The 115,343-nt window shown below is 29.5% G+C and carries 108 protein-coding genes, 3 tRNA genes, 1 other RNA gene, 4 pseudogenes and 1 riboswitch (1 of these 117 running past the window's edge); of the genes and pseudogenes, 33 read left to right on the top strand and 83 right to left on the bottom strand.

Annotated features, from left to right (window positions below; genetic code table 11):
- The 3 genes from CDLVIII_RS11635 to CDLVIII_RS11625 form a co-directional block, all read right to left on the bottom strand.
- Positions 1–802: the 5' portion of an ATP-binding protein gene (locus tag CDLVIII_RS11635; RefSeq protein WP_009169650.1), read on the bottom strand. 131 nt of this gene lie to the left of the window's left edge; the window shows 802 of its 933 coding nt (coding positions 1–802); the start codon lies at positions 800–802; its stop codon lies beyond the left edge, outside the window.
- Entirely contained in the window at positions 777–1,916 is a 1,140-nt protein-coding gene (locus tag CDLVIII_RS11630; protein ID WP_009169649.1) for a DUF262 domain-containing protein, read from the bottom strand. Before CDLVIII_RS11630 ends, CDLVIII_RS11635 begins: the two co-directional genes overlap by 26 nt.
- A 654-nt stretch (positions 1,917–2,570) precedes the next feature.
- A complete protein-coding gene (locus CDLVIII_RS11625; RefSeq protein ID WP_242835890.1) occupies positions 2,571–3,785 on the bottom strand; it encodes a DUF2334 domain-containing protein in 1,215 nt (404 codons plus the stop codon).
- 288 nt (positions 3,786–4,073) lie between these two features.
- Between CDLVIII_RS11625 and CDLVIII_RS11620 the strand changes: the two genes are divergently transcribed.
- Positions 4,074–4,754, top strand: a complete 681-nt coding sequence (locus CDLVIII_RS11620; protein WP_009169647.1) for a TetR/AcrR family transcriptional regulator — start codon at positions 4,074–4,076, stop codon at positions 4,752–4,754.
- Between the two features lie 27 nt (positions 4,755–4,781).
- A complete protein-coding gene (locus tag CDLVIII_RS11615) occupies positions 4,782–5,561 on the top strand; it encodes an acyl-CoA thioester hydrolase/BAAT C-terminal domain-containing protein (RefSeq protein ID WP_009169646.1) in 780 nt (259 codons plus the stop codon).
- Positions 5,562–5,571: 10 nt separating this feature from the next.
- Here the strand turns inward: CDLVIII_RS11615 and CDLVIII_RS11610 are convergent, their stop codons facing one another.
- On the bottom strand, positions 5,572–6,318 hold the full coding sequence (locus CDLVIII_RS11610; protein WP_009169645.1) for an AAA family ATPase: 747 nt from the start codon (positions 6,316–6,318) through the stop codon (positions 5,572–5,574).
- 761 nt (positions 6,319–7,079) lie between these two features.
- On the opposite strand from CDLVIII_RS11610, the gene CDLVIII_RS11605 reads away from it, so the two are divergent.
- The 5 genes and pseudogenes from CDLVIII_RS11605 to CDLVIII_RS11580 all read left to right on the top strand — a co-directional run bounded on the left by CDLVIII_RS11605 (position 7,080) and on the right by CDLVIII_RS11580 (position 10,363).
- Positions 7,080–7,487, top strand: a complete 408-nt coding sequence (locus CDLVIII_RS11605; RefSeq protein ID WP_009169644.1) for an Rrf2 family transcriptional regulator — start codon at positions 7,080–7,082, stop codon at positions 7,485–7,487.
- Between the two features lie 321 nt (positions 7,488–7,808).
- Positions 7,809–8,336 carry a class I SAM-dependent methyltransferase gene (locus tag CDLVIII_RS11600; protein ID WP_009169643.1) on the top strand — a complete coding sequence of 176 codons (528 nt, stop codon included), beginning with the start codon at positions 7,809–7,811 and terminating at the stop codon, positions 8,334–8,336.
- A 38-nt stretch (positions 8,337–8,374) separates the two neighbouring features.
- Positions 8,375–8,623: pseudogene (locus tag CDLVIII_RS11595) on the top strand (MFS transporter); the annotation flags it as partial.
- 200 nt (positions 8,624–8,823) lie between these two features.
- A complete protein-coding gene (locus tag CDLVIII_RS11590; protein ID WP_009169642.1) occupies positions 8,824–9,282 on the top strand; it encodes a LytTR family DNA-binding domain-containing protein in 459 nt (152 codons plus the stop codon).
- A 565-nt stretch (positions 9,283–9,847) separates the two neighbouring features.
- Positions 9,848–10,363 (top strand): DUF6622 family protein, encoded by a 516-nt coding sequence (locus CDLVIII_RS11580; protein ID WP_009169640.1) that lies wholly within the window; start codon positions 9,848–9,850, stop codon positions 10,361–10,363.
- 188 nt (positions 10,364–10,551) lie between these two features.
- Here the strand turns inward: CDLVIII_RS11580 and CDLVIII_RS11575 are convergent, their stop codons facing one another.
- Positions 10,552–11,082 carry a dihydrofolate reductase family protein gene (locus CDLVIII_RS11575; protein WP_009169639.1) on the bottom strand — a complete coding sequence of 177 codons (531 nt, stop codon included), beginning with the start codon at positions 11,080–11,082 and terminating at the stop codon, positions 10,552–10,554.
- Positions 11,083–11,190: 108 nt separating this feature from the next.
- A pseudogene (locus tag CDLVIII_RS29845) lies at positions 11,191–11,408 on the bottom strand (IS1595 family transposase); the annotation flags it as partial.
- 99 nt (positions 11,409–11,507) lie between these two features.
- Here CDLVIII_RS29845 and CDLVIII_RS11570 point away from each other — a divergent pair.
- Positions 11,508–11,927 (top strand): Rrf2 family transcriptional regulator, encoded by a 420-nt coding sequence (locus tag CDLVIII_RS11570; RefSeq protein ID WP_009169638.1) that lies wholly within the window; start codon positions 11,508–11,510, stop codon positions 11,925–11,927.
- Positions 11,928–12,053: 126 nt separating this feature from the next.
- A complete protein-coding gene (locus CDLVIII_RS11565; protein ID WP_009169637.1) occupies positions 12,054–12,833 on the top strand; it encodes an EFR1 family ferrodoxin in 780 nt (259 codons plus the stop codon).
- Positions 12,834–13,311: 478 nt separating this feature from the next.
- On the opposite strand, the gene CDLVIII_RS11560 is transcribed toward CDLVIII_RS11565, so the two are convergent.
- The 11 genes and pseudogenes from CDLVIII_RS11560 to mntR all read right to left on the bottom strand — a co-directional run bounded on the left by CDLVIII_RS11560 (position 13,312) and on the right by mntR (position 21,626).
- Positions 13,312–14,115, bottom strand: a complete 804-nt coding sequence (locus CDLVIII_RS11560) for an N-acyl homoserine lactonase family protein (protein ID WP_009169636.1) — start codon at positions 14,113–14,115, stop codon at positions 13,312–13,314.
- A gap of 409 nt (positions 14,116–14,524) precedes the next feature.
- Positions 14,525–14,692 carry a hypothetical protein gene (locus tag CDLVIII_RS31230; RefSeq protein ID WP_186005559.1) on the bottom strand — a complete coding sequence of 56 codons (168 nt, stop codon included), beginning with the start codon at positions 14,690–14,692 and terminating at the stop codon, positions 14,525–14,527.
- A gap of 3 nt (positions 14,693–14,695) precedes the next feature.
- Entirely contained in the window at positions 14,696–14,983 is a 288-nt protein-coding gene (locus tag CDLVIII_RS29265) for a hypothetical protein (protein ID WP_050816255.1), read from the bottom strand.
- Positions 14,980–15,108 (bottom strand): hypothetical protein, encoded by a 129-nt coding sequence (locus CDLVIII_RS32490; protein ID WP_278245912.1) that lies wholly within the window; start codon positions 15,106–15,108, stop codon positions 14,980–14,982. The genes CDLVIII_RS29265 and CDLVIII_RS32490 overlap by 4 nt, the downstream gene beginning before the upstream one ends.
- An 18-nt stretch (positions 15,109–15,126) precedes the next feature.
- Positions 15,127–15,638 (bottom strand): annotated as a pseudogene (locus tag CDLVIII_RS11550) (GrpB family protein).
- A gap of 11 nt (positions 15,639–15,649) precedes the next feature.
- Positions 15,650–15,823, bottom strand: a complete 174-nt coding sequence (locus CDLVIII_RS30655; RefSeq protein WP_009169634.1) for a protein of unknown function DUF89 — start codon at positions 15,821–15,823, stop codon at positions 15,650–15,652.
- A 313-nt stretch (positions 15,824–16,136) separates the two neighbouring features.
- Positions 16,137–16,298, bottom strand: coding sequence for a hypothetical protein (locus CDLVIII_RS30650; protein WP_186005558.1), 162 nt, complete (start codon positions 16,296–16,298; stop codon positions 16,137–16,139).
- Positions 16,276–16,839 carry a cytochrome b5 domain-containing protein gene (locus tag CDLVIII_RS11545; RefSeq protein ID WP_242835888.1) on the bottom strand — a complete coding sequence of 188 codons (564 nt, stop codon included), beginning with the start codon at positions 16,837–16,839 and terminating at the stop codon, positions 16,276–16,278. The genes CDLVIII_RS30650 and CDLVIII_RS11545 overlap by 23 nt, the downstream gene beginning before the upstream one ends.
- 84 nt (positions 16,840–16,923) lie before the next feature.
- A pseudogene (locus CDLVIII_RS11540) lies at positions 16,924–18,332 on the bottom strand (peptidoglycan-binding domain-containing protein); the annotation flags it as partial.
- A 60-nt stretch (positions 18,333–18,392) separates the two neighbouring features.
- Complete coding sequence (locus CDLVIII_RS11535; protein ID WP_009169631.1) at positions 18,393–20,855, bottom strand: GxGYxYP domain-containing protein; 2,463 nt, start codon at positions 20,853–20,855, stop codon at positions 18,393–18,395.
- 300 nt (positions 20,856–21,155) lie between these two features.
- The gene (gene mntR, locus CDLVIII_RS11530) at positions 21,156–21,626 is read right to left on the bottom strand and encodes a transcriptional regulator MntR (RefSeq protein ID WP_009169630.1); all 471 of its coding nucleotides are present in this window, start codon (positions 21,624–21,626) and stop codon (positions 21,156–21,158) included.
- Positions 21,627–21,916: 290 nt separating this feature from the next.
- Here mntR and CDLVIII_RS11525 point away from each other — a divergent pair, with 290 nt between their 5' ends.
- Positions 21,917–23,176 (top strand): Nramp family divalent metal transporter, encoded by a 1,260-nt coding sequence (locus CDLVIII_RS11525; RefSeq protein WP_242835982.1) that lies wholly within the window; start codon positions 21,917–21,919, stop codon positions 23,174–23,176.
- 304 nt (positions 23,177–23,480) lie between these two features.
- On the opposite strand, the gene CDLVIII_RS11520 is transcribed toward CDLVIII_RS11525, so the two are convergent.
- The 3 genes from CDLVIII_RS11520 to CDLVIII_RS11510 all read right to left on the bottom strand — a co-directional run bounded on the left by CDLVIII_RS11520 (position 23,481) and on the right by CDLVIII_RS11510 (position 23,714).
- A tRNA-Lys gene (locus tag CDLVIII_RS11520) sits at positions 23,481–23,556 on the bottom strand.
- Positions 23,557–23,560: 4 nt separating this feature from the next.
- A tRNA-Gln gene (locus CDLVIII_RS11515) sits at positions 23,561–23,635 on the bottom strand.
- Between the two features lie 3 nt (positions 23,636–23,638).
- Positions 23,639–23,714, bottom strand: a tRNA-His gene (locus tag CDLVIII_RS11510).
- A gap of 405 nt (positions 23,715–24,119) precedes the next feature.
- On the opposite strand from CDLVIII_RS11510, the gene CDLVIII_RS11505 reads away from it, so the two are divergent.
- Positions 24,120–25,163, top strand: a complete 1,044-nt coding sequence (locus tag CDLVIII_RS11505; RefSeq protein ID WP_009169628.1) for a galactose ABC transporter substrate-binding protein — start codon at positions 24,120–24,122, stop codon at positions 25,161–25,163.
- Between the two features lie 84 nt (positions 25,164–25,247).
- Here CDLVIII_RS11505 and CDLVIII_RS11500 read toward each other — a convergent pair whose 3' ends face one another.
- Positions 25,248–25,856: a LysE family transporter gene (locus CDLVIII_RS11500; RefSeq protein ID WP_009169627.1), complete on the bottom strand. Its 609-nt coding sequence runs from the start codon at positions 25,854–25,856 to the stop codon at positions 25,248–25,250.
- A 133-nt stretch (positions 25,857–25,989) separates the two neighbouring features.
- The gene (locus tag CDLVIII_RS11495) at positions 25,990–27,441 is read right to left on the bottom strand and encodes a PLP-dependent aminotransferase family protein (protein ID WP_009169626.1); all 1,452 of its coding nucleotides are present in this window, start codon (positions 27,439–27,441) and stop codon (positions 25,990–25,992) included.
- Positions 27,442–27,692: 251 nt separating this feature from the next.
- Here CDLVIII_RS11495 and CDLVIII_RS11490 point away from each other — a divergent pair, with 251 nt between their 5' ends.
- Entirely contained in the window at positions 27,693–27,983 is a 291-nt protein-coding gene (locus tag CDLVIII_RS11490) for an HNH endonuclease (protein ID WP_009169625.1), read from the top strand.
- 117 nt (positions 27,984–28,100) lie between these two features.
- On the opposite strand, the gene CDLVIII_RS11485 is transcribed toward CDLVIII_RS11490, so the two are convergent.
- The 3 genes from CDLVIII_RS11485 to CDLVIII_RS11475 form a co-directional block, all read right to left on the bottom strand.
- Positions 28,101–28,736, bottom strand: a complete 636-nt coding sequence (locus CDLVIII_RS11485; RefSeq protein WP_009169624.1) for a class II aldolase/adducin family protein — start codon at positions 28,734–28,736, stop codon at positions 28,101–28,103.
- Between the two features lie 28 nt (positions 28,737–28,764).
- Positions 28,765–30,324, bottom strand: a complete 1,560-nt coding sequence (locus tag CDLVIII_RS11480; protein ID WP_035302231.1) for a malonate decarboxylase subunit alpha — start codon at positions 30,322–30,324, stop codon at positions 28,765–28,767.
- A gap of 540 nt (positions 30,325–30,864) precedes the next feature.
- Entirely contained in the window at positions 30,865–32,271 is a 1,407-nt protein-coding gene (locus CDLVIII_RS11475) for an amino acid permease (protein WP_009169622.1), read from the bottom strand.
- Positions 32,272–33,014: 743 nt separating this feature from the next.
- Between CDLVIII_RS11475 and CDLVIII_RS11470 the strand changes: the two genes are divergently transcribed.
- Together CDLVIII_RS11470 and CDLVIII_RS11465 are read left to right on the top strand one after the other, a co-directional pair.
- A complete protein-coding gene (locus CDLVIII_RS11470) occupies positions 33,015–33,593 on the top strand; it encodes a serine/threonine protein kinase (RefSeq protein ID WP_009169621.1) in 579 nt (192 codons plus the stop codon).
- A 186-nt stretch (positions 33,594–33,779) separates the two neighbouring features.
- On the top strand, positions 33,780–34,319 hold the full coding sequence (locus tag CDLVIII_RS11465; RefSeq protein WP_009169620.1) for a rubrerythrin: 540 nt from the start codon (positions 33,780–33,782) through the stop codon (positions 34,317–34,319).
- A gap of 99 nt (positions 34,320–34,418) precedes the next feature.
- On the opposite strand, the gene CDLVIII_RS11460 is transcribed toward CDLVIII_RS11465, so the two are convergent.
- The 4 genes from CDLVIII_RS11460 to CDLVIII_RS11445 form a co-directional block, all read right to left on the bottom strand.
- On the bottom strand, positions 34,419–34,667 hold the full coding sequence (locus tag CDLVIII_RS11460) for a TM1266 family iron-only hydrogenase system putative regulator (protein ID WP_009169619.1): 249 nt from the start codon (positions 34,665–34,667) through the stop codon (positions 34,419–34,421).
- A 213-nt stretch (positions 34,668–34,880) separates the two neighbouring features.
- Entirely contained in the window at positions 34,881–35,921 is a 1,041-nt protein-coding gene (locus CDLVIII_RS11455) for a hypothetical protein (protein WP_009169618.1), read from the bottom strand.
- A gap of 15 nt (positions 35,922–35,936) precedes the next feature.
- A complete protein-coding gene (locus CDLVIII_RS11450) occupies positions 35,937–36,914 on the bottom strand; it encodes a phosphodiester glycosidase family protein (protein WP_242835980.1) in 978 nt (325 codons plus the stop codon).
- 197 nt (positions 36,915–37,111) lie between these two features.
- Entirely contained in the window at positions 37,112–38,479 is a 1,368-nt protein-coding gene (locus CDLVIII_RS11445; RefSeq protein WP_009169616.1) for an MATE family efflux transporter, read from the bottom strand.
- Positions 38,480–38,918: 439 nt separating this feature from the next.
- Here CDLVIII_RS11445 and CDLVIII_RS11440 point away from each other — a divergent pair, with 439 nt between their 5' ends.
- Together CDLVIII_RS11440 and CDLVIII_RS11435 are read left to right on the top strand one after the other, a co-directional pair.
- Positions 38,919–39,515, top strand: coding sequence for a hypothetical protein (locus tag CDLVIII_RS11440; protein WP_186005593.1), 597 nt, complete (start codon positions 38,919–38,921; stop codon positions 39,513–39,515).
- Between the two features lie 312 nt (positions 39,516–39,827).
- Positions 39,828–40,493, top strand: a complete 666-nt coding sequence (locus tag CDLVIII_RS11435; RefSeq protein ID WP_009169614.1) for a macro domain-containing protein — start codon at positions 39,828–39,830, stop codon at positions 40,491–40,493.
- A gap of 59 nt (positions 40,494–40,552) precedes the next feature.
- On the opposite strand, the gene CDLVIII_RS11430 is transcribed toward CDLVIII_RS11435, so the two are convergent.
- Positions 40,553–41,095 carry an NADH peroxidase gene (locus CDLVIII_RS11430; RefSeq protein WP_009169613.1) on the bottom strand — a complete coding sequence of 181 codons (543 nt, stop codon included), beginning with the start codon at positions 41,093–41,095 and terminating at the stop codon, positions 40,553–40,555.
- A 312-nt stretch (positions 41,096–41,407) separates the two neighbouring features.
- Here CDLVIII_RS11430 and CDLVIII_RS11425 point away from each other — a divergent pair, with 312 nt between their 5' ends.
- The 3 genes from CDLVIII_RS11425 (at position 41,408) to CDLVIII_RS11415 (ending at position 43,497) form a co-directional block, all read left to right on the top strand.
- On the top strand, positions 41,408–42,313 hold the full coding sequence (locus tag CDLVIII_RS11425; protein WP_009169612.1) for a DUF5685 family protein: 906 nt from the start codon (positions 41,408–41,410) through the stop codon (positions 42,311–42,313).
- The gene (locus CDLVIII_RS11420) at positions 42,313–42,933 is read left to right on the top strand and encodes a J domain-containing protein (RefSeq protein ID WP_009169611.1); all 621 of its coding nucleotides are present in this window, start codon (positions 42,313–42,315) and stop codon (positions 42,931–42,933) included. Before CDLVIII_RS11425 ends, CDLVIII_RS11420 begins: the two co-directional genes overlap by 1 nt.
- Positions 42,934–43,002: 69 nt before the next feature.
- Positions 43,003–43,497 carry a hypothetical protein gene (locus CDLVIII_RS11415; RefSeq protein WP_009169610.1) on the top strand — a complete coding sequence of 165 codons (495 nt, stop codon included), beginning with the start codon at positions 43,003–43,005 and terminating at the stop codon, positions 43,495–43,497.
- Positions 43,498–43,748: 251 nt separating this feature from the next.
- On the opposite strand, the gene CDLVIII_RS11410 is transcribed toward CDLVIII_RS11415, so the two are convergent.
- Entirely contained in the window at positions 43,749–44,771 is a 1,023-nt protein-coding gene (locus tag CDLVIII_RS11410) for a pyruvate kinase (RefSeq protein WP_009169609.1), read from the bottom strand.
- Positions 44,772–44,914: 143 nt separating this feature from the next.
- Between CDLVIII_RS11410 and CDLVIII_RS11405 the strand changes: the two genes are divergently transcribed.
- Together CDLVIII_RS11405 and CDLVIII_RS29840 are read left to right on the top strand one after the other, a co-directional pair.
- Positions 44,915–45,403, top strand: coding sequence for a DUF4883 family protein (locus CDLVIII_RS11405; RefSeq protein WP_009169608.1), 489 nt, complete (start codon positions 44,915–44,917; stop codon positions 45,401–45,403).
- Positions 45,404–45,722: 319 nt separating this feature from the next.
- Positions 45,723–46,028, top strand: coding sequence for a hypothetical protein (locus CDLVIII_RS29840; protein ID WP_009167710.1), 306 nt, complete (start codon positions 45,723–45,725; stop codon positions 46,026–46,028).
- Here CDLVIII_RS29840 and CDLVIII_RS11400 read toward each other — a convergent pair.
- From CDLVIII_RS11400 to CDLVIII_RS11390, 3 genes are all read right to left on the bottom strand, one after another.
- The gene (locus CDLVIII_RS11400) at positions 46,000–46,956 is read right to left on the bottom strand and encodes an IS3 family transposase (RefSeq protein WP_009167709.1); all 957 of its coding nucleotides are present in this window, start codon (positions 46,954–46,956) and stop codon (positions 46,000–46,002) included. The two genes, CDLVIII_RS29840 and CDLVIII_RS11400, sit on opposite strands and share 29 nt — an antisense overlap.
- Complete coding sequence (locus CDLVIII_RS11395) at positions 46,899–47,357, bottom strand: HTH domain-containing protein (protein WP_009169607.1); 459 nt, start codon at positions 47,355–47,357, stop codon at positions 46,899–46,901. The genes CDLVIII_RS11400 and CDLVIII_RS11395 overlap by 58 nt, the downstream gene beginning before the upstream one ends.
- Positions 47,358–47,784: 427 nt before the next feature.
- Complete coding sequence (locus CDLVIII_RS11390) at positions 47,785–48,384, bottom strand: TetR/AcrR family transcriptional regulator (protein ID WP_009169606.1); 600 nt, start codon at positions 48,382–48,384, stop codon at positions 47,785–47,787.
- A gap of 476 nt (positions 48,385–48,860) precedes the next feature.
- Between CDLVIII_RS11390 and CDLVIII_RS11385 the strand changes: the two genes are divergently transcribed.
- Positions 48,861–50,105, top strand: coding sequence for an MFS transporter (locus CDLVIII_RS11385; RefSeq protein WP_009169605.1), 1,245 nt, complete (start codon positions 48,861–48,863; stop codon positions 50,103–50,105).
- 157 nt (positions 50,106–50,262) lie between these two features.
- Positions 50,263–51,108, top strand: coding sequence for a PHP domain-containing protein (locus tag CDLVIII_RS11380; protein WP_009169604.1), 846 nt, complete (start codon positions 50,263–50,265; stop codon positions 51,106–51,108).
- Positions 51,109–51,218: 110 nt separating this feature from the next.
- Here the strand turns inward: CDLVIII_RS11380 and CDLVIII_RS11375 are convergent, their stop codons facing one another.
- From CDLVIII_RS11375 to CDLVIII_RS11345, 7 genes are all read right to left on the bottom strand, one after another.
- Positions 51,219–52,616, bottom strand: coding sequence for an aminopeptidase (locus tag CDLVIII_RS11375; RefSeq protein ID WP_009169603.1), 1,398 nt, complete (start codon positions 52,614–52,616; stop codon positions 51,219–51,221).
- Positions 52,617–52,646: 30 nt separating this feature from the next.
- The gene (hprK, locus tag CDLVIII_RS11370; protein WP_009169602.1) at positions 52,647–53,555 is read right to left on the bottom strand and encodes an HPr(Ser) kinase/phosphatase; all 909 of its coding nucleotides are present in this window, start codon (positions 53,553–53,555) and stop codon (positions 52,647–52,649) included.
- A gap of 6 nt (positions 53,556–53,561) precedes the next feature.
- Entirely contained in the window at positions 53,562–53,759 is a 198-nt protein-coding gene (locus tag CDLVIII_RS11365; protein ID WP_009169601.1) for a DUF896 domain-containing protein, read from the bottom strand.
- A 796-nt stretch (positions 53,760–54,555) separates the two neighbouring features.
- Positions 54,556–54,747, bottom strand: a non-coding RNA gene (gene ssrS, locus CDLVIII_RS29835) — 6S RNA.
- 56 nt (positions 54,748–54,803) lie between these two features.
- Positions 54,804–55,202, bottom strand: a complete 399-nt coding sequence (locus tag CDLVIII_RS11355; protein ID WP_009169600.1) for a hypothetical protein — start codon at positions 55,200–55,202, stop codon at positions 54,804–54,806.
- A gap of 18 nt (positions 55,203–55,220) precedes the next feature.
- Positions 55,221–55,466 (bottom strand): DUF1292 domain-containing protein, encoded by a 246-nt coding sequence (locus CDLVIII_RS11350; protein WP_009169599.1) that lies wholly within the window; start codon positions 55,464–55,466, stop codon positions 55,221–55,223.
- A 277-nt stretch (positions 55,467–55,743) separates the two neighbouring features.
- Positions 55,744–56,298 carry a hypothetical protein gene (locus CDLVIII_RS11345; RefSeq protein WP_009169598.1) on the bottom strand — a complete coding sequence of 185 codons (555 nt, stop codon included), beginning with the start codon at positions 56,296–56,298 and terminating at the stop codon, positions 55,744–55,746.
- Between the two features lie 258 nt (positions 56,299–56,556).
- Here CDLVIII_RS11345 and CDLVIII_RS11340 point away from each other — a divergent pair, with 258 nt between their 5' ends.
- The gene (locus CDLVIII_RS11340; protein WP_009169597.1) at positions 56,557–57,360 is read left to right on the top strand and encodes an MBL fold metallo-hydrolase; all 804 of its coding nucleotides are present in this window, start codon (positions 56,557–56,559) and stop codon (positions 57,358–57,360) included.
- 95 nt (positions 57,361–57,455) lie between these two features.
- Here the strand turns inward: CDLVIII_RS11340 and CDLVIII_RS11335 are convergent, their stop codons facing one another.
- From CDLVIII_RS11335 to CDLVIII_RS11305, 6 genes are all read right to left on the bottom strand, one after another.
- Complete coding sequence (locus CDLVIII_RS11335; RefSeq protein ID WP_009169596.1) at positions 57,456–57,926, bottom strand: GNAT family N-acetyltransferase; 471 nt, start codon at positions 57,924–57,926, stop codon at positions 57,456–57,458.
- A gap of 719 nt (positions 57,927–58,645) precedes the next feature.
- Entirely contained in the window at positions 58,646–59,467 is an 822-nt protein-coding gene (locus CDLVIII_RS11325; protein ID WP_009169594.1) for an alpha/beta hydrolase, read from the bottom strand.
- 271 nt (positions 59,468–59,738) lie between these two features.
- Positions 59,739–60,008, bottom strand: coding sequence for a CD3324 family protein (locus CDLVIII_RS11320; RefSeq protein WP_009169593.1), 270 nt, complete (start codon positions 60,006–60,008; stop codon positions 59,739–59,741).
- A 302-nt stretch (positions 60,009–60,310) separates the two neighbouring features.
- Entirely contained in the window at positions 60,311–62,722 is a 2,412-nt protein-coding gene (locus CDLVIII_RS11315) for a homocysteine S-methyltransferase family protein (protein ID WP_035302228.1), read from the bottom strand.
- Positions 62,712–63,395: a vitamin B12 dependent-methionine synthase activation domain-containing protein gene (locus tag CDLVIII_RS11310; RefSeq protein WP_035301740.1), complete on the bottom strand. Its 684-nt coding sequence runs from the start codon at positions 63,393–63,395 to the stop codon at positions 62,712–62,714. Before CDLVIII_RS11310 ends, CDLVIII_RS11315 begins: the two co-directional genes overlap by 11 nt.
- Before the next feature lie 266 nt (positions 63,396–63,661).
- Positions 63,662–63,767: riboswitch (SAM riboswitch) on the bottom strand.
- A gap of 87 nt (positions 63,768–63,854) precedes the next feature.
- A complete protein-coding gene (locus CDLVIII_RS11305; protein WP_009169590.1) occupies positions 63,855–64,811 on the bottom strand; it encodes an MraY family glycosyltransferase in 957 nt (318 codons plus the stop codon).
- Positions 64,812–65,112: 301 nt separating this feature from the next.
- On the opposite strand from CDLVIII_RS11305, the gene CDLVIII_RS11300 reads away from it, so the two are divergent.
- Positions 65,113–65,592 (top strand): S-ribosylhomocysteine lyase, encoded by a 480-nt coding sequence (locus CDLVIII_RS11300; RefSeq protein ID WP_009169589.1) that lies wholly within the window; start codon positions 65,113–65,115, stop codon positions 65,590–65,592.
- 219 nt (positions 65,593–65,811) lie between these two features.
- The gene (locus CDLVIII_RS11295) at positions 65,812–67,380 is read left to right on the top strand and encodes a multicopper oxidase (protein ID WP_009169588.1); all 1,569 of its coding nucleotides are present in this window, start codon (positions 65,812–65,814) and stop codon (positions 67,378–67,380) included.
- Positions 67,381–67,467: 87 nt separating this feature from the next.
- Here the strand turns inward: CDLVIII_RS11295 and CDLVIII_RS11290 are convergent, their stop codons facing one another.
- The 3 genes from CDLVIII_RS11290 to CDLVIII_RS11280 form a co-directional block, all read right to left on the bottom strand.
- Entirely contained in the window at positions 67,468–69,138 is a 1,671-nt protein-coding gene (locus tag CDLVIII_RS11290; protein WP_009169587.1) for a B12-binding domain-containing radical SAM protein, read from the bottom strand.
- A complete protein-coding gene (locus CDLVIII_RS11285) occupies positions 69,107–69,667 on the bottom strand; it encodes a hypothetical protein (RefSeq protein WP_009169586.1) in 561 nt (186 codons plus the stop codon). The genes CDLVIII_RS11290 and CDLVIII_RS11285 overlap by 32 nt, the downstream gene beginning before the upstream one ends.
- 209 nt (positions 69,668–69,876) lie before the next feature.
- Positions 69,877–71,178, bottom strand: coding sequence for a PQQ-dependent sugar dehydrogenase (locus CDLVIII_RS11280; RefSeq protein WP_009169585.1), 1,302 nt, complete (start codon positions 71,176–71,178; stop codon positions 69,877–69,879).
- 342 nt (positions 71,179–71,520) lie between these two features.
- Here CDLVIII_RS11280 and CDLVIII_RS11275 point away from each other — a divergent pair, with 342 nt between their 5' ends.
- Positions 71,521–72,636: an aminopeptidase gene (locus CDLVIII_RS11275; protein WP_009169584.1), complete on the top strand. Its 1,116-nt coding sequence runs from the start codon at positions 71,521–71,523 to the stop codon at positions 72,634–72,636.
- A 147-nt stretch (positions 72,637–72,783) separates the two neighbouring features.
- Here CDLVIII_RS11275 and CDLVIII_RS11270 read toward each other — a convergent pair whose 3' ends face one another.
- A complete protein-coding gene (locus CDLVIII_RS11270) occupies positions 72,784–73,614 on the bottom strand; it encodes a methyl-accepting chemotaxis protein (RefSeq protein WP_009169583.1) in 831 nt (276 codons plus the stop codon).
- Between the two features lie 201 nt (positions 73,615–73,815).
- Between CDLVIII_RS11270 and spoVB the strand changes: the two genes are divergently transcribed.
- Positions 73,816–75,315 (top strand): stage V sporulation protein B, encoded by a 1,500-nt coding sequence (spoVB, locus tag CDLVIII_RS11265; protein ID WP_009169582.1) that lies wholly within the window; start codon positions 73,816–73,818, stop codon positions 75,313–75,315.
- Positions 75,316–75,554: 239 nt separating this feature from the next.
- On the opposite strand, the gene CDLVIII_RS11260 is transcribed toward spoVB, so the two are convergent.
- The 4 genes from CDLVIII_RS11260 to CDLVIII_RS11245 all read right to left on the bottom strand — a co-directional run bounded on the left by CDLVIII_RS11260 (position 75,555) and on the right by CDLVIII_RS11245 (position 81,741).
- Positions 75,555–77,174, bottom strand: coding sequence for a polysaccharide biosynthesis protein (locus tag CDLVIII_RS11260; RefSeq protein ID WP_009169581.1), 1,620 nt, complete (start codon positions 77,172–77,174; stop codon positions 75,555–75,557).
- 9 nt (positions 77,175–77,183) lie between these two features.
- On the bottom strand, positions 77,184–78,158 hold the full coding sequence (locus tag CDLVIII_RS11255) for an RluA family pseudouridine synthase (protein ID WP_009169580.1): 975 nt from the start codon (positions 78,156–78,158) through the stop codon (positions 77,184–77,186).
- Between the two features lie 245 nt (positions 78,159–78,403).
- Positions 78,404–79,585, bottom strand: coding sequence for a M20 family metallopeptidase (locus CDLVIII_RS11250; RefSeq protein ID WP_009169579.1), 1,182 nt, complete (start codon positions 79,583–79,585; stop codon positions 78,404–78,406).
- Between the two features lie 59 nt (positions 79,586–79,644).
- Positions 79,645–81,741 (bottom strand): cell division protein FtsA, encoded by a 2,097-nt coding sequence (locus CDLVIII_RS11245; protein ID WP_009169578.1) that lies wholly within the window; start codon positions 81,739–81,741, stop codon positions 79,645–79,647.
- A gap of 530 nt (positions 81,742–82,271) precedes the next feature.
- On the opposite strand from CDLVIII_RS11245, the gene CDLVIII_RS11240 reads away from it, so the two are divergent.
- Both CDLVIII_RS11240 and CDLVIII_RS11235 read left to right on the top strand, forming a co-directional pair.
- The gene (locus CDLVIII_RS11240) at positions 82,272–83,405 is read left to right on the top strand and encodes a glycoside hydrolase family 16 protein (RefSeq protein WP_009169577.1); all 1,134 of its coding nucleotides are present in this window, start codon (positions 82,272–82,274) and stop codon (positions 83,403–83,405) included.
- 205 nt (positions 83,406–83,610) lie between these two features.
- Positions 83,611–84,288, top strand: coding sequence for a PilZ domain-containing protein (locus CDLVIII_RS11235; RefSeq protein ID WP_009169576.1), 678 nt, complete (start codon positions 83,611–83,613; stop codon positions 84,286–84,288).
- Positions 84,289–84,430: 142 nt separating this feature from the next.
- On the opposite strand, the gene CDLVIII_RS31730 is transcribed toward CDLVIII_RS11235, so the two are convergent.
- Together CDLVIII_RS31730 and CDLVIII_RS11220 are read right to left on the bottom strand one after the other, a co-directional pair.
- Positions 84,431–85,180, bottom strand: coding sequence for an RICIN domain-containing protein (locus tag CDLVIII_RS31730; RefSeq protein ID WP_009169575.1), 750 nt, complete (start codon positions 85,178–85,180; stop codon positions 84,431–84,433).
- Between the two features lie 192 nt (positions 85,181–85,372).
- Positions 85,373–87,388, bottom strand: a complete 2,016-nt coding sequence (locus CDLVIII_RS11220; protein ID WP_009169574.1) for an ATP-dependent helicase — start codon at positions 87,386–87,388, stop codon at positions 85,373–85,375.
- Between the two features lie 362 nt (positions 87,389–87,750).
- Between CDLVIII_RS11220 and CDLVIII_RS11215 the strand changes: the two genes are divergently transcribed.
- Positions 87,751–89,235, top strand: coding sequence for a nicotinate phosphoribosyltransferase (locus CDLVIII_RS11215; protein WP_009169573.1), 1,485 nt, complete (start codon positions 87,751–87,753; stop codon positions 89,233–89,235).
- A 50-nt stretch (positions 89,236–89,285) separates the two neighbouring features.
- Here the strand turns inward: CDLVIII_RS11215 and CDLVIII_RS11210 are convergent, their stop codons facing one another.
- Together CDLVIII_RS11210 and CDLVIII_RS11205 are read right to left on the bottom strand one after the other, a co-directional pair.
- Complete coding sequence (locus tag CDLVIII_RS11210; protein ID WP_009169572.1) at positions 89,286–89,513, bottom strand: hypothetical protein; 228 nt, start codon at positions 89,511–89,513, stop codon at positions 89,286–89,288.
- A gap of 135 nt (positions 89,514–89,648) precedes the next feature.
- Positions 89,649–89,966, bottom strand: a complete 318-nt coding sequence (locus CDLVIII_RS11205; protein ID WP_009169571.1) for a hypothetical protein — start codon at positions 89,964–89,966, stop codon at positions 89,649–89,651.
- A gap of 337 nt (positions 89,967–90,303) precedes the next feature.
- Between CDLVIII_RS11205 and CDLVIII_RS11200 the strand changes: the two genes are divergently transcribed.
- A complete protein-coding gene (locus CDLVIII_RS11200; protein WP_009169570.1) occupies positions 90,304–90,711 on the top strand; it encodes a Fur family transcriptional regulator in 408 nt (135 codons plus the stop codon).
- A 141-nt stretch (positions 90,712–90,852) separates the two neighbouring features.
- Positions 90,853–91,779 (top strand): hypothetical protein, encoded by a 927-nt coding sequence (locus CDLVIII_RS11195; protein WP_009169569.1) that lies wholly within the window; start codon positions 90,853–90,855, stop codon positions 91,777–91,779.
- A gap of 163 nt (positions 91,780–91,942) precedes the next feature.
- Here the strand turns inward: CDLVIII_RS11195 and CDLVIII_RS11190 are convergent, their stop codons facing one another.
- The 24 genes from CDLVIII_RS11190 to CDLVIII_RS11075 form a co-directional block, all read right to left on the bottom strand.
- Positions 91,943–92,467 (bottom strand): hypothetical protein, encoded by a 525-nt coding sequence (locus tag CDLVIII_RS11190; protein WP_009169568.1) that lies wholly within the window; start codon positions 92,465–92,467, stop codon positions 91,943–91,945.
- Positions 92,468–92,579: 112 nt separating this feature from the next.
- Positions 92,580–92,843: a hypothetical protein gene (locus tag CDLVIII_RS11185; protein WP_009169567.1), complete on the bottom strand. Its 264-nt coding sequence runs from the start codon at positions 92,841–92,843 to the stop codon at positions 92,580–92,582.
- A gap of 31 nt (positions 92,844–92,874) precedes the next feature.
- Positions 92,875–93,369: a hypothetical protein gene (locus tag CDLVIII_RS11180; RefSeq protein WP_009169566.1), complete on the bottom strand. Its 495-nt coding sequence runs from the start codon at positions 93,367–93,369 to the stop codon at positions 92,875–92,877.
- Between the two features lie 209 nt (positions 93,370–93,578).
- Positions 93,579–94,175 (bottom strand): ribosome biogenesis GTP-binding protein YihA/YsxC, encoded by a 597-nt coding sequence (gene yihA, locus CDLVIII_RS11175; RefSeq protein ID WP_009169565.1) that lies wholly within the window; start codon positions 94,173–94,175, stop codon positions 93,579–93,581.
- Complete coding sequence (gene lon / locus CDLVIII_RS11170) at positions 94,165–96,495, bottom strand: endopeptidase La (RefSeq protein ID WP_009169564.1); 2,331 nt, start codon at positions 96,493–96,495, stop codon at positions 94,165–94,167. Before lon ends, yihA begins: the two co-directional genes overlap by 11 nt.
- 410 nt (positions 96,496–96,905) lie before the next feature.
- Entirely contained in the window at positions 96,906–98,576 is a 1,671-nt protein-coding gene (gene lonB / locus CDLVIII_RS11165) for an ATP-dependent protease LonB (protein ID WP_009169563.1), read from the bottom strand.
- A gap of 252 nt (positions 98,577–98,828) precedes the next feature.
- The gene (gene clpX, locus CDLVIII_RS11160; protein ID WP_009169562.1) at positions 98,829–100,118 is read right to left on the bottom strand and encodes an ATP-dependent Clp protease ATP-binding subunit ClpX; all 1,290 of its coding nucleotides are present in this window, start codon (positions 100,116–100,118) and stop codon (positions 98,829–98,831) included.
- A gap of 36 nt (positions 100,119–100,154) precedes the next feature.
- The gene (gene clpP, locus CDLVIII_RS11155; RefSeq protein ID WP_009169561.1) at positions 100,155–100,754 is read right to left on the bottom strand and encodes an ATP-dependent Clp endopeptidase proteolytic subunit ClpP; all 600 of its coding nucleotides are present in this window, start codon (positions 100,752–100,754) and stop codon (positions 100,155–100,157) included.
- 147 nt (positions 100,755–100,901) lie between these two features.
- Positions 100,902–102,185 (bottom strand): trigger factor, encoded by a 1,284-nt coding sequence (gene tig, locus CDLVIII_RS11150; RefSeq protein ID WP_009169560.1) that lies wholly within the window; start codon positions 102,183–102,185, stop codon positions 100,902–100,904.
- A 95-nt stretch (positions 102,186–102,280) separates the two neighbouring features.
- Positions 102,281–103,090, bottom strand: a complete 810-nt coding sequence (locus CDLVIII_RS11145) for a hypothetical protein (protein WP_009169559.1) — start codon at positions 103,088–103,090, stop codon at positions 102,281–102,283.
- 124 nt (positions 103,091–103,214) lie between these two features.
- Positions 103,215–103,409 (bottom strand): hypothetical protein, encoded by a 195-nt coding sequence (locus CDLVIII_RS11140; protein WP_009169558.1) that lies wholly within the window; start codon positions 103,407–103,409, stop codon positions 103,215–103,217.
- A gap of 575 nt (positions 103,410–103,984) precedes the next feature.
- Positions 103,985–104,311: a phosphoribosyl-ATP diphosphatase gene (hisE, locus tag CDLVIII_RS11135; RefSeq protein WP_009169557.1), complete on the bottom strand. Its 327-nt coding sequence runs from the start codon at positions 104,309–104,311 to the stop codon at positions 103,985–103,987.
- 196 nt (positions 104,312–104,507) lie between these two features.
- Entirely contained in the window at positions 104,508–104,837 is a 330-nt protein-coding gene (gene hisI, locus CDLVIII_RS11130) for a phosphoribosyl-AMP cyclohydrolase (protein WP_009169556.1), read from the bottom strand.
- A gap of 49 nt (positions 104,838–104,886) precedes the next feature.
- On the bottom strand, positions 104,887–105,648 hold the full coding sequence (gene hisF, locus CDLVIII_RS11125; RefSeq protein WP_009169555.1) for an imidazole glycerol phosphate synthase subunit HisF: 762 nt from the start codon (positions 105,646–105,648) through the stop codon (positions 104,887–104,889).
- Positions 105,649–105,833: 185 nt separating this feature from the next.
- The gene (gene hisA, locus CDLVIII_RS11120) at positions 105,834–106,562 is read right to left on the bottom strand and encodes a 1-(5-phosphoribosyl)-5-[(5-phosphoribosylamino)methylideneamino]imidazole-4-carboxamide isomerase (RefSeq protein WP_009169554.1); all 729 of its coding nucleotides are present in this window, start codon (positions 106,560–106,562) and stop codon (positions 105,834–105,836) included.
- Entirely contained in the window at positions 106,559–107,179 is a 621-nt protein-coding gene (gene hisH, locus CDLVIII_RS11115; RefSeq protein WP_009169553.1) for an imidazole glycerol phosphate synthase subunit HisH, read from the bottom strand. Before hisH ends, hisA begins: the two co-directional genes overlap by 4 nt.
- Positions 107,180–107,221: 42 nt before the next feature.
- The gene (gene hisB, locus CDLVIII_RS11110) at positions 107,222–107,809 is read right to left on the bottom strand and encodes an imidazoleglycerol-phosphate dehydratase HisB (protein ID WP_035302223.1); all 588 of its coding nucleotides are present in this window, start codon (positions 107,807–107,809) and stop codon (positions 107,222–107,224) included.
- Between the two features lie 44 nt (positions 107,810–107,853).
- On the bottom strand, positions 107,854–108,891 hold the full coding sequence (locus tag CDLVIII_RS11105; protein WP_009169551.1) for an aminotransferase class I/II-fold pyridoxal phosphate-dependent enzyme: 1,038 nt from the start codon (positions 108,889–108,891) through the stop codon (positions 107,854–107,856).
- Positions 108,878–110,176 (bottom strand): histidinol dehydrogenase, encoded by a 1,299-nt coding sequence (gene hisD / locus CDLVIII_RS11100; protein ID WP_009169550.1) that lies wholly within the window; start codon positions 110,174–110,176, stop codon positions 108,878–108,880. The genes CDLVIII_RS11105 and hisD overlap by 14 nt, the downstream gene beginning before the upstream one ends.
- A gap of 130 nt (positions 110,177–110,306) precedes the next feature.
- Positions 110,307–110,936, bottom strand: coding sequence for an ATP phosphoribosyltransferase (gene hisG / locus CDLVIII_RS11095; RefSeq protein WP_009169549.1), 630 nt, complete (start codon positions 110,934–110,936; stop codon positions 110,307–110,309).
- A gap of 1 nt (position 110,937) precedes the next feature.
- Positions 110,938–112,080: an ATP phosphoribosyltransferase regulatory subunit gene (hisZ, locus tag CDLVIII_RS11090; RefSeq protein WP_009169548.1), complete on the bottom strand. Its 1,143-nt coding sequence runs from the start codon at positions 112,078–112,080 to the stop codon at positions 110,938–110,940.
- Positions 112,081–112,594: 514 nt separating this feature from the next.
- Complete coding sequence (locus CDLVIII_RS11085) at positions 112,595–112,819, bottom strand: hypothetical protein (protein ID WP_009169547.1); 225 nt, start codon at positions 112,817–112,819, stop codon at positions 112,595–112,597.
- Between the two features lie 190 nt (positions 112,820–113,009).
- A complete protein-coding gene (gene thiI, locus CDLVIII_RS11080; protein ID WP_009169546.1) occupies positions 113,010–114,167 on the bottom strand; it encodes a tRNA uracil 4-sulfurtransferase ThiI in 1,158 nt (385 codons plus the stop codon).
- Positions 114,167–115,315: a cysteine desulfurase family protein gene (locus CDLVIII_RS11075; RefSeq protein WP_009169545.1), complete on the bottom strand. Its 1,149-nt coding sequence runs from the start codon at positions 115,313–115,315 to the stop codon at positions 114,167–114,169. Before CDLVIII_RS11075 ends, thiI begins: the two co-directional genes overlap by 1 nt.
- Positions 115,316–115,343 lie beyond the last annotated feature (28 nt).

Genomic DNA, 115,343 nt, shown 5'->3' with positions numbered 1-115,343 from the left:
ATTTATCATCTACTAAATGATCTTTCTCTCTTTCTTGGTTATTAAACAGCTTATGAAATAGAGTATTTACTTCTGTCAATGTAGTAAAGTCATTGCTATCTAAAATACTAAAATTTTCTTTTTCCAACGCAATGATACTTGCAGCATTAGTATTAGCAATTAAATCTCCTGAATGTGTACTTACAATAAAGTTATTACCTGGAAATTCACTAATTAAGAAATTTAATATATTCGCTGAATTTTTAGGTGACAAAAACTCATCAATTTCATCAATAACAATAATTCCTTTTTCTTTAATAATGTCCTTGTAAAATATAAGTTCTGAAAATATACGAGCAAGTGCCTGATAACCACTAGATAATTCAGCTTTAATATTATCTATTTTACATATTAGTGGACCTTCTCCATATCCTTCCTCATATCCTTCTCTTTCAATGCTAAAATCTACATCAAGATAATTTTTAAATAAACTTTTTAATTTATCTTTATACAAGGGATACAATCTTTCTATATGATCATTTCCTCCAAAGCTATCAGTCAAGTTATAAAATTCATCTTTTATTCTTGTATCTATAATTTGCCTACTGGTAATACTGAAAGATTCAATATCCTGTAAAATCACTTTTCTTATGTCAAATCCACGATTTACAGAGTCTATATAATAAGCCTCTTTATTTTTTGTCACATATCCTCTAAGCACTTCAGACTTTCCAATAGAATTGTCTCCAATAATAATCCAATTCTTATTACCAGAGTCCTCCATTATTTTTATAACTTTATTCAATAAACTTGCGTATTTCATTGTATACCGCCTCTAATTTGCTTTCTATAGCTGATTTTGTTCTATTTCCTGTTTTAATTGTTTTACTATATTCATTAATCTTTGATATATTATCATAAAACTCTTTAGTGATACTTACTTGGCAATTTGTTTTGTTTGTTACTGTAAATAAAATTTCTAATAAAGCTGTTTTTAGCAATTGTTTTGGAATCTTTCCTTTTAGTAAACTAATAAAATTTTCAATATCTTTTTTATATTCATCAATCTTCGCATCATCAAATTTAACTGCTTCTTCTGAAAAATCGTTTAATAATTTATTCATATTCTTATAATTATCAATAGTAAATTTATCATCTTCAAATTTTATATAATATTTATAAGCACAGAAGGTTAATAAACGTTCCATATTTCTACTACTGTCAGTTTCATTGCCAAACAGTTCCTTCCATCTTTCATTAGATTCATTAACTTCTGAAAGCATTTTATAAAATTCACATCCATAGATACCATTTCTTAATTCTTGTGGTGTTAATGGTATACCTCCCGAATTTAAATTTGCAAATATTTTGTATAAATATCGATTACGCAATTCCTTATTCTCAATAATAATTTCTATAACAGTAATATTTGTGTAATCTAGTTTTCTTCTTATATTTATAGGCAGTGTTTCATACGTAATATCAACATTTTTTTCCATTTCTTCTCCATTTATAATTTCATAGTATTTCATCTCATATTTTTTATCTATTAAGTTTATTTTCTTTAAACAATCAAATAAAGATGCATTAGGAGTATTATCTATTTTTAAATCAATATAATTATTACGTATTTTTTCTGTATATTTTCCCATATAATATAAAACCATGCTTATAATACGCTGCTGTCCATCTAGTATTTCAAGCTGATTCATTTCATTTCTATAAACATATATTGGCGGAATTGGCATTCCTCTTATAAGTGATACTGCTAAATTTTCAACCTGACCATCCGTCCACTTGTAAACCCTTTGAAAATCCGGTATAATATACAAATTATCTTTAACACCTTCAACTAATGTCTTAAAAGCAACATCTGTTTTATACTGCTGAACATTTGCATATCCATATATATAACTATTAAATTCATCTTCTTTCAATTTACTCCACCATCCTATTAACAAATATCTATATACAGTATATCATAAGATTACCTGTCAATTCATTATTCATATATTCACAATTATAGAATTTTCAATTAGGTATATATTGCTATAATTAATCGCAATATTCTAAAATTATTACTGCGCCAAAATACTTTCCATTTTTAGTACAATTATCCTATATTTATAAAAATATAGATATATAAATATCATTGCCATTCTTTATATCTCTTAATCTATTTTAGAACTAATAATATAGCATGATTGATCTATTGCTAAAGTAAATGAAAACCATGAAAAAATCCAGATTATTTTCATAGGTTTCATTGTGGAGTGTATTTACTGAATTAGTTTGTAAGGAAAATAACTTAGCAAATTTATATTCGACATGTTATCCAGATCATAAAAAATAAAATATCACAAAGAAAGATAATAATATTTTCAGATAATAAGTACCCAAATTAAATTCAAATTGTAGATTTTTAGCTTTTCGAGGGTTTAATTGTTACGCTACCCCGTGGCAATAAAAAAACACGACCACCTGTAAGCAGCTATTTAAGCCACATACAAATGGTCCTGGATTTTATGGTGGAGGCGAAGCGTCCCTTGCCTCTCTCCTATTTCACTATCGAATTTTAGTAAATTCAGCATTCACTTATGATATGGTTTATTATTGCAGCCTATGTCTGTGATTTTTGCAAAGTTACACTTTTTATCATATAAAGCTTTTACTATTCGATGAAGTGGAGAATTTTCCGAATAATTACTTAGTGGATATCCATTAGTATCACTTTTAAGTGTTATATATTCAAAATCAATATATGGGTGATAAAATAAGCTAGCTAATGTGGCTTCACCTAAATTATTTATTCCATCAAGCATTTTTTCCGTATCACCTTTCCCTTCTACATAATCTAAAGGTGTAGGAATATATAAGGTTCTATGATTCCGGGGACTTAGAACTATTTGCGATCCCCAGATGCCTACGCAACATTCATAAATTATCTCAAAATACTGCTCAAATATACTCTGTTGAAATTCAGTAGCTGCATAATGAGGGCTCTCAAAAAACTTCACAGACAATTCTAATTTTTTTGCCGTATTAATAGCTGCTTCAACTCTTTTTCTTACACTCTCTTCATCATTATTCCGTTCTTCATTAAACTCAGTACCATCTGCACTTACCTCATTACCATACTGATGAGTATAGCCATGCAAGCCAATTATCCCATTTCTGTTCAGTAAGTACTCAATTGTGAAAAGAAAGTTTGCATTAGACATGCTATAATCTTTAGATATATCATTGTCAATACCGTTTGGAGGATCAATAAACCTTGGTATCCATGCTATATGAAATGGAACACCAGCTGAAAACATATAGTCTGCTACTACTCTAAATTTCTCTAGATTGTCAGAATCTAAATACTCATCACCTGCAGTTACGTCTTCAAATCTAATTAAAGCAACTCTTCCACGAGGTCTCATACAACTCTCATGCTTATCCCTATCCCAATAAAGTGATATGGAACTACTATTGTAATCCCATCTAGATTTAGCATTTAACATTCTGCATATATCAAATAATGATAAGTATAATACATTATTAACTATAATAAACTTATAATTATTAATCTTATAATTTATACATGTTGAATATTTCTCTTTAAATAGTATATTTTCTTTACTTTTTGGGCTATTAAATTCACATTCCAATTGGTTAATAAATTCCGATATAGGTATAAAGTAACGATTGATGTTTCGATATATATGATTAACAAACTTTAATGGTTTCCCCTCAAAATTTATTTTCAATTTATTCTCTATTAAAAGTAATTGTTTATCATTAAACATTTTTATCTCTGTCACTTATTTAATATTACTCTATACATCTAAAGTATGTTCATAAATTTATAATGTTCACCATATATATTCTTCTGAAATATAATCCTGAAGTTTCAAATCCAACAAAACCTGTGCTACTATAAATATCAGACTTATAAATAAATATCTGCGCAAGCTCTCCTCGTCTCAGGAGCTTTAAAAAATTGAAAGAATAGAACTCCCCCTTGGTTTTTTTATTGACAACCTATATCTTTAGATTTACAATAAAAATGAATTTGAATTCAAATTCATTTTATTAAGGAGTGAATTTTTATGGATAATATTCTTACAAGAAAAACAGAAGATAAAAAAGAATTAAAACGAAAAGTAATTTTAAAAGCTGCTGCTGATGTTTTTTCCAAAAAGGGCTATATAGAAACTTCTATAAAAGATATAACTAATGAAGCTTCTATTTCTGTAGGTTCGTTTTATTCTTACTTTAATAACAAAGAAGAAATATTGCTACAAATCTTTGATGAAATTTCAAATATGAGTATGAATGCTGCTTTAGAAAGTTCAAATGCTTTAAAAGATAATGTAATCGAACAATTTACAGTCTCAATGACAAATGCAATCTGTATATACGCAAAAAATAAAGAGTTTGCCAAAATATTGTTTGTAAAATCCATGGGCATTAATGAATTATTTGAAAATAAACGTACAGAAATCCTAGATAGAACAACTGTATATTTAAAAATGCTGTTAGAGCATTTAAACACAAAACACTTATGTGGTATAGATAATATAGAGATAACTTCAGTTCTTCTTACACATAGCATATTTGGTGTAATAACCAATTGGCTTAACGAAAGACTTGATTGTAGAATAAAAGATATAATTTTCACCTTATGCACTTATCATCTCAAAGCTCTAAATATAGATTACACAGCAGAAAATATTAATAAATATATAGATGACGTTCTTGAATCAGATTACAGAGAACTTCTTAACTAAATAATTCAAATTATGGAGGTATTTAAAATGGAGCAATACAGGTCAAAAGAAATTTATGCAGATTTTTACGAAAATAAAGGAAAACGATTAGCAGTTATTATGGGTGGAAGCGTACCTGGGCTTCCATCTAATATAAGTAATGATTTATCCAATTACTTAAAACAGAATTTCAATATTTTACTCTTAGCATACTATGGAGTCGGAGAACTTACAAAGTCTTTAGAAATGGTTCCAATTGAGTATTTTACGAATTCCATAAACTTTATTAAAGAAAAATACAATATCCCTGACAATGAAGTAATTATTATAGGTCAATCTAAAGGAGGAGAAGCTGCTTTAGTGTTAACAAATTATATGAAATCAGTAATCACTATCGCCTGTGTTCCTAGTTCATATGTTTTTCAAGGCTTGCCAGAAGATCTTTTCAGTATCTTAAAAGCACAGCCAAAAGCTTCATGGTCCTTTAGTAATAAGGAATTACCATATATCAAATTTAATATTGATGAGGAGGCTATGAATAATGCAAAAAATAATAATTTTTGCAGATGTTATGAAACTTCCATAGAAAATAATTTTAATCCAGATGCTGTAATAACTATAGATTCTTATAAAGGCAAGATACTGCTCATTTCATCTGAAAATGATTCATACTGGCCAAGCAAAAATATGTGCAATACTCTAGTTAAAAATAGCAAAAATAACAATAATATTAAGCATGTCTCCTTAAATTTAGAAGGCCATAGCTTTTTAAAGTATGATGAATCTGTAAGAGAAATAATAAGCTATTTAAAATCAACTGTACAATAACTTTAATAATCTATTCAAACAAATAATCTATCATTTTTTCAGGATTCTCTAAAAATCTTCTTGTTATCATATAATTATCTGTCTTTTTATAAGGAGTTTTTCTAATTCCATCATCATCTATCACAAATATATCTGCATCTGGGTATGCCATTAATATAGGTGAATGAGTTGCAATAATAAACTGGGATTTTTTCTTTACAAGTTCATTAATTATACTAAGCATAGCCATTTGCTTTAATGGTGATAATGCCGCTTCTGGTTCATCTAAAATATATAACCCATTTCCACTAAAACGATTAGTCATGAGTGTAATAAAACTTTCACCATGGGACATCTTATGTAACGATGTCCCCCCATAACTGTTTATGACAGGATTTCCTCTAGAACTTCCTACATCAAGCCTTTCTATTTCCGTAGCCACATTATAAAAACTTTCTGCTCTTAGGAAAAATCCATCATTAGGTCGCTTCACACTTTTCACTACTGTAATGTACTTATATAAATCAGAATGCGTTTCTCTTGATGAAAAGCAAAAATTTCTAGTTCCTCCTTCTGCATTAAATCCACTGTTAACTGCAATAGCTTCTAATAATGTTGATTTTCCACTACCATTTTCCCCAACAAAAAAGCTTACATTACTTGATAAAGCTAATCTCTCTAAATTATTAACTACAGGTAACTTATTAATATAGCTATCTTCTTTATAAATTTCTTTCCTGAGACGAATTTCTTTTATGTATACACTATCATATATCAATCATGTATCACCTCTTTATTACCTTTGTATTTATTTTCAAATTATAACCATTTACTGAATTATAGCATATTTTGAAATATCACACTATTTAATCCCAAAAGTGATTGCTTTTTTCTTATAATTCTGCAAGGGTCTCCCCCTGCAATATAATATAGCGGAATATCTTTTGTTACTACAGAATTAGCATTAATCTAAAAGATTGTTATGATTTCTTAAATGCCTAATCTTTAAACAATAAAATTCCCCATAGACAAACAATATCATCTATGGGGAGTTAATTTATTTAAAAATCTTTTATCATATTTAAATTAAACTTAATAATGAACATATATTTTAGCTTAACAAAAATAAGCATATATAATGTATGTGTAGCTAAAGTTACTTTATTTTTTATAAAAGAGTTTAATAGAAGATATTGCTCTTAAAATGCACACTTAATTAAGTTCCATACTAGAACTTTAAAGCATCTAAAACTATTTAATTTTAATAGTTTAGTTAAGAACAACTAAAATCATCTCTTCAAGTCTCCTTTTTTATAAAACAATCACTTTAGATGGTATCATACAGCATTTTTACTGTCAATGCTTTTGTTTAACAGCTTATAACTAATAGAATATTATTAAATAGCAAACACTTTCTTATCTCCTAACCATTAAAAGTAAACTATTATATATAAATGAATTTAAATATTGACAAGATTCATAGTTAATAATATTATTAAAGACATAAAGACTCTTTAATATCTTTTTGGTGGTGATTATTTGAAATATACAAAAGCAACAAATTATGCTCTACATACTATTGTATATATGATTGAACATGCTAAAGGTGAAAAAATCAGTGTAATTACGCTGGCAAAACACTTTAATGTATCTGTCACATATCTTTCTAAAATATTAACACAATTAGTAAAGGCTGGGCTAATTGATTCGACTTCAGGAGCGAATGGCGGATATTTTTTTAGCAAAAAGGCAGAAGAAATTTCTTTTATGGATGTCATAAATGCAGTTGAAGGAAATTGTGCTTTATTTAGATGTGAATTTGGAGAAAGCAAATGTGCGATTCATAAGGTAATGACTGAAGCTGAGAACCTAATGGAAAGTTATCTGCAAGATAAAAAAATATATGAAATCGCTAATGAAGAAAATTTTGAAGTTAATAAAGACTAGTCATTATTACTTTAATTAAGTCCTAATAGGACTTATCACTTCAATTACAGATATAAGACATCTTTAATATATTTATAAAAAATAAAATAATCACTATCTAAAACTCGAAAAAATTAAATCCTAATGAAGCATTTTTGCTTTGTGCAGCTATAGCAATTGTGGGGATTATCTTTAGTCTTACTATAAAAAATACTAAGACAGAGGCAGAAAGCTCAAAAGTTTAAATAAAAATTAATTATAAGCTTATTGCCTATAAATTAAATTTATGTTGTCAAATATTTATAATATAAAAATTTCAATTAAATAAGGAGGATTAACTTTATGCATCATAATAATTTCACAGTCGAACATATGATTTCTATGCTAGAAGAGCGAGATAGAATTGCTCCAATCAACGAAGAGTGCAATAAATTTAATATTAAAAATGGAGATATCGTAATTGACTATGGTTGCGGCTCAGGTGGGTACACTAAAAAAATATCGGAAATTCTAGGTGAAAGTGGCAAAGTCTACGCTGTTGACATTTATGAATTAGCAATAGAATCTGTAAAAAAGAAAATTAACAAATATCAACTTACAAATGTAGAAACAGTCCTCGCAAAAAATATTAATGAAATAAAAGATAATGTTGCAAATATAATAATTGCTATAGACATGTTTCATATGGTTCAAGAAAAAAATAAGTTTCTAAAAGAATTACATCGACTTATTAATAAGGATGGTACTTTATTTATTGGCATACATCATATGACATCTGAGGAGGTACAAAGAATAATACTAGACTCCAAATTGTGGGAAATTCAATGTGAAATAGACAATTGCTTAAAATGTATTCCAATAATTAACTAGCATTTTTTAATTTTGATTATATCTTTTATAATAACTGTTCAGGAAGTGTAAATGCACTTGTAAAAAACTTAGGACTAGTATTCGGAATAGCTATGGCTACAACACTTTTATATAGTATGATGAGTTATAGAATAGGCTATCATGTTACAGATTTTGTACCAGGAAAAAATGATATTTTCATATATGGTATGAAAATTGTATACATAGCTGCAGCAGTAATAATCTTAATTGTCACTACTTTAACATTCTTAAGACTATTCAATAGAAGGAAATCTAAAGGAATTTAATATTATTTTTCATATAAACAAAGAAACTGCAGAGAACTTATATATTTCTGCAGTTTTTATTATATTTGCTGATAATAAATTTACTCTTTAATTATATATAAGAATAGAACTTAAAAGTATTAAATTTATAGACATTTAAAAATTAACACTTTACAATATATAAATAAAGAGAATAATTTTCTAATTATAGGAGTACAAAAATGAAAGTTAATATAAATATTATCTCTTCTGAATTAGAAGAAGAAGTTAATTTTAATATTCACAATGTTAATGAAAAAATTAATGAAGCTATAGAATTACTTACCTCTTCAAAAAAAATTATTAAATACTTGCTTGTAAAAAAAGAAGATAAGCATTATAAAGTAAATATAGATGAAGTTTTTTATATAGAATCCATAGATAGAAAAATATTTATATATACAAAAGCAGAAACCTATGAAATTTCCGAAAAATTATATATACTTGAAGAACAATTATCTAGCAATAACTTCCTAAGAATATCCAAGTCTATGCTTCTGAATATCAATAAAATTTACTCTTTTTATCCTAAACTAAGTGGGAACTTAGAAGCACTTTTGACAAACAAAGAGAAAGTTATTATTTCAAGAAGATATGTTTCAAACTTAAAAAGCAAATTAGGAATGAGGGATACTGAGTGACCTTTGAATATTTAAAAAAAATATTAAAATTAACCTCCATAGTTTTTACTGTAATTGTATTATTTCAACTTATAAGCGGACAAAATTTAAATAATCAAATATTACATGATCTTTTATGTTTATCTTTAATTTTGACATTAATAAAAGTACTCATTAATAAATATATTATTCCTAGAGATTCAATATTTAACTCCTTATTATTTATACTCATAGCTTGGGCAATGGTTATAGGCTCAAATTACGTTTTTAGTTGGAATATGTCCATTAACACAATATTCTTAACCTCCATACAAATTGTAGTAATTTATATTTTGGTAAGAATTATTAACTATCAACATGATAAAATCGAAGTTAAGAAAATGAACGAAATCTTAGATAGAAATAGAAAAAATCAACAACAGTAATTTAAAAGCTGTTGTTGATTTTTTCTATGCTTAGTTATATTTCATATTATCTTTTATACCTCTTATGTATATAAATATACCTCTTATGCCAATTCGTATTGCCCCTATCTATCTTTTGTTGTAATCTTACTCCATGATATGAATTGAAAGAAGGTATTTATATGAATGTTATTAATATTATTGCTGAAGTTATAAGCGGAACCCCTTTTTATGTTTGGATTTTACTTATTTTTCTATTAAAACGAGGACTTAATTCAGCAAAAGATGGTGAAGTATCTTTCCCTAAAATGTTTATTGTGCCATTGATTTTTATGGTTTGGGGCTTAGAAAAATTATTTACAGGTTTTAGCTATTTAAATATTGCTATGATTTTTTATATCATCTTTATGTGTTTTGGTTTACTAATATCTTATTTTCTATATTCGCGATACAGAAAGCTATATATAAAAGATAATTCACTATATAAAACAGGCACTTATTTGCCATTAATTTTTGTCATTGTTAATTTCTTTGTGAAATATTTATTAGGTGTTGCTCTAAGCATTAATCCATCATTATATAGCACACTTTACTTTAGTACTTTATATTCATTATTGTGTGGCTTTTCTGTTGGATTATTTATTGGAGGTATTCTTCAAGCATATACTGCTTCTTCACAATTAAAAACACTAGCTTAACTACTATTGTATAATAAAAAAAAGCCACGTTCAACTGCGTGGTTCTTACTTCATTTAACTATGAGTCTCAGTTTATTTATTTGGCTATGTTTTAATATTATGTTGAAATATAGCCTAAAAAATTATAGGTAGGATTGTCCATCTATAATACTCAATATAAGAAAACTGTGAACTAAATATCAATTGTTTTATTTCATCTTGTAATGGAGTTCAACAAATTGATTGAACCTCCTTATCCCCTTTAACTTTAGTTCTAACTCAAAATCATTTTTTTTAAATAAAGGTATTCCATGACCTATTAGTGTAGGTGATATAGTAATAATAAATTCGTCAACTAACCTTTCTTTAATAAAAGAATTTAGAAGAACGCCACCGCCAACAAGCCATATGTTTCCTCCATCCAGCCTTTTGATTTTATTTGTAAATTCCACTACATCTTGATTAATAAATTCTACATTTTCATTCTTACCTGTTTCTGATTCAGAAAATACATAACACTTTTTATTCTTATAAGGAAAGTTACCTTTTTCTTTTTCAATAATCCAATCATAAGTTCTTCTACCAATTAGAATAGTATCAACTGTATTGTAGAATTCAGAATATCCATTATCTCCTTCACCTTCAGTTTTAAACAACCATTCCAAGGAATCATCCTCTGTAGCTATGTAACCATCTAAACTTGTCGCAATATATAGAACTAATTTTCTATTGTTGTACATCTATAAACCTCCATATTTATAAAATTCAATAATGTACTATTGTTCATTAAATTACAGTTTTGCATAATGCTTATTATAACATGATTTACAAAATATCACATATGTTATTTGAATATGATATAATCCCTCTTTATGTTTACCGCTTTTTATAGGTTTGTATTCTAATGATAAATCATTTACAAATTGCATATAGCTCTTATGACTATCAGTACAAAGTATGGAATCATGTCCTATATGCCATCATATAATGTTTCTAATTCATTAGGTGTAATTCTACCTTTACATGCTAATTCCATAATTAAATTACCTTGCCTATCAATATTGGATTGATTTTAGCTTTCAATGTTACAAGATTTATTTTCTCTTGACAACTAGATCAAATAAATGTATAGTTGATTTAGTTAATTCAAAGGGAGGTAAGAATTGTGGCATATTCAACAGAATTTTCAAGAGCGATTTCCATTAGTCTTTTAATTAATCAGAAAATGGAGGAATATGGATTTGAGTTTGTATCGGCAAAGACTATTGCCGAATTTCTTAAAATACCTGCTCCAACAGTGGTTAGAATATTGAGAAGTCTCAATGCTGCTGGACTCACAACGACAAAAGAAGGAGCTAAAGGCGGAGTTATTTTAGGAAAACCAATTGCAGAGATAACCCTATTAGACATATTTTCAGCAGTTGAACACGGCTCTTTATTTAAGATGGACATTGATTTTCTAATTGAAGATCCAAGAATTGATAATTTAAAATCGCTCATAAAAAATCGTATGCAGGATGCTGAAATCGCCATGAAGGAATCTCTCAAAAAAACAACTCTGGCGGATATTTCTAAGTCACTATAATAAGGAATGATTTTTTAACGCTCTTCTCAACTGCCTGCTAGGCTGGCAGTTGTGATTTTTAGCTATAACTATATAAAATAGTTATATAGTTGATATTGATTGTAACAAATAAGGAGGTAATTGAAAGTGAAAAGTGTTATTTATTATTTTACAGGAACAGGAAACAACTTACAGTTAGCAAAAAAGATAGCTGAGGCATTGCCAGATTGCACTCTGGTATCAATGAGTAAAGGGAAACATGACAGCAATGAAGTGTATGATTATATCGGTTTTGTGTATCCGACATACGCCTTAAATTTGCCGCGAAGAGTAAAACAATTTATAAGCGAAATGTCGCTTGAAAAAAGTAAAGACGCATATTTTTTTGCTGTGACTGGATGTGGGAATATAAGTGGTGTTGCGTTAACTGTTCCCGCCAAAATTTTAGCCAAAAAAGGTGTGACACTTAATTTTGCAGAGAAAATTATTATGGTTGGAAATTATGTTGCCATGTATGAATTGAACGAGAGAGCCCAAGAGAAATATCAACTTGCTACCGATAATATACCTGCATTAGCACAAAAGATAGCTGCTAAAACACAGCAGCCAATAGGTAAAGTGAACGAGCCTCTTAATATATCAACTGCTATTGGACAAAAATTAATATACGCCAGAAAAGACAAAGGTTTTAATGTTTCCGATGCTTGTATAGGTTGTGGAACCTGTGAGGCAGTCTGCCCTGTTTCGAACATAGTAATGAAAAACAAAAAACCTAGTTTTAATCACAATTGTGAACAATGTATGGCGTGTGTGCAATGGTGCCCCAAGCAGGCTATTAACTATAAGAATATAACACAAAACAGAAAACGCTATACTAATCCTAGTATTAGCTTGAAAGAGTTAATAGAAGGTAATAAGAATAGTTGACATTAAACTCAGATAATTTCTTATACTGGTAAACAAGAAAAATAAAAACGCACTCAAAACATCAAGATGAGTCTATCGTTTCATATGGACACGTCGGTAAAACTACAACTCCATAACCGTTGAACGTAGCAAAAAATCCTGAATTCAATATATGAATTTAGGATTTTTTATTGTCTATTCATAGAAATCATAGTATTTAATTTCTATTATACATTCTCAAATTTTCTCTAACTAGCATGTCATTGACAATACTGCATCCATAAACATTATATTTAAGCTCAAATACCTTCTCAAGCCTCATTCTCCAAGCATATTCTGAAGAATATTTATGGTAATATTGTTCGGAATATATATTCTTATATTCTTCAGAATATATATGGTAAAGAATACTTATGGTAAACCATATTAGAATATGAGATATTTTATAAGTAAAAATATTAGTAAAGAAGAACACCCAGGCCCAGACGTTTATTACTTTTTATTTATAGAATTCTGGAGCAAGTTTTATTGTTTTAAAGAATTCTTCATCATGAGCAAAAAATACTTTGGCATCATATTTTTTCTCTAGAGCTCTTACCTTTTCAATTGATTTAAAGAAGGAAAGACTATCATAAAGTAATCCTGATGCTTTAGCTGGTGGTCCGTAGATTTCTGAGCTATATACACAATCTTGTGGGAAGATTAATGTGCCTTCATCTTCCAAATGAACTACTATTCCAAGTAATCCTGGTGTATGTCCTGGTAAATTTATTATTTCTACACCTTTTGCAAATTCAAAATCTTCTTCCACCAAATGATATTGTTTTACTGAAACATCCATATCAGCTTTAATATATCCTCCATGGGTAAGCGGATTTTCGTTTAACCTTACTTGAGTTTGAGCTTGCATAAAATCTGCCTTTGGTACATATACATCAGCATCTTTAAACATATTTAAGTTTCCTGCATGATCTAAATGCATATGAGAAATTATCACTTTCTTTATTTCTTCTGGTTTTGTTCCACATAAAGCTAATTGATTTTCTAATCTTTGTTCCTTTGTTTGATATAATGGATAAACTTCTTGCAAATTTTTTGGCCAATAGCCATTCATTGCTTCTGGATTACTTCCTACATCATATAAAATTTTTCCATCGGGATGATCTATTAAAATAGACATTACAGGCAGCTTAATCCACTTATTCTCTACGTATGGCTTGCTATAGGTTCCCATAGTAGCTCCACCTACTACATTATTTTTATCAGTTTCTAAATATCCCGTGTCCAAGACATATACTTTCATAAAGCATTTCCTCCCATATTTTCATTCATCTTAGTTTATCTCTATTTTTATAAAACCTAAATAATTTCCATCTGGCTTATTAGTTCAGTAGAATTTGCATATGTAAATTGAACATCAATACCATACTTTTCCATTCTTATTTTTGTTTATAAAAATAAAACATGGAAAAACACAACTTTTTATTTTCACTTCGCTGTGCATTACCATGTTTTGTTATATTATATATTACTTTATCCCTTAACTCAATAGTTTGAGAAGATAATTCTCAAATACCAATAAAAATTATTAAATTACTATTTTATACATTTTAATATTGATTATAAATACTACTAATTTTTATTTAGACCAGATAATTAAATTTAAAACACTTTCGTTTGTTGCAGGTCCTATCTGAAATTAAGTTTAGTTGTTATAATACAGACTTTTCATATACCTTGGTTGGCCTACCAGATAAAGTAATATCTAAACCTATCTCACTAAATCCATATTTCTCATAAAATTGAATGTGATCAGTTGTTAAATAAACCTTATTATACCCTAGAGACCCTACAATTCTTCTTCCGTGTTCAAGCAACATAGCTCATAAAGCCTTTCCTCTCTCGTTTTTATCAATAAATAAACAGTCTAACCATGGAGATAAATAATTCATATTCTTAATCCGTTCTTCTTTAACAATTTGATAAAATTCAATTATTTTTAAATCTTTCATTAAAAGATACGTCAATGGTAATTTATCTTCTTTGTTTAATGATTCCTCAAGATTTTTAGTAAAGGTGTTCTGGACTTTTGGCCAATTATCTATACAATAATCAATAACACTCTCTTTTAAATTAGGATTTTCATATAAAGATACAATAGATATATTCATATATCTCTTCTCATTAAGCTAAAACTTTGCGCCGTAGGCCCTATATCAGGTTGTCCTACAAGAAAAATGGCTAAGTCCACAACATCTTCTGGACACTTAATCCATTCTCCACCATTACTATTCATTCAACCTTAAATTAAAGTTTATTCGCATAACCCACATTTCTTATAGATATCTAATATTACAGACTGCTTTCCTTCAATATATGAATCTATATCTTCTGGATATTTCAAAGCCATCTCTTTTTTTATTAAAGTATATCTACGTCTATCTTCTTCATGTTGTCTTAAATAATTTCTAAATGTTATATGCTTATGTAATTCTTCATTATATCTATTACATACATACAAATGATGTATCATTAAATGAGGCTTATTATCATAGCAAAATGCTTCTCTACCCGATATCCCCAAATCTCCTTCATATATATATCCAATAGACTCTAATGCTTTTTTACCTCTTGAAAATTTCTGTCGATTACAACATCTATATCGATAATTGGTTTTGCTGCTAATCCTTCAACAGATGTACTTCCTACATGTTCAATCGAATTTATTTTTCCAGATAAAACTGTTAATAATTCATTCTTTATATGTTCAAATTCATTTTTCCATTCTGGATTATAATCTTCTACTACTACATATTTAGTTCTCATCAAAATCTCCTCTATAAATTAGAATTACATCTTTTTATTTCTGGTGCGGTAGCTTCAAAATCCATTTTACTAAGATAAGCAAAAACCTTCCTCAATAGCTCTTCTTTATTATTAACACCTGTAATATTGGCCACTTTGATAGCTTGATTAACCACACACGGCAAGCATTTGTCATGTATTCTCATAATTACACCTCTTTGTATTTAAAGTTAGTAGTTTAAACTGCTTAATAAATTATCGTTTATAAGTATGTTATACAAATAACTTTTATTATATATATAGATTATAACAATATATACTACTATTTGATATATATTACAGAGTTTGTTTTGTATTAAAATCCTCATAAATACAGTAACATGAAATATAACATTGGCTTGATTCAAAGCCAGTACCGTTTGAACTGAAAAAATAATCCTAAAAGTGCTCTCTTTAGGATTATTTCATCAATTACATAGCTTAAAAAGTACGCTAGTTTTAAATAACTTTTAATTATAACTATATGACACTAATTTTATGCATAAATTTTTCAGTATTTCTTTCAAATCCATATTTCTCATACAATCCATGTGCATTTTTAGTAAGCAAAAGTCCATGCAAATTTTTCAATTCATCATCCTTTGTAATGAATTCTATTTTATACGTTCTCCCTGCTCTCATCTAGCAGATTGGCTATGCCTGTATTTTCCCACTCTTCTATCTCATCAATCGCTTCTTGAAAAGTTCTTCCCTGCCCAACAAGTATACCTATCATAATATATTTTTGAAATAAATGTTCAAGCCTTACACCACCGTCAGCTTCCTCTAATGCATCATCTACTAGTGGAGTTATATATTGTATCCAATCATCAGGGCTAAAATCATATGTATCTACCAAAGGCTGCCTGGTTATAGATACAATGCGACTCTCTTTCCTTTCACTGAGTACACCAACCTTAGGTATGTTACTAAGAATTTCCTTCATCCCATGATGAGAATTGAATTCATCAGTTAAATCTTTTCCAGCCTTAACCCCAAAGTGACTGCCTCCAGACCAAGACGATACATTACTCAAGTCATAAACTATACCATCTACTGCCACATAAGTTGGTTTTCCATCACTTCCATCATATTGTGCTAATTCCTCCAAGGTAAATTGTTTTTGTCTATTACAATAAATATTATCTATAAGTTCATTAATAGGTTTAAACTTAAAAGTCATATGCATAAATACCTCTTAAATATTATTATCTCATAAAGATCTACTGTATTTTTCTAATTCAGGCTGTTTATTAAGTTGATTTATCTAGTAATAGAACCTTGGAACAAATCTTTTATCATCCATTCCTAATATTGTTGGTGGTATGAATTCATTTTTCCATGCCCTGCTTGATTCAGTAGTAGTAAGTTCTGCAATTCTTGTTACACCGACATAAACATCTGATATCTTATACCAGGTTGCATAGTCAACTATTCCTGTTTGTGGCAGCGAAAATATCTGTTGAAAGGTTTTTACTGACTGTGCAGTCTTTGGTCCATATATTCCATCCTCAGCAAGTCGTGGAATCAATGGGTAATTCCTTGCTATTCTATTTAATTGACCTTGAATTGCCCTTACTGCTGGACCTCTTGATCCTATAGTAAGTTCTTCTCCCGGATAGGACATTGGGCTTCCAGCAACTTTTTCTGCTGTTACTAATTCAATATCTGTTCCATAATAACGAGTTAATATGTCATATGGTCCAAGGCCTTGACGTCCTAATTCCTGACTTCCCCATTGACTTAACCACTGTGGGCATGTAACGCTTTTTCCATCACAGTATTGTGTGAAAAGTGGCTGCTTTCTTCCGATTCTTCTTACATATGTCGAGAAAATTTCATCTACAATCTGACTTATGTTATCATAAAAGTTTCTACCATAATTAAAGGCTTGATCATAAGCCGTAGAGCTTGTAATATCAAAATTTTTACCTTTTCCTCTATACCATTCAGTAAAAATTCTATTTAAGGTAAATGATACAATGCAAAAGATATTTGCTCTTAAGGCTGATTCAGTCCAAGTTGAATATATTTCACAGGATGCTACATTTTTAATATAGTCTTTAAATGGCACTCTATAATTTGGTGCAGATGGGTCATCCGGTCCACCTTGATGGACAGTGACATATTCAGGAACTACCGGCTGAGGCAGTACAACTCCTGAAGTTGGCTCCGGTAATGGTTTCTCAGGGTCTTCCGGTATCTTAGGCGGAAAATTTCCATTTAAAGTATTTGGCTGTATATTTATTATTTCCTGTCTCATATATCCACGTGCTGAACTTATCTCTAAATTACATATTTGATATGCAATCCTTGTGGGAAATACTTGACATCCTCGTATTATTATAGGATTAAAACCGCTTCTTTCAACCGTTATATCATATACACTATAAGGTATTTGATTGCTATTTTCATTTAAAGAGTATTCTAATGGCGGTGCTGTTAGATCTATTACCTCAGTTAATCCTGCTGAATCTGTGGTAAGTTCTACATTATTAGCGTTTTCAGAATCTGCTGTTCCTCTTACAGTTATCTTAGCACCATCAATCGGAATGTAATCATCACCTCTAAAACATTGAATTTTTAATCCACCTGTTCTATCTGCAAGATTTGTATTGTTTGTATTCTCCATATTTTCCCTCTTTATATTTTTATCAGAATATTATATTCATCAAATTCATATTTTATCACTAGTATTAGCTTTATCTGCTTAAAACAGAACTCAAATATAGCTAATTATTGGTGCGTAACATTATTTTTTATTAATTTCATAAAAATTTCTGGAGTAACTATTCTTACATTTTGATTTTTCTCTAACTCATCTATAACAGCTTTAACATTAATTACATCTTTGCTCCAAGCATGAACATAAACAAAAGTATATGCATCAGGACTAGATACATTAATTTGACCTGCATCAACCCTGCTTTTTATCCTTTCCACTAATTCATCTTCATTTTCAAGCGATTCCCACAGTAAGTCTCTGCATGATACTACTGGTTTATTATTTGACCATAGAATTCTTCCCTTATATTCATCATGTCTTTTATAATCTAGATAAAACATTCCTTGGATATCAGGCTTTTCAGTAAACTTATTCCAAAGTTCAATATTTTCAAAAGCCGAATCATCTATTATTGCCACATATTTTTGATTCACTTTTCTCATATACTCATTCAATTCATTAATATATGGTCCTAATTTACTTCTATCAAATTTACTAGGATACATGTACCCATTCCCAGAAGGTGATACTATGAAATTATTATTAACATTATCGCTAATTACATTTTTATAATATAAATTAAACACAGTTGGAGCTAAATAATATAAAGCGGGTGTCATAGACCATCCTAGGGGAAGTTTATTTCTATCAGGAAACCCAAACCATTTATCAGAAGTATAGTTATTTCCAAGATTCCATTGGAGATTATCTCCATCGGACATTATGAAAGTCACATAATGAACATTATCTTCTTTTGGAATTTCCAGCTTCCATCTTTTAGCTACAGATATTGAACGAAAAGCGCTTAGTGTACTCAAATTATATGCCCAATCTGCTGCAACCACACTCACACCATATTTTGAAGCAGTACTTACATTATTGAATTCATCTGGTCCCCATCCTAAACAAATTGAATTATTCCCCATACTAGAAAATACCTTATCTCTTAGGTTTGCCTTATCTATACTATTTTCATAAAATACTAATGATTTAGTCATTATTGCATAATCTCTTAACGCTGCATCTTTATCGGGCGAAAGCTCGATAACCGTTGAATTATTCAATCCTTTATTCCACAACTTTTCATATGCCCAGCTTTCATCTGTCCCCCTGCAATCCCCTTTAAATCTTATCCCCATATCTCTAACTTTTGGCTCAATAACTTCATCGACTACTATCGCTTTATTTAAAGCTGCAAAAGAGCATGCATTATTGATAGATGGGTCCTTAGAAGTTTTATTACTATAAAGTACATACCCATCAATATACTTTTTATAAATACTTAATAATTTCCATGGGTCTGATATTATTTTATATGAAATTTTATAATTTTCTTTTAAGTCTTCAAGCCATATCTTATAATCTGACTGAGAAGAATTAATTGTGTATATTTGAAAAGAACAATGGTTATTAACCAGCCCCTGAAGGCTGGCAACCATTGTTCTTTCACTAGGTGTCAATAAATCTAAAGAGATTACATAAAAGGACTTAGGAGTCACTGAATTTTTTATATAACTAGAATTTGCATTAAGTATGGAATATCCCGGAAAAGACGCTGTTTTTTTATCAGCAGATGTTTTCTTCCATTCACTCCATTTTGTATTAAAAGAGTCTCCATTTGATTTGGAATACTCATAAAATTTATTTAAAAAGTCCATTCTTTCTTTATTCTTAAAAGAATTTATATTAGAATCATTAAATTTTGCTAATGCCAGCTGCCTGTTTATAATCTCATCAGCACTGGCTGCTTTATAGTTTTTAATCATATCATACATAATCATAAATTCAGTAGTTCTTCCAACTCCAGCCTTGCAGTGAAAATGCAGCCAGGAGTTTTGATATGCAGACTTTACTAATCCCACAAAATAGTCGACCATTTCATCAGAAGGTATTCCCCCATCTCGAACAGTTATCCTACTATAAGATAAAGAATTTGATTTAGTAAGTTCATTTTCATCCTTAACTTTTGTTGTAACAATAGTCTGATTAGGTTTGTTATAAAAACTCATAGGTTCATTTAGTTTAATACTTTTTAGCTTACTTGCTTCATTTGCTAAAACCTGTTCTCTGCTTAATCCTTCATTAGCATTATTCTTTTGGTTTGCCCAGCTTACTGCGTTGCCATTAATAAATCCGTGAGATTCCTGTCTCAAGTCAATTACAGTTATTGGAATTGAAGTCCCTATAGCCTTTACTAATAGCGGAAGATTGAACTCAGAAAATTGCTGGCTTCCAGAAATATTTAATTTGTCTAAACCATTTAAGTTTAAATTTTTATTATCCTTAATAGTAGTTAAATCACTGGTCTTTCGAAAATTTTTAGGAATAGTTTTTTCTGAAGTTGATGCCTCTAAAATGAGATGGACATTATTATCTTCACTAGCTTCAGCATAAACATTTTCATTAACTATAAAAGAACAAAAGATAGCTATGAGCATTGTTAATACAACAGATATTTTAAATTTTTTGTCCAAACAAATTCCTTCTTTCGTATAAAATAAAAGCATTCTTTGCTTGGAATTAGTATAAGGTAAGAAAATCATTTATATACCAGGTATTAATTCCATGCACTTCTATTTTCTTTCCAAATTCTATATAATAAGATTAAATTAGTTAAATTTCTAAAACATTTTTTAAGATATGCTAGCTTTACCTAATTATTCCAAAATGCATAAGACTTCGTACAAACTTATACGAAGTCTTTTTTCTTTCATACTATTTTCCTTACTATTATTAGAAAGCTCTAAACAGAAAAAATAATAAACTTACTTGTGTCATTTTAAAGTTCGTCTATAAACTTTAAATTTATCAATTATATTAGGATTGTCATTAATAAAGTTCACAAAATCTTTAAAACATTTTGCTGTTTCCTTACTTATGGTATGTTCAATTTTTTCTGTTTCATCCAATATTTCAGAATCTGGAACATCAAGGATTCTTAGAAAGTTTTCAATTGTATTATGCCTGTTAAGCAATACTTCTCCAAGATTTTTTCCATCTTGTTCAAGTACTAAGATTCCATATCTTTCGTATTTCAAGAGTTTCAATTCTGCTAATTTCTGCACCATTTTCGTAGCAGAAGGAGGCTGAACATTAAGCGCATTAGATAATTCATGTATTCTTGTAAAACCATTTTTCATTGATAATCTATATATCATTTCAAGGTAATCTTCCATAGATGCAGTAAGTGATTTATCTTCTTTCTTCATATATTCATTAAAGGTATAAAAATCATTTTTTATCATGTTATCACCCACCTTTAGGTATATTAAAAAAATAACAAATTTAAAATATTATTATTTTCTAATAACCTTACTCAGAACTTATTTAATTCATTATATGTATATTAGCTCAAAAAATTACTTAATCGTAACATTTATCATGTTAGCGCATAGTTTGTAGTATAAACATAAATTTAGTCGAAGCTAACAATGTTAAATTGTAGTAACTATGTTAATCACATATAAGAACAAAATAAGAAAGGTGATGTATTAAGTTGATAAACGAAAGAACTTTAACAGATACGGATACTCAAATCTCTAGCTTTCCTGCATTACAAAAGGCTATAGATACTGATACAAATAAATTAAAACAGTTAGCAAAATTTATTGGTCCTGCTTTTATTGTAAGCGTGGCATATGTAGATCCTGGAAACTTTGCAACTAATATCAGCGGCGGATCAAAGTTTGGTTATGCTCTAATTTGGGTTATTTTATTTAGTAATCTAATGGCTATATTTCTTCAAATAATGTCTGCCAAACTTGGAATAGCAACTGGCCATAATCTTCCAGAAATGTGTTCTAAAGTTTTTCCCAAAAGCATGAACTGGTTGTTTTGGATAATTGCAGAGATAGGTGCTATGGCAACAGATTTAGCAGAATTTCTTGGTGGAACATTAGGATTATATTTGTTATTCCACATTCCCATGATATATTCAGGACTTATAACGGGATTAATAACATATATGATTTGTTATATGGAAAAGTATGGTCAAAAAGCTATCGAAGTAATAATTTCAGCACTCGTTGCAATAATATGTGCTGCATATACAATAGAATTATTTCTTGCTAAGCCAGATTGGTTTCAGGTTGGCATGCACACATTGATACCATCACTTCCAAATAATGAAGCTGTATTAATAGCTGTAGGAATGCTTGGTGCAACTGTTATGCCTCATGTAATATATTTGCATTCACAATTAGTTCAGCATAGATGCATCGATTGTTCTGATAAGGGAAAATTAAAACATTTGAAAATGGAAAAGATTGATGTCACCATTGCAATGAATCTTGCCTTTATAGTAAATGCTGCAATGGTTATAGTTTCTGCTGCTGTATTTAATAGAAATGGATTAACTGTTGACACAATGGAACAAGCTCATACTTCTTTGCAGCCATTATTGGGCTCTCTATCAAGTAGTGCATTTGGAATAGCTCTTCTTGCCTCAGGCTTATCTTCTTCAGCGGTCGGAACAATAGCTGGGCAGACAATTATGAAAGGATTTGTTAATTTAAGTATTCCAGTAAATATCAGAAGACTTATAACAATGATGCCAGCATTAATTATAATTGCACTAGGAATAAATCCAATGAATGCACTTGTCTTAAGCCAGGTGGCACTAAGCTTCATCTTGCCGTTTCCTATAATTCAAATGCTGATAATAGCTAAACGTAAAGATTTAATGGGCATTTTAGCTAATAAGGGTTTTGTGAGAATTTTGGGCATTCTAATAGCAGCTATAATAATATCATTAAATGCAATACTAATATACCTAACATTTACAGGGAGTGTTTAATATTATTATAAATATCATTCTTCAATTTAGGCACATTAAAATAAATAACAAGTCAAAAATTGCGATGGATATTTTTCATCAGGGCAGGAAACAAAATGACCTCATGTCCAGGCCTATTAGGGTATTTTGTTGACGCAGCATGATGAGAAATAGCCTTGTAAGTGGACTTGTTATTTATTTGATATGCCTTAATATTTCAGCATACAGAAAAACCTTCAAATGCAGTTAATAATGCATTTGAAGGTTTTTCATATACTCATATAATAATATTAAAACTCATAATTATTATATATTTCAATCAATTTGGTGGCTCACCCGGGAATCGAACCCGGGACACCATGATTAAAAGTCATGTGCTCTACCGACTGAGCTAGTGAACCTCACTGGCTAGGATGACAGGATTCGAACCTGCGAATGATGGAGTCAGAATCCATTGCCTTACCGCTTGGCGACATCCCATTGTGGGGTGAACGATGGGACTCGAACCCACGACAACCAGTGCCACAAACTGGCGCTCTACCAACTGAACTACGTTCACCACAATTTAGCTTTAAACAATTAAATTCATAGTGCTAATTATCAATAAAAATATGCTATTAATTTAACTTCTAAAAATTTAATTCGCTTGTCTATTATAAATTACATATTCTTAATTGTCAACTATACACATATAATTAATGTTAAATTTTAACCTTTATATTATGTATATTATGCCCTCATAACTAAAAATTTAGCCTGTTTTCTTGATTTTCCTGTAATTTTCTTAAATTTACATATATCTTTAATTATTAGTTAAAACTCTTTCAAATTATAAAAATTATTTGCAATGTATATATTTAAATAAAAAAACAGATACGTTACACAGAAATACGAATAAAATTTAAGCTGAAAGATAACCTAATAATAGATAATTCAATCAAGTACAGTCGGAGGGAAGATCAAAATGAATATTTTAAAGAAGATATTGTCCCTTACCATTATCTCAATATTATTATTTAATAATACCCAAAGCACCGCAGCTCTTTTAGCTGTTAATCCTGAGACTCCAGTTAAAATAGCTGTATTTTTAAATGATTTTAATGATCAATTTATTTCTACTGTTAAAAAAAATCTCGAGACTATACAAAGCAATAATGAAAATAAAGTTCAATTTACTTTTTTCGATGGGAAAGGAAATCAAGTAATTCAAAATGAATTGATAAATAGAGCCCTTAATAATGATTTTAACCTTGTTGTATTAAATCCAGTCACCACTGATATAGATAAAATTCAAAGTGCTCTTAATGAAATAGTTGGAAAAGATATACCTCTAATTCTCTATTATGCGCAAACACCGCAAATAGTAAATTTTCTTAAACCTTACCGTAATGCAGTTATAATTGATACTGATATTGATCAATCTGGCATTCTGCAAGGTGAGATTCTTGCTGATACTTGGAATGCCAGCAAAGAGACTTTAGATAAGAACAAAGATGATATAATGCAGTATATTATGTTAAAGGGTCCTGCTAATAATGCTGAAACCATTGCAAGAACTAAATATTCTGTTCAAGCACTCAATGAAGCAGGAGTAAAAACCCAAGAGTTATCATCAATAGTTTGTAATTGGGATGAGGAGTGTGCCAAAAGCGCAATTAGATCTAATCTATTAACACTTGATGGCAGAATTGAAGCAATAATATCTAACAATGATGCTATGGCAATCGGTGCTATTAAAGCACTCCAAGAATATGGCTACAACAAAGGAGATAATTCAAAAAAATATATTCCAGTCGTTGGCGTCGATGCTTTACCTGAAGCTAAAGAATTAATTAATCAAGGGATTATGACTGGTACTGTTGTTCAAGATCCTAGTGTTCATGCAGATGCAATCTATACCATAGGAATGAATCTTGCTTCTGGAAATTATCCCCTCAATGGTACAAATTATAAATTTGACCAAACCGGAAACACTGTTAAACTTCCATATTCTAAATATGTTAAATAATTTTAATAGTAAGGGGAAATAATTTTTCTATCTTACTATTTACTACATTTTATTTTTCTTTGTTCTTCTATTAAATTAGAATTATTATATCAATTCAATAAAAGAATATCCTAATTTCAAGCCATAAAATATTAATATTGCTCCGCATATTATATTTATCCATTTTATTATTTTATTAAGCTTATTACGAAATTTTACTATAAGCATTGACAGAGAATTAAACCATAAAAATGATGCTAGACAAACTCCTAATATAAAATATCTAGACATATCTAGTGGAAGTGAAGCATTAAAGCCGCCTAATAATAATGAACCATCAATTATTGCCTGCGGATTAAGCCATGTAACAGCAAAACAAGAGATAATAATCCTAATCAATGAATTGTCTATATTTTTATTATCCGATACTTGTGATGCTGATTTTATCAATCCTATGCCTATATGAGTTACAATAATACATCCAAGTAAAAGCACCACAAGCCTTAATTCAAAGTATTTTTGAATTAAGAATCCTATTCCAAAAAAGCATGAGATCGCTAATGAAATATCAAAAAAAATAGTTATAAGTGCAACTTTATATGTATCTAACCTGCTTTTCTTAAGCGCAGTGTTTATTACATATAAATTCTGTGTTCCAATAGGGGCTACATAAGCAAGTCCAAATAGCAGTCCCTGCAATAGATATTTAATCATAATTCACCACCTTATGTAATTTCTTCTTTGTCATTATACATGATAAAATCACTGAAATCTCCAACCAAGAAAATGAATTATTCACCAACCAAAACAGCTATTGATTTTCTTCAATAGCTGTTCATCTTTATAATTAAAATAACTTTTCTCTAATTACCTTAGATAATATTTTCAAGCCTCTTTCTAAATCTGTTAATGATGCGTATGAATATGAGATTCTTAGATTTTGATTATTTGAAAGATCATAAACATTACCTGGATTAATTAGTATTCCTTCTCTATATGCAATTTCAAACAGCTTGTTTAATGATATAGGTACATTAAGTTTCAACCAAATATAAAATCCTCCAACTGGTTTATTCCATGTAGCTATATCCTTAAAATACTTTTCTAAGATATTAAGTGTGTAGTCCCTTCTAGTCTTTAAATTGTTCCTTAGCTGAAGCAAATATTTTTCATACAAACCGCTTGTAATCCATTCAGCTACAACTTCTTGGGACAGTGAGCTTGTTCCATAATCACTCTGCATCTTAATGTCACCTAAATGTTCAACAACATTTTCTGGCCCAATTAGCCAACCAACCCTAAGACCTGCTGCTAAAGATTTTGAAGCCGTGCCTAAGTACATTACATTACCATTCTTATCTCTAGCTTTTAGGGGAACTGGTGGTTCTTCATCTATCCATAATTCTCTATATGCATCATCTTCAATAATTGGTATTCTTTCTTTTGAACATATTTTTAAAACTGTCTCTCTTCTTTCTTCTGACATTAAAATTCCAGTTGGATTTTGGAAGGTCGGTATAGTATATAATAAAGTTGAATTTTTATTATTGTTACTTTTTTTAATTTGAATTGGATCAATTCCCAAAGCATCCATTCTAATGCCTTTTAACTTCATTCCAGATGACTGAAATAAGTTTAGAGAACTCAAATACGAAGGCTTTTCAACAAGTATTGTAGATCCCTGCTCCAGAACTCCTATAGAAATCAGCTGCAAGGCCTGCAATGAGCCAGAAACAATTAATATTTTAGATGGGGAAACATTTATACTATGCTTTTTTAAATATTTACTTATTGTCTCTCTTAAAAATAATGATCCTTTTGGTTCCTCATAGCCTAAAGATGACACTTTCTTTGATACATTATTTAAAACTTCTTTCATCATATCATGAGGATATAACTCACTAGCAAGTTCCCCTGTACCTAGTCTTATTATCCTATTTTCAAATTCTAATTTATTTATTTTTTGAATTATAGGTAAATTAGGTTTATGTATACCTCTTGCAATATAATTTTTCCACTTTAATGGTGAAACAGATGCCATCAAAGACCAAGTATTATTGACTATAATTGTTCCTTTGCTGCTTTTTCCTTCAATTAATCCTTCTGCCTTCAATTCGTCCAAAGCCTCTACAACAGTACTTCTGTTCACTTCAAATATCCTTGCCAGCTCTCTTTGTGGTGGCAATTTACTTCCTAAGTCCCATTCACCTGTTGATATCATCCTCTTAAAATAATCAACTATCTGCTGATATACTGGAATAGAAGAACTTTTATCTGGTTTCCAACTAACTATTAACATATGGCCTCCTAAGTCTAATATTTATTTTATAATAGACTTTTTATTAAATTCCCTAAAGAAGAAAATAAGTCTCCTATCTCTCCCAATAAGCCTTTAGCTTCTTGAGTATTTAACTTATTTTTTAATTGGTTAGTTACATCATATCATAAAAATAATTGACTTTTATTTACCATTAAAATCACTTTGACTTTATTTTTTATTTTGATATAATTTAATCATAAAATATGAATAGCGTATAAGAGGAGGATTTTATGGAGCATATATGTGAATTATGTAATAGAAATGTATCTATCATAACTAAACATCACTTGATTCCCCTGCAAAAAGGCGGAAGGAAATTTGAAACCCTCTCTTTATGTCCAACTTGTCATCAGCAAATTCATGCTCTTTTTACAAATCGTGAATTAGCAACATACTATCATACTCTTGAATCCTTAAAAAGTGATGTAAAAATCCTTAAATATCTTAAATTTATTGAAAATTTCCCTGGTGATTCTCATTTTATAGTAAAAAAATCAAAGCATGTTAGAAAAAGTATTTAATGAAATATTTGTTTATTTTTATATAAATAAAAAAGCATTGCTCCTAATGGATTAATGCTTTTTTAATTCATATCTTGAATTTATTTAATATCACTAGCTTTTACAGCACTTCAAATCTTATCTATTTCCACTGTATAAAGCTAATTCTTCTCTCGAAAATCTTTTTGGTTCGTTAGATTTATTTAAAACTAATGCTTTATAATAAATTTCAGCTACTCTCTCAACAGTTCTTGCTTTAAATACTATATTTTCTATATTCCCACTCACAACAATAGCTCCATTACTCTCTAAAAGACAGGCATCACTCATATTTAATTTTTCTATCAAATCTTTTGCAGTTTCGGAAGATTCTGCATTTCCACCATTTGCAACATAAATATATCCTCCGTAATTTGCAGAATCATACGCTATTGGTGGAATTACTTTATTTATTACAGCAAAAGTACTTACATGAACTGAATGAATATGCATTATAGTTTTTATATCTTTTCTTGCTCTATAAACCTCAAGGTGCATTAATATATCACTAGTTGGTTCAATTCCATCGACAACATTAATCCTATTCCCTTTCAAATCTACTATACAAACATGTTCAACATTCAAGTTTTCCACTGCTATTTTTGAAGGTGTTATAACCACATATCCTGAACTTTCATCTCTAATACTAAAGCTTCCTATATTTCCTTTACATAGATTATACCTTTCTGCGTCTTTTGCCATTTTAACAACTTTAATCTTTAAATTTTCTAACATAATCTTTATCCCCCTCTAGAATTATAAATTATTTTTTTAAATCCATTAGTTCATCTATAAATATTCTCTTATCCATTAATTTAAGATCTTTATCTACAACTGGAGCAAATTCCATCAAATCTAATATATCTTTTTTAATATCTATTCCTGGTGCTATTTCAATTAGATGCAATCCATCTTCCTTTAATTCAAAGACAGCTCTTTCAGTTATATACATAACTGGCTGTTTAACTTTCAATGCATATTCACTACTAAAAGTGATCTGCTCTACAGAATCTACAAATTTCTTCTTATTTCCTTCATTTATGATTTTCAATTCTCCATTTTCTACTTTTACCTCTAAACCCTTAGCTGTAAATGTTCCACAAAAGAAGACCTTTTTAGCATTTTGAGTAATATTGATAAATCCTCCACAGCCTGCAACTCTTGTTCCAAATTTGCTAACATTTAAATTCCCATGCTTGTCTACCTGTGCAAGTCCTAAAAATGCTATATCTAAGCCTCCTCCATCGTAAAAATCAAATTGTGTCGGTTGATCAAATATGCATTCTGGATTCACTGAAGAACCAAATTTTTTTCCTCCTTGAGGGATTCCTCCTATAGGTCCTGGTTCAACTGTTAATACAATGGAATCTGCTATTCCTTCTTCATTAGCAACATTTGAAATTGCTTCCGGTATTCCTATTCCAATATTAACAATGCTTCCTTCTTCTAATTCCATAGCTGCTCTTCTTCCAATAATTTTCCTAGCATTAAGTTCTAACGGTTCTAAACTATCCGCTATTACTTTAATATCTCCAGTCAAAGATAGATCATCATCATATCCTAGTACCTGAGCCTGATCTTCTTTGTTCTTAGCTTCGACTATATAATTAACGTAAATTCCAGGTATTTTTACAAGTCTTGGATCTAACATTCCGGCTTTAACTACTTTATCAACTTGTACTATAACTATTCCACCACAATTCTTAACTGCTTGAGCTATACATGTTGCTTCTGAAAAGGTAGCCTCATGATTCATCGAAACGTTTCCTTTTTCATCAGCATATGTTCCACGAATAAATGCCACGTTAATGCTTGGACACTTGTATAATAAATTTTCTTCACCCAATATCTTAATCACTTCAACTATATCTTTTTCATTTTCCTTAGTAATTGAATTCGCCTTTCCTCCCTCTACTCTTGGATCTACAAACGTATTTAACCCTACTTTACTTATGGTTGCAGTTTTTTTACTTGCTATATCTCTAAACACATTACACATAATTCCTTGTGGTAAATTATATGCATATACTTTATTGTCTCTAATTAATTCTCCTAACATTGGTGCTAAGTTAAAATGTCCTCCTATGATTTTACCTACCAGCCCTTCATGTGCTAAATGATTTAATCCTTTACTTTTCCCATCACCTTGTGCTGCTGCAAACATTAGTGCTAAATTTTTAGGACTTTTTTCTTCTAAAAATTTTTCTTCCAAACCTTTTAATAATGCTTCTGGAACTCCTAATGATGCAAAACCGGAAGTTGCCAAAACATCGTTATCCTTTATTAAATTTGCTGCCTCTCTTGTACTTATTACCTTCACCATAAATACCATCTCCATAACTTTTATAGTCTTTGTTATTTTTTTATCAAATGTTCCTACCTTTATTTTATTTGCTTGTTTAATTTTTGTCAATAAATTTTTTGACAATTCTGAATTTTTGTACATGAATTATAAGATTCTATTTTATTATTTACTTAATACTCCTTTCGGCTTATAGTCTACTTATACACCCAATATATTAATTAAAAATCTCATTTTCAAAAATCTCACCATATTATTAATTATCGCTTATTTTCTATATATTATGAAATACATACATAATACGTTCTTTTATATTGATATTATTTTAACTATAATTTTTACAATTATTGACTCGTTAATAACAACTTTTCCTCTATATATTATATTTTTAAATATACTTTATTAGTTCTAATATTTTATTTAAATTTTAAATAAAACAAAAGAATCACTGTTGTAATATTTTTAGCATATCCGCTATCACTACAACAATGATTCTTTCTATAATTTATATCATAAAATCAATCGTGGTAAAGTAATCCTTATTCACAATTCCATCTTAATCTATACTGCTTTATCGGTGTTTTCTAAATCACCTTCATTTTGAACTATACTATGTTTTCTTCCATAAACAAAATACACTACAAGTCCTATAATGAGCCATACTACAAAGCCTATCCAAGTTATTAATTTTAATCCACACAATAAAACTATACAACATATTATAGCTACTATCGGAGTAAATGGAGCTCCTGGAACTTTAAAAATTCTTTTAAAGTTTGGCATAGTTTTTCTAAGTACTATTACTGCAAGAGATACAGCAATGAATCCAAATAAAGTTCCAGTACTTAAAAATTCTACGATAATATCTAATGGTATAAACCCAGCAATTATTGCTGCTATAGTTCCAGTTATGATAGTTGAAATATGTGGTGTCTTATGAATCGGATGTACCTTTGAGAATATCTTTGGTAAAAGTCCATCTCTTGACATAACCATAAATACTCTAACTTGGCCATAAAGAACTACCATAATAGTAGAAATCATTCCAAGTATAGCTCCCGTCCCAACTAGTGCTGCTCCCCAATTTATACCTACTCTTGCTAAAGCCCCTGGCACCGCATTTTCAGAAATTATTTCGTTATAAGGAACCATTCCTGTAAGTACAACAGCAACTAAAACATAAAGTACTGTAACAGCTATTAAACAAATTATAAGTCCAAGAGGAATATCTCGTTTTGGATTTTCTGCTTCCTCTGCCGCAGTTGATATTGCATCAAATCCAATGAATGAAAAGAATATAGTCGCTGTTGCCGCAAAGATTCCCCCAAATCCAAATGGAGCAAAAGGATGATAGTTAGCCGTATCTATATGTCCTACTCCAAGTACTACAAACACAAGAATTATAACAATCTTTATTCCAACAATGATATTATTAACTCTAGCACTTTCTTTCATTCCATAATATAGTATGTAAGTTATTATTGCAATTATTAATATAGCTGGTAAATCCACTATTCCACCTTTGCTTGGTGATGAAGTAAGAGCTGCTGGTAATGTTACTCCAAATGATTTTAGTATCCCTACAAAGGTACCTGACCATCCAGATGCTACTGCACTACAAGCAACTAAATATTCCGCAGTAAGACACCACCCAATTATCATTGCTATTATTTCACCGAATACTATATACGAATACGAATACGTACTTCCTGCAACTGGGAACATAGTTGAAAGCTCGCAATAACACAATGCACAAAGACAAGCAACTATACCTGCTAAAATAAATGAAATTATTACAGCTGGTCCCGCTAGATGCGCACCTGTTCCTGTTGCCACAAAGATACCTACTCCTACTACTGCTCCTATACCAAATGCAGCTATGTCTTTAGCTTTAAGGTTCTTCTTTAAGGCTGTCCTCTCCACTCCTTCCAGCATTTTGTCTACTGACTTTTTCTTGAAAATATTCATACGGGTCCTCCCATTTAATTTATATTCGCCCCAAAATCATCTTTGAAATAGGCTAAATTTTAACTTTAACCTATAAATATTCTCCCCAAAAATCCAAAAAATACAACAAACCAATTAGTATTTTATCATATTATGATAATACTCGGCAAGATATTAACAGTTTAATAATGAAAAAAATTTTTCACAAACCTTTTCATTAAATGATTTTTATTTCCTAATTGCAATCTAACACATTAAATATGATATGTGATATTATAATTTTCATACTCCGAATACAAGCAATAGACTCATTTGTGCATATCTCAGTTCATTAGACCTAACTTTATTTTTGCTATTGACTTTTATTACATATTTTAATCATAAGTTCAATTAACTTCTTGAATATAATGCTTGTTATCTTAATAAAACTTCCATAAATTAATAAAATATCATCTAAATATTTAATTTTTTGTTTATAATATTATAATTCATTTATTTTCAATTCAATTTCATAACACTTAAAACTTATTAGAATTATAATATTTTGAATTAAAAATTATAATATATCCGAATTTAATGTTATAATCTAATATAACTGACCATTTATATGCTATCTCATCATTACTTCTTTTTATAAATATAATAAAAAAGTCACCCACTAAATCATTTGTTTAATAGAATAATTTATACATATTCATCTCATTTTGTAGAATTGTATAAATGATTTCATATAATATATAAAACAATTAATAATAGTGAACAATATGAGATACGTTTTAGATATAAAAGAATGTGAATTCTTAGGTAAAGGCAAGGAAGGTTCTGTTTATTTAACCCCTGAAGGATATGCCTTAAAAATATTTTCTAAACGAAAGAAGGCTGAGAAGGAGGCCTGCCTTTTAGAAGAAGTCAACAATAGCAGATTTTTTCCTAAAGTTATGTTTATAGCAAACAATATGATCTTGAGAGATTATGTTGAAGGAGATATATTATCTGACTATATTAAAAAAAATGGATTATCCTATAATTTATCCGCTGAAATTATAAATCTCATTGAAGAATTTAAACAATTGAAATTTACACGACTCGATATAAGAGGAGCCCATATATTTGTAAATGAACACGAAAAGATACAGGTAATAGATCCAAGAAAAGTCTTTGAAAAAAATACTCCTTACCCCAAAGAAATTGTTAAGATTCTAGTAAAGCTAAATGTTTTTGATGAATTTCTAAAGTATCTTTTAGATTATAAACCACAACTTATAAAATACTGGATTAATGCACACAGTTATTATAAATATACATCGAAAAAAACAATTAAAATTAATATGTATGCCTGTTAAAAACTATAACAACGATAGATCATAAGAGTTCCTGATATAGTATGTGCTAAGACTCAATGCTATATATTTCCATAGATCTTACACATACTATTCAAACTCACAGCTATAATTAAAACTGAGAATGACATACTTTTTGCTCTGCTTATATATACTGTAATAATATAAATCAAAATTTTAGGAGCGTATATGAGCTATACAACAATTTTACAATGTCAAAATAATAACGATATAACCTTTCTTATGGAAGGAATGATTTCTGAAATAACTGCTGTAAATGATTATAGCTATTCTTTAAGCCTCACCGAAAATAAAGAAATAAAAGATATGTTATATCATATTATGAAAGAGGAAAAGAAACATTATGGTTCATTTTTGAAAGCCTTACAAAAAACAGACAAAGAGTTCTTTTCTGCTTATGAGCATGCCGATAAGCAACTTAAAAACACTTCAAAAATTTCTTATAACGAATATTTAGGCGGAAAGGAAAATAAGCTATTACTTACTAGTATTAGAAATGCTATAAAGGATGAACTTGAAGCAATTATACTGTATACTAACTTCTTAGAAAACGTTAAAAGTAACGAATTATTTAAAGTTATAAAAGTAATAAGCATAAATAAAAAAGAACATATTGAAAAATTAACCAGATTATTAAATTTAATAGATTCAGGTTCTTATATAGCAGAAGATTTACCTTCTTCTCTCATAGATAAATTCACAAATTAAAAAATATGGCTATTTCAATTTATTGCTTGAAATAGCCATATTTTATTTTTATTTGTTGATTACATTTATGACGGATTTATTTCATATTATAATAAATATTTAAACTTCAACTTTTGCGATTGATGTATTTACAGTCACCCCATCAATACTTTTAAGTTCATCTGTGAACTCGTGTATATCTTCAGTTTCTCCTATAAGAGTTATGGAAATTACCGATAGTTCATCTGCAAAAGGTATACCCATTCGTCCTTTTATACTTCCCCTAAAGGATGCTACCACATCATTAAATTCATCTTGCACTTCTTTTGGGTGCTCTAATATTGCACTTATTACTCCTATTTTAGACATTGTCATTCCTCCACCTTCTATAAAAAACAAGATCTCCTTATGATTGGAAGATCTTGTTTTTCTTAAGTAATCTATTTATATATTTTCCCCTATTTCTTATTTATTATTCATTCTTATATATAACTACAATCTATGTTTATATATGGAAATAAAAGAAAAATACTTTTTATTAATTACTTTATCGAATTTTAGAGAGTACGCCTTTATATAACTTTATTCTAATTTATTTTTCATCAACTTGTTACCGTCCTTGGAGATAACTCCCTTAGAATATGTTTGAACTAAATCACCTTTATAACTTATCGATTTATTTCCTGTAAGCTCTAATACTGTTTTTTTGGATTTATTATCAATATATACTTTTCCAGAATAATCAATTAGTATATCGTCTTTATCAACTGGATCAGCAATTTTTAATTCATTCCATTTCCTAGTTTTATCTGATAAAACAGTGTAATATATCTTTTGAATTTTATTATTTACCTCTTCTCCAAAATATACATTATCATTAACATCTGCACCTAGCACCTTAGGATTTCTAACATTCGGTATTGATAGTGTTCCTTTTGTATTTAATATTGTTATGCTCGTTCCTTCCTCTAGTACTGCATTCGTGCTTGTTGTCGGAACCACTACATTGGTTATTGGCCTATCACTTTTAACCTTTTTTAATTGATTCATTACATTTGCATAATATAAATCACATTTTCCAGTACTCTTTTTAACTTCGATATACAAGCTATGGGTTAATGTTGAAAACACTACATTATTCACTTCATCTTTTGAACTATTGAGCTTAATTTGAACTTTATGCAAATCAAAATCTGCAAGATCTCTAGTTTCTCCCTTTTTAGCATCAAAAGATACTGGTTCTAAATAATATACCCCTTTATCTTTTACTTTCTGTATCACAAGCATATTATCTTCCCCATTAAGCCATTTATAAAATGCAATTTCAGAGCCGCTATCAGTCTCACATTCTTTTTCTGTATTATCATTGCTATCTAAAATCTTAAGTTTTCCACTATCTATATAAGAAACATACCGTGCATCTGAAGATAACTTCACTTCATTTATCCCACTTTTTATATCTATTTCTGTTTTCTTATCTGCTTGGTTGTCTTGTTCTTCAACTTTTTCAGCTTTAATATCAAAATCTGAAGCTAGATATACCTTATCAATAAATAAAAATATACTTTGCTGCAATATAAAAGCAAGTGCAAACCAAGTTAATCTTCTTTTTAAATTCTTCATTTACTACTTCCTCCTTTACTGCTCTACGTAAAATGCTGTTGCAACAGATCTTTCGCCATCCCAGGCATTAGGAGAATTTATGACGTTGCCTTTATAATACATTGTTGATGAATATCCTCCATCAAGAGCTCCTGCATTAACAGCTCCTCTTTCCATCATTATCTCTTGAACATCATATAAACTTGCTCCAGGTGTTGTTATTTTTCTACCATCTATAACTAAAAATATTATTGTTCCATCTGCTTTTTGACCAACTGCAGTTCTGGGGTTAAGTCCTTCTTCTGCTGTATTTTTTATCTGTCTAACTCCATTAATAATTATATTTGGCTTTCTAAAGCACATTGCTTCCTGTACATTTAGTTTTTTTAGTTCAGCTATTGTATGATCTCCAACTATCAGCTCTCCTCCTTTTGTAAAAGCAATAACATTTTCAACATCATTTTCATTTACATTTCCAGTAGGATAAATAACCTTTCCTTCTGATATAACAAAGCCCCCAGGTTCAGCTCCAGTTCCTGCATATTGAGTTCCATCTGAAGATTTATCAACAAAGGAACCACCATTGATGGCTGCAACCGCATCGTGTTCATCTGCCATTTCGCTTGTCTTTTCCCCCATTTTCCCCAAAAACTTGGTCATTGCAACCTTAACTTTTAATGGGTTCTTTATTTCTAAAACATACGCATCATATTTTTTATTAGGTATATGATATTCTGTTATTTCATTTCCGACTTTATATTTAACATCTATCTTTTTCATATCTTGAAAAGCTTCTGTGCTGCTATCACTTCCATCTATTCCAAGCATCTTATCTAACATCGTTTGTGGTATTATATCATTTATTAAATATGCATGCCTTGTTGCTAAAATAGTTGAAATCAAAGTTTTTCTCATGTTATCATATGGACCTAAGAAAAATACAATGGGTGTAGTTATCACTAAAAAAAGAAGCATATCACGGATACCTCGTAAAAGAACTTTTGAATTACGCATTTTTTTCTTCTTCTTTTTTATCTTTCTTCGTCTGTTATCATTCTTTGTAACCATATATCCCTCCAATATGCATATAAATCAACATCTTCATTATTTCCTATTATATAGTAAATAAACTATTTAGTTCTTACAAAATAATTAAGAAATATTTTACGCTTAATCCATTATTAGGATTTTATATTCAATGATTCTTCTACTTAAACTAAATTTCTAAGCCACTTCTTTTGTTTATATCGTCTAAAACCTAAAATAAACTTGTATATTTCTTCAAATGTAACCATTGCATATACGAAATATATCGGAAAGCCTAACACCATTCCTCCTAAAAAGGCAAATGGAATTCCAACCATCCATACCCCGCTAATATCTAACATTAATGCTGCCTTAGTATCTCCTCCGCTTCTAAGAATACCAACAATGTTTACCCAATTAAATACTTTAAATGGCAAGTACATTATAAAAACTATTAAGCATTTACTTACATCAGTACCTACATTATCTGTTACATTGAATAATGTAATTAATGGGTTTTTAATAGCAAAGCATGTAGCGCACATTATTAAGGCAGAAATAAATTGTAATACTATAAAGTATTTCGAATGACTTTCCGCTTCTTTTAATTTATTCGCTCCTAATTCATTTCCTAAGATGACTGCAGTTGCCGCACTTATTCCTTGAAAAATAACAGTAATTATCTGTTCAACCGTTTGAGTTATAGTAATAGCTGCTACAGCTCCATCACCCATTCTTCCATATACTAATGAATACATTGTAACTCCTAATCCCCACATAAATTCATTGAGAATAACAGGAGATACAGTTGAAAAAAATAATTTAACAAACCTTTTATTAAATGCTATTAATTCCTTAATTTTTGCTGCTGCTGGTCCCTTGCTATAGTATGCTATAAATAATATACAGCTGCATTCTATGGTTCTCGCAATTATAACTGCAATTGCCTCTCCTTTAACACCAAGCGCTGGTGCTCCAAAATGTCCAAAAATCAATGCGTAGTTTAATAGTACTTTTATAACTATTGAAATGATAGTTATTATAACAGGTGCTTTTACCTGGTTTACTCCTCTTAAAAGCGCCACATAAACATTAGTTATTGCAGTCAATGGATAGCTTATTGCAGCAATTGCTAAATATCCGGCTCCTATTTCTATAGTATTTTTACTTGGAGTGAAGATACTCATTACAATTTTAGGACAAATTAAACTTGGAATTACAAAAATAAAAGCTCCAATGAGCGCGATAGTTAAAGACATTCCCAAAACTCTTCTTATATTTTGTATATCTTTCTTACCAAAATATTGAGCTGTTAAAATGGATGATCCACTTACTATCCCAAATAATAATAAAGTGAACACAAAGAAAACTTTATTAGCAAGACCAACTGCTGCAATGGACGTTTGCCCCAAGCTTCCAATCATTACAGTATCTACAAGGTTTAAACTAGTATTTAATAAAGCTTGTAAGGCTATTGGTATTGTAATAGCTATAGCTTTTCTTACAAATTTTTTATCCTGTGAAATATCCTTCAAAGTTTTTCCTATCACCATAATATTTAGTACCTCTTTTATGCCTCTCTTCTTCATATCAAGTACTATTTTACTTTAGTTTAATTAATCATGTCTATAACATATTTTAGATTCTATTAGATTTTATTATGCATTTAACTCTATTTTAAAATTTAAATTATTTTAAAGCATATCTTTTACATTTTTAATCTGTTATAATAATATGATGTTTAGACTTAAGCTATTTGAGTCATAATAAAGAATATTATCTTGAAAAATTACATATTTTATGTTATTTTTTCAAATGAAGTAATTAACTAGGCATAATCAAAAAATAATATAATAGTACAGAATGTATATTTAATCTGTTATTTATTTTTATGTGCCTTATATATCTTTTTACTTAAAACCATGAAAGAGGTGCTTAACCATAAATACTAATTATAAAATTCAAGAAAATAAATACACTGATAAGGGCAATATCACAGAAATCACCATTTTAAAAAAGGACGGAAGTGAGCTAATCTGCAAAATAGATGCCTTAGATGCTGAAAAAGTTAAAAAGGAAGGTATTTGGTTTGCTGAGTGGCATAAAGACTTTAATAACTATTTAGTTCAATCATTATCTACTTCTAAAATTAACGGTAAGACAGTTTCAAATAAAAAAACTATTCAATCTGTAATTTTAGATGTTAATCCTAAAGCTCCAATAAAGCATTTAAACGGAAATACATTAGATAATAGACGTGAAAATTTAGAAATATATAATAGAAACTTTAAAAACGATTGTACAAAAATCGATCATGATACTATGGGAATAATTTTAAGAGATAAGTTCGGTAATCACAAAGATACTGCTTTGATTTCAATTGAAGATGTAAACAAGGTAGTAAGAGACGGATATAATTGGGTTACTTATAAAAAGGGAACTGAAATAATAGTTGTAGCAAATACACCTGATGGTAGAATTCGCTTAGACGAACTAATTATGAATCCTGATGAAACAATGAAAGTTCATCACATAAATTTAAATCCTTTAGATAATAGAAGAAAAAATCTAGAGAACCAACCTATCTAGTAACAATTATCTTTAATATTATTAATATAATAATTTAAATTTGTTATATTTAAAGTTTAAAGTCACGATGTATGAAGAATGAGTTTGCATTGTGGCTTTAACTTTATTCTAAGTTAGTTCTTTTCAATATTAGGCACAATTAAATAAAGAATACTGTCTATCATCCTTATATCTTCTATATATTATCTATCTGTTAAAAGAATATTTACATTTATTAATTTCCTTTTTTTTGAATCTTTGTATTTTTATTTGTATTAATTAGGTGTAAACTATTAATTAGATAATTTGTATGACTAATATGAGGTGATTAATTTGACTAAATTTGAAATTCTTTTTGGCGATATAACAAAAACTAAATTTGACGCAATTGTAAATGCTGCAAATGCATCACTGCTTGGGGGCGGTGGAGTTGATGGCGCAATTCACAAAGCCTGTGGTGATAAATTATTAGAAGAATGCAGACAATTAAATGGATGTTTAACTGGCAAATCAAAAATAACAAAATCATATAATCTAACGAGCTCTGGTGTATATTGGATAATACACACAGTTGGGCCTATTTATAGAAATAACGGTTCTGAAGAAAAATATTTAAGAAATGCGTACCGTTCTGCTTTTAAAATAGCTGCTAATTATTCTGAGTGTTACTCTAAGCAATTTAATGAAATTTTAAATACACATCTTTATCGTTTCAGCACAAATAAATTTATCGGAGGAAAACAAAAGGAATTCTTAATTAGAGAATCAAATGATTATATTAAAGAACATCCAATTCAAACTATTGCCTTTCCATCAATAAGCACAGGAGCATATTCTTATCCTTTAGAAGACGCCTGCAAAATAGCCTTAGATGAAATCTCAACATTTATTGAAGATTCACCTGGCACTTTTGACAAAGTTGCTATGGTCTGTTTAGATAAAAAAACATATGATATATATACCTCCTTATATGATTCTTTATATGCTAAAAAATCGTAACATAATAAAAGAGTAGATACTACTCACACTTAGTATCTACTCTTTCAATATTTCTAATCTTATGCGAAATATCTATCTAATAATCCTTTGAAAGCTTTTCCGTGTCTTGCTTCATCTTTACACATTTCATGAACTGTATCATGTATTGCATCTAAGTTTAATTTCTTAGCAAGTGTTGCTAAATCTTTTTTACCTTGACATGCTCCATGTTCTGCATCAACTCTAGCTTGTAAATTTGCTTTTGTATCTGCAACAACTACTTCTCCTAGTAATTCAGCAAATTTAGATGCATGTTCTGCTTCTTCAAATGCAATTCTCTTATATGCTTCTGCAATTTCTGGATATCCTTCTCTATCAGCTTGTCTTGACATTGCTAAGTACATCCCAACTTCTGTACATTCTCCAGTGAAGTTTGCATGTAAACCATCGATTACTTCTTGGTCAACCCCTTTAGCTACTCCGATTACATGTTCATCAGCAAAAGTTAATTCTCCGCTTTGTTCAACGAATTTTTCTGATCCTACACCACATACTGGACATTTTTCTGGTGCTGTTTCTCCTTCATAAATATAACCACATACTGTACAAACAAATTTTTTCATAATCTTCTCCTCCTAAAATCTTAACTTTAATATTTATTTTGTAATTTTTTTTAATTACTTCTCTCTACAAAAATTATTATATAATAATTATTATTTGTTGTAAATACTTTTTTATAAATTTTTCTATATTTTTTTATTATTAATATCCATGACATTATAAATGCCCCATAAACACTAGATTTTGGAATAAAACTTGTAAATAAATATTAATAATATCTAAATATTTTATTATATCTATATAAACTTTATGTTTAAATATTAAAAGTTACTGTATAATGTATTTATACTTATTCTTATAAGGAGTGTTTTTTATTGTTTGGATATGTTACTCCCTTAAAGGCAGAAATGAAAGTCAAAGACTTTGCTAGATTTAAATGCTACTATTGTGGACTATGCTGCCACATAAAAAAAGACTTTGGTAATCTACCAAGACTGTCTTTAAATTATGATATGACTTTTCTAGGCTTATTATTAGATGCATTAAACTCTGACGAACTAGAAATTGGACATCATAGATGCTCACTTCATCCTACTGAGAAAAAAATTATTATAACTAATAATAAAGCTCTAGCTTATGCAGCTGCAATGAACATTTCATTATCCTATTACAAGTTACTGGACGATGTATATGATGATAAGAATCTTAAAAGCAAATTCTTAAGTACTCTCTTATCACCTTATATAAGAAAATTTTCAGTTCAAATACTTGAAATTAATAATAAGATAAAACAATGCTTAAATAAACTTTCTACGTTAGAAAATGATAAGTCTTTTATTTATATAGATGAAATATCCGATCCTTTCAGTGATTTAGTGGGTATAATTCTACGTGATTATCCTTATGAATTACTTAATGATTCTGCTGAACTTAGAACTATTTTATATAATTTAGGGTATTCTATAGGTAAATGGATATACTTGATTGATGCCTTAGATGATTTAAAGTCCGATATGGAAAAAGGAAAATTCAACCCTATAAATTTTCTATATAATGAGGATTCTTTACCATATGATGAATTTATTAAAATAGTAAAACCCAAAATAGAATTTACTATTTTAAATTGCGGGTATAGTTGTAAGGAAAATTTAGATAAATTGAATCTTAATAGAAATAGCGATATACTATATAACATAATTGAATTAGGCTTAATGGATAAATATGTTAATATTATCAGACATCCAGAAAGTACAAATGAAACTAAAAGGAGAGATTTATAATGAATCCATATGAGGTATTAGGTATAAAACCTGGTGCAAGTCAAGATGAAATAAAAAGTGCATACAGAAAACTTATTAAACAATATCACCCAGACCAATTTGGAGATAATCCACTTAAAAATTTAGCTGAAGAAAAAATGATTGAAATCAATGAAGCTTACGAAGCATTAACTAAAAATCCTAATAATAATTATAATTCTAGTAACACTAGTACTTCATCAAATTATAATAATTCATCCAATAATTCTAGTAATTCCTATGATTTTCAGGAAATAAGAAGACTTATTCAATCTAGAAATTATTTAGCGGCTGAAAATAAATTAAATTCTATTTCTAACAGAACTGCTGAGTGGCATTACTTAAATGGAGCTGTTTTACTTAACAAAGGCTGGTTTGATGCTGCCCTTAACGAAATGAATGCAGCTGTCAGTATGGATCCTAATAATTTTGAATATAGACAAGGTTTAAATTCCTTAAGGCAAAGAGGCTCAAGCTATTCTAGTCCTTATTATAGAACTACAAATACAAACAATTCTGATCTATGCAATTGCTGTATAAATCTTTGGTGTTTAGACTCCCTATGCGAATGTGCAGGTGGAGATTTAATCAACTGTTGTTAATTTTAATATCTTATCCGCCAAATTTCAGACTGCAGAACTTGTACTTAAATATAAAGGAGTGAGCAATTTATGAAAGCAAAGTATATTGCCGAAAATGGTATAATTACAGCATTAACCCTTGCAATACTCTACTCTGCTTCCATTATTCCAATAAGTACTTTATCTATATTAACTGTTGCTTCATGCTTAATACCAATATCCATTATTAGAACTTCAATAAAAAATACAATATTGGTTTACATTGCTTCAAGTATTTTAAGTTTCTTTTTAGTAACAATTAATATAGCCATATATTATATATTATTTTTTGGAATATATGGCATAATAAAATATTTCATAGAAAAAATCAGAAATATACTTATAGAATTAGTACTAAAATTAGTTGCCTTTAATATGTTACTTTCAGTAATTTATTTTATCGGAACCAACTTATTAATTAATTTAGATACTAAATTCCCAATATACATTGTATGGATAATAGCGCAAGTTGTATTTCTAATTTATGATTATGCATTAACACTTATAATAAGCTTTTATTTAAGCAGAATACATAAACTTAGTTAAAAATTTGTATTATATATTTAAATACCTTATATAATAAGCAATATCCATATGCAAGCTAATAATGAATGATGAAACCCTTTAATATTTTTCTAATGCTTACCTTCATTAGAGAATACTTTTTAATTTCATCATTCATTTTTTATTAGTTTTATTCCATTTTCTCTATAATCATTTTATAAAGCATACATTATTAGAGAATACTTTTTAATTTCATCTCAAGTTATAAATTTAGTTTTTACTTTAATTCCTTATCATGAATCCCTATACTTTTCAATCAGCTTATTTAAAAACTCTACTGTTTTAACTGGTGCTTTTCCTATAGATGTTTCCCCTGCCAACATAAAACCTGTCGCACCGATTTTTATAAAATTATATATACTTTCAACTTCAGAAATTGATGGCATTTTCCCACTTTTCATACTATTAAAAAGATGAGTTGCTACTATTATATCTTTGTTTTTATCCTTAGTTACTTCCTTTATAATTTTTTCTTCATAAATAGGCGTATCTTCTATTGATGTTTCTGGTATTAAATCGCCTCTTCCTATTACTATTCCATCCACTTCATTTAATATACTTTTCAAATTATTTACTCCGTTTAAGGTTTCTATTTTTGCCCAAATTTTAGGTTTAGCTTTACTTGCACTACTGTTATCATTCAAAAATATTTTTATTTCATTAATATCTTCTTTATTCTCAACGAACGATTGGCATATTATATCTACTCTGTTTCTTATTCCCCACATTATAGCGTTTTTATCCTTTTCACTTAATGCAATCGCATTTCTCTCTAGATTCTTTATATTGCACCCTTTACCCTTTCTAATAATCCCACCTCTTACAGTAGTAACTTTAATAAGCCCATCTTCTCTCTCTATGACATTAAAAATCATCGTATTATCTTTTATTCCTATTTCTTTATATTCTTTTCCATTCAAGACTTCATTTTTAATATTTAATGGAATTATTTTGATTTTACCTTCACGATCCTTTATTTCTTCATATTTATCTTCACCACAAAAATAAATTTCTTCCCCATCATACACTTTATAAACATATTCAAATTTGTTTGATACTCTTACCTTAGTTCCTGAAAGATCTAATATTATTTCAATATCATTCTTTATTTCTTTTGCCATTTTTAAAAATCTTAAGAATTCTATTGCACTTCCATGTATAAAGTTAAATCTCAATGCATTTACACCGCTGTCTATTATCCCCTTAAGTATTGTCCTATCCTTTACAGTCGGTCCTACTGTTCCTATTATATACATATTATCCCCCAAAACATTATTACTGTTTATTCATATTATAAAATTCCCTTAATTATCACTTATTCCATTAATGTAGAAGTTCTAAAACTCAAAGGTTCGAATAAATTTATATTGTAAACATGGTATTTTAGGAGGTATGTATTTTGAAAAAAATTAGCTGCATTTTTATAATATTGCTATTATCCATTAATCTAATTGGTTGCAATTTACGAAATTATCAATATATAAATTTTTCTGTAAAACCAAATAATCATTATTATATTGATGAAATAAAAAATAAAATTTTAAATAATAAAAAATTTACTCTTTACGTATTTGATACTAATTTATATAAGGAAATAGAAGTTCCAGCAGACGAAAATTCTATTTTTGAAGATTTCATCTCTTCATTAGCTACCGAAAACTACTCAACTGAGGGAGTAAATGTAAAAGAGCCTTTTAGAATCAGATTATATTTTAATGATAATGATCAATACTTCGTTAAAGTTTTTAATGATTCTATTATATCTGTTGCTCCATGGGATGGAATTTTTAACGAAGATATTATTTCCATGAAAAACTTACCGCTAAGATATAACCTTTTTGATTTTTGCAATCATATTGAAAATAAGCCTATAGCTAAACAAAATTAAGTAATATAAACATTTAATTAGAGGGCATATTTTATTTTCGCCCTCTTTTTGCCCTTATAGAATAGTACTTATTAGTATATAAAAGGCATTAAACACTCTAGTGAATAAAGTGGTCCCATTGTCAAGGACATTTATAAAAAAAGGCATTAAATTTTAAATCTAAATCATGTATTTTATCCGTAAGGAGGAGATGCAGAAAAGATGAGCCAACATTGAATCCTATGGATTTGATGTTGGCTCATCTTAATAGCTAACTGTATCTTGTATGATTATGATAAATAGAAAGTTTATAGAAACCTTAAATACTTTCAAGGAATCTATGTTAAGTGATGATGTTCCCTCTTATGTTATTCGTTATTGCGAACAGCTTAATGAAGTGAAGTGGACATGGTTTTATGTACAAATGATGGAAGCTGTGATAATTACAGAAGAACTTGACTATCTGTTTTATGTGCTGAAATGGATTTTAAAAACCGATTTCCATGACCTCGCATATGAAATGTATTTCTATGACATGATCAATCCAGAGTGTAGTTCTGAATCACTGATTAAGGATGAATACCGGGCTATGTATAGCCAACGTTACCATACCCAGTTCATGGAAGACCTGTCTGTTCATCGTTGAGCGGATGCTTTCCAGTTATTATATATTCTGCATATTGATTTGGTGCCAGCTTCGCCAGTTTCCACTGATATCGTTCATTATTATAATAGTCCATATAATTATCAATTTCATTGCAAAGTTCATCGTAAGTACTGCATCTGTCCAGATGTATTTCATCTTTCATATGCCCAAAGAAAGATTCTTGTGGTGCATTATCCCAGCAGTTTCCCCTTCGTGACATAGACTGCCTCAGTTCTTTGTCTTTCAGCAACTGACGGAAAGACATGCTGGTATAATGACAGCCTTGATCTGAATGAAGAATAGCATCTATTTGAAGAGTGTCTCCATGTTTATCAATTAAGTTATTAATAGTTTCTAATACAAAATCAACTTCAAGAGACTCGCTTACTACATAGGACAGAACCTGTTTTGTATACGCATCTTTAATAACAGAGAGATACGCTTTACAGCCATGGTTATAAAATAAATATGTGATATCGGTAAGAAGTATTTTTCCTGCACCATGTTCTGCAAATTCACGTTTTACAAGGTTATCAGATATGGCATCTGTCTTAAGAGCTTTTGCCATTCTACGGTACGGATTGGCTTTCCTAATTGGACAAAAGAGATTGTATTTCTTCATCAGGCGGCTAATCTTTTTCTGATTCATTCGCACACCCATATGTAGCAGCCGCATATGTATTCCACGTCTACCTTTATCATATCCACGATACTTGTAAGCTTCTAATATTAGAGTAAAGTCAGCTCTATCCAGTTCTTCCTTATTACATCGTTGACCAAATGAATGAAGCCAGTTATAGTAGCCGCTTCGCGATACGCTAGCCATTTTACATAACCAACTTATATTTAATTCATTATTATCACGCTGAGTCATTTCTTGGATGAGTTTGAATTTTTCTTCTGGTGCTGCTTCTGTTTGTTCTTCCATTTGGCTTGTCTTTCTAAAAATTCGATTTTTTTTAAAAATTCATTTTCTTGTTTTAGATATTTAATTTGATGTTCCAGTCTGGCAATTCGCTCAGCATCAGTTAAATCCTTTGCAACTGGACGGCCTAAGTTACATTTTCTTATATCTTCAAAGCCATCTGAGCGAAATTCACATCTCTTCACCATTGCAACAAGAGCATCCTTACGTTTTTTACCTAAGAGCTGATGATTAATTCCACATTCAATCAATATTTGAGATGGTATTTTTCCTGCACGGTATTCTTTTGCAAACAGTTCTTTAAATTTAGTTGTATAAGTTATTGCTTTATCACTAACTTTTTCGATATACGGATTTTTTCGCAATTCTTCTTGTTGTTCTTCTGTAAAATGATTAACACCCATAAACACCCCTCCAATTATACTGAAATTAATTGTAACAAAAAAAGACCCTATAAAATAGAGTCAGTAAGAAATTTGGTTTTATAAGCCTTTTTTCTAACTGTCCATTCTATAGGATCCATTTTAGAATGTTTAATGCCTTTAAAATTATTTATTCAATTCGTATGAAACTCAATGTTTGCTTAGAATTATATTCAATCATATCATTGACATCCTTTATATAAATTAATATTTCTCTCAATAAAAAATTAATAAGCCTTGTTTTTTTCATAAATTCTCCTAGCACAAAAAGACCATAAAAAAAATTTATAACCTTGAACATTTTAGCTTGGACTGGGCATTCTAGCGAAGTGTGAATACCTTCTGCTCTCACCAGCTTAGCACTGATTATGATTCATACTCACTAATATAGCGTTTTAAAGGAAACGAACTAAGATAATTGTGATGAAAATTGTTCTAAATACTTGGATATACTTTCAATGTTAAATCGCATATGCCGATTATTTCCCTCCAGTTTACTTAGCATTATACCGCCTTCTAGAGTGGAAAAAATGAAAGTAGCAAGAGTATCGGTATCAATATTGGGCTTTAACTCACCGTTCTGTATTCCTTGATAAAGAATCCCCTTAATATATTTCAACATCCTTTCAATGCTTTGCTGGGCTTTTTTTCGTAATTCAGGGTGAGTATCATCACTTTCAATAGCTGTATTTAATACAGGACATCCTCCGATAAAAGGGGGATTTTCTACAACTTGTTCATAGACCTTGAATATGGCCAGAATTTTATCAATTGCTGATTGTTGTTCACTTACGGCTTCAAAAAATTTTTCATTAACAATTCCTACTGCATAATCATAGGCCTCAAGCGCAATCTCATCCTTACATGCAAAGTGACGATAAATCCCCCCCCTCTTAATTCCAGTTACTTCAGTAATATCAGAGAGCGAAGATCCTGCGTAGCCTCGCTGATTAAAAAGTTCAGCCGATTTCTTAATTATATAATTGCGTGTGTTTTCTCCTTTACTCATAGTATCTCCTCCAAGGAATGTAATTTTATCCTCACTGCACATGTTATTTTTTCTTTAATTATTATAGCATGCCTCCAAAAATTTAGATAGTTATTACAAGGCAGGGGTTATTTCTTCAACGAACTTGATCTTTTAATTTAAGAAGCCAATTCTGTAATTAGACATAAGAACAAAATCGTAGGCGACTGTGGAGCCGAAGATTTTTTTACGCATCTGCCTTTTCGAACGAATGTGAGAAAAATCTGGCAGGCGAATATGATTTATTTTTTATTCTTTTCTACTCGGAACCTATTAAATAGCCTTTTTCATAAGTTATCCATAGATTTTACTTTATTATAAATTCCTAAAGAATAAAAAATATTTTTCACACAAGCAGTTTGAATATAAATTTGCACTTTATTCATTATTATGTTAACATGATAAAAAAAGATATCGTTCAGTATCTTTTTTTATTATATTAAAATGAGGTGAAGAAAATGAACGACACATGGTTTAAAGAACGTAAGTATGCTTGGATCGGCTTAACTGCTTTGTGGATTATCGGCTTTATTGGCGCATTGTTGCGTTTTATTATGGCTACTTATCAAGTTCAAATTTCTCAAGATTTGAACATAAGCAGAAGCTTGATTTCCATGGCATGGTCAACCAACTTACTGATTGCAGCATTATGCACCCCAATAGGAGGATGGATTGCTGACCGTTATGGACCTAAGAAATTAATGCAACTAAGTACAATTTTTAGTATCTTAGGGACAAGTATTGTTTTTGTAGGACATAGTCCGGTTTTGTTTTTTATCGGATATGGAGTCATATCTGGTTTTTACGGTATAGGAGCATCTGCCACATATATTCTAATATTTGACTGGTTCCAACATCATCGAGCCAAAGCTACTGCACTTCTGGCAAGCTCATCATCTATTGGTCTAGCCGTTTGCACTCCGATTTTTATCTCGAATAGTTGGTTAACATGGAAGGATGCATTTCTAATCTCTTGCCTGCTCAGCCTTTTTGTTGCATTGCCAGTTATTCAGTTTCTTATTCGGAATCCTGAAAATCGACAGAAGCAATCAAAGAAATCTGAACAACCAAAAATGAAAATGCTTTTTAAAGACTCTCATATATTATTATTTCTATTCATTGGTTTTGCATTATTTACATGTGGGTTTAATATGGGGACTGTAGAGATGAATTTAGTGGCTATTTATCAATGGTCCAGCGTAAAGCCTGCCTTGATTGCTATATCCATGAGCACCTTAGGAATTATGGAAATAATCGGTTCGCTCATTTTCGGATATTTTTTTGATCGTATCAATAAATTTACAGCCATGTCGCTGTTGTACGGGATACGCATCTTAGCGTTTATAATTTTGTTTGTACATTCGCCCTGGTCGCCGATTGTGTTTGCAGTGCTCTTCGGATTTACTTATCTAGGGGCTGTACCTGGAGGAATGTTAATTGCCAATGAGAATACTAAGGAAAAAGGAAAGTTCATTGGAAGTCTCCTTCTATTCCATCAAGCAGGTGGTATAATAGGTAGCTTAATCGGAGGTGTTTCTTTTGATATCAGTAAAAGTTACCAACTACTCATTTGCATTGATATGCTTCTATGCGTTTTAGTTACAATAGGGTATTTTACGAATTATTGGCTACGATATAAAAATGCTTTGTCTGTAAGCAAGTATGCAAATGAAGTTAACAAACTACAATCAAACGATAACTAATTGTGAACTATAAACCAAATCAGGTGATTTTATTTCAAATCTTGTAATTAAATATATGAAAAATATTATTGTTATTGTGAGTCCCTATACTTATATTTTTCCATATGATATGATTATTATATTATTATAAAAATCTCTGATAATTGGAGGATAACTTATGCTTAAAGTAGATTTCCACGTTCACACTACCTCTTCTGATGGAATATTCTCGCCTTCTGAAGTTGTTAAAAGAGCTTATGAGAATAATGTTAAATATCTAGCCATAACAGACCATGATACTATTGATGGCTTAAATGAAGCTATTGAAGAAAGTTATAAATATGATATCACCTTAATTCCTGGAATTGAATTATCAACTCAGCACAACAATGAAAGTGTACATATTTTAGGCTTCTTTAAAGATGATAACTTTAAAAATCAAGAGTTTATTAAAGAACTTAATAATATAAAAAATCATAGAATTGTTAGAGCAAAAAAAATGATTAATAAGTTAAAAGAGGAGTTTAATATAGAAATAAATTTCGAAAAAATTTTAAAAGATGCTAAAGATACTATTGCTAGACCTCATATTGCCAGAGAGATAATTAATTGCGGCTACCCTTATACTCATGATGAAATTTTCAATAAATTCATTGGCAAAAATTGTAAAGCCTATGTCCCAACTTTAAAGCTTTCTACTATTGATGGTTTAAAATTACTAAAAAAATATAATGCACATGTATTCTTAGCTCATCCTAAATTAATAGTAAATTCTAGCATACACGAGTTCTTATCCATGGGTTTTGATGGTCTTGAATCTATATATTATCTTAACACACAGGAAGAAACTGAATCGTTTTTAAAACTAGCAAATGATAATAATTTATTAGTTTCCTGCGGTTCTGATTTTCATGGTAATTTAAAAGAGGATACTCGCCATGGCGATATTGGTTCTGTTGAATTGCCCTATGAGTATTTGTCAAAATTTCTCTCTTCTCTAAATTTATCGCACGAAACTAAATAACAAATCGATATTATTTATATTAAAAGATAAAAAAGCTCAAGGATTCTAGCATTTATATCCTTGAGCTCTATTATTATAAAGTTCTTTCTTATCTCATATTTTAATAATTTCTATGCCTCTAATAAAAAAGCTTTATATCCCTTCATAGTTTCGTATATATCAACTTTACTTGCAATTTCCCATGGTGAATGCATATTAAGAAGTGCAACTCCACAATCTATTACTTCCATGTTATATTGCGCTAATATATACGCTATAGTTCCCCCTCCGCCAGCATCAACTTTTCCAAGTTCTGCTGTTTGAATTGCAACATCGTGTTTTTCCATTATATTTCTAAGTTCTGCCATATATTCAGCACTTGCATCATTACAACCATATTTTCCTCTCGAACCTGTATATTTGTTAAATACCATTCCTCTGCCAAAGAAAGCTGCATTCTTCTTTTCCATTGCTGAAGGATAATTAGGATCAAAGGCTGCACTAACATCTGATGATAACATCTTTGAATTAGTAAGACATCTTCTAAGTTTTAGCTCTGTATATCCTTCGACTTTGTCTATAATTTCAGCAACAATGTTTTCAAAAAACTTCGATTGCATACCAGTAGCACCAAAGCTGCCTATTTCCTCTTTATCAACTAATAAGGTACAGCAAGTCTTATCAATTTCCTTTATATCAAACATAGCCATGAGAGATGTATACGAACAAACTCTATCATCCTGACCGTAAGCCATAACCATACTTCTATCTAATCCATAGTCTCTCGCTCTTCCTGCAGTTACAACCTCTAATTCAGCTGAAAGAAAATCATCTTCCTCAAAATCATATTTTTCTTTAAGTATTTTTAGAATATTTGCCTTAACAGCTTCCTTTTCTGTTCCTTTTAAAGGCATACTTCCAACTAAGACATTAAGGTCTTCACCTTCAACAACCTTATTTCCCTTTTTTTCCATCTGAGTCCCAGCTAAATGTACTAAAAGATCAGAAACTCCAATAACAGGGTCATTTTCATCTTCTCCAATACATATATTTATAACTGTTCCATCCTTTTTTGCTACAACTCCATGCAAGGCCAAAGGTAATGTAACCCACTGATATTTTTTAATTCCACCATAATAATGCGTATCTAACAATACCAATTCACTATCTTCATATAGAGGATTTTGCTTCACATCCAATCTTGGCGAATCAATATGAGCTCCCAAAATTTTTAATCCATTTTCCATCGGCTCATTTCCTATTATAAACAAAGCTATTGTTTTACCTTTATTATTAGCATAAACTTTATCTCCTGCTTTTAAAGTTCCTTTGTTTTTAATAATTTCTTCTATATCTTTATAACCTTCAGCTTTTGCTAATTCTATTACCTCATGAACACATTCTCTTTCAGTTTTACATTGGGACATAAAATCTTTATATCCTTCACAGAATTTAAATATCTCTTCTACCTTCTCGCTATCATATTTATTCCATGCATTTTTATTACTTTCCTTTTTCTCACTTTTCATAAAAAAATTCCTCCTTAGTTAGCATTCCCTTTAATCATTAAGATCATTCATCCTACTTTCTATTACATCTACAGGTGTAATTTTTGACATGAGTGCATGTCTGTAATTAACTGCCGCTGCTTCTATAATGACTGCAATATTTCTTCCTGGCCTAATAGGAACAGTTAATTTTTTTACATTTATACCTAATATGTTCATATATTCATTGTCTATTCCCAATCTATCATAATCGTTATCATCTTTCCAATGTTCAAAATGCATAACTAATCTTATTTCCTTCTCCTGAACAACGGAACTTAATCCATACAATGTTGTGACATCAATAATTCCAAGCCCTCTAACCTCTAACATTCCTACTGTTATTTTAGGAGATCTTCCTATTAACTGGCCATCTATATCCTTTATATCGACAGCATCATCTGTAACAAGTCTATGTCCCCTTTTTATTAATTCTAAAGCTGTTTCACTTTTTCCTATTCCACTTTCTCCTGTAATTAATATACCTATACCGGAAACATCCACCAAAACTCCATGTAATCTAGTTTCAGGTGCAAGCTTATCTGCTAAATATATTGTAGTTTTACTTATAAATTGTGTAGTTACCAAGTTGCTTCTAACAAACCATATATTATGTTTTTGTGCTTCTCGTATAAATTCCGGATGTGGTTCTAATCCTCTAGTTATAATTAAGCAGTTTATATCAAAGCTAAAGTATTTCTTTACTCTCTTTTTTCTAAGTTCTATTTGCATATAATCTAGAAAGCTCCATTCTGCCTTACCTATAACCTGTATTCTCTCTGGAGCAAAGTAATTATAAAAGCCTGCAAGTTGTAGTCCTGGTCTATTTATATCATTTACAGAAATCTCCACATCTTCTTTTCCTTCAACTAGCACTTCCAAATTCAAATCAGCTATTAGCTTTTTGACTAATACTCCCACTCCTCATTACCCCTTTTTTCTTTTTTTTGATTCTATCCCATCTAATTGAGCTCTAAAATTCCTTTTAACATTATCTATATACCTTTTTCTAAGTTTTTCTTGTAATTCTTTCTCATCCTTTGTAAGTTCTCTTTCTTGACTTATTTTGTATAATGAATTAATTTCCTTAACAACGTCCTCAATCTTAGAATTTTCGATATCCATTATGCCTCATCCTTTCTGTGTCTATACCAATAATTTTACCATTTAAAATAATATAATCAATATGAAATTTTTCGACACCATTTCTTAATTCCATATATAGTCGTGTCGATCATCTCTTTTGTAATTATTATACATATTTGCATTATATTGTAATGAAATATTTAAAATTATGCGTTTTTCAACGCTTTATTACTCATTTTTGGTTCTTACTGTCAATATTTGCAAGATGATTTTTTTTTACTTTTTTTACATTATTGTTTATAATAAATGTATATCTCAACCAAATATGAAAAAAGAAGGTGAAATTATGAAAACATGGATATCTTACAAACTCAAATGCAATCTCTTATTTAGGAAAAACTTACTTAACTTATTGTTATTGTTTTTTTCACCAAGGAACAAATTTATGATTATTCTCTCTCAGAATTTGGACAAGCATATAGTTCTTTACCAAAAGGAACTAGCTCATGTGTATAAGAGAAGACATAATTCAAAACCAATTAGTGAATTAGCTGCTTGAGTTTAAATGCTTTCAAAAAATAAAATTTTGAATTATAGTTTTACTTTAAATTAAGATGTATATATTGAAATTAGTTTTCTGTCTCTTGTATCTGGATATTTACTTAGGTTACAGGGGCTTAAATGTAATTTTTTATTGCATCATATATAATGAATTTGAATTTTTCATTTACCTAAAAAGCTAACTAAAGTAGTACTTTAGTTAGCTTTTTAACATTTTCCTATTATATTTTTGAACATATAAAAACACCTCATTACTGAGGTGTTGACTCCAATTATAGTTCCCAACATGCCGCTTGCCCATATATTCAAATCCTGCGCCTCGCAGGTGGGTTAAGCTCAATTCACTTCTGCCTTCTACTGTCACAACATGTGATTAAATGAAGCCTGACATTTATGAATTAACTGCAAATCCCGATAATATCATGTAGGTTGAATATCATAAGCTCTACGCACATCTCAGGAAATCTATGATTTTATTATAGCACAAGCTATAATATTTTCAATAGTATTTTAATGGCAGTTTTACTCATAGTAATCGTTTAAAATATCTTCCATTTCTGTATCTGTTAATTCATCAGAAAAGACTGCTACAAATTTAAAATATCCGCTGTCTCCATTTTCCATTCCAAATTCCTTATATTTAGCTTCTACCTCATATTCATCTATAATTTCTTCCAGTATTGATTCAACATTATCTACTGCAATATCTCTTAGATATGGAATATAATATTCATTATACCATTCATCAGATTCTGGTTCAAAATCACTTTCTTCGTTCGAATAAGTTTTTGCAGCGCTTATCTCCTCTTTATCAAAATCATAATAAAATTTTATCATAACATAATCTTTCTTTTGTTTTACTTCCTCTACATCTTCTAAGCCATTATCCTCTAGATAGCTTATTATTTCTGAACCTTTCATTAATTTCACCTCTTACACCTAGTATAATAATTTTTTATATTCTTTCTTTATCTCTTCAAATTCCCTATCATCTTCAACAAGATTTAACTCTTCATTTCCTTCTTCATTTATATCTATTCTAAAAGCAAACATATCATTACTATTATCGTCTAATGGTGATAATAATAAATATCCCTGCTCCCCTAAATAAATCCTTGCTATAGCTTCAAAATCAACTTTATTTCCATCCTCATCTTTAAATGACATTACTTCTTTTTCTTCCAAAATGTTCACACCTCATCTTTAATTATTAGCACAAAGCCTATCTAGCTTATAAACTAGGTAATTTATTCGCTTTTCATTGAATTCCTATAATTTGTGCTTTTAAATATTCTAACCTTATTATATGATATTTCACCTTTTTGTCTATATTATTTTATTTTTTTTCTAAATTTTTCTGATTAATCACTACAAAAAGCCCAATGCATACTTCGTATATTGCATTGGGCTCCGTAATTTAGAGAAAATTTATATATTTTTCTTTAAATTATTGTTTTATATTTTATTTTGTGTAACTATATTGATTTTTTGTTCCAAAATCACCAAAAACATTGTAGATATTTTTCTTTCTAGCTTTTGCGACTGCTTTAATAACCGCATATGCTATTACACCATCTACACTATGATGTATCATTGCACCAACAAGTGTAACTGCTAAAGCTGGATAAGCCGCAGCTCCAAATCCTATAAATGGTATTGTAACTAAAGCTTCTAGAATTCCATGTATAGGTGCAGATATTGCTACAGCTTTAACATAACTTTTGTTTTTCATGATTACCATAGCTCCGACATACCCTACAACAATATGCGTTGCTGCTCTTGCAACTACTGGTGCAGGTGTCCCTGCTATTAAAAAACCAATTGTTGAACCTATTCCAACTACTATCGCCACAAATGGTGATATTAACATAGATAACATCATTGGTACATGAGCTGCCAATGTTGCCGTAAAATATGGTGGAATAATTATCTTTAAAAATCCAAATTGAATAGGAATTATAATTGCTAGTGCTGTCAATAATCCAGCATATACCATTTGCTTTATTTTATTATTCATATCTCCTGCATCCTCCTCTTGCTTATCAGTTGTATATACACTAGTATATAATAACTATACTTATAAGTAAATGCATTTATTTAAATTTATACATATTTTTATATTAAATTTAAATTAGTTCTTAATCTATAAGATATTTTTATGACATTGAATTTATTTTATATAACTTTTATAATATACTTAATTTAAAATTAGTAATTAAAAAATTCTTAATTTTATTATCTTTAAAATTTTTATATTTATACAAGGAGTTTTCGAATGGAAAAAATATATATGCTTGGAACAGGCTCTGCTATGGTTACAAAATGTTATAATACATGCTTTACTTTATCAAAAGATGATGAACATTTTCTTATTGATGCTGGCGGCGGAAATACTGTTCTATCAAATTTAGAAAAATTAAATATATCAATTAATCACATCCACAATATGTTTATATCACATAATCATAATGATCATATTTTAGGAAGTGTCTGGGTAATCAGATCTGTCGCTCAAAGTATACTAAACGGCAAATATGTCGGAGACTTAAATATCTATTGTCATGATACTTCCATAGAAGCAATTAAGACAATTTGCTCATTTGTTCTTCAAAAAAAGTTTTTAAAATTATTTGATGATAGGATACTATTCAACAAAATCACCAATAACTATACAACTACTATACTAGATAGAAAAATCACTTTTTTTGATATACATAGCACTAAAGATCTTCAATATGGATTTACAACCATATTAGCTAATGATAAATCATTAACATTTTTAGGTGATGAACCATATAGAGACACGGTAAAAAATTATTGTGAAAATGTAGATTATTTACTTCACGAAGCATTCTGTCTTTATTCTCAAAAAGATATATTTAAACCCTATGAAAAGCATCATGCTACTGCAAAAGATGCATGTAAAAATGCTAAAGAATTGAATGTAAAAAATATAATATTATATCATACAGAAGATAAGAACCTAGAGAACAGAAAAGAATTATACATAGATGAAGGAAAACAAGAATTCAATGGAAATATATATATGCCTGATGATTTAGATATACTAGAACTATAGATTATAGCTTTTTTATATTTAAGATATACAGCCAAAATAAAGGACATGACGTGAAAGTATCATGCATGTCCTTTATATTTTTAAAGTAAATAACTTTATAAGTTCTTTCTATACCAAACATCACAAGCAAAGTGTTCAGTTTCAACTAAAGGTTTATCTAATTGTATAAATCCATTCTTTTTATAAAATTTATTCGCAGCTACCATATTATCAAAAGTTTCAAGGTAACATTCTTTATAATGCTTTCTAGCAAATTCTAATGAGATATCTAATAACTCTTGCGCAATACCAGTACCTCTTACCTCTTTTAATGAATACATCTTTTGTAATTCACATACACCTTCAGCATTTTCTAATGGTCCTATGCCGCAACCTGCTACTATTTTACCATCCTCTTCAACAACCCAATAATTAGATTTCTCGTTTATATAAACCTGATAAAAACATCCTAAGTTAGGATCAGACCAAGCACATCCAGGTTTGTTTGCCCCAAATTCTATTAAACAAGTTCTTATAAGCAATTCAACTTGCTTATTATCTTTTTCTTGTATTTCTCTTATTAGCATAAGCCCCTCCATTTGTTTTCATTAAGTATATTTAGCTATTATAACATAATAATTCAATTCTATATCAAAAAGTAATTTTTTACTTTAAATTATTATAATATGTTAAAATAACTAAAAACGCATATAATTTCTTTTATGCGTTTTTATTGTTTCACATCTAATTATTACTTTTATATCTAAATTTATTAATAATATTTTCTATAAATATTATTATACAATAAATAATTACTATATTAACGAAGAAGTCTAATATATTAATATTTACTCCATGATTTCCATGAAACAAATTACAAAATAGTCTGAAATCATTAATTTTTTCTTGATATATTGTCAAATAGCTACAGGGAAATCCAAACGATACCCCTTGATCTTGAAGTATATTTCCTGATAGAATAAATGAAATAAATATAACTATAAATACAGCCAATCTAAGCTCTCAAGTATTTATTCTTCTAATACCATTATTGCCAGAACCTAAACGCTTAATTATTTTTTGCATAACTCCTCCTCTTATATCCTTCCAATTCTATTTCCTTATTATAACATAAAATTAAAATCAGTAATAAAATCTTTAAACATATCTAAGAAATAATTATATATAGTATGTTGCAATTAGTTTCATTTATTTTTCATTTCATATTTACTTAGCCTACAGACATTCCGAATGTAATTTCATTATTGGAATATATATTAAATAAAAAACTATAATACTTATACAATTACATTTCCTTAACTCTGATAAGCCATTCTTTTACTAGTAAATTAAATAAATCTTCCTGTTCTATTTGCAGATTATGTCCTGCCTTATCTAATACTGCAAAAGCTGCTCGAGGAAAACTATCTAATAATTTCCACGCATCTTTGTAACCTACACAATCATCTTGTCTTCCCAATAAAATTACTGAAGGTTTATCATAAATTACACTTAACTTATCTACATCAAATGAAAATCCATATCCACCATTTTTCATAATATTTTGTAAAAATTCACTGTTTGCAATTTCTACTCCACACATTATTTCTTCCTTATATCGTTTATATATTTTTTCATTTTGAACCACTACATTATTCTCAAAATCTTCCGCTTCATCTGATGTCAATCTTGATAATAATTCTGAATCTTTTACTAAAACAACATGTTCAGGCACATTTCTATCTTTATATTCTGGTATTATAAGTGGACAAATTAATGCCACACCATCAATTCTATCCTGCATTTTATAAATTATGCCTCTAGAGATATATCCTCCATAAGATTCCCCTACTAATAAAAACTTTTCGTTAGGCACAGCCTTCTCAATAAATTCAATTACTACATCAAGCATAATATCAGAATTTGAAATCCAATCAGCACTTTCTGATTTACCCATGCCTGGTAAATCAATATATATTCTTTTGTAGTTACTTTCGTCTTTAAATAAAGGTTCCATACACCCAGTCATTAATCTGTGATCTGGATAATACCCATGTATCATAATAATTGGTTTTCCTTCTCCTATTACTTCATAATTTATGTATATATCTCTTATCTTGCACTTCATAATCTTGCCCTCCAATCTCATCTGTTATAATTTATCCGATAGCTAGCATCCGTAACACTCCCACTCGCACTGTGAAAGTGGGAGATAACGGCTGCACGCTCCTGGATAAGTTCAACTATGATTCAGATGGAGATCGAACCCCACCTGAATCAAGTTTCACTTTATTATAATACTGCTTATGTGGAATTAATAGGTAATAATAATTTCTATATTATTTGTTACACAAAAAGAGCTATCACTAAATTAACATAGCAATAACTCTTTTATACTCTTATTTATTCTTTGAATATATAATTTTCCTTATACTTTCCAAAGAAAGAAAAAACTCTTCAGATAAATCTTGAATTTTATAACCAGATTTATGTTTATTTCTTATTTCAGCATTTCTATTTCTTATATACACCCTACTTCCTGAATTTTCACCCCACTTTTTTCTCTTTTCTGCTTGAGTAGGAACATATATATATTCACCTTGAATATATTTTTGAATTTCCTTAACCAAATCATCTGGTAAAATCATTTCAGCTTTTCTATATTTCACAAAGCTCAGCTCCTTAAATTAATATTTCAAATTTAAGATACAAAGCCTGTACTCTATGATAAACAACATAGAATTATAAATATTTTATTTACAACTGCCTTTGTGCAAATTATCATACATTCTGATTACAGACTTTGCACAAAACCTTTTGAGTTCTTCGCGTTCTAAAAGCTCAAACCTCATATTTTAACACCTCCAGTAAATTAAAACATCAAAATGAGTATTGCTTATTAGCAAAATTATATTGGAATATAATTCCTTTATATTAATATTCATTTAAATTAACTACATTTATTTATACTTTATAATAATACTTTTCTCGCAATTTCAACTGATTCTTTTGCATCTTTTGCATAAAAATCAGCTCCTATTCTTTCTGCCGTATCTTTAGTTAATACCGCCCCTCCAACAAATATCTTTCCATTGTAGCCATCTTCCCTTAATGCTTTTATTGTTTCTTCCATGCTCTTAAGGGTTGTCGTCATAAGTGCACTTAATCCAATTAAAGAAACTTCATGGTTTTTAGCTTCTTCTACAACAGTTTTAATTGGGACATCTTTTCCTAAATCTATCATTTCATAACCATAGTTCTCCAAAATAACTTTTACTATATTCTTTCCAATATCGTGAATGTCACCTTTTACTGTCGCCACTATAATTTTTCCTTTTGAGATACTCTTCGTATTACTTTTGGCTATTTCTGTCTTTAAAATACTGAATGCATTTTTTACAGTTTCGGCTGATTGTATTAACTGCGGTAAAAATAATTCACCTTTCTCATATTTACTTCCTACTTCGTCTAAAGCTGGAATCAAATATTCATTAACTATTTCAAGCTCTTTTTTGCTCTTTAAAAGCTCTATAGTAGCCTGCTTAGCTTCCTCTTTTAAGCCTTTAATAACAATATATTTTAAATCATGATCCGTATTTGCATTACTATTAGCACTTAGATTATTCTTTGTCGTTCCTTTAGCAGTAACTTCTGTTAATACTTCTACATTGGCATAATTATTTATATAGCTTTCAGCACCTTTATCATAATTATATAAAACATTGTAAGAATCAATAACTCTAGTCATTCCCTTTGCATTAGGATTAATTATTGGTAAGTCCAAGCCATTTGCAAGAGCTAACGCTAAAAATGTTTCATTTATCAACTCTCTATTTGGAAGTCCAAAAGATATATTCGAAACTCCAAGTACTGTTTTAACCCCTAATTTTTCTTTAACCATTCTTACAGCTTTTAGGGTTTCCTGAACTTCTTCCTGCTGAGCTGATACTGTGAGTACTAAACAATCTATAAATACATCCTCTTTTTTTATTCCATATTCTGCTGCCTTATTTATTATTTTTTTTGCAATCTCAAATCTTTCTTCTGCTTTTGCTGGAATTCCTCTTTCATCTAAAGTTAATCCTACAACACTTGCTCCATATTTTTTAACTAAAGGAAGTATTTTATCTAAGACAGCATCTTCACCATTTACAGAATTTAAAATTGGCTTTCCATTATAATATCTAAGCCCAGTTTCTATAGCTTTATGGTCAGAAGAATCAATTTGAAGCGGTGTATCTATAATACCTTGTATTTCTTTTATAACTTTATGCATCATACTTGGTTCATCAATTTCAGGAAGTCCTACATTAACATCTAAAATATGTGCCCCAGCTTCAATTTGTGAAACGGCTTGACTTAAAATATAATCTAAATCACCATTTTTTAATGCCTCTTTAAATATCTTCTTTCCAGTTGGATTGATTCTTTCGCCAATAATTCTAACCCCATCTATTCTTACAACTTTCGATGGTGTACAAATTGCAGCGTAGTGCTCTCTTGTAATAGGAATGATTTTTTTCTCTTTGACTGTATTTGATAATTCCTTAATATACTCTGGAGTTGTTCCGCAACATCCTCCAATAATTCTAACACCAGAATCTATAAAACCGCATAAAGTATCTGCGAATTCTTCTTTAGTAACATCATATCTTGTCTCATTTCCTATTGATAATGTCGGAAGTCCTGCATTTGGCTGAACCATTACTGGTATATGGGCTATACTGCATATTTCCTCAATTACAGGTTTTAATTGTTTTGGTCCAAGAGAGCAGTTAACCCCAAGTGCATCAACTCCTAAGCCTTCCAAGACAAGCACCATAGCTTCTGGGGAGCACCCTGTAAAAGTTCTTAGGTTTTCTTCAAAGGTCATAGTACAAAACACAGGTAAATCTGAGTTTTCCTTGGCTGCAAGTATTGCTGCTTTAAGCTCATATAAATCAGTCATTGTTTCAATCAGGATTATATCTACCCCTGATTTAGTTCCTTGAATTACCTGGCGCTTGAAAATCTCATATGCTCTATCAAAACCTAGAGTACCCATAGGCTCTAAAAGTTCACCTATCGGACCAATATCTAAAGCAATATATGTATTGCTGTCACCTTTAGCTCTTTTAGCAATCTTTACTGCTGCATCTACTGCATCTTCAACTTCTAAATTGCAGAGTTTAAGCTTAAGTTCATTGGCACCAAAAGTATTTGTTGTTATCACATTTGCTCCACTATTTATATACTCTTTATGAATTTCCTCTATAATATATGGCTCCTTTATATTTAAAAGTTCCGGATTTTCTCCAAGTTTTAAACCTTTTTTTTGAAGCATTGTTCCCATTGCTCCATCAAAAATTAATATGTTATCCTTTATATATTCTTTAAGCCCCACAGTTTTCTCCCTCTCTTCTAAAGCTGCAATTCTCATAGTTATTACATTCTTTGCAGCTCTTCTTTTTCTTTTTAATTCCATTATCAATTATTCCTATTATAGCCGTAACAGATTTTCTAGGAAACAACAAATTATTTTCAGATACAGTAAGTCCTATTTTCCTTTGAGCATCTAATGACCTTAAAAAATTATTTTGTACATCTAAGGGTAAATCTCCATAGCCTGGACTATACCTAAAAGTTATATCCATACCTTCTTGAATAGCTTTTTCCTTTATATTGATCTCTACTATATCGCAAACTTCTTCAACTGCAGTTGTAGCACAAGCATCTAATATAAGCGCTCTTGTTAAATTAGTTTTCTCATACAATCTAGTTTTCCTTTCAATTTCATTTCCTAATGTTACAGCCATAAGTACGCATTGTTTCGAATTTTTTAAATGTTCCCGTATATCCTTTCCTTTCAAAATCAAATTAGTAGTAATAACTTCTACGCCTTCATCGTCTTGCCTTATATCATTATAACTATACACAACTCTAGGCATAATTATCTTTTTGATTTCCTCTCTGCATTCATGAATCATTATACTAATGTTTTTATCTATATCCTGTCCCTTATAGCCAAGATACCTAAGAACTTCTTCCCTATTTATATCTAATTTCAAAGATTCTATAATAATGCCCCCCCTTATACAGTTAACAGTTAGCAGTTAGCAGTTAACAATTTACAGTTAAATGCTGCTTAACTTTAAATTTTAAAAACCTTGCTTAGATAATCTACATTTTACAGTTAAATGCTGCTCAGCTCTAAATTTCAATAGTTATATTAAAATTGTGCTTAGGTGATTTACAGTGCACAGTTTTCTATTTTTAGTTCTATTGTTTTTTGCATAATAAAAAGCCTAAAGGCATTCCTTTAGGCTTAAAAGCAATCAAAAACACCTTATCTTTCAGCTCTATTACGCTGCAGGATTTAGCACCTTATATATAAATATATCGGTTGCTGGGTTTCTTCGGGCCAGTCCCTCCACCACTCTTGATAAGTCTTATAATTAATTATTATATCTTTGAAAATCTTACTTGTAAAGATTTCATTTCTAAATTTTAGTTACTTGTCTTATATTATTTATCTATTACTTCTTAACTAATAATAAAATTATGGATAATATACTAAAAGTTAAGCTGATTAACATTATGTATTTAACAACTTGAACAGTAGTAAAGCCTTTTTCTTCTAGTCTAAAATGTATTTGACTTCTATCTGCCTGATAAACTGGTTTCCCTTCAGAAAATCTTTTAAATATAACAAATAAATTATCAAAAATCGGTACTGCTAACGCTAATATTGGTATAAACAAACTTAAAACAGTTGCCTGCTTAAATGCCCCTTCTAATGCTGTGATACTTAAAATAAATCCTAAAAAATTTGCTCCTGAATCCCCCATAAACACTTTTGCAGGGAATTTATTATAATATAGAAATCCCAAAATAGTTCCCACAAGCATTATAGATACTACTGCTGATTCATCTTGATTTAATATTATTGCTGCTGCAAAAAAAGTTGCTGCTGATATTAAGGATAAACCTCCTGCTAACCCATCCATTCCATCAGACCAATTAATTACAGTGGTAACTCCAAATATCCAGGTTATCGTAAGTATAAATTTCACTACTGGACTAAATTCTATATAAGAACTTGTAAATGGATTTGTAAATCCTCCAAAAAAAATGTTTGCTTTAAATACTAAAATTGCAGATAACAATTGAATAACAAGCCTAGGAAATATGGCAAATTCCTTTCCCTTTGTCTTATACCAATCATCAATTAATCCTATTAATAATATCATAGTAGCTGCAACAAGCACTGTTACTTGCTTGTATGGGTGATCTTCGTCTTTATAAAACATAAAATATGATATAAAAAATCCAATGTATAAAGCTATACCTCCGCATAATGGTGTTGGCATTTTATGCTGTTTTCTTTTATTAGGCTTATCCGTAAACTGTACTTTATTAGCTAGCTTCATAAGAAAAGGCATGGTAATTAATGCTCCTAAAAGAGATACTACCATTGCTAAAATATAATTCATCTTTTCTACTCCTTAGTTAAGTCTATGAAAGTAAATTATATCCAAATGTTCCATCTTGGCTTACTTCCTATTTGATTATACTATTAAAGATATGGTATATCAATTACAAAATTATTAAGGTTATACCCTAAAACTATTTATATTTTTTATTCTGTTTTGATATCACATCCAAATTCTTCGTAGATTATATTGCTAATGGGGATTTCAAATGCTACAATTTAATAGAAACAAATGTAAATAAGGTTTTACTAAATACAGTTATATAGTTTATTATTAACTTTTATATTAAGGAGTGACTTTGATGGAAAAAATAGCAAGTTTTACAATTAATCATTTGGAATTACTTCCAGGTGTATATGTTTCAAGACAAGATAAGTTTGGGGATACAGTTCTTACAACCTTTGATATAAGAATGACTAGACCTAATTTTGAACCAGTTATGAATACAGCAGAAATGCATGCAATTGAGCATTTAGCTGCTACTTTCTTAAGAAATCATAAAGTTTATGCAGATAAAACTGTTTACTTTGGACCTATGGGATGTAGGACAGGCTTCTATTTGATTTTACATGGTGATTATAAATCAAAAGATATAGTTCCTCTTCTTACAGAATTATATAAATTTATGGCCGATTTTGAAGGCGATATTCCTGGTGCTTCTGCTAAAGATTGCGGTAACTATTTAGACATGAATCTGCCAATGGCTAAATATTTAGCAAACAAATTTCTTAACGAAATTTTATTAAACATAAAAGAAGAAAATTTAAATTATCCAGCCTAAAGTAAATACAGAAAGTATTAAACCAGCATACTAACTAGTCTGCTGGTTTATTTTTTTAATTTCTAAATCTCTAATTCCTCATTCATTCTTACTAAAACTTTTGTACTAGTATCAGCTTTACAACATATTCACTTAGGTACCCATTAATTCATATAATGTAATAGACTTTTAACAAACCATACTTTAAAAAATTGATTAACTAAAAAGGATGTGAATATAATGAAATGTACTGACGTACCTGTACAAAAAATTGATCCATCTAAACCAGATACAATTCCAAAATTTATAGATAGACTACAAATTCCAGAAGTTGCTAAACCAGTTGACTGGATTGGAAAAGCTGCATATTATGAAATTCATATGATACAAGCATATCATAAATTTCACAGCTCATTCCCTTTTACCAGAGTTTGGGGATATGAAGGCCGTTATCCAGGGCCAACTATTGAAACTATGAAGGATAAGACCATTTATGTAAAATGGATCAATAGCCTGCCTTATAAGCATCTTCTTCCAATAGATCATACTCTTCATGGAGCTATTGATACACCTGATGTAAGAACTGTGGTTCATGTACATGGTGCTAATATAGAACCTCATAGTGATGGCTATCCAGAAGCTTGGTATACTCAGAACTATTCGATTACCGGGCCATCATTTACTCGGAAAATATATGAATATACCAATCATCAACAATCCACTACACTATGGTATCATGATCACAGCATGGGAATAACAAGACTAAATGTATATGCTGGACTTGCTGGTTTTTATTTAATTAGAGATCCTCAGGAAAAAAGATTACATTTACCAGGAGGAATCTATGAAATACCAATGATGATACAAGACAAATCATTTAATGCTGATGGTTCATTATTTTATCCTGATACCCCTCCATTTCCTGTACCTGTTAAACCGTCAATAGTGCCAGGATTTTTAGGTAATACAATAGTAGTGAATGGTAAGGTGTGGCCTTATTTAAATGTTGAGCCTAGAAAATATAGATTTAGAATATTAAATGCTTCCAATAGACGAGATTATAACCTAAGCCTATCCAATAATTCTGAATTCTATCAAATTGGTACAGACGGAGGGCTTTTACACCACACAGCTAAAATATCTTCCTTCATCCTATATCCAGCTGAGAGAATAGATATTGTAATAGATTTTTCAAAATTTAAAGGTGAAGAAATAACTCTTCTAAATGCAAACACTGATCCTAATTTGTCAGTAGTAATGAGGTTTAAAGTAACACTTCCTCTAAAATCTAAGGACACTAGTGAAGTTCCAGAAGAATTATATCCTTTTACTCATATAGATGAAGAAATGGCTACAAATGTTCGTGATCTACCTTTAAATGTATCTACTGATCATTATGGTAGGCCAATGCTTTTACTAAACAATAGAATGTGGTCAGATCCTGCTACAGAAAAACCTGAACTAGATAGCATAGAAATATGGAATTTAATTAATCCTGTTGCGAACCTTTCACATCCTATTCATGTTCACTTAGTTCAATTTAAGATACTAGACAGAAGACCTTTTGATATTCAGAAATATCAAACTGATGGTAAGATCGAATATACTGGTCCAGCTGAAGCCCCTCTACCTTTCGAGCAGGGGTGGAAGGACGTTGTCAGAGCTGATGGTGGAAAAGTCACACGAATTATTATGCACTTTAAAGACCATGCAGGCGACTTTGTATGGCACTGTCACTTTCTCGAACATGAAGATCACGATATGATGAGGCCTCTTAAAGTAATAAAAGATTCCTTTTCTATAAATTAGAGCCGTATGAAATATCGTGCAGTTTCATAAAACAATATAAAATTAGGAAACCATTAATAGGTTTCCTAATTTTATGCTTTCAATATATTAGTTAAACTCTTTAGTAATCGAGATATAATCAGCTTTTTCATTAAATAGATAATAAGTATTTTCCTCTAGTATCTCACCAGTTTCAATATATTTTTCAACATTAATTTTAAACTTCTCCAAATGATATTCTTTAAATGAATATTTTTCTTTTAAAGTCTCTTTTATGCTCTTTTCCTCTTCTTTTTCCATATCACTTCTTATAAACTCTGGCAATCCCCTTTTTTTATAATAAATCAAATAATTGAACCTTATTATTTCTTTTACATATTTATTACTTTCTCCCAATATGTCTGCATTGAAGTCTAAAAATACTTTATAATATTCTACATTCCCTATATTCTTATTAAAATATCCCTGACTTTCAAAAAACATTCCTAAACTATAATAAAATTCAAATGGTGAATTGAACTTTTTCTCAAAATACCCAATTATATAATTGAACTTTTGTGAGTTATAATATTTATCCACCATTTCTTCAACTTTCTTAAGCTTTAATAACTCTTCATAAGAAAGTTTATCGGTTTTTAAAATTTCATATGGTGGATATGGTGAATATTCCATCCCATATTTATCTGCATCTTCTCTCATAGAAGATCCCTTTAATAGTTTTAAGAAACCAAGTTGAATTTCTTCTGGTCTTATTTCATACATATCATTAAAAGATTTCTTAAAAGATTCATAATCTTCTCCCGGAAGTCCTGCTATTAAATCTAGATGCTGGTCTATATTTCTCAACGCTTCAATTTCTAGAACCTTTTCTTTTATATCATTAAAATTAACAAATCTATTTATATTTCTTAAAACTTCGTCATTAGTTGTTTGAACTCCAACTTCAAATCTAAATCTTCCTTTTGGAGCCTTTGATAAAAGTTCTATTTCCTGAGGCTTCAATATGTCTGCTGATATTTCAAAATGAAATTGAGTATTTGTATCTTGTTTTATTAAAAAGTCCCATATTGCCATAGCAAATTTAGAATTGCAGTTAAATGTACGATCAACAAATTTAACTAATCTAACTTTTTTATTAACAAAATACATTAACTCTTTTAAAACTCTCTCTATTTCTAAAAATCTAACTCCATGACTTGTAGACGAAAGACAATATTTACAATTAAAAGGACATCCTCTTGAAGCTTCATAATATACAATTTTATTACTTAGATCCTCATCTTCATCATATGGAAATACTATTTCATCCATAGACATTAATGGACGCTTCTCATTAGAATAAACCTCGTCATTAATTTTATAATGTAACCCTCTAACATCTTCAAGCTTCATTTTTCCTAGTTTATATAAAATAAAATCTTTATAAGTCTTTTCACCTTCCCCTTCAATAACGTATTCTCCTACATTATTTTTTAGAAAGCTTCTTGAATCAAATGAGACTTCTGGCCCACCATAGAGAATTTCTATTTTAGGATTTACCTTTTTTATTAAATTGGAAACTCTTGAAACAAGTTCAACATTCCAAATATATGTAGAAAATGCTACAACATCTGGCTTTTCTTCAATTATTTCTTCTAATATTCTTCCTTCTCTATCATTTATAGTAAATTCCTTTATTCTTCCTTCATAATCCATATCTCTTGTAAAATTCTTTAAATATCTAACTGCTAAATTACTATGAATAAATTTAGAGTCTATTGCCGTAATCAGTACCTTCATCCTTAACTTTCTCCTCTGCTATAACTTTGGTTTCCAGTTTCCTTCCTCTAATAAAAAAAACATCTTCCCATGCTTTAGTTTCTTCTATTTTGAAGTATTTTTCAAGGATTTTTTTTAATTCTTCTATATTTGAGCTTAAAAGTATATTTAAGTTCTTAAATATAAATTCTTTTATTTTCCCATTCGGTAATATAACTCTTATTTTGTTATTGAATACTTTTCCTCTTTCCTTTTTTATGTCCCATATGAATATTTCTCCATCATCTCTTATATATGAGCTTACTTCCTTAATCAATCTTTCTTTTTCTAAACTAGTCCATATTTTATTTAGATCAAAAAAAAACGTACACGCATCATATTCTCTACTCTTTAATTCCATTTTAGTATCGCTACGTACATAATCTAAAGATAATTCTTCTTCTACTTCTTTAGAAATATTATATATAATACCGAGATTTTTATCTCCTACATCTAATATATCCCCTTCAAAAACAACATCTTCTAAATTTATTACTAATGTTTTGCCCATGCTGTTCCCTCCTACTTCATCTGAACCTTTGGTTATATTTTAACATTTTTTACATATTTTTAAACATATTATTTTTATTTTTTAGATTCAAAAAAGATTCCTATATTTTTCGTAAAAAAGCTGCCTCAAAACAAAATTAATCTTGAGGCAGCCTATTGCTTTTCCGAATTTTTATACTAAAAATATTCAACTAAATAAATGTGTTTATGCTATTTTGTACGTTTTTTATTATAAATCTTATATATAACTAAACTGGTTATTGTAGCTAAAAGAACGCCTATAAATATCCAGATTGATTTTGGAAGATTGAATTCGAATCTAGGTCCTTCAGACTGCAACTTATAAATACATCCAGTTCCACTATCTAAAATATAAATATCTCCATCTAAATATTTTATTCCTTTTATATTGCTATTATCCTTTAACTTCAATAAATCATATACGATACTTTTGCTATTTATTGCTGATATAACATTATTCTTACTATCATAATATACTTTAGTATTTTTTTCTAATATTTTTCCTTCTTTATCAATAGCTAAATATCTTATAGCACTAACATTTTTAAATTGATAAATTGGCCCTGGAACAATTTTATTTGGAGGATTTTGAATAAGATTTGATACAAGCTTATCTCCTTTAAATCTAGAAGATGTTATAGGATCTCCTCCACTAAAATCTGGCCAGCCATACCATTTACCTTTATCTATTTTATAAAGATAATCGAAATCTCTATTTATAGGCCTATCTCCAACATTCTCCATTCCTCCGACAATTCCAATAAGATTTCCATCATCATCTAAATCCCATCCAGTTATATTTCTTATTCCTGATGAATATAAGGTTGATTTATTAGTGCTTAAATTTATTTCTACAACACATGCATTGGCTAAACTCTGCGCCCTTATTTTCTGTCCTTCTTCACTAGAATTTCCATAAGGCATGAAAGCACCTGTTTTCTTTTCTCCATAGTTAAAACCATTTAATGTTATATCTATTGGACTTTTATCGTGTGGAACTTTATTGATTGAATAATCACTTTCATATGCTGCTATCCCTGAATTAGTAACAGTTCCTATAGACAAAAGAAGTCTTGAATTTCTTATGATTATATTTCTATCTAAATATTTGCCTTCACAAGGTATATTATCTATTACTAACTGCAGACTCTTATCACTTAAATCATATTTATATAAACTATCCTTAGAAATAAAGTATAATTTATTATTGTAAAATAATAAGTTTTCTATTTTTAACGTATTATCTTGTAATAAAGTTTCTTCTCTCCCATCTTCCTTAATCACTTTAATATAATTTTCATATGCTACATAAGTATTTTTATTATTATCTTGATCAAAAGCTACTGAGTCATTACAATTCTTATACGCGACGCTCCAACTTATATTGTTTTTTAGCGTATTCATTTTATATTGATTTGAAAAATTAAATACTCCAAATGCTACTACAACTATTATAATTGAAATAATTAAAAATTTTAGAAACCTTTTCACTTCATTCTCCCCTTACCGCTTTAATTAGAAATCTATAAAAACTAATTAACCTTCTTCTGAATCAAACTTTTCTTAATACATAATGTATAATATCTATATTAGATTTATATTGTAAATCTAATGAAATAAGACCTTTAATTTAAAAATGTTCTTTATATGATATACTATATATATTGGTCATATATAATTTTATTGGTAAATTTACCATAAACTTATTGATATCCATATATGGATATCAATAAAAATACATTATATTAAATTCTACATACTCTTTATGAGTATAAAGTCATTAATATAATTCTAAATATAAATAATTTATAAAAATATAAGGAGGAATGACCTATGACAGATCCTAGAAATACTAAACTTGCTAGTAATTTAATAAATTATTCATGTGAACTTAAAGAAGGTGAAAAAGTCCTTATTGAAGCTAATGGAGTAGAAACGCCTTTAATTAAAGAGTTAATCAAAGAAGTTTATAAGGCAAATGCAATTCCTTTTGTATCAATAAAGGATAATGAATTAGAACGTGAATTGCTTATGAATACTTCAAAAGGACAATTAGATCTCAGAGCTAAATACGAAGCTTTAAGAATGAAAGACATGGATGCCTATATAGGGGTCAGGGCTAGTAATAATTCTTCTGAACTTTCAGATGTTCCTGAAGAAAAAATGAACCTATATAATAGATACTTTAAAGCACCAGTTCATTCAGACATAAGGGTTCCAAATACTAAATGGTGTGTCTTAAGATATCCTAATTATTCTATGGCTCAAAGCGCAGATATGAGTACAGAAGCTTTTGAGGAATTCTATTTTAATGTATGTAATTTGGATTACTCTAAAATGTCAAAGGCTATGGATTCACTAGTAGAATTAATGAATAAAACTGACAAAGTAAGATTAGTCGCTCCAGGTACAGATTTAACTTTTTCAATAAAAGATATTCCTGCGATTAAATGTGATGGTAAGGCTAACATCCCAGATGGAGAAGTTTATACTGCACCAGTTAAAAATTCAATTAATGGTACTCTAGCTTATAACACACCATCTGCTTACAACGGATTTACTTTTACTGATATTAAATTTGAATTTAAAGATGGTAAAATCATAAATGCTACTGCAAACAATTCTAAGCGATTAAATGAAATATTAAACACTGATGATGGCGCAAGATATGTTGGTGAATTTGCAATAGGTGTTAATCCTTATATTCTTCATCCTATGAAAGATACCTTATTCGATGAAAAAATAGCAGGTTCAATTCACTTTACTCCAGGTGCTTCTTATGATGAAGCTCCAAATGGAAATAGCTCTGCTATTCATTGGGACTTAGTTTTGATACAAAGAGCTGATTATGGCGGTGGTGAAATTTACTTTGATGATGTTCTAATAAGAAAGGATGGAATTTTTGTAATTGATGAACTTAAAGTACTAAACCCGGAAAACTTGAAATAATATTTATTCAGTTAAGAAATAAAAGTTATAAATTAAAATTATGAAAATCCCCTGACTTTTCATAGATATATATGAAAATTTCAGTAAAAAAGTCATTCCTTCTAGAGTCCGCTAGCTAAAAGGAATGACTTTATTTTTTAATAATCTTTATAATTGATTAGCTAATTCTTCAAGTTTCTTAGCTGTTGTATTTAATTCTGAAATAGAAGCTGCTATTTCTTCTAATGATGCTGATTGATTTTGTGAGACATCATTTGAGTTTGTTAAACTATTATTTATAGTTACTATCGAAGAAGAAATGTTCTTCATAACAGAATCAATTTTTTTAATAGATTCATTAGAAGAATTTGATAATTTCCTAATTTCTTGAGCAACAACACTGAACCCTTTTCCTGCATCTCCTGCTCTAGCTGCCTCAATAGCAGCATTTAATCCTAGAAGATTTGTTTGTGAAGAAATCCCTTGAATGAAAGTTAATATTTTATCAGTATCTTTTGCACTTTCAGTAGCTTCTTTAGTTTCTAATAATATTTGCTCATTCATTGTTGCTAATTCCTGTACTCCTTTAGAAATATCATTTATCCCAATTGATATCTGCGAAAGTGATTCTGATAATTTTTGTGTAATATCAATTAAATCATTTTTCTTTTCTAAGCTCTTACCTACTACCAAAACCCCAACAACTTCATTTTCTTCTTTTATAGGAATTGCATATGACTTAAATGCTACTCCGTACACATTTTCAGGTACTATTTTTATTATCTCTTTACCTCTACTGAGTGCATCAGCAACTGCGCCACCACTTGGTATAGCATCCCCTTCTTTTGCATTTAGCTTTAACCTTTCACTCGTATTTGTATATAAGTATTTTTTAGTATCTGCTAATGCTAAAGACGCCTCTGAATCAAAAAGTGATTCTATGTACGGCATTACATTGTAAAAAAGATTTATCATTTCCTTCTCTGAAATTTTATCCATTATTCTTCCCCCTTACTTTCCCCATTATATTGTTAGTTTTACGTATAAGTATAATTATATCTTTTTTTTGGCTAATTTGTAAATATAAATAATATTTTAAATTATTTTCACTTTAACTTATTTAACTTAATATTTCTATCAATTCATATTTACACTTTATGACGAATATGCTTTATAGTAATTTAAAGGAGTGAATAAGCTTTGGATAGAGATAATTTTTTAAAGAATTCTTTTTTACTTGTATCTTCCAATATAGCAACAGGTATTTTAGGTTTTATATTTTCCATATATCTTTCTAAAATATTAGGGCCAGAAGGAATGGGCTTATATAACTTGGTTATGCCTATTTACAATTTATTTATATGTCTTATGACTGCTGGAATAGTAGCTTCTATTTCCAAAATAACCGCTGTCTATGCGCAAAAAGGTGAGCATAATAATATTGTAAGGACCATCAGGGTTGTTTCCTTATTCAATATAATCTGGGCCTTTCTAATAGGTATAATAGTATTTCTTCTTGCTCCAACACTTGGTAAATATGGTGTTAATGATGTTAGAACTATAAATGCTATTAAAGTCATTTGCCCAGCCATGGTTTGTATTGCAATTTCAAATATACTTAAGGGATACTTCTATGGAACTTCTAAAATTACAGTGCCGGCAATAATTGATATTTGCGAAAAAGCCATGAGGATTTTAACCGTAAGTTTGCTTATATTTTTGACAAAAGCTCAAACTCTTGAGGGAATGGTAACTTTAGCTACAGTTGCATTATGTATAGGCGAATTTCAAAGTCTATTTTTTCTTTATATTTATTATAAATACTCAATAAGTAAAATACCTAAATCTCATGAAAAACCTGAAGGCAGAGTTCAACTTCTTTTTGATGTAATTATCATTGCAGTTCCTCTTCTGTTAAATGGATTTTTAACTAACATTTTAGGAACACTCTCTACACTGATTGTTCCAAGACGCTTACTTGCAGCTGGTTTTAGTTATTCAGAAGCTTTAAGCATGATAGGGAAATATACTGGAATGGCGCTTAGCATAATAACAATTCCTTTAATTGTAGTTTCTACAATTAACACTTTATTGATTCCAGATCTTTCTCAAAGTCTAGTACTTGGGAAACAATATGAAGCTTCTATTAGAATTAAAAAGGTTATTAAAGTTGCATTTCTACTTGGAATAGCAACCACAATAATTTGCAATGTAATTCCAGACGCTTTAGGAAAGATGTTTTACGACAGAGTAGACTTAGGTATGTATATAAGATTCGCTTCCCTCACTGCACCAATTTTTTTTCCTGCAGTAACCATGTTCGGCATATTAAATGGTCTAAATAGACAAAACATAATTCTTAGAAATTCTATGATTGAAGCCATAATTGAATTGATATGTTTATACATATTTACCGCAATTCATTCTATAAATATATTTGGATATAGCCTAACTATGCTAATAGCCTGTACAGTTGGATTTATTCTTAATATATACGAAGTTAATAAGCATATTGAACTTAACTTAAACAAATCCAACATAACAATATATATACTACTCGGTTTCTTGACCTTCATAATTATCAACATATTCTCAAAACATATGCTTACAAGTTCATTAATCATAAATAATTTTATTGTAATAGGACTTGTCTTCTTAATCTTTGCATATTTAGGAACATTTGGAGAAGCAGAAGATTAATAATAAATCACACTAAAATCAAACACATCGTAGCTAACAAAAGCTTTAAGAAACATTGATTTTCATTATAAGCTTAATTTATAACTTAAAATATGCATTCAATATTTACTTAGCTTTAAGTATATATGCACAAAAATAGATACATGTTTACAGAGCACGAACATTTAAAAGTCAGCTGATAAACATATATCTATTTTCGATTAATACACCCTTAAATCTAAAGCATAAAATTATATATATTATTTAAGTTGTTTTCTTAAAAATCTTGGTAAATAGTTAAATATTCTAGGAGATATGTTATCTAAATCGCTCTTTCTAATTCCACCTAATATAATTATTGAATATAAATAAACAAGACCTGCTATTCCAATAATTAAAATTGTGAATAATACTTTTAATAGCGAATTATCATTTGCAATATTTATTAAAATCGACGTAAAAGACTTTAATAAATATATACTTAATGCCATTATTGCCGATGCAAGCAATGGTTTAACTGAACTTCTAAACAAAGGAATTTTTACTTTAAGTGCTTTTCTAAGTGCTCGCTTATTTAAAAACATAGGTATCGCAAACCATAAGAAATTTCCTACTACTACTCCTAAAATATTTATTTCTGGCATTCCAACTAATATGTAATTAGCAGCTATCTTTGCAGCTATGCCTATACTAAATGTTCCAAGTACAAAATAAAGTTTATTCATACTTTGAAGTATGATAGTTTGTATTTGTACAACTGCCATAAGAACTAATACCACTGATCCCCATACCATTAATTCAAACCCTTGACTTGTTCCATACAAAAGTTCAAACACTTCCTGCGATAGACATGATAGTCCAACTGCTGCTGGTATTGTTATTATTAAAGTTATTCTAAATGCGAAAGTAGTCTTTTTTCTTATTTCCTTCTTATTCTTTAAAGTCATTGCCGCCGTTACTGCTGGCAATACGGTTGTCCCAAGTGCTGTCACAATTATAAGTGGAACAGACAATAAAGTTTTATATCTTCCAAGTACTCCGTAAAGCACTTGAGCCTGTTGCAAACTAAATCCTGCAAATGCTAACCTGCTATTAACATTTACCATATCCACCAAGCTTCCAAAGTTTTGAAGCCCAGAACTCAATGTAATAGGTAATCCATATTTGATTAACTTTTTAATTATATGCTTTGTTCTTATTCTTTTCTTATTATTCTGATCTTCTATTGAAATCTCTTCAAATTTGCTCTTTCTATATATATATACCATATATAGACATGCGACCAATGCTCCTACTGAAGTTCCTATAGTTCCTCCAGCACTACCATATTCTACACTTATATGCACTAGGAAATATGCACATAAAAGGCTGACTGCAATATTTATAATTTGTTCTAATACTTGAGATATAGCAATAGCTGTCATACTGCTTATACCTTGGAAATATCCTCTGTACGAGGATAAAATTGATGTAACAAATATGCTTGGTGCAAGCATTAGAATCCCATAAGATGCTGCAGGATTTTCGATTGCATTCCCAATTGCAAACGCAAACAGCATTAAGAATATTGTTAAAAATGCTCCAGCTACGGCTAAAAGAGTTCTAGATACCTTAAGAGCTCTTACAGCATCATTAGGTTTTTCAAGAGCTGTAAGTTCTGCAACTACTTTTGCGATAGCTGGCTGTGTCCCAAGATTTGTAACTGCGTAAACAAATAAAAATACTTCATAACAATTTTGGTATATTCCATATCCATCAAGACCTATTATTCTTTGAAGGAGAGGTATATAAAATACTGATATTACTTTAGTTAAAAGTCCTGCTACTGAAAGAATTAAAAAGCCTTTACTACTACTCCCAACGGCTGATCTCTCTTCCATAATTACCTCCTATCTAAGTGAAAACTTAAACACATCTTGTTTTATTTTTTTTAATATTGGAGGTAATGCTGCTGCTATGGTCTTATTTCTTAAATATTCAAGCTTACCGTTTATTTTTCTAAAATTTAATTTATAAGCATACAAATATTGATAATTTAAACCATATTTACTTTCAAAAAATGAATTTAATTTCTTATCTCCATATTTGCTATCTCCAATTATAGGATTTCCCAAATGCGCCAAATGTGCCCTTATTTGATGACTTCTTCCTGTTATTAAATTAATATCTATAAGTGAATATGCACCATTGCTTTCTACAGTGCTTATTTCCATCGCTATCCTTTTAGAGCCCTTAACTTCAGTATCATATATCTTAGATACATTTGTTTCAGGATTTTTTAATATGTATGCTTCATAAAGACCATCTCTTACTTTACCTTTAGCCAAAGTATAATAATACTTTCTTATTTCATCATCTCTTATGGCTTCATTTATGCATTTTAAACCTTCAAAGCTCTTGCCAAAGACAACCATACCAGACGTATTTCTATCTAATCTATTACAAGATGCTGGAGTAAAGGTTAATTCATTTTCTGGCAGATAGTCTCCCTTATCATTTAAATATGAAAGAACATAATCTGTAAGGGTTGGTTCCTCATTATTCTTTGTATCCGAATGTACTAAGACATCTGGCCATTTTTCAATTATTAGCATATTATCATCTTCATATATGATTTTAACTCTTTTGGGATCTACTTTAATAAATTTATCTTCTTTATTTTCTTTATTGCTTTGTATATATTTAATCTCTACAATATCTCCTTCTTCAAGAAAATATTTTTCATTTTGTTTTGTTCCATTAACTCTTATATCTTTTTTTCTCAAGGCCTTAAATATTGCACTTAAAGGTACATCCTTTAATAACTTCCTTAAAAATTTATCTAATCTCTGACCTGCTTCATTTGGACCTATTTCAATTTTCAAATATAATCACTCCTAAGTTTTTGTTAACAATAAACGGTTAACACTCATCGTACAATATGACAAAAATCTCATGTTTTTACACCATACCGATTTGGTCATTCATTGTGCATTTTACATTGTAAATCATACATTGTCAATTTAAATATTTTTAGGCATATTTAAGAAAACAACAAGCTATCGTGACAGTTTATTGTATATTATACATCATCATGTTAACTTGCTGTTTAAAAATATACTTAAATTTATTATCTAGTTAAATAATTATATGCTGCTAAAGCTTGAATAGAAACACCAATGGATAAGCATTCTTCGTCTATATTAAATAGATTACTATGAGCAGGCTCTGTAGTTTTCTTTTCCTCATTTCCCGAACCTAAAAAATAAAAAGCACTTGGTCTCTCATTAGCAAAATAAGCAAAGCTTTCAACACCCATTTTAGGAGCCCTTTGTTCTAAAACATTTTCTTTTCCTAAAATTTCACTAGCACTGTCACATACTAAATCTACAAACTCATCATTGTTATAAAGACATGGATAACTTTCTTCAACTTTTATTTCAGCCTTTGCTCGTGACATAACCGCGATTCCATTTACAATTTCATTTAATCTTTGAATAGCAAATGCTCTATCTTCTTTAGTCATAGTTCTAATCATTCCGCTTAATACAGCCTCTCCAGGAATAATATTTTGTGCTGTTCCAGCATGCATAGTTCCAACTGTTATAACTATTGGATTCACAGGTGCTATCTCTCTGCTTACTATTGTTTGAAGAGCTACTACAATATGACTTGCAATGACAATAGGATCAACAGTAGTATGAGGTGAAGCTCCATGGCCTCCTTGGCCTGTAATCTTTATACTAAATGGATTTGATGCAGCATTTACTACACCTTTTTTTATCTTTATAGTACCGCATTTTGTTTCCTCATCCACATGGAGTCCAAGAATACAATCAACTTTGGGATTTTCTAAAACACCTTCATTTATCATAGGAGTAGCCCCTCCTGTTGTTTCTTCTGCCGGCTCAAACAATAGCTTTACTGTCCCCGAAAATTTATCTTTATTATTATTTAACAATTTCCCTACTCCCATAAGTATTGTTGTATGAGCATCATGACCACAAGCATGCATCTTTCCAATACTCTTTGATTTAAACTCACAATTTTTCATATCCTGAATTGGAAGTGCATCAATGTCTCCTCTTAAAGCTATGGTCTTATTATTTCCTACTTTAGTACCATTTATGATTCCACATACTCCCGTTTTTGCAACTTCAATATATTTAATTCCATTTGCTGTTAAAAAATCTTTAATCACTTTGGATGTTCTGACTTCTTCAAATCCAAGCTCTGGGTGTTCATGTAAGTCTCTTCTTATTTGTATAAGTTCATCTTTTATAAGTTCAGCTTCTTTTTTAAAATCTATCACGCTAACATTTCCTCCATAATCTAATCAAATTTACTACTTAAAACAACCTTATTCTACTATTATCTATCACTCCAAAAAACTTCTATCATATCACTATCTTTTATAATGGCAGTATACTGTGCATTTTCACCATTCAAAATTAAATTAATTATTCCTTTAGGCACTGTCAAATCAAAATCTATATAATCAAAAATATCTACAATTACATACTGAGATTTCCCATTTAATGTTTTATTTTCCCCATTAATATTAACTGTTATACTAGAGAATTCTTCTTTAATAACTTCTTGATTTTTTTGAACCCCTACTTCAAATTCATTTGAAATATCTAAACTGTTATTCTCAGTCTCATTATAACTTTCTTCACCAATATTCTTTTCTGTATCTTGACTTTTTTCAGTAACTTTATATTCACTTAACGTATCACTTTTCCTAAACAGATGCTCTCCTTCTAAAATTTCGTAATCATCTTCTAAAGTTTCCCCAGCTTTTGATAAAGCAATTTCATCTCTTAAAACATATTTTCTAAACTCACTTACCTTGCATGGTAAAAATACTTTTACCTCGTCACCACTTTTTATTATATATTCTAAATTCTCTACCTGTTCATTGACAAGTATTACAGGTTCAATATTTACTATATCTTCATCTAAATAGATTGAAACTGAGTTAATGCTTTTAATATGTTCACGTAATTTAGGAGCTGCATCTTTTCCATTTTGTGCAAATTCTAATTTTATATTATCATTCGCCTTAACTTCTGTTTCAAGGGTTGCCTCTTCCCCATTAATTGTAATCTTAGCATTAGTTCCATATTCCCCAAAAGCAATTCTCTTGCTTCCATTATAGCTAAATCGTACGCTCTTACCGTTTTTACTTATAAGTAAAGAGGGATTTATTCCTGCTTGAAGTACTACATCCATTATGGTATGTTTATGTGAATTAAATAAACTAATAGGGTCATCATTTAACAGCACATCAATAAAATCATTTCCTAAACTTCGTATTGCAGTTAACGCTATTCCTAGGACAGTTACCCCAGCTGATCCTAATTCATTATTTGCAACACACTCCGGCACTGCTTGTCTATCCTTAATGGCAATTCTTTGTGCCGGCAACTTTAATTTTTCAGCAATTGATTCCAAAATACCTGGAGTATGTGCTCCACCTCCAACTACAAATACTGCACTAGGTGCTTTAGCTCCATTTAATTCTAAAATCTTTTTTGATATTTCTTCTGCTGTCTTGTTTACAATAGAATTAATAAGTTTAAATACATCTTCTGAGAATACTTTATTTTCCATTCCAATTACATCAATATATTTTACCTCTTTTTGATTTACAATTGACCTTTTTATATGCTCAGCAGTATTAAAATCAACTAAGTATTCTTGAACAATAGTTTCTGTAACTTCATCTCCTGCCATCGGTACCATACCGTAAGCTGATATACTTTCCTTAGAACTTATTGCTATATCCGATGTACCTGCTCCTATATCTACTAGCGCAATATTTAGCAGTCTTAAATTTTTAGGAATTGCTGCTTCTATTGCAGCTATTGGTTCTAATGTCAAATTCACAACCTTTAAATTTACTCTGTTCATTACTGCATAAAGAGAATCTATTACAGACCTTGGTAAAAATGTTGCAATAACTTCAGCACCAATCTGCTCCCCTTTATGTCCTATTAAGTTAGATATTAAAAAACCGTTTAAATAAAAATTTTTCACCGAATATCCAACGCAATATAATTTTCCTTCAGTTGTAGCTGTTATCTCTTCTTCCGCTTTTTTTACGGCACTCAATTCAAGGCTTCTTACAATTTCTTTATTAATTTCTTCATCGTCATTAGGTTCTATATCAGCTCTTACCTCAATTGTTCTTAAAAATCTACCTGCTGCTGCAATAGATACTTCATTTAGTTGTATTTGAAGTTCTTCTTCAAGATAGCTTTTTACTTTCTGAACAACATTTGCAACTAAATTAATATCATGTATTTGTCCATCCACCATGGCTCTTTCTTCATGTTCTAGGTATTTTTCGCATACTACTTGGAACTTTTTATCCTTTATGATCCCAACTGTTCCTATAATAGACCTTGTCCCTATATCTAAGGCAAAAATTATATCTTTTTGATTAAATCTTTTTAATTCCATCTAAACCCAACCTTTATTGTTTTATTTATATGTTAACAGCCTTTCTGATAAGCCTATTTTTTAAATTATTAGGCTTATACATTCTAACAGATTTAATTAAATTATCTACAATAAACCACTCTCTTAAAAAAGTTTACTATCTATCCTTAAATTTTTACATCAATCTACTATAAATTATATATTATAAGCTAAACTCATACAATGGTTTATAACACTGTTTACATTTTTAATCTGTTTTAGATAAATTTCATCCTCTACGGAAATTTTCTTATCATTTACCTTCTTAAATTCCATATATATTTTCTATCTTATTTTCTTGAATTATAAAAATATACAAATATTTGTTTAAATTAATATTATTGTGCAATATTGCCAATGCAATAATATTGATTTAAAATTGTTATATATGGATAAAAATAAATAATTATTAAATTATAAATATTATATTTAAATGAAAATCTCACTGTTTATAGTTAACTTATTTCCATTAATTTAAAATATATTTATATAAAATTCAAAAAGGAGATTTTATGAAAATACTTAAGGTAATAGCAATTATAATCAACTCAATTTTATTATTTAACACAACTTTATTTTCATTAAGTGTAAAAGCTGAGACCAATGAAGACTTAACCGGATGGGATCTCACCTGGAGCGATGAATTTGATGGTAATGAAATAAACCATTCAAATTGGACTTATGACATTGCTTCTCATGGTCTAGGAAACAATGAGCTTGAATATTATACAAATAGACCAGAAAATTCAAGAATTGAAAATGGCAATCTAGTCATTGAAGCTAGAAAAGAACCTTATGGTGATTGTGATTATACTTCTGCTCGTCTAAAAACTCAAGGTTTACAGAATTTTCTTTACGGCAAAATTGAAGCTAGAATTAAACTCCCACAGGATCAGGGACTTTGGCCAGCCTTTTGGATATTAGGTTCTAATATGGCTGCAATAGATTGGCCTGACTGTGGAGAATTGGATATTATGGAACATATAAATTTTGACGAAAATATTTGGGGTACTCTCCATTGGAGAACTTCTGATGGAATGCAGTCAGAAGGAAGCAAATTAAATGTAGATGTAACTCAGTATCACAATTATTCTATTGAATGGAGTCCTGAATTTATTAAATGGTTTGTAGATGGTACTCAATATTTCGAATACAATATATCGGATGGTATTAATGGAACTGCTCCATTTCAAAAACCATTCTATATAGTTTTAAATATGGCAGTCGGTGGTAACTGGCCTAAAAATCCTGATGCTTCAACTAAATTTCCTGCTAAAATGTATGTAGATTATGTCCGTGTATATAATAAGCACTCTGATAACTCTCGAAAAATAAATGGCCGCAATACATGGTATAGAGATAATACAACTGGTTTTTGGTATTACTTGGATGGGGATGGTAATCCATTTAAGGGCTGGTTGTTTACTAAAGATTATTGGTACTACCTAGATATGAATGGGCAAAGAAAAACTGGATGGTTAAATTACAATAATGATTGGTATTACTTTGATACTTCAGGTATTATGAAAACTGGATGGATTTATGACAAAGGCAATTGGTATTACCTTGATAAAAATGGTGTTATGTTAAAAAATACAAACATTAATGGATATAGCTTAAATGATAACGGGGTTTGGATTTTCTAATCCTTTTTATCAAGCCTTTTCTCACCTCTGTATTTTATAGCAAATTCGACATAAAAGGTTTAATTGACACTTAAAATATGCTATTATACATATTAAATGGAGTTTTTTTCATTTAATTGAAACTTTAATCTTAAATAAATATGAAATATGATTTATATTTTATATTGGTACTTATTTTTCTTAACATAAAAGGGAGGTAGTAGGTGTGAGCATTATAGATGTGAATATTATAAAAGAAAATGATATAGTTAAATTTATTACCCCAAACAAGACATTAGTTGATGGAAAAATAAAAAAGATATCCAATGATTTTTTAGGGATTATCATCGACACTAGGCAAGATACCTTTATTGTATTACATAAAGATAAACCTATTGAATTAATTTTAATTCAAAAACATCAAGCATTAAAATGTACTGCTATTATACTTGGATGCACTCAAAATGATTTCGAGCAAGTTGTAATTATCAGTATTCCTGAATTAGTATTGAGTCTTGAAAGAAGAGAATTCGAAAGGCTTCCTATTGTTATGGACATTGAATATTCGCTGATTCCAGACGAATTACACTGTCAAACTATGAATACTATTAATCCCAAATATTTTAGATCTTTCAAAAAAACTTATACTGTTAATATTAGCGCTGGAGGTGTATATTTCATTATTTCAAAAAAAGAAATTGATTCTAAATGCGCACTAGTGTCACTGTTAATAAAAAACGAGAAGATTATAGCACTCTGCGAAAAGCTGCGAACTGACCATGATGATGATGATCCCAAACATTACAAAGTTGCTTATAAGTTTAATGATATAAGTGCACAGCATAGACAATTAATTTTAGACTTTGTTACGGAAAAATCTAAAGAAAACAATATCTCAAGTTAATTTTCCAAACTACTTAACTATCTTATAAAATGAGAGATATAAAAATCATCTCTATAAATAAGCAAAGAAGCTAGTAAAGTCTGCCTACTATTACTAAGCTCCTTTTTTATTTTCTACTGCTATATCTAATGTTTTCTTATTATCATTGCTTCCAATTATTTGGTATATCCCATATTTGGCGCCCACTTCCATCATCTTCAGGCCATAAATTAACTATAGTTCCATCTGCACTGCAACTTAGATATTTTCTATCCGAAGAAACACCATCATAAACTTTAATTAAATACGTACTATGACCCGAAGAGCTTTGAACAGGTACTAGCTGCCATCTTTGGCGCCCACTTCCATCATCCTCAGGCCACAAATTAACTAAGTCCCCATCTGGAGTGGCACTTAAATACGTACGACCTGAATAAACTCCCCTAACAACTGTAATATTATAAACATCATTATAACCTTTAACACGTGTGAATCTCCACTTTTGACGTCCACTCTCATCATCTACAGACCATAGATTAACTACTGTTCCATCATCTGTACAGCTTAGCAAGTTCCTATCAGTATCTAATCCATGAAGTATTTGCAAATTAACTGGATTGGCAACATAATCGCTTGTTGTTGAGATTCTCGGAGTAGAAACTACCCAAGCGCCATCAGAACCTAACTTATATCCATCAATATAAGTGTCGTGCAGCATATAACCATTATTACTAAAATAATAATACTTTCCATCTATTAATCTCCAACCCGTTGCATAGGAATCTCCTTCTGCATACCACCATCCTGTACTATTTTGTCTCCATTCTGCACTAGCCCCTATTGGATTTAATACTAATAAAGAAACTACTATTAATGAAGTAGCTATTACTTTGGTTAATTTTGATTTTTTCATTACATTTACCTCTTAATTGATATTTTTTACATTATTATATCATAATTACCATATTTTACAAATGGCTAATAATAAAAAATCGCTGCAACCAACTTCTTCTGTATTAAATATATTTCACCATGATTATTAATAGATATCAATAGGTATATAACTTAACTTTCCTCAGACTATTAAACACTAACCATCTTTAAATCATCCTTTTTCAATCAAATTATTATCAACCAAAACCTTCAAAGAAAAACTCCTAAAAGTTCCATCACTAAATTTTAGTTTAATTTTATCTTTATCATTGTCATCAAATTCTTCTATCTCTGCTATTCCATAAGTCCTATGAACAACCTTTCCCCCAACTTCATAGCCAAAGGTGTCAACAGGCATATCATTAAGCTTTCCTTCAACAATGAACCTTGATACATCTTTAAACTGTCCTTTTCTACTTCTAGGTGAAAATAAATATAGGTTATCTATAGCTCTTGTTATTCCAACGTAAAAAAGCCTACGCTCCTCTTCTATATTATCCTTTATGCTATTTGAATGAGGTATTGTTTCTTCTACACAGTTGATGACATAGACATTTTTAAACTCCATACCTTTTACACCGTGTATGGTACTTAAAATAACCCCTTCTCTTTTTACTTTTTTCTTACTTGCTTCTATTGTCTGATTAACTTCTTCAATATGTTGTAAAAATTCAAATATAGTTTTATATCCTTCTGCTGCTAATTTAAATTCTTCTATTATGTCTTCTAAATCCTCTAAGCTTTGATTAAATTTTTTTGCATATTCCTTCAAATAATCTAAATATCCTAAATCCATCACTATATATGCTATTGCAGATGATAAAGAGATCTTATTCAAATAATTTATATCTCCTTTTAACTCATCAAGCTTTTTCTTTTGAAACGGTGGTGTATCATCCTTATTTATTAATATTGTAAATGGATTTTCTTCATATTTATAATTTCTTACATACGCAAAATTTGCCTTACTGATGTATCTAAATGGTTTATTTATTATCTGTAGAAAGCTATCTTTATCAAATTGATTAATAGATAATTTTAAATAAGCAATTAAATCCCTACATATAAAATGCTCAAAGAAATTATATTCTCTATCTAATAGTGTAAATGGGATCTTTTTTCTAATTAAAATATCTATGACCGTCATGGCTTCAATATTAGTTCTGTATAACACTGCATTATTCTCATATGGAATATTCTGATTCTTATTATTTAAGACTATGTTAACTAGACTTTCCGCCTGCATTTTTTCATTATACGAATTAATCCACTGAATTATCCCAAGCTCTTCCCTATTCCATTTTATCTCTTTCTTATTTCTATTTGTATTAAAACTTATTACTTCCTTTGATTTATCAACTATATTTGACTTACTTCTATAATTAATCGATAAATAATATTTTCTCCCTTCTTTAAACATTGTGTCAAAGCTTACCATATACTCAGGCTTAGATCCTCTGAAGGAGTAAATACATTGATCTTCATCTCCTACAGCAAAGAGACTATTTTCCGCTCCACCATTTATTAGCTTCAAAAAATCTATCTGCATTTCATCACAATCCTGAAATTCATCCACCAAAACATATTTAAATAATTTTCTATATGATAGAAGAACATTTTCATTTTTGCTTAATAATTCTAATACTTCTATAGCTAGATCATCAAAATCTCTTTTATTATGTTCCCTTTTATAGCTTTCATATTTATCTAAAGCTTCTTCAAAAATCTCTTTGGCTAAAGATGGTCTAAATTCACATAATGATGACCTGGATGTCTTATATAAGGAAATATTATTTATTGCTTCTTTCACTTTGTCTTCATTTACCTCATCAAAATATTTACTTAATACGCTGCTTACTATCTTGTGAACAATTGATCCATCCACTATATCTATGTTCTTTCCATCTCTTACAAGCATTTTATAAAACAAGCCATGGAATGTCCCAAAAAACGGAGATGTGCTTTTATTAAAAGCATGTTCATATCGCATTTTCATATTTCGTGCAGCTGCTTTCGTAAAGGTTATTACAATTATATTTCCATTAGAAACCTTTTTATTTTCTACTAAATGATTAACCTTATTTATTATAACAGTTGTCTTTCCAGATCCTGGCGCAGCGACTATCAGTGTATTTTTTTCTTCCGCTTTTACTGCACTCATTTGATATTTATCAAGCTTATACCCCACTATGTAATCCTTCTTTCTTGTAACTCATCGTAATTAATGCTTAGTATCTCCACATCTTACTTGTACTTCTCATTAAATTCTATCCACAATCATTATATAAATTTCAAATTTATATAAAATATATCCTAAATTTAAATTATAGTATGTTCAACATTAAAATTATCTAGATATTTTATAAAGATAAATATTCATTATCAGCAAGTTATCTTTATACTTACATTTATATTTCCTACTAACATCTATATATTGTAATCAAAGAGGTATAGATGTACAATAGTTTTATATATTTAATTAAGCATATTCTAAAGATAACAATATGATTTATGCTAAATTGTTATCCATATTTTTAAAGGAGACCAACTATGAATAATAAATCTAGTTTTAATGTAAAAGATGAGAGAAACTTAACAATGCTAGTTGATTTTTATGAATTAACTATGGGAAATGGCTATTTTGATAAAGGATTAGAAAATCAGATAGCTTATTTTGATATGTTTTTCAGAAAAATTCCCGATGACGGTGGATATTGTATAATGGCTGGAGTAGAACAGCTAATAGATTATTTAAAAAACCTAGAATTTTCCAATGATGATATTACTTATTTGAGAGATAAAGAAACCTTTTCCGAGAAATTTCTTAACTATTTAAAAAACTTCAAGTTCAGCTGCGATGTTTGGGCAGTTCCAGAAGGAAATCCAGTATTCCCTAATGAGCCACTTGTAACAGTTCGAGGTCCTGTCATCCAGGCTCAATTTCTTGAAACAATGATTCTTTTAACTGTAAATCATCAAACTTTAATTGCTACAAAAGCTAATAGAATTTGTCGAGCTGCTGATGGACGTCCTGTAATGGAATTTGGTTCAAGGAGAGCACAAGGATATGATGGTGCAATTTACGGTGCCAGAGCTGCAATTATAGGAGGATGCAGTTCAACTGCTTGTACTATTTCAGACAGGATGTTTAATATTCCTGCCGTAGGCACAATGGCTCATAGCTGGGTTCAATTATACGATACTGAATACGAGGCTTTTAAGGCATGGGCTGAAATTTATCCCGACGATTGTGTGTTATTAATTGATACTTACAATGTTATAAAATCAGGTATTCCTAATGCAATAAAAGTATTTGACGAAATTTTAAAACCACTTGGCAAAAGACCTCGAGGCATTAGAATAGATTCTGGTGATATAACCTATCTTACAACTAAGTGCAGACAAATGTTAGATGCTGCTGGATATGAAGATTGCAACATTGTAATTTCTAATTCTCTTGACGAACATATTATAAAGGACGTTTTAGATCAAGGTGCATGTATAGATTCATTTGGAGTCGGAGAAAGACTTATTACTGCAAAATCAGAACCGGTCTTTGGTGGAGTTTATAAGTTAGTCGCATTAGAAAAGGATAACAAAGTAATACCTAAAATTAAAATAAGTGAAAACGAAGAAAAAATAACTAATCCAGGTTTTAAAAAGATACTAAGGATTTTTGATAAAACTTCTCATAAAGCACTGGCTGATTTAATTGCCTTAAGAGATGAAAAAGTCAACGAAAGCGAACCTTTAGTAATATTCGATCCTACATACACTTGGAAAAGAAAGAGAATAAAAAATTATTATATAAAAGATCTTCAAGTGCAGATATTTAAGGAAGGAAAATGCATATATGAATCACCTAGTGTTCTAGATATAAAAGAGTTTTCCAGAATTGAAACTGAAAAATTATGGGCTGAAGTGCTTAGATTTGAAAATCCTCATACCTATTATATTGATTTATCACAAAACCTATGGTCTTTAAAACATTCTCTTCTTCATAAATATACGGATTCATATGAATCTCAAGATTAGAAATATTAAGTAATAAAGATTAGAATTCTATGAATTCTAATCTTTATTATTTAATATCCTATACTGATATTATTACTATTTTCATCATATATGGATAAATCTAAAAAATCATACTCTTCTTTTACAATATCCTTAATATTTATATTTCTTGACTCAATACACTTATGAAAAATGCACTTTTCCCCTCTATGTTCCATTAATTCACTAGATAATATCGGACATTCATCATAGCATTCAATTTCTTCCATTGATGTTGACCAAAACGGACACCTACTCATACCCAGCCCCTTCTCTCATCTTAATAAAATTTAATTGTTTTTAATTTTATTATATTACATATTTTGTAAAAAGTAAATCTTTTCTACATTTCAAATAAAAAGAGTCACTTAAAATAAGCGACTCTTTTTATACTACTATTTATTCTTATTTACAGAAATATCTATAACTTCATTTTGGAATGCTTTAAGTAATGCTTTCTCTAAAACTTTCTCTTTATCAAAGTTTGCTATATCTTTACATACTGCAAAAACTTTATTCTTTTCACCATTAACATTTTGATAAGTTAAAGTTACATTGGGTTTATCATATTCGACATTTAATATTTTTAATCCCCATGATATTTGAGCAAAATCACCATCGACACTTAAATGTGTTAATTCCTTTAACTTAGCATTATCTTGAGTTGGATCATTTACAATTATTAACTCGTCTCCAACCTTATATTTTCCCATAAAAATACGCCTCCTTAATAATTCCATCTTAATATTTTCGTCATAGGCCATATAACTAAGTCTTTAAAAAATTATTATTCCTAACTGAACAACATATGCTGGAGAATGTTAATTTATTAACATTCTCTATAATATTATTTTAACAGACTTTTCTTCAGTATACAATATTTTTTTTAAATTTAACAAAATAGCTATAAAATTTAACTCTTACCAATAAAATACTTGTTATATTAATTAACAATAATTATTTATAAATAATATAAATTAATACGATTGATATTAATTTATATTTATGTTATAATTTCTACATAAAATTCTTATAAGTGAGGTATGAAATATGGACCACATAGCTTCTATTTTTAAACAAAAAAAGCTAAAATTAACTCCTCAGAGGCTTGCAGTATATAATTATTTAATTAATACAACTTCGCATCCGTCTGCTGACGTTATTTATACAGACATTCATATTCAATATCCAACTATGAGTTTAGCTACAGTTTACAAAGCGCTAAAAACATTAGTTGATGTTGGATTAATTCAAGAGATAAATGTTGGTGAAGGTAACTTTAGATATGACGGGAATTCTACTCCACATCCACACTTGCAATGCCTTGGTTGTGGTAGAGTTGATGATTTCAAAGATTTTTCTCTTGATAATCTTAACTCTATGGCTAAGGAGCATACTGATTATCAAATCATTTCAAATAAGGTTTATTTTTATGGTTATTGTACCAATTGCCAATAAATCTTACAATTTGACTATAGCTTTAAGCAAATGTATTTTTAATTACACTGTTTTAAAGCCATAGTCTTTTTTTGTTTTATCACTTCTATAGGATTAATATGTAGATGATAATTAACATATAATTTACTGAGGTGATACATAATGAAAATTCCAATATTAAGAAAAAATTTTTTAGCAAGCACACTATTTAATATAACATTGGTCATTTTGACTATAACGATTATTTACTTTACGTTAAACAAACTTAAAACTATGCAAACTATATCCCCTATAAATATTTCTCATAACATACAATGTGATTTAACAGGTGATGGCGTAGAAGATACTTTAGAAACATTAAATTCTCAAAATAAAATTGATTTTTCAATTAATTGTTCTAATGATACTTATTATCTTTCAAATTCTGTACCTGATAAAATACTTTTTACCACTAATAATACCTTAGATCCAAAAGTGTTTCTAAATGATATTTCTCGAGATAATGTACCTGAAATTATACTTATGGGATATAAAAATAATAAGTATATAAGCTATGTATTTCATTGGAATAAAAAGAATTTTGATTTAGTTTACTCAAGCGAAAACAATATATTGGGTATATTAGATTGTAAGAATTCACGAACTCCTAGATGTTATTCACTGTCATCTTCTAAAGGACTTTCTTCATTAGACAGTTTTATGCTTATTAATAATTCTCCTCTAGATTCTAAAGAAACTAATACCACTCTACCTTCATTAGATTCTGTAACAAGTTTTATAAATTTAATTGAGCTTCCTTATGTCCTAGATGATCTTCCTGATATTTTTACAACTTCAATAGACAAAGAAAATTTATCTTTACTTTGGAATTTAGATAAAGATAATTATTACTATACATTTCAAAATGCCTTTTTCTATGATTATAGATGGAATGAATTTGGAGATCCTTCAGCAATAAGGTGGAGACTATCCTTTGAAAAAAGTAACTCCAAGAGCACTGTTAATTCTAAAAGTGAACTAATATTTTTAGTAGATCTCGTAAAAGATGGGTCATCATATAAAATTAATGCTATACAAAAAACAAAATAAAAATATGAAGGCCGCTTAATGCGGCCTAAAGGGGGATGAGGGGTTACTTAATGAAATAAAAAATTCAATTCATTAAGCATGTAAGAGAATGTATTCTCTATTACATTAATATTATTTACATTTTTTTCTTTTTTATACATTAAGTTTATAAATAATTTGAATTTTAAACATCCTTAAGTTCTCCACGTTTATATGCTTCAATGATTTTATCGATTAATTTTATTCTATCTGGGTGAACATAATTTCTTAATGCCATTAAAAATTCTAAATTCACATCATTATCCTTAATATTTTTAATGCTGCTTACATTCTTTTTATTACTCTTATCCACACCCGAATTCTCAGAACTTTTTGAAGTCATACTACTCATATTATGATTAACATTTGGATACATATTCTTATTACTATCATTGCTATGATTACTCATATTCCCTTGAAATAAATTATTATCTAAATTTAGTCCCATCATCTGAGCTATTGAGTTCAAATTTCCTAAATTAAATCCATTTGTATTCATTGAAGCCAACATATTTCCAATATTATTCATATCAAAATTTCCACCTAGTAACCCCATAAGCTGCATTGGATCTATACCAAAGGGTACGTTTCTATTACTACTACTAGCATTAGTATTAGTATTAGCATCATTTACTGCTGGATCCGGTTCTCTATGTTTATGCTTAGCCATTTTTTAATCCTTTCAATATAATTGCCTCTCTTTAATATATGTATATATTAATAAAAATGTTTATGATTTTTGACATTTTTTTAGAGGGCTATAATGCCCTCTATCCACTATCCTAGCAGCAAGATCCTTGGTTATTTCCTTCACCGAAAAGGCCTGAAAAACATCCACCACATAATATGAATAGTAAAATAATTAAATATGATTTATTACAATTTAATAATCCTGATCCACATGCTATTAATAGAAATATAATTGGTGTGCAGCCGCTTCCGCCTCCAAATAGACCACCAGAATAATTAGATCCCGAATTACAGCAGCAACACTCTTGATGATAGCTATGGTGTTTTTTCCCACAGCAACATTTCTTCTTAGACATATTTATCTCTCCTTCCTAAAAATTCTGAATTTTAACAACCAGTACCGCAACCCAAATTATTAAAAGGATTTATTCCTCCACCAAACCCATTGAATCCACAACCATTACCAAATCCACCGCCATTAAAGTTATTATTGCAAAGGAATAATATTACTAATATAAACAAGTATGGTGAACAATTACTTAATAAACCGCCATTTCCTTTATTGCAGCAACAGTCACATTTTGGTTCACAGCAACATTCACAACAGTCACAGCATTTTGGCTCACAGCAACAGCTATTTCCGCCTCTTCTACCATAACCACCTCTGCCACAACCACAATAAAACAATATTAATAAAATCCAAATCCAGCTACCAAATCCACAACCGCCGGCAAATCCTGGTCCAAAGCCTCCTATTCCTCCTGGAAAACCTCCTATTCCTGGTCCACCGAAGTTTGGTCCGCAACTACAATTGTTAGTTGTTGAATCACAACAATCGTCATCACATGAATTTAAACCGTTTAGGATATCATTCATCTCCATATTTATTCCTCCTTGGAAATATTTTTTCTTTTTTATACTATATATTATTCTTACCCAAAATATTTGACACTATTTTTTATTCCCATTACCTTATAAATAATTACTTATTACAAATATAAAATCAGAAACTATATCAAAAAAAATTAACCTCTTACAAACAATAAGTTTGTAAGAGGTTAAAAGCTATTTCACTAAATATATTAAGCAGATTAATCTAAATCAATTGCAAATTCTAAAAAAAGATTATTAATAAGATCGTCTTTTCCATCTTTATTTAGCGATGAGAAAAAGTATAATTTATCATTATTACCTAGTTTCAATGTTTCCATTATTACCTTTTCACTCTTTTTCAAATTATTTCTAGTAAGCTTATCACTCTTAGTTGCAACTACAATTACATCATATCCAAAATGCTTAATCCATTCATGCATTATTATATCATCATTTGTTGGTTTATGCCTTGAATCAACAAGTAATACAACTCTTTTTAATTGTTCTCTACCACTTAGATACATCTCGACAGTCTTTCCCCAACTGTCTTTTTCTTGCTTTGATACTTTTGCATATCCATATCCAGGTAAATCCACTAGATAAAAATCATCATTTATAAGAAAAAAGTTGACTAAGCGCGTTTTTCCTGGAGTTTGACTGACCTTCGCTAGTTTTTTTCTATTAGTTAAAGAATTGATTAATGAACTCTTCCCCACATTAGATCTACCAACAAAGGCAACTTCCACTCTATTATCTACTGGATATTGATTTTTCTTTACTGCTGAGGTAATAAACTCCGATTTTTTAATTCTCATTAGTATCCTCTCCAATTAGTGCATTTTTTAATACCTCATTTACTTCTTTAGCAGAAATAATATTCAAACTATTTCTAATTGAATTTGGTATCTTCTCTATATCTTTCTCATTTTCTTTTGGAATTATTATAGTATCTACTCCTGCCCTAAATGCCGCTAAAGATTTTTCTTTTAATCCACCAATTGGAAGTACTCTTCCTGTTAATGTAACTTCTCCTGTCATCGCTACATTATGCTTCACTTTTTTTCCTGATAGTGCTGATACAAGTGCAGTTACCATTGTCACGCCTGCAGAAGGACCATCTTTAGATACCGCTCCTTCAGGCGCATGAATATGAATATCCTTTTCCTTATAAAAAGTTTCATTTATTCCAAACTTATTTGCATTTGCCCTAACATAGCTGTAAGCCGTCTTAGCTGATTCTTGCATAACTTCACCCAGCTTACCTGTAAGCTCTAGTTTACCAGAGCCTTTCATAACCATAGCTTCTATTGGAAGAGTATCTCCTCCATAAGCAGTCCACGCCATTCCAGTTACAACTCCAACCTTGTCCACTTTGTCTATACTATCAAAATCAAATATTTTCTTTCCTAAAAGCTCTTCGACTTTTTTACAGTCTACTCCAAACTTTTCTTTATCAGATTTTAGCATTTCAGCCAATGCTTTTCTAATCAGTGAACCTAACTTTCTCTCTAAGCCACGCACTCCAGATTCCCTTGTATATCCCTCTATAATTAGCCTAATTGACTCATCATCAATGCTAATTTTTTCTTCTGGTATATCAAGTTCTTTAAATATCTTAGGAATCAGGTAATTCTTAGCTATATTAAACTTTTCATCATAAGTATATCCTGATACTTCAATAACTTCCATTCTATCCAAGAGCGGCCTTGGTATAGTTTCTAAAGTATTTGCCGTTGCAATAAACATAACCTTAGATAAATCTATAGAAACTTCTAAATAGCTATCTCTAAATTCTTTATTTTGCTCGCTATCTAATATCTCTAATAAAGCATCGGATGGATCTCCCTTATAATTTGAACTAATTTTATCTATCTCATCAAAAAGCATAAGTGGATTCAAAGATTTTGCATCTTTCATAGCATAGACTATTCTACCAGGAATTGCACCAACATATGTCTTCCTATGCCCTCTGATTTCAGCCTCATCTTTCATTCCTCCAAGTGATATTCTTGTATACTTTCTATTTATAGCATGAGCTATAGATCTAGCTATTGATGTTTTCCCAACACCAGGAGGTCCAACTAAACATAATATAGGTCCTTTTTGAGACTTACTAAATTGCTTTACAGCTAAATACTCAATAATTCTATCTTTAACATCTTCTAATCCATAATGTTCGTTATCTAAAACTTCTCTTGCTTTAACAACATTTATGCTTTCCTTTGTATACTTTCCCCAAGGAATGTCTAATATCCAGTCTAAATATGCCTTAACAACGTTGCCTTCTGATGATGTGCTGCTCATACTTTTAAGCCTTGATAACTCATAGTTAACTTTGTCTTTAACTTCTTTATTAAGTTTTAGCTTTTTAATTCTTTCTTCATATTTTATTATTTCTCTTTTCTCATCATCTTCTTCGCCAAGTTCCTCTTGAATTGCCTTTAATTGTTCTCTTAAGTAGAATTCCTTTTGTTCCTTTGCAACAGTATTTTTTACTTTGTTTGCAATTTTTCTCTGAATTTTAGCTATAGAAATTTCTATTTTTATTCTTTCTAGTACCTTCTCAGCTCTTTTAGTCAAATTTATTGTTTCTAATATTTCTTGCTTTAACTTTTCATCAGTAATTGCATATGAAGCTATCATGTCTATAAATTGACTAGATTTCTCTGAAGAATCCACTAACTTAACAGCATCTCCATAACTATCCTCATTAAGTTTCAATAACCTTGTAAATTCTTTATTTAAATATTTTACATAAGCATCCAACTCTTCATTTTCAGTTATCTCATCATCTAATTTTTCTACTGAAACCTTTATATAATTTTCTTCTTCATCTATATACTCAATTATTTTAGCTCTTTCTTTACCTTCAACAAGAACCCTAATTGTATTATCAGACATCTTAAGAATTTGTTTTATTTTACATATAGTCCCAATTGAATAAATTTCATCTTTACCTGGTTCTTCTACCACCGAATTTTTTTGACCTGCGAGGAAAATCTCTTGCTCATCTAGCATAGCTTGTTCAATAGCTGCTGTAGATTTTTCCCTTCCTACATCAAAATGTACAACTACATTAGGAAAAACAGTCAATCCTCTTAAAGGAATTAGCGGAATTGTATATAACTTTTTCATAATACTATTTCCCCCCATATCATAATCACATTATTTATTTTGACTTATCTAGTATACACATAATATCTAACTTTTTCAATGATTCTTCATATAAAAACTTTTAGTATTATATCATGTTTTTACAAGATGAGTTAAAACAAAATTTTTCCTCTTTCAAAGGTATTATAATAAGTTCGAATTAAACTCGTATATTAATTTTTTAATGAAAATCATTGTGTTTAATTTATCTATTATAACATATATATACTAATTTAAAATAGAAAATGTGTAAAAAAATATTAATGTACAATTCATACTTTAATAATATCAATTACATAATTTATAAAAATCATATGATTATCTATTTTCATTTATAAATTGTACATTAACATCATGTGTATATAAAAATATTGTTTATTTAAATAATATTTTTAACTCTTTGCAATTTCATTTCCCTGCGCTGATAATATCTCCATTTCATTTTTAACATTACCGTCTTCAATAGCAAACTTAAGTACTTCCCTAAAATTTGTGACTGGAATTATTTCTATTTCCCCAATTTCACTCAATGACTCTTCATAATTTTCTTGTGGAATAATGACTTTTTTAGCGCCGCCTTTAAATGCTGCAGATATTTTTGATTTTACTCCACCTATGGCCTTTACTGAGCCTAATATACTTATCTCACCTGTCATTGCGACAAATCTATTGACTTTTTGCTTATTTATAGCACTGTATATTGCTGTTGCAATGCTTATTCCTGCTGACGGTCCATCTACCGGCATCCCACCTGGAATATTTACATGTATATCAAATTTATCAGTACATAAATCAAATAGGTTATCTAAGGCTGTTAGCACATTTTGAACAGATGCATATGCAGTACTTTTCATCTTTATCTTTTTATTATTGTTAGTAATTTCTTCTTCCTCAACTATTCCAGTTACTTTAAGCTCTCCTCTCCGTCCACTAACCTGTTTGCAGCTAACTTCAAGAGGCATTAGCATCCCTATATTGGCTCCATATACTGCTAATCCATTAACGACACCTATTTTTGATTTTGATGGTATTTTATTACATACAATTTTATTATACTGACCATTTTCCAACACCCACTTTATATCATCCAATATTATTTCTTCCCTATCTTCATTGATTGCAATACCTGAAGCTAATTGTATTAAATTTATTACTTCTCTACCATTAGTGCAATATTTGCTCACTTCTTCAACACTATTTTGAGTTATTTTTAATCCAACCTTGTTAACACAATTTACTGCTATTTTCTCTATCTCCTCTGGTAACAACGCTCTAAAAAATATTTCAACACACCTTGACCTTATAGCCGGCACTATTTCATGCGGTGCTCTTGTCGTTGCTCCAATTAATCTAAAATCAGCTGGAAGCCCATTGTCAAATACTTCCTTTATGTACTTAGGCATGTTACTATCTTCAGAACTATAATACGAGCTATCCAAAAATACTTTTCTATCTTCCAATACCTTTAGAAGCTTATTTAGTTCAATTGGGTGTAATTCGCCTATTTCATCTAAAAACAAAACTCCTCCATGAGCCTTTGTAACAGCTCCTGCTTTAGGCTGTGGAATACCTGCTATACCGAAAGAGCCTGCACCTTGATATATAGGATCATGTACTGAACCAATAAGTGGGTCAGCTATTCCCCTTTCATCAAATCTTAATGTAGTTGCATCTATTTCAACAAACTTTGATTTTTCTGTAAACGGAGATATTTTTGACTTTCTAGCTTCTTCTAATACTAATCTAGCAGCCGCAGTCTTTCCTACTCCCGGTGGTCCATAAATTATAACATGCTGTGGGTTTGGGCCACACAATGCCGCCTTTAATGCCTTTATGCCCTTTTCCTGGCCTATAATCTCATCAAAAGTTGATGGTCTGCTTTTTTCTGTTAAAGGCTTTGATAGCGTTATTTGTCTTAACTTATTCAAATTATTTAATTCTTTTGTATTTTCTCTATCAATTACGACTTCTCTATTTTTTTGAGGTCTGCTCATTGCACTGCACATTACATATACCATAAGAATTAGAACTATTATTTGTAAAATCATTAATATGTTTGTCATAACTTTTAAAATATATTTATATAAACAATAAAACAAATTTATTATTAAATACTATTTATATTAAATATACTTTTCCTCCTTCTATTTTTATTACTAGTATTATTTGCTTAATCTTACAAATATATTCCCAATTTTATAAATATAATTAGTTAATCTATTATTTAATTTATATTAGAAAAATAAACAAAATAATTTAAAATAAGCCAGTGTACTATAATTGCACACTGGCTTGCTTTTTCATTTAATTAAATTTTATGCTGATTCGATATCCTTCTTTGTTCTAGCTTTCACTAAAGTAGGTCTAACTTTACCCTCTTCAATTCTTTCAATTAAAGGTTCTTTTTTATCCTTAATAGCATCTTCAGTTATTGTAACCTTAGTAATTCTATTATCTGAAGGTATTTCATACATTACTTCATTCATAATATCTTCTATAATAGCTCTTAGTCCTCTAGCTCCTGTTTGCCTGCTTATAGCTTCATCGGCAATAGACTCTAAAGATTTGTTATCAAATTCTAACTTAACATCATCTAGCTCAAATAACTTCTTATATTGTTTTACAAGAGCATTTTTAGGTTTAGTCAAAATTTGAATTAAAGCTTCTCTATCTAAAGATTCTAAAGTAACAAGTATAGGAAGTCTTCCAACGAATTCTGGAATCAAACCAAACTTCAATAAATCTGCTGGCATAATCTCTTTTAGTAATTTTCCAACATCTTTTTCATGTTTAGCTTGAATTTCTGCACCAAATCCCATAGAACTTTTTCTAGTTCTATTTTCAATTATTTTATCAACTCCATCAAAAGCTCCACCACAAATAAATAATATATTTGATGTATTTATTTGTATAAATTCTTGATGTGGATGCTTTCTTCCACCCTGTGGTGGAACTGATGCAACTGTTCCTTCTAAAATCTTTAATAAAGCTTGCTGTACACCTTCACCTGACACATCACGAGTTATAGATGGATTTTCAGACTTTCTAGCAATCTTATCTATTTCATCTATATATATTATTCCTCTTTCAGCTTTTTCTACGTCATAATCTGCATTTTGAATTAGCTTAAGAAGAATATTTTCTACATCTTCCCCAACATAACCAGCTTCTGTTAGTGTTGTAGCATCTGCTATTGCAAAAGGTACATTTAAAAACCTTGCTAAGGTTTGTGCAAGCAATGTTTTACCTGAACCAGTAGGACCTAATAATAATATATTACTTTTGGATAACTCAACATCTATGTCATCTTTATTAGTATTTATTCTTTTATAGTGATTATAAACTGCTACTGCTAAAGATTTTTTTGCTCTTTCTTGGCCAATAACATAAGAATCTAAATATTCCTTAATTTCATTTGGTTTTGGGACACTTTTAGGGTCAAAATCAACAGCTTCTTGAAACTCATCTGCTATAATTTCAGAACATAAATCAATGCATTCATCACAAATATATACTCCTGGACCTGCAATTAATCTTTTTACTTGTTCTTGAGTCTTACCACAGAAAGAACACTTTAACTGTTTCTTTTCATCATATTTAGCCATACATTCACCTCACTTAACGTATAAAAATTTACTCTTCTATTTATCTTTTCCTATTTTATGATTAGTTATTACGTCATCTACTAATCCGTAAGCTTTAGCTTCTTCTGCAGTCATAAAATTATCTCTTTCTACATCTGCTTTAATTGTTTCTAAGGGCTTACCTGTATTTTCACTTAAAATCTTATTTAAGGTTTCTTTCATCTTTAAAATTCTTTTTGCATGAATTTCAAAGTCCGTTGCCTGACCTTGGAATCCACCTAGTGGTTGGTGTATCATAACTTCTGCATTTGGAAGTGCATATCTCTTTCCTTTTGCTCCACATGAAAGTAAAAATGCTCCCATTGAAGCTGCCATACCAATGCAAATTGTTGATACATCGCACTTAATATATTGCATAGTATCATATATAGCGTTTCCAGCAGTTATTGATCCTCCCGGACTGTTTATATATAGATAAATATCTTTATCTGGATCTTCACTTTCTAAAAATAATAATTGTGCTACTATTAAATTAGCGCTATCATCATTAACTTCACCACTTAACATTATTATTCTTTCTTTTAACAATCTTGAAAATATATCATAGGAACGTTCTCCCCTACTTGTTTGTTCTACAACCATTGGTACTAAAGCCATATAAATCCTCCTTTTACTATTATACTTTTATTAATTTTAATTATATATATTTTTTTATCATTTGTTAATTATTATTTGAATAAATTGCCAGAAAAAATTTTTCTGGCAATTTATATTCTATATTCTTATATTATATCTCAAAATAAATTATTTACAATTTTCTTTTATAAATTTAATAGTATTTTCTAATATTATGTCTTTTTCAATCATATTCTTTTGAGATTTAGCCAAAATCTTAGCCATTTTTTCTGGATCCTTTGGACCATATATTTTTCCTAATTCTAAAGCTCTTGCATCAATTTCTTCATCAGTAGCTTTAATATCTTCTGCTTTAGCTACTGCATCGAGAACTAAATCTGCCTTAACTTTTCTTTCTGCATTTTCTTTCATGAATTCTCTCATCTTTTCAGTTGTATTTCCTGTGAATTCCATATATTGTTCTAGACTTAATCCTTGATATTTTAATCTTCCTTCAAGATCCTTCATCATAGCATCAATTTCGCTATTTACCATAACCTCTGGTATATCCATCTTAGAATTTTCAATTATTGCAGTTATAACGGCCTCTTCAAATTCTCTTTCAGCTTTTTCATCATTATTCTTTGCTAATGTATTCTTAAGATTTTCTTTTAATTCTTCAAATGTATCAACTGCTGACACATCTTTTGCAAATTCATCATCTAATTCTGGTAGTTCCTTAACTTTAATTGCCTTAATTTCAACTTCAAACATTGCAGGTTTTCCATTTAAATCTTCTTTTCCATAACTTTCAGGGAAAGTAACATTTATCTCTTTCTTATCCCCAACAGCTAAACCAACTAATTGTTCTTCAAAGTTATCAATGAAAGTACCAGAACCTATTTCTAAAGAATAATCATGACCTTCTCCGCCTTCAAAAGCAACTCCGTCTATGTATCCTTTAAAATCTATAACAGCTATATCGCCTTTTTCTATGCTTCCGTCTTTTTTAGTTTCAATTCTAGCATTTTTTTCTTGCATATCTTTGATTTGTTTTTCTACTTCAGCATCTTCTACTTCATATGTTGGTTTCTTTATATCTAATCCCTTGTATTCTCCAAGTTCTATTTCTGGATAAGTAGTTACTGTTGCTGTGTAAACTAACTCTTTACCTTCACCTACTTCTACTATATCTACTTGTGGATAATCTACAGGTCTAATATTTTCTTCTTTTAGTACTTCTGAATATGATTCATCAATTGCAAAATTAACGGCATCATCATAGAATACTTCTACTCCATAGAATTTTTTAACCATTGCCATTGGCACTTTTCCTTTTCTAAATCCAGGTATGTTATATCTACTTTTATTCTTATTGTAAGCTTTAGTTAATGCTGCATCAAACTTTTCAGCTTCAACCCTTATCTCTAATTTTACCACATTAGTTTCTATTTTTTCCACTTTAGCTTTCATTTTATTCTTTCCTCCTAAATAGTGTGCATCTAATTTAACTAAGTCATTATACCATAAACCATTAATTCTTATCAAATAATTTATTAATATTATCTCTATTGAATATAATTTCCATCTGCATCTATATAATATATCTTACCATCAATTGTAACTTTTATTCCCTTTTCTTCTTTTTCACCAATTTCTATATCTCTACCTGCTAAATCCCATAAGGTTTTATCTTCTCCAGTTTGAATATCAGTTACCCATAAATATTTATTTTCAGCACTAGCTCCAAAATAAGGCCTATTACTTATAAAAATTATTTTGTCTTCACTAATAAATTTCGGGTTAGCATTCCATAAATATTCAGGCTGTGCTTGCATTGTTGCTTCCTTAGTAAAAACGCTTCCCTTAGTGGATACATACTGCTCTTTAGATATTACTTTTGAACTTCCATCGACATTATAGAGTGTAATTACTGAATTAGTATCGGTTACTATCATCTGCTTTCCTGATGCGCTAATATCAAAGCTTACACCATTATCAGCATTATTTAAGCTCTTAAATGTTTTTCCACTGCTTTCATCATTTATATAAATTGCTTTTGCAACATTTCCACTAACCAATTGAATATCCATTGATTCTTCTGCAGCTTTTTGTGGCTCGTCATTTACTTCCTCTTTAGTATTTTTATTACTTGTCTCTTCCTTTACTTGAGTTTGATTCGCACTACTAGTATCATCACTATCGATCCATGCCTGTATATTCTCCTTAATATTTGCATAATCTATAGGATTTGTAATAAATTTAACTGATATTGAAAACATCACTAATAATATAACTAAAGAAATCACAATTATATTTCTTCTTCTTCTTTTCATTCTCTTTTCATATTCTCTACTGAAAATACTTGGCTTTCCCAAAGATGGCCCCCTCCAAATCTTTTTAAGTATTAATAATAAACAAATTTATTATATATTATTCCTTTCCTTAAATCTACAATATATTTCATTTTTTTGTATCTAAATAAATTTTACTTATACGTAATTATTTTTTGCAACCATCTTTCTTTTTACATCCATTGCATTTATCTTTTTCTCCATTTTTATTCTGACAACATCCTCCACATTGCAGTAATCCCTCTTTTCTTAGTTCCTCTACTGTGAGCTTATAAATATTTTCCGAATATTCTTCATAATCTATAGTATTTTTTAATAAATCTTCCTTGCCAATCTTAATCATATTTTTCTCCTATGCTAATTTTATTTTTATGAATATGTTTCAAGTCATATGTGCAACTACTTATAGTATATATCTATTTTATCATATACATATGTTTTACTAAAAATTCATCATAAAATCAATTCATTCATTTAATTTTTAATTAAATATATTCATAAATAATTACTTCCTATGTATTGATATTTCTTTGATTCTATAATCTTCCCTAAAATCTATATTTTTCCACTTTTTCACATCAAATTCGCCTTATTTTTAATTGTCGTAAAATAAAAAATTATTGTTTTTTTATTTGTTTATTGTATAATAAAGTTAAGAGATATTAATTTGCCCATACACTTTATAGTACATAGCTATAAAGTTTTATAAACCCACACTGACGTGTTCATTTATACCCTTTCTCAAATGAACATGTGAAAACCTGTACTTTGAGCATGCAGGTTTTCTTTTTTTACCCATTTCAATTTCATAAATTAAACATCTACCTGGAATTTCCTTTCAATTATTTCTAAAAGAATAAAAAAGAATTACTTAAAAAGCAATCCTTTTTCATAATATTCGAACACCTTAAACTCACATTAAACATCTGTTATAGGCTTTCTTTCCCCTTTAAAATTATTTATTTTGCTTTTTCTTTTTTCTAGTTCCTCTGATATTTCCTCTACCGAAATACCCACTTGAGCCATTAATACTAATAAATGATACGTAAGATCGCAAATTTCATTTATTTGTTCTTGCTTATTATCATCCTTGCAACTTATTATAACTTCTGTACATTCTTCTCCAACTTTTTTTAATATTTTATTTATTCCCTTTTCAAAAAGATAATTTGTATAGGAACCTTCTCCACCATTAATTTTTCTTTCCAAAATCACATCATATAAAGCTTTAATATTCTCATTCATCCTTTATCCTCCAAACTTTAATCCAAATAAGTTTACAATCAAAAATTCATAACTATTCCTAAAAATCAAAGACTTTCCTTAATAATCCCTGATACCAAATAAAATTTCAATATATCTATAATTTCAAAATTCAATATTATTTTAAATCACTTAAAAGGATGTTTTCTAGTTTATTATTCCTCTAATTTTTAACTCATTATAAATCTCTATAAAAACAACTCTTATTTCCTGTGTGACATGCAGCTCCAATTTGATCTACAAGTATTAAAAGAGTATCATTATCACAATCTATTTTTATTTCTTGTACATGTTGAAAATGTCCTGAAGTTGCTCCTTTGTTCCAAAGTTCCTTTCTACTTCTGCTATAAAACCAAGTAGTATTTTCTTCTAATGTTTTACCTAAACTTTCTGCTGACATATATGCAAGCATTAAAACTTCCTTAGTTATATGATCTTGTATTATAGCTGGAATTAATCCATTTCCCTTCTCAAAATCAACTTGTTCTACTCTTTTACAAACTTCCATCTAAAGTTCTCCTTCCAAACTTAAATGTAATTTATCCTTCATAATATAATTACAAACGTACAGGAATTTTTTTATTATACAGATAGTTTTTTACTTCATTAACCGTTAATTCCCCATAGTGAAAAAGTGAAGCTGCAAGAGCTGCATCTGCTATATTATCTTTGAATACATCATAAAAATCTTCTAAACATCCACATCCACCTGATGCAATTACCGGAACGTTAGTTACATTACTTATTGCTTTTGTCAATTCTAAATCAAAACCTTTTTTTGTTCCATCTGCATCCATAGATGTTAAAAGAATTTCTCCAGCCCCAAGAGAGGTAGCTTCTTCAATCCATTTTAATAAATCTAATCCCGTATCAATTCTACCTCCGTTTATTACAACATTCCAACCGGTATTATCTACTCTCTTTTTAGCATCTGCTGCTAACACTATGCACTGATTTCCAAAATAAAAAGCTCCCTCTTTTATAAGTTTCTTATCCCTTACAGCTGCTGAGTTCAAACTTACTTTATCTGCGCCAGCTCTTAATATTGTCCTTATGTCTTCCAATGTTTTTAGTCCACCGCCAACTGTGAAAGGAATAAAAATTTTTTCAGCTACACGTTGGACAACTCTTTCCATTATTCCGCGTTTTTCATGAGTAGCAGTTATATCTAAGAAAACCAATTCATCTGCTCCTTGATTATTATAATGTTCTGCTAGCACAACAGGATCGCCCACATCTGTTAATCCCTCAAAATTAATTCCTTTAACAACTCTTCCTTCTTTGACATCTAGACAAGGAATTATTCTTTTTGTATGCATCCCTTAAGCCCCCCCTTAATCAGTTTACAATTTACAGTTATTTGCAAGTTACAATTTGCAGTAATATTAAAATACTTGCATAATACCTAATGCCTATTTTATTGCTCTACCAATTGCGCTTTTATCAATTAGCTACTTATATATCTTTATTATTTAACTAGATTCTAAAAATTATAGTCTTTCAATTATTTGTTTATATTATTTTTTGAGACTTTTATTGCTTCTTTTAATGATAGTGTTTTTGCATATATTGCTTTACCTGTTATTGCACCATATAAATTTATGTCCATTAAATCTTTTATATTATTTATATCTCTAATTCCACCTGAGGCAGTAATATTAATATTAACTGTTTCCTTCAATTTTTTAAGCATCTCTAGATTAGGTCCTTCCAAGGTTCCATCCTTAGTTATATCCGTTACAATTATATTTTTAACACCAAATTTTTCCATATTCTTTGCAAAATCGACATAATCTAAATTACTTCCTGAAAGCCAGCCTCTACCATATACTTTCCCATCCTTACAATCTATTCCCACTGCAATCTTTTCATCATACACTTTTACTGCTTCCTTCAATAGTTCTTCATCCTCAAGTGCTATTGTTCCAAGAATTACTCTAGATACTCCATTATCTAGCAAATACTTTATAGTATTAAAAGAACGTATCCCACCACCAAGTTCTACAGGAATTTCTAGCATATTAGCAATTTTTATTACAAGTTCATGATTTTGATTATTTCCACTTTTTGCTCCATCCAAATCAACAAGATGTATATATTCTGCTCCCATATCTTCAAAAGATTTAGCTGTTTCAAATATATCATCTGCAACTATTTCTTTTCTATCATAATCCCCTTGATATAACCTAACTGGCTTCCCATCAATTATATCTATAGCAGGTAAAATTATCATTTAATCATCTCCCCAAAATTTTTCAAAATCTTCAAGCCTACAGTTCCACTTTTTTCAGGGTGAAATTGAGCCCCCATGATATTATTATGTCTAACTACTCCTGGAATTTTATTTTCTCCATATTGGCTGTAAGCTATTAAATCATCATCATTATAATTTTGAGCAAAATATGAATGAACATAATAAACAAATTCGCCTTCATCAATTGAATCAAATAATACATCTTTTTGATTATATATTAGATTGTTCCAACCTATATGAGGAATTTTAATATTGTTTTCTTTATCTTCCTTCATTTTTATTATACTGCCTTTTAATAATCCAAGACCCTTTTTTTCGATCCCTTCAAAGCCTTTTTCAAATAATAACTGCATACCAAGGCAGATTCCAAGAAGCGGCTTATTATTACTTACCTCTTCTTTTATTACTTTATCTAATGATAATCTTTCAATTGTTTCCATTGCATCAGGGAAGGCACCAACCCCTGGTAATATCAATGCATCCGCTTTTTTTATTTCTTCAGCACTAGCTGAAATTTTACTCTGAAGTTCAAGAAAATCAAGTGCATTTTTAACACTTTTTAAATTTCCCATCCCATAATCTATTATAACTATCATTAAATCCCCCCTTATTCAGTTAGCAGTCAACTACAAACTGATTTAAATGCTTCCTTTTGTTGATGGTATTCCATTTGCATCACTTCTGAATTTAGCTTCTTTAATTGCCCTTCCAAAAGCTTTAAATAACGCTTCTATTTTATGATGATCATTCTCTCCATATAAAACCTTCAAATGAAGTGTTATTCCTGCATTAAATGCAAAAGCTCTAAAAAACTCAATTACCATTTCAGTAGCCATTTCACCAACCATTTCCCTTTTAAAATCACAATCAAAAACCAGAAACGGTCTATTACTTATATCTAATGATACTAATGCCAAAGTCTCATCCATTGGTACATAAAATGTTCCATATCTATTTATATTTTCTTTATTTCCTAAAGCTTCTTTAAATGCCCCTCCAAGAGTTATTCCAATATCCTCTATTGTATGATGATCACATATTTCCAGGTCTCCCTTAGCCAATATTTTCAAATCTATTTTTCCATGAAATGAAAACAAGGTTAACATATGATCAAAAAAGCCTATTCCTGTATTTATTTCGCTATTTCCGCTTCCATCTAAATTAACTTCTAACTTAATACTAGTTTCATTTGTTGTTCTTTCTTTTTTTGAGTATCTTTCCAAAATATCAGCCCCCTTGATACTATGCTTTTTTGCTTTTCTTATCATAATTAGTATAAGAAAATTTTTTTAATGGCATCCACTACTTTTCTATTCTGCATAGGAGATCCTACAGTAATTCTAAAGGTATCATCTCTAAAATCTCTAATAATAACACCATTATCTTCAAGTCCTTTTATAAGAGCATCCTTATGCGGTGTTTTTCCATATATATAATTACCTTTTGACGGGTAAAACTGTATATTCATCGCTGCATTTTTTTGAACTTTTTTAAGGTTTTTATATAATTCTTCTCTTTGTTCAATTATTTGCTTTGCATTATTAACAACATTTTCTGGATACCTTAAAACAATAGAAGCTAAATTTTGAGAAAACGAACTCATTGTGTAAGGAACTTTATAGTTTAACAGCTCACATATGCTTTCTTCATTAGTAATTAAAAATCCAACTCTTAATGACGCAAGGCCCCATGCCTTTGAAAGTGTTCGTGTAACAATTAAATTCTTATATTTATTTATATACGGAATCATTGTCTTCCCATGAAATTCATAATATGCCTCATCTATAAGAACTACTTTATCTTTAAATGCCTCTAATATAGAAACTATATTTTCTATTCCAATACCTATTCCCGTAGGATTATTAGGATTTGAAAAAATAATTAAATCAATATCTTCTTGCTCTCCAATCTTAATAAATTCATCCACATTAAACTTCATAGTTTTACCTATATCATATTTTGTGAGTTCACCGCCAAATCTTGATACAAAAAAATCATACATTACAAAATCAGGTCCTAAAGTTAATGCTTTCTTTCCTTGTTTAATCGTCTTGCTTATTACAAGCTCTATCATTTCATCTGACCCATTTCCTACAATAATATTTTTACTCTGTGTATCTGCATATCTTGCATATAGCTCTTTTATAGTTTTCATTTCATTTGTAGGATATCTGTGCAATTCTGTATTGATTAAACAAGATTTCATTTTCATTAATATATTTTCATTCATCTCTAGATAAATTTCATTACTATCTAGATTTATGGTATATTCATCATAAGCATTGATATACTCATTATAAATTCCCATTGTTCAATCTCACTTTCACAGAATTAGCATGAGCTGTTAGACCTTCTTTATTAGCCAATGTTATGATTTTTTCTCCATTTTCCTTAATTGCTTCCTTTGAATAATAGATGAACGATGATTTCTTTATAAAACTATCAACTGATAAAGGTGAAAAGAATCTTGCTGTTCCACTTGTAGGCAATACATGATTTGTTCCTCCAAAATAATCTCCTATGGGTTCTGGACAATATCTTCCTAAGAATACAGATCCAGCATTTCTAACCATACCTAAATATCTCATAGGATCATCAACCATAATTTCCAAGTGCTCAGGTGCAATTGCATTAGAAATATCAATACACTCCTCAATATCCTTACAAATTATAGCATTCCCGAAATCATTAAGCGATGTCCTTATTATATCTTCGCGTTCAAGAGTTCTAACTTGTTTTTCTAATTCAACTTCAACTTTTTCATATAACTCTTTAGATGTTGTAACTAATATAGCAGATGCCAACTTATCATGTTCTGCTTGTGACATTAAATCTGCTGCCACAAAGCTAGGATCAGATTTTTCATCTGCAATGACTAAAATTTCACTAGGCCCTGCAATCATATCAATATCAACTTCTCCAAATACTAATTTTTTTGCAGTAGCGACAAATAAATTTCCAGGCCCCACAATTTTATCAACTTTCTCAATACTTTCTGTTCCATAAGCCAAAGCCCCAACTGCTTGTGCTCCTCCAACTTTATATATTTTATCTATTCCAGCAACCTTAGCTGCTACTCCTATATATGGATTAATACCGCCATCCTTGTCCGGCGGAGTCACCATTATAATTTCACTTACACCTGCAACCTTTGCAGGTATTACATTCATTAGTACTGAAGATGGATATGCAGCTGTTCCTCCTGGGACATATACTCCAACTTTTTCAAGTGGAAGAACTCTTTGTCCTAAATAAACACCTTTATCCTTAGTTAGTAAAAAACCATTTGATTTTTGTTTTTTATGATATTCTTCTATATTTGCCTTTGCTTCTTCTAAGGCCTTAAGAAAATCATCATCGACTTTACTAAAACATTCATCCAATTCCTTAGCGGACACTTTTAAATTTTTAAGATCCACTTTATCAAATGATTTAGTAAATTCAAATAGTGCTTTATCTCCTTCTTTTTTCACCTTTGATAAAATACTTGTCACCGATAAAATTACATCTTGCTCTGTTTCTGTAATTCTGCCTTTAAGTTCACTTATCAAGCTCTTCTTATTATCTTCCGTAATTTTTATCAAACTTAACATATAATAGCTAGCCCCCTTTTCTCTAACAGTAAAACATTAAATGTAAAATCATTATTGCAATTTTATTAATATTTTTTTGTTAATTATTAAAAATATGATACTTATAATTATCAACATTTCATGAATTTTGTCAATTATTAATAACTTTTTTAATTTTATCTATGAATTCCCAAATTTCATTTTGCTTCATTTTAAAACTAGCCTTGTTAACAATTAATCTAGCGCTTATTTCACAAATTCTGTCTAAGACAACTAATCCGTTCTCTTTTAATGTCGTACCTGTTTCCATTATATCTACTATACCATCACATAAACCAAGAATTGGAGCAAGCTCTACAGATCCCTCTATTTTTATAACTTCGACATCCATGCCTTTTTCCTTAAAATAACTTTTGGCAACCTTAGGATATTTACTTCCAATCTTTATATGCCCAACCTTCTTGAATATATCATTTTCTGGCAATGATGCTACTATAAATCCGCATTTTCCAAAGCCTAAATCTAATACTTCATAACAGTTATTATCACTTTCTAAAATGGTATCTTTGCCGACAACCCCAAGATCTGCTACACCATGTTCTACATATGTTATTGAATCAGCAGCCTTTACTAAAAAATACTTTATATCTTGTGTTTTATCTCTAAATACTAATTTTCTTCCTTTATTTTTTAATTCTGAAGGATCAAAGTTAGCTTTATCTAAAATTTTAATTGTTTCTTCCTCTAGTCTTCCTTTTGTCAATGCTATGCTTATGCTCATTTTACATTTCCCCACTTTTAACTATTTTTATTTCTTTAATATCGTCTTTTGGCAATAAATCAACTATATATCCTTTACTTCTAAGTTCTTCACTTTTTCTTATAGCTTCAATTGTATCCCTTTCACAATAATATATCTTATATTCATCTTTATTTAGCAAATTATTATTAAGCTTTACTATTGGAATTACAGAGTTAATATCTATAGAAAACCCCACTGCTGGAATGCTACTTTTAGAAATATTAATTAAGTTATCATATCTTCCGCCTCTTAAAAGTGTATTTCCTACCCCTTCACCATAACCTCTGAATATAATCCCAGTATAATAATTTAAACCCGGAACCATTCCTAAATCAAAAGTTATATTTTCTCCATATCCTAATTCATTAAGTTCAAAATATAACATCTCTAAATATTCCAAATTTTCCTTTATGTCTTCATTAAATGCTAATTTCTTTGCTTCTTCAAGGACCTGCTTATCTCCAAACATCCATGGCAGCTTATTGAAGAATCTTTTATATTCATCTTTAATATCTAGATTTGCTAGATATTCTTCCAAACTCTTTAGATTTTTATCTTCTATAAACCGTGCAATAATTTCTTTATACTTTTGATCTATTTCTAAATTTCTAAATGCCCCATTAAAGAATCCAATGTTTCCTATTTCTAATTTAAAATCCTTTAAGCCTAATTTCTTTAAAGCTTCTAAAGCTAATACCAAAATTTCCAAATCAGACTTTTTATCTTCTAATCCTACGAATTCAACACCACAATCTGTATATTCATTTCTTTTTCCACCAAGACTCTCATGAACTCTAAACACGTTCGAAGTATATCGAAGTTTTATGGGTAATCCTACATCCTTCAACTTAGTTTCTACTACCCTAGCTATAGGAATCGTCATGTCTGGTCGTAGTACCAATATTCTTCCTCTATTATCAAAGAACTTGTACATATCTTCTTCTCTTAATGACTGAGAGTTATAATTGAAGGTCTCATAAAATTCTAATGTTGGTGTTATAACCTCTTTGTATCCCCACTTTTCAAAAAGACCGTCAACATTCCTCTCTAAATTTCTTTTTATAGTGCATTCATCTAATATTAAATCTCTTGTTCCTTCCGGAATCATATTTCTCTTACTCATTTTCCACCCCGCCATTTACTTATTGCTATTTATTTCTCTTTATCGTTATATCACTTTAGCGTGCTAAATTGTTGTTAAAATTATGATATCTCATTTCACAATATGTGTCAATGATTTTAAGCATATTTTTCAAATATTTCTTCATATTTTTTATTTAATTTTCAGATAATATTTTCATTATTAAATATATTTAATTCATAATGCTATCCTTGATTTACTCTTAACTTTTTATTTATTATTTGCTATTATGTTGATTTTTATCCCCTATTTCACTATTATATAACATAGTCATAAATTATATTATTAACTTAAATCCACTAACTATTTATATGAAACTTTAATTAATTCCCTATTGATGCTTATAAATTTTCAAAAAGAAGCAACTAACTTGAAATAACAAAAAAGCCTTAGCAGTATTATAGACTCTGCTAAGGCTTTTTATTTTATTAATAAATGGTATGTACTTGTTCTAGTTACATCCCTATTTTTCTTTCTTCTAATTTAAATGAGCCTTTTATTGTGCATTTACACTAAAGAATAATGCCTTACCAAGCTCAGTACCTTTTATAGTTTGTTTTGCTAATGAAGCTGCTTTTTCAGCATCACCAAGAGTACTTTCGAAGAATAATTTAAGTCCTTCTTTTTTTACAAATTTAAAAACTTTTTCATTGTCTACAGCAATATCTTCTACTATTCCTATAATATCATCTTGTCTTAATGCGCAATTTACTATTATCATGATTTATTCCCCATTTCTATTAATTTTTTTAATAAATAATACAATTTATTCATTACATTTAGCATACAAACTGTATACATTTACTATATCATATAAATACTTTTTTTTCAATTTGTTATAACATTTATATACCTATTATTTTTTAATAATAAATAATACCTCAGGAAATTCCTGAGGTATTTATTTCAAACTAAAATGTTATAACTTCAATATTTTCAATTGAATTAGCCACTAACTCATCTATATTTAATTTTTCTTCTTCTTTTCTTATCATATCAAGCTTAGGATTAGTTTTTGGATGCTTTGGAACAAAAATTGTACAACAATCTTCGTATGGAAGAATCGAAGTTTCATATGTACCAATTTTTCTCGCTATTTCCATTATATCTGTTTTATCCATAGCTATTAATGGTCTAAATGCTGGCCTATCAGCACAGTCATCACTCACAACAAGTCCATCCATGGTCTGACTAGCTACTTGACCTATACTTTCCCCTGTACTCACCGAATTTATTCCATACTTTTCTGCAAGAACACATGCTATTCTCATCATGAACCTTCTCATTATAATAGTAAGCTCATCTTCTCTACATTTATTTATTATCTCCATTTGTATATCTGTAAACGGAACTACATATAGATTTATCTTTTCTGTATATTGAGCTAATATTTTAGCTAAATCTTTAACCTTATCTTTGGCTCTCTCCGATGTATACGGATGGCTATGGTAATAAACACAGCTTACTTCTACGCCTCTTTTTGCCATAAGGTATCCAGCTACTGGAGAATCAATCCCTCCAGACAACATGAGCATTGTGCTGCCATTCATTCCATAAGGAAGACCTGCAACAGCTTTTGTTATATCGTCATTTGACCAGATGTAAGCATAATTATTTCTTATTTCAATATTAATCAAAATTTCAGGATTCTTAACATCAACACTTATTTCTTCCTCATAATTGTTAAGCACATAGCCTCCAACTTTTCTTGAAACTTCCATAGAATTTAACTCAAACTTTTTATTAGCTCTATTAGTATTAATCTTAAAGGTACTTCCTTTGGCTTCTTTAACCTTTTCTAAAGCAACTTCCTGTATACTATTGAAATCTAGCTCGACTTCTCTAACTAAACATACCTCAAGTATACCAAATACCTTGCTTATCCTCTTTATACTTTCTTCTATTTCATCAGTTTTAATGAAATATCTTCCACTATCATGAATAAATTCTGCTGTTATTCCTTCAAGCTTCTTTCCTATATTATCTCTTAATTTCCTCTCAAATTTCCCTCTATTTAATCCCTTTAAAAATATTTCCGGGGCATATTTTACTAATATAAGTTCTTTCATTATTTCTTAATCCTCCTTAAAAATTTAAGTCCTTTTTCTAAGACTTCCATTACATAATCAACTTCTTCCTCATTGTTATCATCAGAAAAAGAAAATCTAATTCCACCAGATATTTCATCTTTACTTAGTCCTAATGCTTTCAAAACATAGCTTCCACCATTTTTTTCCCTTTCTTTAGATGAACAAGCTGAACCTGTCGATACGTATATTCCTGCTTCCTCTAAAAAGTGAAGTAACACTTCCCCTCTTGCACCTACAAAAGATACGTTTAAAATATATGGCGAGAACTCTTCATTTAATAAGCTATTAATTCTTATATCTGGTATCTCTCTTAATTTATCGATAAATTTTTTCTTTATCTTTAAAACTTTCTCATAATTTTCTTTCATATTATAGTTTGCATTTTTTGAAGCCAAACTCATCCCCATAATTCCAGGTACATTTTGTGTTCCTGCTCTCAATCCAAATTCCTGAGCTCCTCCTTCTATTAACGGAATGAGCGCATTAGGTTTTTTAATATATATAAATCCTACACCCTTTGGCCCATGAAATTTATGAGCACTTACTGTTAAGAAATCTATGTTCATCTTCTTCACATCTATAAAGAGTTTTCCATAACTTTGGACTGCATCAACATGAAACTTAGCCCTATTACTATTTTCCTTTATTATTTGGCCTATCTCTTCTAAATCTTGAATCACTCCAATTTCATTATTAACATGCATTATTGAAATTAACACAGTTTCCTTAGTTATAGAATTTTTTAAATGTTCTAAATCAATCTTGCCATTTTCTTTTATCTTCAAGAATGTTACTTTAACATCCTTATCTTCAAATTTTTTAATGGTGTTTAATATGGAAGCATGCTCGAAAGGTGTTGTTATAAAATGTACTCCATCTTTTAGACTCCCCTTAAGAACTAAATTATTCCCTTCACTTCCACCTGAATTAAAGTATATTTCATTTTCACTAGCATTTATAGTCCTAGCTAGTATCTCTCTACATTCTTTAAGTTTTCTTTCACTTTTTAAACCTATATTATGCAAAGCTGATGGGTTCCCGTAGAACTCTTTCATACCCAAAGCGACTTCATCTATTACATCCTCGGTAGGCTTTGTTGTCGAACTATTATCAAAATAAACTTCCATGATAATCTCCTTCTCTTTAAATTTGTAT

The sequence above is a fragment of the Clostridium sp. DL-VIII genome (assembly GCF_000230835.1).
In the GTDB taxonomy this organism is placed as follows: domain Bacteria; phylum Bacillota; class Clostridia; order Clostridiales; family Clostridiaceae; genus Clostridium.
The sequence above is the reverse complement of the archived record's forward strand: the minus strand, read 5'-3'. Positions and strand labels throughout refer to the sequence as shown.

Bases quoted from the DNA above. Each gene is read 5' to 3' on its own strand.
- CDLVIII_RS11620 (WP_009169647.1), top strand. From the start codon at position 4,074: ATGGATAATATTCTTACAAGAAAAACAGAAGATAAAAAAGAATTAAAA.
- CDLVIII_RS11615 (WP_009169646.1), top strand. From the start codon at position 4,782: ATGGAGCAATACAGGTCAAAAGAAATTTATGCAGATTTTTACGAAAAT.
- CDLVIII_RS11600 (WP_009169643.1), top strand. From the start codon at position 7,809: ATGCATCATAATAATTTCACAGTCGAACATATGATTTCTATGCTAGAA.
- CDLVIII_RS11590 (WP_009169642.1), top strand. From the start codon at position 8,824: ATGAAAGTTAATATAAATATTATCTCTTCTGAATTAGAAGAAGAAGTT.
- CDLVIII_RS11580 (WP_009169640.1), top strand. From the start codon at position 9,848: ATGAATGTTATTAATATTATTGCTGAAGTTATAAGCGGAACCCCTTTT.
- CDLVIII_RS11575 (WP_009169639.1), bottom strand. From the start codon at position 11,082: ATGTACAACAATAGAAAATTAGTTCTATATATTGCGACAAGTTTAGAT.
- CDLVIII_RS11560 (WP_009169636.1), bottom strand. From the start codon at position 14,115: ATGAAAGTATATGTCTTGGACACGGGATATTTAGAAACTGATAAAAAT.
- CDLVIII_RS31230 (WP_186005559.1), bottom strand. From the start codon at position 14,692: ATGTTGCTTGAACACGGAAGAAGAATTGTAGGGTCTCTAGGGTATAAT.
- CDLVIII_RS29265 (WP_050816255.1), bottom strand. From the start codon at position 14,983: ATGAATATATCTATTGTATCTTTATATGAAAATCCTAATTTAAAAGAG.
- CDLVIII_RS32490 (WP_278245912.1), bottom strand. From the start codon at position 15,108: ATGAATAGTAATGGTGGAGAATGGATTAAGTGTCCAGAAGATGTTGTG.
- CDLVIII_RS30655 (WP_009169634.1), bottom strand. From the start codon at position 15,823: ATGAGAATACATGACAAATGCTTGCCGTGTGTGGTTAATCAAGCTATC.
- CDLVIII_RS30650 (WP_186005558.1), bottom strand. From the start codon at position 16,298: ATGAGAGCAGGGAGAACGTATAAAATAGAATTCATTACAAAGGATGAT.
- CDLVIII_RS11545 (WP_242835888.1), bottom strand. From the start codon at position 16,839: ATGACTTTTAAGTTTAAACCTATTAATGAACTTATAGATAATATTTAT.
- mntR (WP_009169630.1), bottom strand. From the start codon at position 21,626: ATGATAAAAAATGATTTTTATACCTTTAATGAATATATGAAGAAAGAA.
- CDLVIII_RS11505 (WP_009169628.1), top strand. From the start codon at position 24,120: ATGAATATTTTAAAGAAGATATTGTCCCTTACCATTATCTCAATATTA.
- CDLVIII_RS11500 (WP_009169627.1), bottom strand. From the start codon at position 25,856: ATGATTAAATATCTATTGCAGGGACTGCTATTTGGACTTGCTTATGTA.
- CDLVIII_RS11495 (WP_009169626.1), bottom strand. From the start codon at position 27,441: ATGTTAATAGTTAGTTGGAAACCAGATAAAAGTTCTTCTATTCCAGTA.
- CDLVIII_RS11490 (WP_009169625.1), top strand. From the start codon at position 27,693: ATGGAGCATATATGTGAATTATGTAATAGAAATGTATCTATCATAACT.
- CDLVIII_RS11485 (WP_009169624.1), bottom strand. From the start codon at position 28,736: ATGTTAGAAAATTTAAAGATTAAAGTTGTTAAAATGGCAAAAGACGCA.
- CDLVIII_RS11480 (WP_035302231.1), bottom strand. From the start codon at position 30,324: ATGGTGAAGGTAATAAGTACAAGAGAGGCAGCAAATTTAATAAAGGAT.
- CDLVIII_RS11475 (WP_009169622.1), bottom strand. From the start codon at position 32,271: ATGAATATTTTCAAGAAAAAGTCAGTAGACAAAATGCTGGAAGGAGTG.
- CDLVIII_RS11470 (WP_009169621.1), top strand. From the start codon at position 33,015: ATGAGATACGTTTTAGATATAAAAGAATGTGAATTCTTAGGTAAAGGC.
- CDLVIII_RS11465 (WP_009169620.1), top strand. From the start codon at position 33,780: ATGAGCTATACAACAATTTTACAATGTCAAAATAATAACGATATAACC.
- CDLVIII_RS11460 (WP_009169619.1), bottom strand. From the start codon at position 34,667: ATGTCTAAAATAGGAGTAATAAGTGCAATATTAGAGCACCCAAAAGAA.
- CDLVIII_RS11455 (WP_009169618.1), bottom strand. From the start codon at position 35,921: ATGAAGAATTTAAAAAGAAGATTAACTTGGTTTGCACTTGCTTTTATA.
- CDLVIII_RS11450 (WP_242835980.1), bottom strand. From the start codon at position 36,914: ATGCGTAATTCAAAAGTTCTTTTACGAGGTATCCGTGATATGCTTCTT.
- CDLVIII_RS11445 (WP_009169616.1), bottom strand. From the start codon at position 38,479: ATGGTGATAGGAAAAACTTTGAAGGATATTTCACAGGATAAAAAATTT.
- CDLVIII_RS11430 (WP_009169613.1), bottom strand. From the start codon at position 41,095: ATGAAAAAATTTGTTTGTACAGTATGTGGTTATATTTATGAAGGAGAA.
- CDLVIII_RS11420 (WP_009169611.1), top strand. From the start codon at position 42,313: ATGAATCCATATGAGGTATTAGGTATAAAACCTGGTGCAAGTCAAGAT.
- CDLVIII_RS11415 (WP_009169610.1), top strand. From the start codon at position 43,003: ATGAAAGCAAAGTATATTGCCGAAAATGGTATAATTACAGCATTAACC.
- CDLVIII_RS11410 (WP_009169609.1), bottom strand. From the start codon at position 44,771: ATGTATATAATAGGAACAGTAGGACCGACTGTAAAGGATAGGACAATA.
- CDLVIII_RS29840 (WP_009167710.1), top strand. From the start codon at position 45,723: ATGTTAAGTGATGATGTTCCCTCTTATGTTATTCGTTATTGCGAACAG.
- CDLVIII_RS11400 (WP_009167709.1), bottom strand. From the start codon at position 46,956: ATGGAAGAACAAACAGAAGCAGCACCAGAAGAAAAATTCAAACTCATC.
- CDLVIII_RS11395 (WP_009169607.1), bottom strand. From the start codon at position 47,357: ATGGGTGTTAATCATTTTACAGAAGAACAACAAGAAGAATTGCGAAAA.
- CDLVIII_RS11390 (WP_009169606.1), bottom strand. From the start codon at position 48,384: ATGAGTAAAGGAGAAAACACACGCAATTATATAATTAAGAAATCGGCT.
- CDLVIII_RS11385 (WP_009169605.1), top strand. From the start codon at position 48,861: ATGAACGACACATGGTTTAAAGAACGTAAGTATGCTTGGATCGGCTTA.
- CDLVIII_RS11380 (WP_009169604.1), top strand. From the start codon at position 50,263: ATGCTTAAAGTAGATTTCCACGTTCACACTACCTCTTCTGATGGAATA.
- CDLVIII_RS11375 (WP_009169603.1), bottom strand. From the start codon at position 52,616: ATGAAAAGTGAGAAAAAGGAAAGTAATAAAAATGCATGGAATAAATAT.
- CDLVIII_RS11365 (WP_009169601.1), bottom strand. From the start codon at position 53,759: ATGGATATCGAAAATTCTAAGATTGAGGACGTTGTTAAGGAAATTAAT.
- CDLVIII_RS11355 (WP_009169600.1), bottom strand. From the start codon at position 55,202: ATGAAAGGTTCAGAAATAATAAGCTATCTAGAGGATAATGGCTTAGAA.
- CDLVIII_RS11345 (WP_009169598.1), bottom strand. From the start codon at position 56,298: ATGAATAATAAAATAAAGCAAATGGTATATGCTGGATTATTGACAGCA.
- CDLVIII_RS11340 (WP_009169597.1), top strand. From the start codon at position 56,557: ATGGAAAAAATATATATGCTTGGAACAGGCTCTGCTATGGTTACAAAA.
- CDLVIII_RS11335 (WP_009169596.1), bottom strand. From the start codon at position 57,926: ATGCTAATAAGAGAAATACAAGAAAAAGATAATAAGCAAGTTGAATTG.
- CDLVIII_RS11325 (WP_009169594.1), bottom strand. From the start codon at position 59,467: ATGAAGTGCAAGATAAGAGATATATACATAAATTATGAAGTAATAGGA.
- CDLVIII_RS11305 (WP_009169590.1), bottom strand. From the start codon at position 64,811: ATGAATTATATTTTAGCAATGGTAGTATCTCTTTTAGGAGCATTAATT.
- CDLVIII_RS11300 (WP_009169589.1), top strand. From the start codon at position 65,113: ATGGAAAAAATAGCAAGTTTTACAATTAATCATTTGGAATTACTTCCA.
- CDLVIII_RS11295 (WP_009169588.1), top strand. From the start codon at position 65,812: ATGAAATGTACTGACGTACCTGTACAAAAAATTGATCCATCTAAACCA.
- CDLVIII_RS11290 (WP_009169587.1), bottom strand. From the start codon at position 69,138: ATGAAGGTACTGATTACGGCAATAGACTCTAAATTTATTCATAGTAAT.
- CDLVIII_RS11285 (WP_009169586.1), bottom strand. From the start codon at position 69,667: ATGGGCAAAACATTAGTAATAAATTTAGAAGATGTTGTTTTTGAAGGG.
- CDLVIII_RS11275 (WP_009169584.1), top strand. From the start codon at position 71,521: ATGACAGATCCTAGAAATACTAAACTTGCTAGTAATTTAATAAATTAT.
- CDLVIII_RS11270 (WP_009169583.1), bottom strand. From the start codon at position 73,614: ATGGATAAAATTTCAGAGAAGGAAATGATAAATCTTTTTTACAATGTA.
- CDLVIII_RS11260 (WP_009169581.1), bottom strand. From the start codon at position 77,174: ATGGAAGAGAGATCAGCCGTTGGGAGTAGTAGTAAAGGCTTTTTAATT.
- CDLVIII_RS11245 (WP_009169578.1), bottom strand. From the start codon at position 81,741: ATGGAATTAAAAAGATTTAATCAAAAAGATATAATTTTTGCCTTAGAT.
- CDLVIII_RS11240 (WP_009169577.1), top strand. From the start codon at position 82,272: ATGAAAATACTTAAGGTAATAGCAATTATAATCAACTCAATTTTATTA.
- CDLVIII_RS31730 (WP_009169575.1), bottom strand. From the start codon at position 85,180: ATGAAAAAATCAAAATTAACCAAAGTAATAGCTACTTCATTAATAGTA.
- CDLVIII_RS11215 (WP_009169573.1), top strand. From the start codon at position 87,751: ATGAATAATAAATCTAGTTTTAATGTAAAAGATGAGAGAAACTTAACA.
- CDLVIII_RS11210 (WP_009169572.1), bottom strand. From the start codon at position 89,513: ATGAGTAGGTGTCCGTTTTGGTCAACATCAATGGAAGAAATTGAATGC.
- CDLVIII_RS11205 (WP_009169571.1), bottom strand. From the start codon at position 89,966: ATGGGAAAATATAAGGTTGGAGACGAGTTAATAATTGTAAATGATCCA.
- CDLVIII_RS11200 (WP_009169570.1), top strand. From the start codon at position 90,304: ATGGACCACATAGCTTCTATTTTTAAACAAAAAAAGCTAAAATTAACT.
- CDLVIII_RS11195 (WP_009169569.1), top strand. From the start codon at position 90,853: ATGAAAATTCCAATATTAAGAAAAAATTTTTTAGCAAGCACACTATTT.
- CDLVIII_RS11190 (WP_009169568.1), bottom strand. From the start codon at position 92,467: ATGGCTAAGCATAAACATAGAGAACCGGATCCAGCAGTAAATGATGCT.
- CDLVIII_RS11185 (WP_009169567.1), bottom strand. From the start codon at position 92,843: ATGTCTAAGAAGAAATGTTGCTGTGGGAAAAAACACCATAGCTATCAT.
- CDLVIII_RS11180 (WP_009169566.1), bottom strand. From the start codon at position 93,369: ATGGAGATGAATGATATCCTAAACGGTTTAAATTCATGTGATGACGAT.
- yihA (WP_009169565.1), bottom strand. From the start codon at position 94,175: ATGAGAATTAAAAAATCGGAGTTTATTACCTCAGCAGTAAAGAAAAAT.
- lon (WP_009169564.1), bottom strand. From the start codon at position 96,495: ATGAAAAAGTTATATACAATTCCGCTAATTCCTTTAAGAGGATTGACT.
- lonB (WP_009169563.1), bottom strand. From the start codon at position 98,576: ATGACAAACATATTAATGATTTTACAAATAATAGTTCTAATTCTTATG.
- clpX (WP_009169562.1), bottom strand. From the start codon at position 100,118: ATGGCTAAATATGATGAAAAGAAACAGTTAAAGTGTTCTTTCTGTGGT.
- clpP (WP_009169561.1), bottom strand. From the start codon at position 100,754: ATGGCTTTAGTACCAATGGTTGTAGAACAAACAAGTAGGGGAGAACGT.
- tig (WP_009169560.1), bottom strand. From the start codon at position 102,185: ATGAAAGCTAAAGTGGAAAAAATAGAAACTAATGTGGTAAAATTAGAG.
- CDLVIII_RS11140 (WP_009169558.1), bottom strand. From the start codon at position 103,409: ATGATTAAGATTGGCAAGGAAGATTTATTAAAAAATACTATAGATTAT.
- hisE (WP_009169557.1), bottom strand. From the start codon at position 104,311: ATGAATGAGAATATTAAAGCTTTATATGATGTGATTTTGGAAAGAAAA.
- hisI (WP_009169556.1), bottom strand. From the start codon at position 104,837: ATGGAAGTTTGTAAAAGAGTAGAACAAGTTGATTTTGAGAAGGGAAAT.
- hisF (WP_009169555.1), bottom strand. From the start codon at position 105,648: ATGCATACAAAAAGAATAATTCCTTGTCTAGATGTCAAAGAAGGAAGA.
- hisA (WP_009169554.1), bottom strand. From the start codon at position 106,562: ATGATAATTTTACCTGCTATAGATATAATTGATGGGAAGCCAGTTAGG.
- hisH (WP_009169553.1), bottom strand. From the start codon at position 107,179: ATGATAGTTATAATAGATTATGGGATGGGAAATTTAAAAAGTGTTAAA.
- CDLVIII_RS11105 (WP_009169551.1), bottom strand. From the start codon at position 108,891: ATGGGAATTTATAATGAGTATATCAATGCTTATGATGAATATACCATA.
- hisD (WP_009169550.1), bottom strand. From the start codon at position 110,176: ATGTTAAGTTTGATAAAAATTACGGAAGATAATAAGAAGAGCTTGATA.
- hisG (WP_009169549.1), bottom strand. From the start codon at position 110,936: ATGAGCATAAGCATAGCATTGACAAAAGGAAGACTAGAGGAAGAAACA.
- hisZ (WP_009169548.1), bottom strand. From the start codon at position 112,080: ATGAGTAAGAGAAATATGATTCCGGAAGGAACAAGAGATTTAATATTA.
- CDLVIII_RS11085 (WP_009169547.1), bottom strand. From the start codon at position 112,819: ATGATAATAGTAAATTGCGCATTAAGACAAGATGATATTATAGGAATA.
- thiI (WP_009169546.1), bottom strand. From the start codon at position 114,167: ATGAAAGAACTTATATTAGTAAAATATGCCCCGGAAATATTTTTAAAG.
- CDLVIII_RS11075 (WP_009169545.1), bottom strand. From the start codon at position 115,315: ATGGAAGTTTATTTTGATAATAGTTCGACAACAAAGCCTACCGAGGAT.